This is a genomic window from Chrysiogenes arsenatis DSM 11915, assembly GCF_000469585.1.
In the GTDB taxonomy this organism is placed as follows: domain Bacteria; phylum Chrysiogenota; class Chrysiogenetes; order Chrysiogenales; family Chrysiogenaceae; genus Chrysiogenes; species Chrysiogenes arsenatis.
The window spans coordinates 1-115,343 of record NZ_AWNK01000011.1; the positions used below are offsets into that span (position 1 = coordinate 1).

112 protein-coding genes, 2 pseudogenes and 1 riboswitch (1 of these 115 running past the window's edge) are annotated in these 115,343 nt (G+C 50.3%); of the genes and pseudogenes, 77 read left to right on the forward strand and 37 right to left on the reverse strand.

Going from position 1 to position 115,343, the window contains the following annotated elements:
- Positions 1–248: 248 nt before the first annotated feature.
- The 3 genes and pseudogenes from P304_RS17610 to P304_RS0108990 all read left to right on the forward strand — a co-directional run.
- Positions 249–590 (forward strand): annotated as a pseudogene (locus P304_RS17610) (MerC family mercury resistance protein); the annotation flags it as partial.
- A 60-nt stretch (positions 591–650) separates the two neighbouring features.
- On the forward strand, positions 651–851 hold the full coding sequence (locus P304_RS17615; RefSeq protein ID WP_027390278.1) for a GDCCVxC domain-containing (seleno)protein: 201 nt from the start codon (positions 651–653) through the stop codon (positions 849–851).
- Between the two features lie 110 nt (positions 852–961).
- On the forward strand, positions 962–1,981 hold the full coding sequence (locus P304_RS0108990; protein WP_027390279.1) for a hypothetical protein: 1,020 nt from the start codon (positions 962–964) through the stop codon (positions 1,979–1,981).
- Between the two features lie 64 nt (positions 1,982–2,045).
- Here the strand turns inward: P304_RS0108990 and P304_RS17065 are convergent, their stop codons facing one another.
- Genes P304_RS17065 through P304_RS14845 form a run of 5 tightly spaced genes read right to left on the reverse strand, consistent with a single transcriptional unit; the run spans position 2,046 to position 5,859 of the window.
- Entirely contained in the window at positions 2,046–2,183 is a 138-nt protein-coding gene (locus tag P304_RS17065; protein WP_160165044.1) for a hypothetical protein, read from the reverse strand.
- A complete protein-coding gene (locus P304_RS0109000; protein WP_236613328.1) occupies positions 2,183–2,998 on the reverse strand; it encodes a class I SAM-dependent methyltransferase in 816 nt (271 codons plus the stop codon). Before P304_RS0109000 ends, P304_RS17065 begins: the two co-directional genes overlap by 1 nt.
- Complete coding sequence (locus tag P304_RS0109005) at positions 2,973–3,695, reverse strand: hypothetical protein (RefSeq protein WP_027390281.1); 723 nt, start codon at positions 3,693–3,695, stop codon at positions 2,973–2,975. Before P304_RS0109005 ends, P304_RS0109000 begins: the two co-directional genes overlap by 26 nt.
- Positions 3,695–4,765: an AAA family ATPase gene (locus P304_RS0109010; protein WP_201766943.1), complete on the reverse strand. Its 1,071-nt coding sequence runs from the start codon at positions 4,763–4,765 to the stop codon at positions 3,695–3,697. Before P304_RS0109010 ends, P304_RS0109005 begins: the two co-directional genes overlap by 1 nt.
- Complete coding sequence (locus P304_RS14845) at positions 4,744–5,859, reverse strand: DUF262 domain-containing protein (protein WP_034764964.1); 1,116 nt, start codon at positions 5,857–5,859, stop codon at positions 4,744–4,746. Before P304_RS14845 ends, P304_RS0109010 begins: the two co-directional genes overlap by 22 nt.
- A 220-nt stretch (positions 5,860–6,079) precedes the next feature.
- On the opposite strand from P304_RS14845, the gene P304_RS0109020 reads away from it, so the two are divergent.
- From P304_RS0109020 to P304_RS0109055, 8 genes are all read left to right on the forward strand, one after another.
- Positions 6,080–6,859 carry a TOBE domain-containing protein gene (locus P304_RS0109020; RefSeq protein ID WP_027390283.1) on the forward strand — a complete coding sequence of 260 codons (780 nt, stop codon included), beginning with the start codon at positions 6,080–6,082 and terminating at the stop codon, positions 6,857–6,859.
- A 72-nt stretch (positions 6,860–6,931) separates the two neighbouring features.
- Positions 6,932–7,702, forward strand: a complete 771-nt coding sequence (gene modA / locus P304_RS0109025) for a molybdate ABC transporter substrate-binding protein (protein WP_027390284.1) — start codon at positions 6,932–6,934, stop codon at positions 7,700–7,702.
- Positions 7,699–8,115: a TOBE domain-containing protein gene (locus P304_RS0109030; RefSeq protein WP_027390285.1), complete on the forward strand. Its 417-nt coding sequence runs from the start codon at positions 7,699–7,701 to the stop codon at positions 8,113–8,115. The genes modA and P304_RS0109030 overlap by 4 nt, the downstream gene beginning before the upstream one ends.
- Positions 8,102–8,785: a molybdate ABC transporter permease subunit gene (gene modB / locus P304_RS0109035; RefSeq protein WP_034764968.1), complete on the forward strand. Its 684-nt coding sequence runs from the start codon at positions 8,102–8,104 to the stop codon at positions 8,783–8,785. Before P304_RS0109030 ends, modB begins: the two co-directional genes overlap by 14 nt.
- Positions 8,782–9,657 (forward strand): ABC transporter ATP-binding protein, encoded by an 876-nt coding sequence (locus tag P304_RS0109040; protein ID WP_027390287.1) that lies wholly within the window; start codon positions 8,782–8,784, stop codon positions 9,655–9,657. The genes modB and P304_RS0109040 overlap by 4 nt, the downstream gene beginning before the upstream one ends.
- 83 nt (positions 9,658–9,740) lie before the next feature.
- Complete coding sequence (relB, locus tag P304_RS0109045) at positions 9,741–9,965, forward strand: type II toxin-antitoxin system RelB family antitoxin (protein WP_027390288.1); 225 nt, start codon at positions 9,741–9,743, stop codon at positions 9,963–9,965.
- On the forward strand, positions 9,949–10,218 hold the full coding sequence (locus P304_RS0109050; protein WP_027390289.1) for a type II toxin-antitoxin system RelE family toxin: 270 nt from the start codon (positions 9,949–9,951) through the stop codon (positions 10,216–10,218). Before relB ends, P304_RS0109050 begins: the two co-directional genes overlap by 17 nt.
- Before the next feature lie 96 nt (positions 10,219–10,314).
- The gene (locus tag P304_RS0109055; protein WP_027390290.1) at positions 10,315–10,761 is read left to right on the forward strand and encodes a copper resistance protein NlpE; all 447 of its coding nucleotides are present in this window, start codon (positions 10,315–10,317) and stop codon (positions 10,759–10,761) included.
- A gap of 127 nt (positions 10,762–10,888) precedes the next feature.
- Here the strand turns inward: P304_RS0109055 and P304_RS0109060 are convergent, their stop codons facing one another.
- The 12 genes and pseudogenes from P304_RS0109060 to P304_RS14865 all read right to left on the reverse strand — a co-directional run bounded on the left by P304_RS0109060 (position 10,889) and on the right by P304_RS14865 (position 24,168).
- A complete protein-coding gene (locus P304_RS0109060) occupies positions 10,889–13,036 on the reverse strand; it encodes a methyl-accepting chemotaxis protein (RefSeq protein ID WP_027390291.1) in 2,148 nt (715 codons plus the stop codon).
- A 288-nt stretch (positions 13,037–13,324) separates the two neighbouring features.
- Positions 13,325–13,516: a hypothetical protein gene (locus P304_RS16925; protein ID WP_152514518.1), complete on the reverse strand. Its 192-nt coding sequence runs from the start codon at positions 13,514–13,516 to the stop codon at positions 13,325–13,327.
- A 101-nt stretch (positions 13,517–13,617) separates the two neighbouring features.
- On the reverse strand, positions 13,618–14,088 hold the full coding sequence (locus tag P304_RS0109065) for a PIN domain-containing protein (protein ID WP_027390292.1): 471 nt from the start codon (positions 14,086–14,088) through the stop codon (positions 13,618–13,620).
- On the reverse strand, positions 14,081–14,359 hold the full coding sequence (locus tag P304_RS0109070; RefSeq protein WP_027390293.1) for a hypothetical protein: 279 nt from the start codon (positions 14,357–14,359) through the stop codon (positions 14,081–14,083). Before P304_RS0109070 ends, P304_RS0109065 begins: the two co-directional genes overlap by 8 nt.
- A 123-nt stretch (positions 14,360–14,482) precedes the next feature.
- Positions 14,483–15,889 (reverse strand): efflux transporter outer membrane subunit, encoded by a 1,407-nt coding sequence (locus P304_RS0109075; RefSeq protein ID WP_084417654.1) that lies wholly within the window; start codon positions 15,887–15,889, stop codon positions 14,483–14,485.
- Positions 15,890–15,899: 10 nt separating this feature from the next.
- The gene (locus P304_RS0109080) at positions 15,900–17,828 is read right to left on the reverse strand and encodes a MacB family efflux pump subunit (protein ID WP_051321559.1); all 1,929 of its coding nucleotides are present in this window, start codon (positions 17,826–17,828) and stop codon (positions 15,900–15,902) included.
- Positions 17,828–19,105: an efflux RND transporter periplasmic adaptor subunit gene (locus tag P304_RS14850; RefSeq protein ID WP_051321560.1), complete on the reverse strand. Its 1,278-nt coding sequence runs from the start codon at positions 19,103–19,105 to the stop codon at positions 17,828–17,830. The genes P304_RS0109080 and P304_RS14850 overlap by 1 nt, the downstream gene beginning before the upstream one ends.
- Before the next feature lie 17 nt (positions 19,106–19,122).
- The gene (locus P304_RS17465; RefSeq protein ID WP_160165045.1) at positions 19,123–20,085 is read right to left on the reverse strand and encodes a flavodoxin domain-containing protein; all 963 of its coding nucleotides are present in this window, start codon (positions 20,083–20,085) and stop codon (positions 19,123–19,125) included.
- Positions 19,973–20,821 carry a PepSY-associated TM helix domain-containing protein gene (locus P304_RS16260; RefSeq protein WP_027390297.1) on the reverse strand — a complete coding sequence of 283 codons (849 nt, stop codon included), beginning with the start codon at positions 20,819–20,821 and terminating at the stop codon, positions 19,973–19,975. Before P304_RS16260 ends, P304_RS17465 begins: the two co-directional genes overlap by 113 nt.
- A 60-nt stretch (positions 20,822–20,881) precedes the next feature.
- On the reverse strand, positions 20,882–21,526 hold the full coding sequence (locus P304_RS0109100; RefSeq protein ID WP_051321561.1) for a DUF4198 domain-containing protein: 645 nt from the start codon (positions 21,524–21,526) through the stop codon (positions 20,882–20,884).
- Positions 21,527–21,899: 373 nt separating this feature from the next.
- A pseudogene (locus P304_RS17360) lies at positions 21,900–22,043 on the reverse strand (IS256 family transposase); the annotation flags it as partial.
- A gap of 46 nt (positions 22,044–22,089) precedes the next feature.
- Positions 22,090–24,168, reverse strand: coding sequence for a TonB-dependent receptor domain-containing protein (locus P304_RS14865; protein ID WP_051321562.1), 2,079 nt, complete (start codon positions 24,166–24,168; stop codon positions 22,090–22,092).
- 461 nt (positions 24,169–24,629) lie between these two features.
- On the opposite strand from P304_RS14865, the gene P304_RS0109110 reads away from it, so the two are divergent.
- From P304_RS0109110 to P304_RS0109145, 8 genes are all read left to right on the forward strand, one after another.
- Positions 24,630–24,911, forward strand: a complete 282-nt coding sequence (locus tag P304_RS0109110) for a FeoA family protein (protein WP_201766944.1) — start codon at positions 24,630–24,632, stop codon at positions 24,909–24,911.
- A 24-nt stretch (positions 24,912–24,935) separates the two neighbouring features.
- The gene (gene feoB, locus P304_RS0109115; protein WP_027390300.1) at positions 24,936–27,452 is read left to right on the forward strand and encodes a ferrous iron transport protein B; all 2,517 of its coding nucleotides are present in this window, start codon (positions 24,936–24,938) and stop codon (positions 27,450–27,452) included.
- A 1-nt stretch (position 27,453) separates the two neighbouring features.
- Positions 27,454–27,615, forward strand: a complete 162-nt coding sequence (locus P304_RS17685) for a FeoB-associated Cys-rich membrane protein (RefSeq protein WP_152514519.1) — start codon at positions 27,454–27,456, stop codon at positions 27,613–27,615.
- A 15-nt stretch (positions 27,616–27,630) separates the two neighbouring features.
- Positions 27,631–27,954, forward strand: coding sequence for a hypothetical protein (locus tag P304_RS0109125; protein WP_027390302.1), 324 nt, complete (start codon positions 27,631–27,633; stop codon positions 27,952–27,954).
- Between the two features lie 57 nt (positions 27,955–28,011).
- Positions 28,012–28,839, forward strand: coding sequence for a DUF4198 domain-containing protein (locus P304_RS0109130; RefSeq protein ID WP_201766945.1), 828 nt, complete (start codon positions 28,012–28,014; stop codon positions 28,837–28,839).
- 82 nt (positions 28,840–28,921) lie between these two features.
- Entirely contained in the window at positions 28,922–29,227 is a 306-nt protein-coding gene (locus P304_RS0109135; protein ID WP_027390304.1) for a hypothetical protein, read from the forward strand.
- A 50-nt stretch (positions 29,228–29,277) separates the two neighbouring features.
- Complete coding sequence (locus P304_RS0109140) at positions 29,278–30,180, forward strand: ABC transporter ATP-binding protein (RefSeq protein WP_027390305.1); 903 nt, start codon at positions 29,278–29,280, stop codon at positions 30,178–30,180.
- The gene (locus P304_RS0109145; RefSeq protein ID WP_027390306.1) at positions 30,180–31,922 is read left to right on the forward strand and encodes a DUF4857 domain-containing protein; all 1,743 of its coding nucleotides are present in this window, start codon (positions 30,180–30,182) and stop codon (positions 31,920–31,922) included. Before P304_RS0109140 ends, P304_RS0109145 begins: the two co-directional genes overlap by 1 nt.
- Before the next feature lie 77 nt (positions 31,923–31,999).
- Here the strand turns inward: P304_RS0109145 and pdxR are convergent, their stop codons facing one another.
- Positions 32,000–33,496: a MocR-like pyridoxine biosynthesis transcription factor PdxR gene (gene pdxR / locus P304_RS0109150; protein ID WP_201766946.1), complete on the reverse strand. Its 1,497-nt coding sequence runs from the start codon at positions 33,494–33,496 to the stop codon at positions 32,000–32,002.
- Positions 33,497–33,603: 107 nt separating this feature from the next.
- Here pdxR and P304_RS14870 point away from each other — a divergent pair, with 107 nt between their 5' ends.
- Positions 33,604–34,230, forward strand: coding sequence for a pyridoxamine 5'-phosphate oxidase family protein (locus P304_RS14870; protein WP_051321563.1), 627 nt, complete (start codon positions 33,604–33,606; stop codon positions 34,228–34,230).
- Positions 34,231–34,433: 203 nt separating this feature from the next.
- On the opposite strand, the gene P304_RS0109160 is transcribed toward P304_RS14870, so the two are convergent.
- Positions 34,434–34,892 (reverse strand): EVE domain-containing protein, encoded by a 459-nt coding sequence (locus P304_RS0109160; RefSeq protein ID WP_027390308.1) that lies wholly within the window; start codon positions 34,890–34,892, stop codon positions 34,434–34,436.
- Positions 34,893–35,021: 129 nt separating this feature from the next.
- On the opposite strand from P304_RS0109160, the gene P304_RS0109165 reads away from it, so the two are divergent.
- The 18 genes from P304_RS0109165 (at position 35,022) to P304_RS14900 (ending at position 46,970) form a co-directional block, all read left to right on the forward strand.
- Entirely contained in the window at positions 35,022–35,267 is a 246-nt protein-coding gene (locus tag P304_RS0109165) for a type II toxin-antitoxin system CcdA family antitoxin (protein WP_027390309.1), read from the forward strand.
- The gene (locus P304_RS0109170) at positions 35,267–35,566 is read left to right on the forward strand and encodes a CcdB family protein (RefSeq protein ID WP_027390310.1); all 300 of its coding nucleotides are present in this window, start codon (positions 35,267–35,269) and stop codon (positions 35,564–35,566) included. The genes P304_RS0109165 and P304_RS0109170 overlap by 1 nt, the downstream gene beginning before the upstream one ends.
- 52 nt (positions 35,567–35,618) lie before the next feature.
- Positions 35,619–36,179, forward strand: a complete 561-nt coding sequence (locus tag P304_RS0109175; RefSeq protein ID WP_027390311.1) for a carboxymuconolactone decarboxylase family protein — start codon at positions 35,619–35,621, stop codon at positions 36,177–36,179.
- A 93-nt stretch (positions 36,180–36,272) separates the two neighbouring features.
- Positions 36,273–36,481, forward strand: a riboswitch (cobalamin riboswitch).
- 211 nt (positions 36,482–36,692) lie between these two features.
- Positions 36,693–38,852, forward strand: a complete 2,160-nt coding sequence (locus tag P304_RS0109180; protein WP_236613329.1) for a ribonucleoside triphosphate reductase — start codon at positions 36,693–36,695, stop codon at positions 38,850–38,852.
- Positions 38,846–39,478, forward strand: coding sequence for an anaerobic ribonucleoside-triphosphate reductase activating protein (locus P304_RS14875; RefSeq protein ID WP_084417656.1), 633 nt, complete (start codon positions 38,846–38,848; stop codon positions 39,476–39,478). Before P304_RS0109180 ends, P304_RS14875 begins: the two co-directional genes overlap by 7 nt.
- A gap of 56 nt (positions 39,479–39,534) precedes the next feature.
- Positions 39,535–40,284: a hypothetical protein gene (locus P304_RS0109190; protein WP_034764978.1), complete on the forward strand. Its 750-nt coding sequence runs from the start codon at positions 39,535–39,537 to the stop codon at positions 40,282–40,284.
- A gap of 396 nt (positions 40,285–40,680) precedes the next feature.
- A complete protein-coding gene (locus P304_RS0109200; protein WP_027390314.1) occupies positions 40,681–41,025 on the forward strand; it encodes a DUF2023 family protein in 345 nt (114 codons plus the stop codon).
- Positions 41,026–41,049: 24 nt separating this feature from the next.
- Positions 41,050–41,262: a Com family DNA-binding transcriptional regulator gene (locus tag P304_RS17690; protein WP_034764980.1), complete on the forward strand. Its 213-nt coding sequence runs from the start codon at positions 41,050–41,052 to the stop codon at positions 41,260–41,262.
- Positions 41,263–41,273: 11 nt separating this feature from the next.
- Entirely contained in the window at positions 41,274–41,447 is a 174-nt protein-coding gene (locus P304_RS17075) for a hypothetical protein (protein ID WP_160165047.1), read from the forward strand.
- 8 nt (positions 41,448–41,455) lie between these two features.
- Positions 41,456–41,776 (forward strand): hypothetical protein, encoded by a 321-nt coding sequence (locus P304_RS14885; RefSeq protein WP_034764983.1) that lies wholly within the window; start codon positions 41,456–41,458, stop codon positions 41,774–41,776.
- A complete protein-coding gene (locus P304_RS0109220) occupies positions 41,776–42,375 on the forward strand; it encodes a ferritin family protein (RefSeq protein ID WP_027390315.1) in 600 nt (199 codons plus the stop codon). Before P304_RS14885 ends, P304_RS0109220 begins: the two co-directional genes overlap by 1 nt.
- Positions 42,375–42,674: a YtxH domain-containing protein gene (locus P304_RS0109225; protein ID WP_027390316.1), complete on the forward strand. Its 300-nt coding sequence runs from the start codon at positions 42,375–42,377 to the stop codon at positions 42,672–42,674. Before P304_RS0109220 ends, P304_RS0109225 begins: the two co-directional genes overlap by 1 nt.
- Positions 42,616–42,921 carry a hypothetical protein gene (locus P304_RS0109230; RefSeq protein WP_027390317.1) on the forward strand — a complete coding sequence of 102 codons (306 nt, stop codon included), beginning with the start codon at positions 42,616–42,618 and terminating at the stop codon, positions 42,919–42,921. The genes P304_RS0109225 and P304_RS0109230 overlap by 59 nt, the downstream gene beginning before the upstream one ends.
- An 11-nt stretch (positions 42,922–42,932) precedes the next feature.
- On the forward strand, positions 42,933–43,283 hold the full coding sequence (locus P304_RS0109235) for a YtxH domain-containing protein (RefSeq protein WP_027390318.1): 351 nt from the start codon (positions 42,933–42,935) through the stop codon (positions 43,281–43,283).
- Positions 43,283–45,376 (forward strand): heavy metal translocating P-type ATPase, encoded by a 2,094-nt coding sequence (locus tag P304_RS14890; RefSeq protein ID WP_034764988.1) that lies wholly within the window; start codon positions 43,283–43,285, stop codon positions 45,374–45,376. Before P304_RS0109235 ends, P304_RS14890 begins: the two co-directional genes overlap by 1 nt.
- 11 nt (positions 45,377–45,387) lie before the next feature.
- Entirely contained in the window at positions 45,388–45,648 is a 261-nt protein-coding gene (locus P304_RS14895) for a hypothetical protein (RefSeq protein WP_034764991.1), read from the forward strand.
- A 107-nt stretch (positions 45,649–45,755) separates the two neighbouring features.
- A complete protein-coding gene (locus P304_RS17080; protein ID WP_160165048.1) occupies positions 45,756–45,923 on the forward strand; it encodes a hypothetical protein in 168 nt (55 codons plus the stop codon).
- A gap of 105 nt (positions 45,924–46,028) precedes the next feature.
- The gene (locus P304_RS14900) at positions 46,029–46,970 is read left to right on the forward strand and encodes a KAP family P-loop NTPase fold protein (protein WP_051321564.1); all 942 of its coding nucleotides are present in this window, start codon (positions 46,029–46,031) and stop codon (positions 46,968–46,970) included.
- A 23-nt stretch (positions 46,971–46,993) separates the two neighbouring features.
- On the opposite strand, the gene P304_RS0109255 is transcribed toward P304_RS14900, so the two are convergent.
- From P304_RS0109255 to selD, 10 genes are all read right to left on the reverse strand, one after another.
- Entirely contained in the window at positions 46,994–48,211 is a 1,218-nt protein-coding gene (locus P304_RS0109255; protein ID WP_027389894.1) for an IS256 family transposase, read from the reverse strand.
- A gap of 553 nt (positions 48,212–48,764) precedes the next feature.
- Positions 48,765–49,958, reverse strand: coding sequence for a tetratricopeptide repeat protein (locus tag P304_RS0109265; protein WP_027390320.1), 1,194 nt, complete (start codon positions 49,956–49,958; stop codon positions 48,765–48,767).
- 1 nt (position 49,959) lies between these two features.
- Complete coding sequence (locus P304_RS16265) at positions 49,960–50,598, reverse strand: energy transducer TonB (RefSeq protein ID WP_051321565.1); 639 nt, start codon at positions 50,596–50,598, stop codon at positions 49,960–49,962.
- Positions 50,595–50,999, reverse strand: a complete 405-nt coding sequence (locus P304_RS0109275) for a biopolymer transporter ExbD (protein WP_027390321.1) — start codon at positions 50,997–50,999, stop codon at positions 50,595–50,597. The genes P304_RS16265 and P304_RS0109275 overlap by 4 nt, the downstream gene beginning before the upstream one ends.
- Before the next feature lie 26 nt (positions 51,000–51,025).
- The gene (locus P304_RS14910; RefSeq protein ID WP_051321566.1) at positions 51,026–51,583 is read right to left on the reverse strand and encodes a MotA/TolQ/ExbB proton channel family protein; all 558 of its coding nucleotides are present in this window, start codon (positions 51,581–51,583) and stop codon (positions 51,026–51,028) included.
- Positions 51,576–52,943, reverse strand: coding sequence for a MotA/TolQ/ExbB proton channel family protein (locus P304_RS0109285; RefSeq protein WP_027390322.1), 1,368 nt, complete (start codon positions 52,941–52,943; stop codon positions 51,576–51,578). Before P304_RS0109285 ends, P304_RS14910 begins: the two co-directional genes overlap by 8 nt.
- Positions 52,940–53,788, reverse strand: coding sequence for a DUF3450 domain-containing protein (locus P304_RS14915; RefSeq protein WP_084417661.1), 849 nt, complete (start codon positions 53,786–53,788; stop codon positions 52,940–52,942). The genes P304_RS0109285 and P304_RS14915 overlap by 4 nt, the downstream gene beginning before the upstream one ends.
- A 245-nt stretch (positions 53,789–54,033) precedes the next feature.
- A complete protein-coding gene (locus P304_RS14920; RefSeq protein ID WP_084417657.1) occupies positions 54,034–54,426 on the reverse strand; it encodes a rhodanese-like domain-containing protein in 393 nt (130 codons plus the stop codon).
- A gap of 43 nt (positions 54,427–54,469) precedes the next feature.
- Positions 54,470–55,591: a tRNA 2-selenouridine(34) synthase MnmH gene (gene mnmH / locus P304_RS0109300; RefSeq protein WP_027390323.1), complete on the reverse strand. Its 1,122-nt coding sequence runs from the start codon at positions 55,589–55,591 to the stop codon at positions 54,470–54,472.
- Complete coding sequence (gene selD, locus P304_RS0109305) at positions 55,592–56,626, reverse strand: selenide, water dikinase SelD (RefSeq protein WP_027390324.1); 1,035 nt, start codon at positions 56,624–56,626, stop codon at positions 55,592–55,594.
- 242 nt (positions 56,627–56,868) lie between these two features.
- Here selD and carA point away from each other — a divergent pair, with 242 nt between their 5' ends.
- The 9 genes from carA (at position 56,869) to P304_RS14935 (ending at position 68,385) form a co-directional block, all read left to right on the forward strand.
- The gene (gene carA, locus P304_RS0109310) at positions 56,869–57,996 is read left to right on the forward strand and encodes a glutamine-hydrolyzing carbamoyl-phosphate synthase small subunit (RefSeq protein WP_027390325.1); all 1,128 of its coding nucleotides are present in this window, start codon (positions 56,869–56,871) and stop codon (positions 57,994–57,996) included.
- Positions 57,997–58,032: 36 nt separating this feature from the next.
- Positions 58,033–59,334 carry a TolC family protein gene (locus P304_RS0109315; RefSeq protein ID WP_027390326.1) on the forward strand — a complete coding sequence of 434 codons (1,302 nt, stop codon included), beginning with the start codon at positions 58,033–58,035 and terminating at the stop codon, positions 59,332–59,334.
- Positions 59,331–61,130 carry a DNA mismatch repair endonuclease MutL gene (mutL, locus tag P304_RS0109320; RefSeq protein ID WP_027390327.1) on the forward strand — a complete coding sequence of 600 codons (1,800 nt, stop codon included), beginning with the start codon at positions 59,331–59,333 and terminating at the stop codon, positions 61,128–61,130. The genes P304_RS0109315 and mutL overlap by 4 nt, the downstream gene beginning before the upstream one ends.
- Complete coding sequence (gene miaA, locus P304_RS14925; protein ID WP_051321568.1) at positions 61,106–62,026, forward strand: tRNA (adenosine(37)-N6)-dimethylallyltransferase MiaA; 921 nt, start codon at positions 61,106–61,108, stop codon at positions 62,024–62,026. The genes mutL and miaA overlap by 25 nt, the downstream gene beginning before the upstream one ends.
- A 100-nt stretch (positions 62,027–62,126) precedes the next feature.
- Positions 62,127–62,372 carry an RNA chaperone Hfq gene (gene hfq, locus P304_RS0109330; protein WP_027390328.1) on the forward strand — a complete coding sequence of 82 codons (246 nt, stop codon included), beginning with the start codon at positions 62,127–62,129 and terminating at the stop codon, positions 62,370–62,372.
- 45 nt (positions 62,373–62,417) lie between these two features.
- Positions 62,418–63,194: an MBL fold metallo-hydrolase gene (locus P304_RS14930; protein WP_051321569.1), complete on the forward strand. Its 777-nt coding sequence runs from the start codon at positions 62,418–62,420 to the stop codon at positions 63,192–63,194.
- Between the two features lie 32 nt (positions 63,195–63,226).
- The gene (locus P304_RS0109340; protein WP_027390329.1) at positions 63,227–64,165 is read left to right on the forward strand and encodes a chemotaxis protein CheV; all 939 of its coding nucleotides are present in this window, start codon (positions 63,227–63,229) and stop codon (positions 64,163–64,165) included.
- Positions 64,166–64,167: 2 nt separating this feature from the next.
- Positions 64,168–67,233, forward strand: a complete 3,066-nt coding sequence (gene glnE, locus P304_RS0109345; RefSeq protein ID WP_027390330.1) for a bifunctional [glutamate--ammonia ligase]-adenylyl-L-tyrosine phosphorylase/[glutamate--ammonia-ligase] adenylyltransferase — start codon at positions 64,168–64,170, stop codon at positions 67,231–67,233.
- Positions 67,234–67,299: 66 nt separating this feature from the next.
- Positions 67,300–68,385 (forward strand): CNNM domain-containing protein, encoded by a 1,086-nt coding sequence (locus P304_RS14935; protein WP_269077607.1) that lies wholly within the window; start codon positions 67,300–67,302, stop codon positions 68,383–68,385.
- Positions 68,386–68,429: 44 nt separating this feature from the next.
- Here P304_RS14935 and P304_RS0109355 read toward each other — a convergent pair whose 3' ends face one another.
- Complete coding sequence (locus P304_RS0109355; protein WP_051321570.1) at positions 68,430–69,209, reverse strand: alpha/beta fold hydrolase; 780 nt, start codon at positions 69,207–69,209, stop codon at positions 68,430–68,432.
- 257 nt (positions 69,210–69,466) lie between these two features.
- On the opposite strand from P304_RS0109355, the gene P304_RS0109360 reads away from it, so the two are divergent.
- The 6 genes from P304_RS0109360 (at position 69,467) to miaB (ending at position 82,974) form a co-directional block, all read left to right on the forward strand.
- Positions 69,467–71,041, forward strand: coding sequence for an ATP-binding protein (locus P304_RS0109360; protein WP_027390332.1), 1,575 nt, complete (start codon positions 69,467–69,469; stop codon positions 71,039–71,041).
- 34 nt (positions 71,042–71,075) lie between these two features.
- Complete coding sequence (locus P304_RS0109365; protein WP_027390333.1) at positions 71,076–79,526, forward strand: InlB B-repeat-containing protein; 8,451 nt, start codon at positions 71,076–71,078, stop codon at positions 79,524–79,526.
- A 10-nt stretch (positions 79,527–79,536) separates the two neighbouring features.
- Positions 79,537–79,827, forward strand: a complete 291-nt coding sequence (locus P304_RS0109370) for a hypothetical protein (RefSeq protein ID WP_027390334.1) — start codon at positions 79,537–79,539, stop codon at positions 79,825–79,827.
- A complete protein-coding gene (locus tag P304_RS0109375; RefSeq protein WP_027390335.1) occupies positions 79,817–80,386 on the forward strand; it encodes an outer membrane beta-barrel protein in 570 nt (189 codons plus the stop codon). The genes P304_RS0109370 and P304_RS0109375 overlap by 11 nt, the downstream gene beginning before the upstream one ends.
- 157 nt (positions 80,387–80,543) lie before the next feature.
- Positions 80,544–81,554: a carboxysome shell carbonic anhydrase domain-containg protein gene (locus tag P304_RS0109380; RefSeq protein WP_051321580.1), complete on the forward strand. Its 1,011-nt coding sequence runs from the start codon at positions 80,544–80,546 to the stop codon at positions 81,552–81,554.
- Positions 81,555–81,654: 100 nt separating this feature from the next.
- The gene (gene miaB, locus P304_RS0109385) at positions 81,655–82,974 is read left to right on the forward strand and encodes a tRNA (N6-isopentenyl adenosine(37)-C2)-methylthiotransferase MiaB (RefSeq protein WP_034765000.1); all 1,320 of its coding nucleotides are present in this window, start codon (positions 81,655–81,657) and stop codon (positions 82,972–82,974) included.
- Between the two features lie 43 nt (positions 82,975–83,017).
- Here the strand turns inward: miaB and phoU (P304_RS0109390) are convergent, their stop codons facing one another.
- The 6 genes from phoU (P304_RS0109390) to P304_RS0109415 form a co-directional block, all read right to left on the reverse strand.
- A complete protein-coding gene (phoU, locus tag P304_RS0109390; protein WP_027390338.1) occupies positions 83,018–83,704 on the reverse strand; it encodes a phosphate signaling complex protein PhoU in 687 nt (228 codons plus the stop codon).
- Positions 83,705–83,773: 69 nt separating this feature from the next.
- Positions 83,774–84,658 carry a phosphate ABC transporter ATP-binding protein PstB gene (gene pstB, locus P304_RS0109395; RefSeq protein ID WP_152514522.1) on the reverse strand — a complete coding sequence of 295 codons (885 nt, stop codon included), beginning with the start codon at positions 84,656–84,658 and terminating at the stop codon, positions 83,774–83,776.
- A 51-nt stretch (positions 84,659–84,709) separates the two neighbouring features.
- Positions 84,710–86,494, reverse strand: a complete 1,785-nt coding sequence (gene pstA, locus P304_RS0109400) for a phosphate ABC transporter permease PstA (RefSeq protein ID WP_051321571.1) — start codon at positions 86,492–86,494, stop codon at positions 84,710–84,712.
- A 12-nt stretch (positions 86,495–86,506) separates the two neighbouring features.
- Positions 86,507–89,116, reverse strand: coding sequence for an ABC transporter permease subunit (locus P304_RS16930; protein WP_027390341.1), 2,610 nt, complete (start codon positions 89,114–89,116; stop codon positions 86,507–86,509).
- A gap of 136 nt (positions 89,117–89,252) precedes the next feature.
- Positions 89,253–89,528 carry a hypothetical protein gene (locus P304_RS0109410; protein WP_027390342.1) on the reverse strand — a complete coding sequence of 92 codons (276 nt, stop codon included), beginning with the start codon at positions 89,526–89,528 and terminating at the stop codon, positions 89,253–89,255.
- 27 nt (positions 89,529–89,555) lie between these two features.
- A complete protein-coding gene (locus tag P304_RS0109415; RefSeq protein WP_027390343.1) occupies positions 89,556–90,536 on the reverse strand; it encodes a PstS family phosphate ABC transporter substrate-binding protein in 981 nt (326 codons plus the stop codon).
- Positions 90,537–90,797: 261 nt separating this feature from the next.
- On the opposite strand from P304_RS0109415, the gene P304_RS0109420 reads away from it, so the two are divergent.
- The 6 genes from P304_RS0109420 to P304_RS14945 are packed head-to-tail and all read left to right on the forward strand — an operon-like array spanning position 90,798 to position 97,293.
- Positions 90,798–91,574, forward strand: a complete 777-nt coding sequence (locus tag P304_RS0109420) for a PstC family ABC transporter permease (RefSeq protein ID WP_027390344.1) — start codon at positions 90,798–90,800, stop codon at positions 91,572–91,574.
- Positions 91,571–92,335, forward strand: a complete 765-nt coding sequence (locus tag P304_RS0109425) for a phosphate ABC transporter ATP-binding protein (protein ID WP_027390345.1) — start codon at positions 91,571–91,573, stop codon at positions 92,333–92,335. Before P304_RS0109420 ends, P304_RS0109425 begins: the two co-directional genes overlap by 4 nt.
- Positions 92,336–92,344: 9 nt before the next feature.
- Entirely contained in the window at positions 92,345–93,031 is a 687-nt protein-coding gene (gene phoU, locus P304_RS14940; protein WP_034765004.1) for a phosphate signaling complex protein PhoU, read from the forward strand.
- Positions 93,009–93,683: a response regulator gene (locus tag P304_RS0109435; protein ID WP_027390346.1), complete on the forward strand. Its 675-nt coding sequence runs from the start codon at positions 93,009–93,011 to the stop codon at positions 93,681–93,683. Before phoU (P304_RS14940) ends, P304_RS0109435 begins: the two co-directional genes overlap by 23 nt.
- Positions 93,680–95,392 carry an ATP-binding protein gene (locus P304_RS0109440; protein WP_027390347.1) on the forward strand — a complete coding sequence of 571 codons (1,713 nt, stop codon included), beginning with the start codon at positions 93,680–93,682 and terminating at the stop codon, positions 95,390–95,392. Before P304_RS0109435 ends, P304_RS0109440 begins: the two co-directional genes overlap by 4 nt.
- Positions 95,393–95,394: 2 nt before the next feature.
- Positions 95,395–97,293, forward strand: a complete 1,899-nt coding sequence (locus P304_RS14945; protein ID WP_051321572.1) for a GGDEF domain-containing protein — start codon at positions 95,395–95,397, stop codon at positions 97,291–97,293.
- Between the two features lie 51 nt (positions 97,294–97,344).
- Here P304_RS14945 and rbr read toward each other — a convergent pair whose 3' ends face one another.
- On the reverse strand, positions 97,345–97,938 hold the full coding sequence (gene rbr / locus P304_RS0109450) for a rubrerythrin (RefSeq protein WP_027390348.1): 594 nt from the start codon (positions 97,936–97,938) through the stop codon (positions 97,345–97,347).
- 346 nt (positions 97,939–98,284) lie between these two features.
- Between rbr and dnaN the strand changes: the two genes are divergently transcribed.
- From dnaN to P304_RS0109540, 18 genes are all read left to right on the forward strand, one after another.
- Positions 98,285–99,409, forward strand: coding sequence for a DNA polymerase III subunit beta (gene dnaN / locus P304_RS0109455; protein WP_027390349.1), 1,125 nt, complete (start codon positions 98,285–98,287; stop codon positions 99,407–99,409).
- 9 nt (positions 99,410–99,418) lie between these two features.
- Positions 99,419–100,456: a DNA replication/repair protein RecF gene (recF, locus tag P304_RS0109460; RefSeq protein WP_027390350.1), complete on the forward strand. Its 1,038-nt coding sequence runs from the start codon at positions 99,419–99,421 to the stop codon at positions 100,454–100,456.
- Between the two features lie 109 nt (positions 100,457–100,565).
- A complete protein-coding gene (gene pta / locus P304_RS0109465; protein WP_027390351.1) occupies positions 100,566–101,564 on the forward strand; it encodes a phosphate acetyltransferase in 999 nt (332 codons plus the stop codon).
- 23 nt (positions 101,565–101,587) lie between these two features.
- Positions 101,588–102,844, forward strand: a complete 1,257-nt coding sequence (locus P304_RS0109470; protein WP_027390352.1) for an acetate kinase — start codon at positions 101,588–101,590, stop codon at positions 102,842–102,844.
- A gap of 94 nt (positions 102,845–102,938) precedes the next feature.
- On the forward strand, positions 102,939–103,505 hold the full coding sequence (locus P304_RS0109475) for a manganese efflux pump MntP (protein ID WP_027390353.1): 567 nt from the start codon (positions 102,939–102,941) through the stop codon (positions 103,503–103,505).
- Positions 103,506–103,554: 49 nt separating this feature from the next.
- The gene (gene hprK, locus P304_RS14950) at positions 103,555–104,529 is read left to right on the forward strand and encodes an HPr(Ser) kinase/phosphatase (RefSeq protein ID WP_051321573.1); all 975 of its coding nucleotides are present in this window, start codon (positions 103,555–103,557) and stop codon (positions 104,527–104,529) included.
- 3 nt (positions 104,530–104,532) lie between these two features.
- Entirely contained in the window at positions 104,533–105,390 is an 858-nt protein-coding gene (rapZ, locus tag P304_RS0109485) for an RNase adapter RapZ (RefSeq protein WP_027390354.1), read from the forward strand.
- 34 nt (positions 105,391–105,424) lie between these two features.
- A complete protein-coding gene (locus P304_RS0109490) occupies positions 105,425–105,841 on the forward strand; it encodes a PTS sugar transporter subunit IIA (RefSeq protein ID WP_027390355.1) in 417 nt (138 codons plus the stop codon).
- Positions 105,828–106,277, forward strand: a complete 450-nt coding sequence (locus P304_RS16270; RefSeq protein ID WP_051321574.1) for a PTS sugar transporter subunit IIB — start codon at positions 105,828–105,830, stop codon at positions 106,275–106,277. Before P304_RS0109490 ends, P304_RS16270 begins: the two co-directional genes overlap by 14 nt.
- On the forward strand, positions 106,277–106,960 hold the full coding sequence (locus P304_RS0109500) for a PTS sugar transporter subunit IIC (RefSeq protein ID WP_027390356.1): 684 nt from the start codon (positions 106,277–106,279) through the stop codon (positions 106,958–106,960). Before P304_RS16270 ends, P304_RS0109500 begins: the two co-directional genes overlap by 1 nt.
- On the forward strand, positions 106,957–107,688 hold the full coding sequence (locus P304_RS16275; protein WP_051321575.1) for a PTS system mannose/fructose/sorbose family transporter subunit IID: 732 nt from the start codon (positions 106,957–106,959) through the stop codon (positions 107,686–107,688). Before P304_RS0109500 ends, P304_RS16275 begins: the two co-directional genes overlap by 4 nt.
- Entirely contained in the window at positions 107,673–107,957 is a 285-nt protein-coding gene (locus tag P304_RS0109510; protein WP_034765009.1) for an HPr family phosphocarrier protein, read from the forward strand. Before P304_RS16275 ends, P304_RS0109510 begins: the two co-directional genes overlap by 16 nt.
- 2 nt (positions 107,958–107,959) lie before the next feature.
- Entirely contained in the window at positions 107,960–109,735 is a 1,776-nt protein-coding gene (gene ptsP / locus P304_RS0109515; RefSeq protein ID WP_027390358.1) for a phosphoenolpyruvate--protein phosphotransferase, read from the forward strand.
- Positions 109,729–110,889, forward strand: coding sequence for an aspartate aminotransferase family protein (locus P304_RS0109520; RefSeq protein WP_027390359.1), 1,161 nt, complete (start codon positions 109,729–109,731; stop codon positions 110,887–110,889). Before ptsP ends, P304_RS0109520 begins: the two co-directional genes overlap by 7 nt.
- Complete coding sequence (argF, locus tag P304_RS0109525) at positions 110,886–111,812, forward strand: ornithine carbamoyltransferase (protein ID WP_051321576.1); 927 nt, start codon at positions 110,886–110,888, stop codon at positions 111,810–111,812. Before P304_RS0109520 ends, argF begins: the two co-directional genes overlap by 4 nt.
- A 55-nt stretch (positions 111,813–111,867) precedes the next feature.
- Positions 111,868–113,097, forward strand: coding sequence for an argininosuccinate synthase (locus tag P304_RS0109530; RefSeq protein WP_027390360.1), 1,230 nt, complete (start codon positions 111,868–111,870; stop codon positions 113,095–113,097).
- Positions 113,098–113,099: 2 nt separating this feature from the next.
- Positions 113,100–113,648 (forward strand): AmmeMemoRadiSam system protein A, encoded by a 549-nt coding sequence (gene amrA / locus P304_RS14965; RefSeq protein WP_051321577.1) that lies wholly within the window; start codon positions 113,100–113,102, stop codon positions 113,646–113,648.
- Positions 113,649–113,703: 55 nt separating this feature from the next.
- On the forward strand, positions 113,704–115,343 hold the 5' portion of the coding sequence (locus P304_RS0109540) for a sodium-translocating pyrophosphatase (RefSeq protein WP_027390361.1). 394 nt of this gene lie beyond the right edge of the window; only the first 1,640 of its 2,034 coding nucleotides appear in the window; it begins with the start codon at positions 113,704–113,706; the stop codon falls past the right edge of the window.

Below are 115,343 nucleotides of genomic sequence, written 5' to 3' on the forward strand. Positions count from 1 at the left end.
CGACCGAGCGCAGCGAGTCAGTGAGCGAGGAAGCGGAAAGAGCGCCCAATACGCAAAACCGCCTCTCCCCGCGCGTTGGCCGATTCATTAATGCAGAGCTTGCATGCCTGCAGGTCGACTCTAGAGGATCCCCCTGTGCTAGGATGGTCACCTAGATCAGGAAACAGCTATGACCCCAGTGTGCTGGAAAGGTAGCCTTAATATCACAAAATATGGAAAGTTTTCCTTAATAGTTGCAGGAGTTAAAAATGTCAGAAAAATTTAGCTATTTTGATAAAGCGGGCGCCATCGGCGGTATTTTTGCTGCCTTGGCCGCAGCCACCCCATGCTGCCTTCCTTTGCTCGCTACGGTGGGAGCATCTCTTGGTTTCGGCTTTCTTATGCCTTACCAAGCTGTTTCGGAGTGGGTTTTGCAAGGCTTCGCGCTCCTGGCTCTCTTTGGGGGCGTTATGGCGTTCTGCCGCCATAAACAGCTTATCCCATTACTTGTCATGGTTGGGTCGGTTATCGCTATTTTGTTTTATTATCAAATAGTTCGTCAGGCTGGCTTGGTTTATGGCGGTTTAGCAGGTCTTTTAGTCGCTTCGGTTCTTAACCATCGTGCAGCCAAACGGTGCAAAACCTGTGAACCCAGCCAAGCAAAAGCTGTTATTCTTGAGTCCGTTATTACTTGTCCGCACTGCGGCACTGCTAAAAAAGAACTGATGCCTACCGACAGTTGCCTGTTTTTTTATGAGTGTTCTGGTTGTCACCAGTTGTTACGCCCTAACGCAGGGCATTGTTGCGTGTTTTGCTCTTTTGGTTCAGTGCCTTGTCCACCTATCCAGCAGCAAAGCAGTTGCTGCGATTAGTCTCCAATTTGGTTGCCATAAGACTACGGGACAGCCACTTTGAGGCCTGACTAACTTTTCTCTTTCTGGTATCATTTCCCCCATCCTGAACCCAAAAAAGGAGTTTCGCCATGACTCTTGCTCGTAATCAGCAGGTATTCCTCGATTCTACTCCGTACTACCACTGCATTAGCCGTTGTGTGCGCCGTGCGTTCTTGTGCGGGCAAGATAGTGTGACTGGGCAGAATTTCGATCATCGCAAGCAGTGGATTATCGACCGAATGTTGATGCTTTCTGGCATCTTTGCTATTGATGTTTGTGCCTATGCTTTGATGAGCAATCACTATCATCTTGTTGTGCGAATTGATGCTCGGCGAGTGAAGTGTTGGAGTGATGAAGAGGTGTTAGAGCGGTGGTGTCAGTTGTTTTCTGGCAATGCTATGGTGCAAAAGCATCGTTCCGGCGAGGGGCTTGATAGCTATCAACTGCAGAAGCTTCAGGTGATGATTGCTGAGTACCGGCAGCGGCTCTGCGATTTGTCTTGGTACATGCGTTCGCTCAATGAGTTTATTGCGCGGCAAGCGAATCTGGAAGATAGGTGTACTGGCCGTTTCTGGGAAGGTCGTTTTAAGTCACAGGCTTTGCTGGACGAACAAGCGGTTTTGACTTGCATGGCGTATGTTGATTTGAATCCTATTCGTGCTGGTGTTGCTGCAACTCCCGAAAATTCTGACTTTACTTCCATTCAATCACGCATTCGGCAGTGGGCGTTGCAAGCGGGTGAAGCGGCTCTTGGTCGCGTTGAAGCTCCAACAGGATTCAGACCCGCAGCCCTACTCCACTTTGATGATAACAATAACGATGACTTAGCACTTCCATTTACGACGAAGGGATACTTTGAACTGATCGACTGGCTTGGCCGTGGTGTGCGTCCTGATAAGCGCGGAGCGATTGCTGCTGCGGTTCCGGAAATACTTGTTCGCTTAGGTATTGCACCGGAAATGTTCATGAAGCAGATGCAAAGCCCCCGTGAGTTTCACGGCATGGTTGGTACGGTAAGTCATTTGCGTGAAGCAGCCAAGCAGTGTGGTAGGCGCTGTGTGCGGGGGGTAGCGATCGCCAAAGGATTATTTGGCAAGGAATCAGCGTAGCGACGCGAGTCCCAGCGCGAAAATCACCACAATGCTCCCATACTCCAATAACGCCCCGATAGAGTTAGCAGCTAAGATAGATCAGATTAAGCGGTAACGGGAATGTATGATTGACTTTCTTGGTCATTTGCGCCGTGGCGATGACTATCTCTGCGCCAGCAGCACCAATAGAGCCGCGATTGGTGACGCATGGCCGCATCATCACTTCTCCCACGCAATAAACGCCCACAACATCGGCGCACAGCGCAGTCCGCGCCCCGCCATGTGCGCACGGAACCATTGAATGAGCGCGGCATGTTGGGCGGCATTCAACTCCATCCCTAACGATCCCTGAATCCGTGCGCTAAAATCATCAGCATCCGTGATTCCATCAAAACGATTAGCAACCTGAATGTAGTCCAGCCGTGGGTGAATGCCCATCTGATATAAAATGTTGAGCAGGTAAATATAATCAGGCAGTGGTGGAAGTTTGATTCCAAGCGCTTCAAGTAGTGAAGGGTCAATAAAATGGCCACCAACCGGATGCGTTAGATACACCCGTTTGCCTGCCTTTTGATGTAACTTACGCAGCGCTGCGCCAATGTCTTCTACCGTGGTCGAACGTGAGGCCACCACGATATCGCATTGGGGGATATCGTCCCAGCTTTCTTCCCACGACCGGCACAGGGGGACAACATTGGTCAGTTCGTCTTCTCCGGCTTGCTGCATCATGGCGTCCAGCATTCCCTGACTGTAATCCAAGCCGTACACACACTCCAGTCGCGGCGCGAGCGACAGAGCAATGGTGCCAGGGCCGCATCCGATATCCAGCAACGTGGTGCAGTCGGTAAGGTCCATCCGCTGCAAAAATTCCGTGACATACGCACTGCGGAACACCCGCTGTCGCATTTCTGGGGCACGTGCATCCCAATCGCTTGAAGGTTTTTCACGGCGGTTGGCATGTGCCATCTGCTGGCGGTAGAGGGCGGCAAAGTCGATTTTGGAGATGGGGTCAGCGTGCATAAGGTTTCCGTTCACGGATAATGAGCGTGCATTCTTTGCTGGCATCAAAAAGGTAGTCAATGCCGCTGGTGATGACAATTTCAAGCTGATTATCTATCAGAATGTAGCGATCATGGTGATTGGGGTAGGTGGCGGTAGTTTTTACTGTCCAACCTTCTTGGTGCATACTCTTGAGTTCGCTCAGGTGGATTTTATCAAGCTGTAGCCGAGGCGAGTCCAATTTGGGAAGCTCAATGGTGAGTTTTTTGCGCGGGAAAAGCGCAAAGAGATTCTTGGCTTTCCCCCAAGCATCTTTCAGATATCTATCATAGATAACAATGTGCTGGGCTTCTTGCAATAACGCCTGAAGGTGCGTATGCGCTTTGGCACGGGATTCACCCGGCTGAAACGACAACACATAGTTATTGCCGAGTGCATCGCCATGAATATTGACTCGTGGGAAGTCGCTGCAATGCTGGGAAAGGATTATTTTGTAGGTGGTCTGCTGCGCCAGATCTTCAAGCGATTGGCTGATAAGTTGATTGCTGGCGAGCTGCGATATCAACGCAGAGTCATCGACGTTCATGCGTCCGAGCTGGGCAACATTAGTGAGATGGTTCGGTTTGTAATAGTGCAGCAGCTTTTCAATGCACTGTTTATCATGAGCCTTGCCATGCTTAAATGCGTACCACTCTTGCAGCAGGTCATCTTCAAGAACAATACGGTACGCCATCAGCCAATCTCCAGCAGCTCTTGAAGCGTGGAGTCGAAAAAGCCGCTGGGAAAACGAACTTCATTACCATCAAGGTCACAAAAATGTCCCTGTTCGTTAATCTTCAACGAAGTGAAAGGGGTTGCTGCGCTAGGTTTGTAGTGGATAATCACCTGTTCGCTGGCAAGTTCTTTTTTGTATACCTCATAGCGGATGCGATTGATCAAATGCTCGCAATGTGTTTCCGCAATGATCTGAACTTCGCGCGCAGCAAGAAATGCTAAAAATTTCCCTAAACGGGACTGTGCGCCGGGGTGCAAGTGTATTTCTGGGTTTTCAATAAGGAGCAAGTCACCGGGCTTGGCGGTCAAGCACATGATGAGCAGCTTCAATAAATAACTGTTACCCGCGCCTGTGTTTAAAGGGGAAATGCTCCCGATGTCACCCATTATAAAGGTCACTTTCACGTGTCGCGAAGAGACTTTTTCTGCCTTTGCTTCGATGGGTTCGCCAATTATGTAACTCAGCCACCATGCCAATTGCGCTTTCAGGGTTTTTGCGTCAGCGTCTTTGACTTGCAGATGCTCATGGATAGGTTTGTCTTTGCACTGTTCAAAAGAGCCGAAAGCGTACTGGCCTTGGTCGCCAATTCGCTGGTCGTTGTCAAGTTCGACTATTTCCTCTGGCCCTGTGCGATCGGCGCGCAAATAAAAAAGATTTTCATCGTAGATATATGTTTTGGCATTAGCATCCCAAATTGCGTGGGAGGTGTTTTTGCTGAATCTCCCAGAATTTTGATTCTTTCCTTCGTGAAGTGAAATCCCGATATCATTTTTGTCAGAGTTCCGGCAGATGATATCGTCGTACAGCGAGAAAGGTTTTACAATTTTCCTAAGGTAGGTAAATTTCGCCGCATGCAATTCTAACTCTTTTTCAGGCAATATGTTGCTGATAAGGAGTAAAAGCGCTTGGATTACAGTAGACTTCCCGGCTGAATTTGGCCCAGTCAGGAGCGTCAGGGGAGTCAGCTCAAGCTGACAGTCGTCAAGACATTTGAATGCTGTAATGGTTATTCGAGAGAGCATTGCCATTCCTGAGCGATCCTTTCCATGGTTGAAAAGCGATATTCAACGTTTGTACTACTATCGACATTCGTTTTGAATTTTGTGCATGCGTCAAATTCTGATTTCAGCTCATCAAGTCTTGCCTTGAGTATGTTGTCTTGGCTTGGTGTTTGGTATATTGCAAAAAAATACGATAGGCATTCGTAAAGCGCCATGTTAATCGGACGACGATTCGCGTTGGTTGAGGCAAACCGAAAGGCGTCAACTCCCATGATGGTGTAGCATTGCTGCATCGCTGTTTTGAAGATGGCTTGAAGCGCTTCAATTTCTTGCGGCAACAGGCGGTTCAGGTGTTTCATGACGGCAGCCAAAAAATCATCGATGTTGCTCTTATAAGTAAAATCAAGTTGTTTCTGGCGCAAGAGATAAAACGCAAGGAAACGCAGGATAATATATTGATCGCGCATTCTTTGGGGTTTTATGCCGTTACCAGTAGCTTGTCTGAACTCCTCAGAAGCGCTCAATGTTTTCAATAAGCTTGTTGCCGCCCCTTGGTAAAGGGCATTGCGCATTTCTTGGCTATTGAGCTGCGTTCCGCTCCGGTTTACGCGATCAAAGATGTCGTATTTCACCCGCTCAGGCGTTGGAGGTTCGATAACGTAGACGAGAACCTGATAACGCTCGATTTTGCCTTTATAGAGTGGTTCCAAATCCTTGAAGCTTTTTTGGTCAAAGTGTGGAAGAAGTTTTAAGTTATTAAGGGTAAATCGATTATTCATGAAATCAATAATTGCGCCAATGCGTTGCTTGCCATCAACCATTTGCTTGGTGCCATTTTCATCTTCAAAAACATACACCACGGATATCGGAATGCCCATCAGAATGCTTTCAATGAGTTCACACTTTTGATCTGCTTTCCATGCCTGTTTACTCTGAAATTCGTGGGCAAACTGCAGTTCATCTGTTTCTTCAACCATGCGTTTGAGTTCAAATACACTATAGTGATTGACACTTACTTTCACCGTCGCATCCGGGTAAACATCTTGCGAACCGCGTTCTAGGCCAGTTTCTCCTTCAAGGAGCGATTGTGTGTTGTTTTTTTGTTTGCCTGTCGAACTCATAAAAAAGGGTGCTCCATGGCGATTGATATCCGAAAAAGTTCTTTGGTTACGATGACGGTGAAGTGCGCCTGTATTATGCCAGAAAAGTACCGTTTATGAACGAAAATAGCAATCGTGTGCTGCGTGACCTACTTTGATAGACTTTCCCCCTTGACACATCGCTATTACTTAAACTACATAACGCGCATCCGAAACCTTGCGCAAGTGAACGGAGTATTCTATGCAAATCAGTGGAGCCCTGTGGCTGGGCAATGACCAGCAGCAGTTGAATGAAAAACGGATCGAACTTTTGCGGCAGATTGGTCGCCACGGCTCGCTTAGTGCCGCCGCCAAAGCGGTTGGGCTGAGCTACAAGGGGGCGTGGGACACACTCGATGCCATCAATAACCTTTCGGGGAAACTGTTGGTGCTGCGTGTGGCCGGTGGCAAAGGGGGCGGTGGCAGTGTCCTGACAGAAGAAGGCGAACGGGTGGTACAGGTGTACGATTTGTTTGCCGAAGCGCATGGGCGATTCCTTGACTTGCTGGCGAACCACACCGCCAATCCGCAAGAGGCGTACAACATTTTACAAAGGATCGGCATGAAAACCAGTGCACGCAATCAGTTCAGCGGGGAAGTCGCGCACGTGCGTCATGGCTCCGTGAATGACGAGGTCGTCATTCGGGTCAATGCGGGCGATGAAATTACCGCTATTATTACCAAAGAAAGTGTCGAGTCGATGGATCTGGCCGTCGGGAAAAAGGTATACGCGCTGGTCAAGGCCAGTTCAGTGCTGCTTGCCAGCGAGGAACCCAAAGGAGTGAGTGCGCGCAACGTGCTGGAGGGTACCGTAGAGCGAATCATCCAAGGTGGTGTGAATGCTGAAGTGGTATTGGTACTGCCCGGCGAAACGCGGCTGGCGGCGGTGATTACCCGCGAATCGCTGGAGCGAATTGGCCTGCGCGAAGGGCGGACGGCGTGGGCATTTTTTAAGGCCTCCAGCGTTATTGTAGGTGTGTAAGATTTCGGCAATCTCGCCCATTTTTTTAGCTATCGTTATATACAGAACTTTCGTTCGCAAAAGGAGAACAGTATGCGTTTGATTTTTCTCGCACTGGTATTGTTGGTGTCGCTTACTTCCGGAGCTTTTGCACAAAACAAACCATTGACCGTTTTTGGCGCTGCCGACTTGCGCTATGCCCTTGATGCCGTTGTCATTGCTTTCAATAAAGAACATCCAAACACAAAAATTGAAACAATTTATGGTTCAAGCGGTAAAGCGTACGCGCAGATTCGCAATGGCGCTCCGTATGATTTGTACTTTTCTGCCAACATTGCCTATCCCGAAAGCCTGATAAAAGATGGCTTTGGCATTGGCGAAGCAAAACTCTACGCCATTGGCCGCATTGTGCTGTGGCAGCGCAAGGGTGGAAAAATTGACTTATTCAAAGGGATCAGCGTGCTCAATGACCCTGCCGTCAAAAAGGTCGCCATTGCCAATCCCGAACACGCCCCATACGGCGTTGCCGCCATGCAAACACTGAAAACACACGGAATGTGGGATGGAATTCAGCCAAAACTGGTCATGGGTGAGAATATTTCACAGGCCGCTCACTTTGCAGCGAGCGGTGCGGCGGATGTCGGCATTATTGCCTATTCGCTTGCGCTGGCGCCTGAAATGAAACAGATCGGTGAGCCGTTTGTGATGATTGACTATAAAGACCATAAGCCACTGCGTCAGGGGTATATGATCACAAAAACAGGTGCGAATCATCCGCTTGCAAAAACATTTGCCGAGTTTATCGAAGGAAAAACCGGCAAAGAAATACTCAAACAATATGGCTTTGAGGTGCCGACAGAATGAATCGACTCTGTGGTATTATTAATGGTGTCGAGAGCGACGGATCACTTTCACTTGTTGATGTATGCCTGAGTAATGACCAAAAATTGAGCGCGCTGGTGGTGGAGACCCCGGCGCGTTGCCCGTGGTTGCAACTCGGCCAGCCGGTGCAGGTACTTTTTAAAGAAACAGAAGTTTCCATCGCCAAAAACCTGACGGGCGATATTAGCCTGCGCAACCGCTTGCCCGGCACCATTCGGCAAATCCGCACGGGTGGCCTGCTAGCAGAAATCACGCTGGAAAGTCTAGGCGAAACCGTGGTTTCGATCATTACGGAACGCTCCGCCCAGCGTTTGCAATTAGCGGTGGGCGATGACGTCGAATGGCTTGTGAAGGCTAACGAAATTTCACTGCGGGGGAATCATGCTGAGTCCTGAATTTCTACAAACCATGCGCCTCACCTTTGCCGTAGCCGCCATAACCACCGTCATCCTGCTGATAATCGGCATCCCGCTGGCCTACTGGCTAGCTTACAGCCGTTCGCGCACCAAAGCCATCGTCGAAACACTCGTGAGCATGCCGCTCGTGCTACCGCCAACTGTCCTTGGTTTCTACCTGCTGGTGTTCCTGAGCCCCGTAAACCCTGTCGGTAATTGGCTCGATACGTGGTTTGGTATGCGGCTCGTGTTTTCGTTTGAAGGGGTGATCCTCGGCTCGGTGCTTTTTAGCCTCCCGTTTATGATCCACCCGCTTCAAAGCGGCTTTGGCTCCATTCCCGTCAATCTGCGTGAAGCGGCTGCCACCCTCGGTATATCGCGACTGCGCACCCTGTTCGTCATCTTGCTCCCCAATATGAAACCGGCGCTGCTGGCAGGATCGGTACTCAGTTTTGCCCACACCGTCGGCGAATTTGGCGTGGTATTAATGGTAGGTGGCAACATTGCCGGCGAAACGCGGATGGCCTCCATTGCGATTTACGACCGGGTCGAAGCGCTCGACTACGCCACGGCACATCAATACGCCTTTGTTCTGTTTGCGATTACTTTTTCTATTTTGCTGTTCGTGTACATTGTCAACCGGCGCTTTGCGCGGATGGAGCTGGCATGATTTCGCTGGAACTCAAAAAACGGCTGCACACGGCAGACGGGCCGATGGATCTGGTTTTTGCCTCGTCAATTGGTACGGGAGAATTCGTGACGCTATTTGGGCCATCTGGTGCCGGAAAAACTACGTTAATGCGCATGATTGCGGGATTGACCGATCCCGACGAAGGGATCATTCAAGTCGCGGGGCAGACGTGGTACGACTCTGCCGCTAAAATCAATCGCACCCCGCGCCAGCGTTCCATCGGCATGGTGTTTCAGGATTACGCATTGTTCCCCAATATGAGTGTCGCCGAAAACATCGGCCTTGCCCTACCGCGCGAAAAACGGGCAACCATCGTGAGCGAACTATTAGAAGTCGCCGGACTACAGGAACTTGCCCGGCGAAAGCCGGAACAGCTTTCCGGCGGGCAACGGCAGCGGGTAGCACTGGCACGGGCGCTGGCGCTCCGCCCCCAAGTGCTTTTGCTCGACGAACCACTTTCCGCGCTCGACTTGAGTATGCGACTGAAATTGCAGGAAGAACTCCTCGCGCTGCATCGCCGTTATCAGCCAACCACCCTGCTCGTCAGCCATGATATGAGCGAAGTGTTCCGCATGAGCCAGCGCGTGTTTGTGCTCGAAAAAGGGAACGTAGCGCGCTACGGCACCCCCGCCGAAGTCTTTGCTAACTCGCAGGTCAGCAATAAATTCCGCTTTACTGGCGAAATCGTCCATATCGAACCCAGTGGCGTGGTGTATATCGTGCATGTTCTCGTCGGCAGCGACGTGGTGCAGGTTGTGGCGACCGAGCGGGAAATGGGAAGCCTGCTGGTTGGCACCCGCGTGATGATCGCGTCGAAAGCATTTAATCCGCTTATTTTGGCAATGGAGTGAAGAGGGTTTGTTTAAAATATCATGGTATTTCTCGCTACAAGCACTATACTTGTATAGCAGTGATCATGAAAGGAGACCCCGTTATGTTAGCTATAAGACTCCCAGCAGACGTGGAGGAGCGCCTCGATAAATTGGCGAAATCCACCGGACGGACAAAAACATACTATGCCCGCAAAGCTATACTCACACACCTTGATGAACTTGAGGATATATATCTGGCAGAGCAGCGACTTACTGACATTCGCGCTGGAAAAACCAAACCGGTATCACTTGAGGACGTAATGAGGAATTATGAGCTGGGAGATTGAGCTTGATCCGGCAGCAGTGCGAGAATTGCGCAAACTTGATCGCCCAATAGCTAAGCGTATCCTTGACTATTTTCACAACCGACTTGCATGCATCGAAAATCCACGCAGTATTGGCGAAGCACTGAAAGGTGCCAAGCTTGGTGAACTCTGGAAATACCGAGTGGGTGACTGTCGAATTATCGCACACATTGAAGACCGTGAACTTCGGATCTTGGTAATACGAATTGGGCACCGCAAGGATGTGTATAAGTAAACTCTTGTGAAAATTGATCACGCTGCGGAGTGCAATACGCACTCCGACGGATGGTACTCTCTGACAAGCACACAGCACTGATGGAAGGAACAAAGCGTGACTCTCAAGCAAATACTTCTCTTCTGTTTCTCGATAGCGGGCATACTCGCCGTCAACACCAGTTGCGCGTATATCGCCTCTCAACAGGCGAACAACACAGAAATTATCGATCATCATACCAGCCAAAATGCACTCGACTGGGCGGGGATATATGCTGGAACATTGCCCTGCGCCGATTGTGCTGGGATAGCCACAACGGTCATACTCCAATATGACAATACGTTCGAACTACAGATGATCTATGAGGGGAAAAGCACTCATCCCTTTGTAGATCGCGGTCAAATTGAATGGGATAAGGCGGGGCGCACGATTCGATTGATCGGCCTCAATACTGTTCCCATGCAGTTCCAAGTGGGGGAGAATATTCTTTTCCTGCTCGACCAAGAGGGGCAAAGAATTCACGGCGCACTCGCCCCGTACTACCTGTTGCCAAAAATCAAGTAGTCTTTGCGCGAGAAATGCGCCGCACAAGCGCATTTTTCCACCGTGAATTTAAGCAAACGTTACAAGAAAGCGCGCAACATCACGCCTTGTCGTGAATGTTTCCCCTGAGTGCTTTGCCGAGTATTTTCTACTCTTCCGATACCCGAAAACTCCCCATCAAGCGGCTCAGCTTGCTGCCGGTATTGCGCGCGGTGTCGGACGATTCGTACAGATGCCCAACTGCCAGCCGCATTTCGCTGGTACTGCTGCGCACCTGTGAAATGTTGGCCGCGTGGCTTTCGCTACGCTGCGACACCTGCCGAATCGCGCCGAGGATCTGCTCAATAATACCGTGCAGGCTGGAGTTATCGGTTGCCGTCTCTTCGGCAAATGCCAGTCCGCGATCCACTTCGCTGACACCATTGTGCATAATAGCCACTGCCTGCTGCGTTTCACTGCGGACGGCGTCGAGCATCGTGCTAATTTCTTTGGTCGCTCCCGCCGTTCTTTCGGCCAGATTGCTCACCTCTTGGGCAACGACGGCAAATCCCCGCCCGTACTGGCCAGCGCGGGCAGCTTCGATAGAAGCATTGAGCGCGAGGAGATTAGTTTGCTTGGCGATATCGTTGATCACATCGGCAATGCGCGATATTTCTTCCGTGCGTTTATCCACATTCTGAATGCTCTGCGACGATGCGGCGATGGCATCGCGTATCCCCTGTGTTTCATGGCGCACCCGCTCGAACTGGGTTTTGGCATTGGCAATCACCTGATCCATCTCCGCGCGCATTTGCCCAGCAATGCCGGAAGCGTGATGAATATCGTGCATTTGGGCGTCAAGTTCGTGCAGCATGTTTTCTACCGCCGTTTCCATTTCGCGGGTCGCTCTGTCAACAAAACGACTTTGGCCAACCATTTCATCGTTCGCATGGCGCGAGTCGTGGGAAAAGCGGATGACTTGCGCTACGGTGTTGTCAAGGTTATCGATAAAACTATTGATCCAGCGCGCCATTTCGCCCGTTTCGTCCGCACTCAGGTGTTTGCCGCCAAGACGTTGGGCGAGGTTGCCACCCCCTTCGGCCAAGGTTCGAATCACTTCCGTCATGGCACGCATTTTGGTAACCAAACGGTTGATACCGAAATGGTAAAAGATCCAGCCACCGCACAGGAAAAGGGCGGCATTGACGAGATGCGTTACGGGTGCTGCGAGCTGGAGGACGAAGGTAAAGAACAGGTTGATACTGCCCATGATCACCAAGATCGCAAAAAAGAGGCGCATGAGAGTGAAGCTGACCGAACGGCGGCGATAGACCTCTTCCAGATCCGCTTCGCACATCATTCCCCAGCGGTCAGGCGATCCCGGCAGTTGAAACGTAACCCCTTTGCCGATGACCGGAATGTGGCGGTAATCGGAGTAGCCGGGATATTTGACGTACAGATTTTCGCCATTGCGGATCGTTTCGCGTACACCGGGGTGGAGTTCGTTGGTCGCCGGATCAGTAAAAACGATTTCAAATTCAGTGTGATGGCGAACTTTAATCACACCAAAGCCAGAATTGATCCCCTCTTTCAGGTTTTCGCCGTGCGAAAAAGTATTGTCTTCAAAGCGAGAACGCGAAAGCGCCGTTCCGCTGGCAATCCGCGATTCAAAATTGGACTGCGCCATGAAGATATAGTTGTCGCCCGATTCGTGGTAGATATGCCCCGCTTCGCGCTGAATCAAATCGCTGGTCACATCGTTGGGAATGCGTGCGCATAATACACCAAGATTGATACCATTCGCCGCGGCAATTGGCTGGCAAAACATCAGGGTGACGGCATCGTGGAACGAGGATGTCGTGGCGCCAAATTTTTCGGTGTCGGGATCAACATACGGGCCATGCAAAAACGGTTGGCGCATACCAGCAGCCAACGCCCGCTCATGTTCGTGCCGCTTGCCAATGCGCTGCGACTGTGTCGAAGCGATGATTTTCCCGCTTGGATCAACCACGAATAGCTCAGAAATTTCGCGAAGTTGCGCCTTGCGCGCCTTGATGATTGATTCGACGTGATTGGGGAAATCGTCTGCCAGCAGCTTAGCGATATTTGCCAAATACTCCCACTTCTGTTGTGTCCACCCCTGCAAAAGGGCAACTCGCGTCTCGGCAATGCCTTCAAAAGTCTCCTCAACACTCTTGTATGAATGGCGGTTGAGCGCGCACGACCACCGCATTGCAATCTTGCCGGTTTTACCAAACCAAGGCAGCCATTTTTGTTCGCTTGGGCGCAAATTCATTGCATCACTTTTCAAGGTCATTGATACACCTCGTTTCATTATATGCCGTTGCGTACAACGCAAAAGCAATGCCAAGGCGTCAAGCTGATTATTCTAAAACGATTAAGCCAGTTGTTATAAAAATGTAACGCCCGTCTTGTGGGATACATTGCGGAAAATGAATATGAAGCGCCTAAAAAATAGACAGTCACCATGTGCCATCAGAGACAGGAAGGCGTAATTTATCACAATTGCGTAGGCAATAAACAAATCTTATTGACCATTATTTGCAAGCAATTAATGCGAGAATGCATAAAATTATGCCTTTACCTACATAAATAACCAGCGTGTGATGATAAAGCTATCGTCAACATCATTACGCCATTTCCACCTCATAAACCACTTTGGTTGCATTGCATTAAAGTCCGTTCGGATATTTGATGACAAATAACTTGCCGAATCCAACACAAAAGCCTGACCATCTACGCGCCTGAAATAACTCAGCGCCAGCGGTTTTGCCATATTCTTGGTGGTGTTTAATGGAGAGCAATTCCACAACCTGTTGTTTCTTCTTGAATGACGAGATTTTGCATTAGAGGCTCCTTGGCTTCAGTCAAATCAAATCACACAAGACCGTACAGCTTGCTATTTATATACTCTTTGAAATCAAATACCTTCATCCCAAATGCTTTCGCATAATCACAAAGACGGCTATCCGCAGAAATAAGCAAATCGCATTCCTGCGCCATCAGGAGAACAACAGAATCAGCAAGTCCAAGATCATCAAAATAGCTATTTTGTGACGCTTGCAGGGATGCGATATATTTTTCAATGCTTGACTGGTAAATGGCTTTTGTCAGTTTGAGATATTCATATTTATCATCTCCAGTGATTCCATTCAAAAGGTTGTCGACTTCTGTCAGAACATTAGGGCAGGTGACAATCCGATCGTATGCGCCTATCAACGTTACCAGATATTCATAATCATCCTTGCCGTACAGGTTGTTCCTGCAATACTGGCCTATTCTGCCGGCGTTAATCTTTCCTGCCAAAAAAAGGACCAGTATATTGGAATCAACAAGGACATCACGCATTCTTATGCATCTTCACCGAAAGGATAGACCCATCGGCTTTGTTAACGATAACGGTCTTATATTGACGCACATAAGGATTTTTTATTTCTCCGAGTAGCGACTGAATGGCCTGTGGCATATTTTTGTTTGGCACGAGAAAAGAGATCGTCAGGTGATACTGGTCGCCAGCGTCTGGCTCAATTTCTTCAAGCCGGATATCGGTAATGTCCGACCCAAAAAGATCTTTAAACTGCTTTTTAATAGTATCTACGGCTTCTTTTACAGTTAGCATGATATTACTCCTTTCTGCCAGCGTAGAGCAAATAACCCGTGGGGCAACTGTGCTCTGTCGCAAGTTGGTGTTTCAACTGCTACAAGGTAAGAAATTTGCGGCAAAATAGCAAGATTTATACACCTACTCCATCGACCCCTCATCGGGGCGAGCATTTTTCCACCCACCACCCAGCACCTTGTACAAATCGAGCGCAGCGTTCAGCCGTGCCAGGCGTAACTGCACCACTTGATCCTGTGCCTGAAACAAGCTTCGCTGCGCGTCCAGCACGCCCAGCATTTCTTCGTTCCCTTCGCGATAGCGAATTTCTGCGAGGCGTAATGTCCGTCGTGTTTGCTCCAGAATAGCACTCTGAATGGTAGCCTGATGTTCCGCGTAGTGGGCGCGATTCAGCGCATCTTCCACTTCTTTGAGCGCACTCAGCACGGTTTTGCGGTAGGTTTCCACCAGTTCGCGCTGGCGCGATTCGGCTATGACGATTTGATTTTTGCGCCGTCCGGCATCAAAGATGGTTTGCGCGATGGCTGCGCTGAGACCAAGGCTGGTCGTCGGGTTCGCCAGCGACAGGAGCGCCACGCTTGCCGTTCCCGCGGATGCCGAAAGGGAGAAAGATGGCAGCAGTGCGGCACGGGCGCTTTCAATACTGGCATGTGCCGCAGCAAGTTGTGCTTCGGCGCGAGCCAAGTCGGGACGGCGTACAAGTAGTTCCGACGGCAATCCGGGAGCAACGGTTGGGATGGTAAGATGCGGCAAAGTTTCATCCGACACTACCGTGTGCTGCGGCAGACGCCCAAGCAGGAGTGCCAACGCCGAAGCGGTCTGTTTTTCCTGTTCTTCCAGCGATAGCAGAGATGAGCGCTGGGAAAGAACGGTTGATTCCTGCCGTTGCACATCAAGCAACGACGCGCTGCCGTGGCGATAACGCGCCTGCACAATGGCCATGACTCGCTCGGCAATTGCCAGATTTTCGCGGGCAATTGTTACGCGCTCGCGCATGGCACGTGTTTGAAAATATGCGCTGGCTACACCGGCACTCAGACTAAGGCGAGCCGCCGCCAGATCGTAGTGCGCGATATCGAGCGACGCCTGCGATCCGCGCACATCAGCAGCCATGCGCCCCCAGATATCAACTTCATAACTTGCTCCCAGCGACAGGCGCGATGATTCACTTTCAGAGCTTCGCCCTTCGCTGCTGCGATTCTGGTTCCAAGCGGTATTGCCACTGAGGTTCAGCGATGGAAAAAGCGATGCACCGGTAGTGCGCAACTGCGCTTCGGCCTGAATCACTTTTTCGGCAACGGCCACCATATCAGGGCTGCTTTGCAGGCTTTCTTCAATCAATGCCTCGAGTTGCGGGGAATCAAAACGGTGCCACCAATGATCGAGTGACGCTTCGCTGCTTTCGGCCACGCTCGCCGCCCATGTTTCCGGCAGATTGACGGACGTTGGCGGAGTCGTCGTCGCGCATCCACTGAGCAACAGTGCCATCACACAAGTTATGCCTAAAATGCGGTAGGGGTACATTTTCATAGTTCGTCCTTTATTCTGATGCGAGTGCGACAACCGGATCAAGGCGTGCCGCCTTCCGTGCTGGGAGATACCCAAAAACCAGTCCGGTAGCAAAGGCACAACCGAAAGCCAGCAAAACCGGCGTCAGGGAATACTGAATCGGCGTCCCAAAAGACTCCACCACCGCCGCAACTCCCAGCCCGATTGCCACGCCAATCACTCCACCTAGTGCGGAAACTACCAACGCTTCGATCAAAAACTGTTGTAAAATATTGCGCATCCGCGCTCCAGTAGCCATGCGGATGCCGATTTCGCGCGTCCGTTCCGTTACGCTAACCAGCATGATATTCATGACCCCAATGCCACCGACCAGCAGCGAAATAGCGGCTATTGAGCCAAGTAAAATCGTAAAAGTGTTCTGTGTTTCGGAAACGCTGTCGATAATCGACGCCATATTACGAATCTGAAAATCCTCTACGCCGTGCCGAGCAAGCAGCAACGCGTGTACCGCCGCCTGCGCTTCGTCAATGGCGCGAACGTCTTCCACTGCAATCGTCACATTGCGTAGATGGCGCTGACCGCTCAGGCGCAAGCTTGCAGTGGTATAGGGGACAAAGATAATATCGTCCTGATCTTGACCACCAAGGCCGGCACCTTTTTCGCTCATCACCCCGATAACCTGAAAAGGGATATTGCGTACTAACAGATATTTCCCTAACGGATCATCACCAGAAAACAATGCTTTTGCTACTGTTTGCCCCAGCACGGCTACGGTGGCGTACAGCCGTTCATCCTCTTCCGCAAAGAATGTCCCGTGTGCCAGCGGCCAAGAGCGAGCGATCACGTAGTCGGCACTTGTGCCGTTGACTTCGGTGCGGTGGTCGGCATTGCCATAACGCACGGTGAGCGACGTACCTTGTTCCGGCACTGCCGCGCGAATGTTTGGCAATTCACGGATAGCAATGACATCGCCCGGCACCAGCGTTGCCGTGGTCACCCTTCCGCGCATATTCGGCGCACCGGGGCGCACGGTCAGTAAATCGCTCCCCAGCGTGCTTATGCGATCCACCACCGCCTGTTTGGCACCGTCGCCAATCGCCATCATCGTAATGACAGAAGCAACACCAATAACGATTCCAAGCAGCGTCAGGATTGTGCGGAAAATATTACTGCGTAGCGCACGCACCGCTGTCAGGGTCGCTTCCAGCAACTCGACCATCGAAGAGGTACGACGCTTCTGGTTGACGGGTGGTGGTGCAGGCATTTCTTCGCAATGCGAACCGGGATCACTGAGAATCATCCCATCGCGGATTTCAATCACGCGATCGGCATGCTCCGCCACTTCCCGTTCATGGGTAATGAGAATAATCGTATGGCCACGGGCTGACAGTTCGCTTAGGAGTCGCATCACTTCGGCACCACTTTTAGAATCAAGCGCGCCCGTCGGTTCGTCGGCCAGAATAATCCGGCCACCGTTCATCAGTGCCCGCGCGATAGAAACCCGCTGTTGCTGACCACCGGAAAGCTGATTCGGGCGATGATGCGTGCGATCTTCCAGCCCCAGTTCGCCAAGTAAGGCAAACGCACGAGCATGGCGATCATCCGCTGACACCCCATCGTAGACGGCAGGAACTTCAACATTTTCCAGCGCGCTCGCAGTGCCAATCAGGTTGTAGCCCTGAAAAACAAAACCAAAATCTTCACGTCGCAGCCGTGCGAGTTCATCACGATCGAGGTGACCCACATCCTGCCCCAGAAAACGGTAGGTTCCGCTTGTCGGGCGATCCAAACAGCCAAGGATATTCATCAGCGTCGATTTGCCTGAGCCAGATGCTCCCATGATGGCAACAAATTCCCCCTGACGAATGGTCAGGTCGATGCCATGCAGCACTTCAACGGAAAGTTCACCGTTATAGTAGGTTTTGGTGACGCCACGCAGTTCGATCAGTGGAATATTCACTAGCGTATCCTTGGCATGCCGCCGGGCATACCGCCAATTCCCGCGCCTGTAGCGCCAGTGTTTTGACGCGCACTCTGGCCAATGACGACCTCTTCGCCTTCCTGAAGGCCTTTTATAATCTGCACTTGCACACGATTCGTCACGCCGGTTTCTACCTCGCGGCTTTCAAGGACACCTTGCGCGTTACGCACCTGAACGGTTCCTTTTGACACGCGCGGCATCTCTCCTCGCCCAACAGCAGACCCTTGCCCTGGCTGACGCCCTTCGCTTCCAGCAGGGCGTTCACGACGCGGTGCCGTCCCACTGGTCGCTACCGCTGCTGCCGGTACGAGTAAAGCATCCTGCGCCGACGCGACAACAAAGAATACCTGCGCCGTCATCTGCGGCATCAAGGCGTGGTTGGCATTATCCACATCAAAGAGAGCATTATAGAGCACAACATTATTTTCCACCGTCGGCGTGGGTTCAATGCGGCGCAGTTTCCCCTGCCAGCGACGTCCCTGACTCCCAAGCGTGGTAAAGTAGGCATCCATCCCCACCTTTAAGCGGCTGATATCGGCTTCTGAAACTTGCGTCTGCACCGTCATGGTGCGCAAATCGGCAATCCGCAGCAAAATCGGTGCTTGCTGATTGGCGTTGATCGTTTGCCCTTGCCGTGCCGTAATCGAAACCACAGTGCCATCCATCGGTGCAAAAATCTTGGCATAATTCAGGTTGGCTTCATCAGCGCGCAACGAAGATTCCGTTTGTTCAATCTGCGCTTTCAGCATTTCGATCTGTGCTCGGGCCGAACGGAGCGATACTTCGGCACTTTGCACCGACTCGGTGGTCGTTGCTTCTTCTGCCATCAAGTTCTGCTGTCGCGTATACTGAATCTCCGCCAGCGAAAGTTGTGCTTCACGGTCAAGCAGTTGCGCCTTTTGATAGCGCAGCTGCGCCCGGCTCGCATCAACTTTGGCCACAAAAAGGGTGGGGTCGATCTTGACGAGCAAGTCGCCCGCTTTAACTTCGCTGCCAACTTCGACAAAAATCTTTTCAACCTGCCCCGAAACCTGCGCGCCCACATCGACATAGTCGCGCGGCTGCAAGGTTCCGGTGGCGGTCACCACGTCTTCGATAGTGCCGCGCTGTACCGCGCTAAAGGCATACGATGGCGCTGCATTTTGTTGCTGAGCGTGGTATTGCCAACCGAAATACCCCGTAGTACCACCGAGAATGCCAAGTGCGATCAGCACAAAAGGCCATTTTGCTGTCCGATGTTTGCGCGTGTGTTCCATGAGCCTACCCGAAAAATTTATTTTTCCTCTACTTCAACATGACTTGAAACCTGATGATACCATAACTCCAACGCGGCAGCATCTTCGCCGTCAAGCTCGATACTTTCGAACAGGTGAGTTGCGCCACTTTTTTGCAACCAAGTATCGACCGCACGCCCAAAGGCGCAGTACTGTTCATATTCGCGATCACCAAGCGCCAGCAAGCCGTAGCGTAATGGTGCCAGCGCGGCAGACTGCGCCATGGCTTCAGCAAAGGCTTCCGCATCGGTAGGCGGCTCGCCGTCGCCAAAGGTGGAGATCAGCAGTAATGCGTTACGGTACTGCGACAGATCCTCTGGCACCATGTCGCCCAGCGATTTCACCGTTACGGGCTGCCCATGCTGGAGCAACACGTTTGCGGTATGCCATGCCAAACTTTCCGCATAGCCACTTTGCGTAGCATACGCGATGAGCACGGGCTCGTTGTGGTGAACCGTTCGGATTGCCTGCGCGGTTTCCATCGCGTGGTGCGCCTCGCTTTTATGGCGACGTCGATTCAAGTACAACATCCAGCCGGTGATGGTAAAGAGCGGCATGGCGATGCTGGCAATCATCATCAATACCTTGCCAATTGTACCGAAGTAGCTCCCCGCATGCAGCGGCAGCATACTATTCATCAGCCGCACATTCAGGGGACGATCAGCATAGCGATCATGGCTGACGACTTCGTCCCCAGCACTATTGATCGTGATGCGATTTGCTGCCCGTTCATGCGCTGGCGACGCATCCAGATACGTAATGCTGATGTCTTGCCCCGTACGTTGCGGTAGGCGAATTTGCGCCCGGCTGTAGCCATCCACTTGACTCAGAAAGAATGTCCAGACACCGTCAATGGCGTTCCAGGAAGGAGCACTCGCGGCTGTGCGTTGCCCTTGTCCGTCGCCACGAGTTCGTTCGCCACCCTGACGGCGCGCTTCGCCGCTGGCAGCGGCATCNTGCACCTTCCGCAGGCGCTGGCGTAGCGGCACGTACCGCACGCGGCACACCGCTGATGTCGTGCAGCCCATTGCGATACCACTCATACGACCAATAGAGTCCGGTGAATGATGCCAGCACATAGAGCAGCACGGCCCATGTGCCAAGCACGGCGTGTATATCCCACAGGAAACTGCGCCCTTTGCGGCTCCACTTGAAGGTCAACCACGTTTTCAGATTTGCGGCATGGCGCGGCCAACGCAAATAGATGCCACTGACGCAGAGCACTATCAGGAATACCGTCGAAGCGCCGACGATGTGCTTGCCAATATCACGATTATCTAAAAGTTGATCGGTCAAGAGCCAGCGGTGAAGTTGCATCACCGTGCGGAAAAACTCTGTTCCGCGTGGTTCGCCCAACACTTCACCCGTGTAGGGGTTGACGTAGCGGTTTTCACCACGCCGTTGCGCAGGATCGGCGCTCGCAATACCAACCTGAGCGGCATCATTAGCCGAGTCATACAGGGTAATAGACTGTATTTGACGTCCAGGGAAGGCGTGCTGCAAGCGATCAAGCAATTCGGACGGAGCGAGTTTCTGCGTACCGGGGGTTACCGTCATCACGCCTGGATTGATAGCGCGGAGAATTTCACTCTGAAACGAAAGCATACCGCCAGTCACACCGACGACAACGAGCACAATACCCGCCGTAATACCGAAAAACCAGTGGAGCTGGAACCAGAAAGTACGAAACCAAGCCATGAAAATCTCCCGAAAAAAGGCGGAGCTGATAGCTCCGCCCACATCTGTTCAATGTTGATATCAGTCGGCGCGGAAACTCAGCGTCAGCGCATAGCGCGTTTTGTCGTATCTCACCCCATCAAGCTCGCCACCTGTTTCGTCGAAATGGCTGGCCAACACGAGGTACTGTCCGGCTTTGGAAGTATCAATCGTGATACCACCAGCGCCATCCGTCGCCAGTTCAAACTCTTCTTTGGCCGGAGTGTACACAGTGATTTTCGCATTCGGCACGGGTGCGCCATCAAACACCAGCGTAAACTGACTGCTGTGCGGCTGTGCTGGAACCAAATCTAGCGGCAAAAGCGCGCTGGCTTCGCTCCGCCCAGCACGACCAAGCAGAATGGAACGGGTAACTTCGTCGCTCAAGCGGCTTTTGCGTGGTGCCATCGCTTCGACGATGCCAACGTCGCCCGCTTTTTTCAGGCTGATCGCCACATGGTCGGCTTTGCGTTCGCTGCCAGTGGTAACGCCTTCGGGAACAACCACGTCAGCCTGAAAGTTATCGAGCCGGCCTCCCGTCGTTTCAAACAAGTCTTTATGCCATTCGCCGAAGTAGAAACGCAGCGTCTGATTCTCACGCTCCAGCCAGAGGTAGTGCGCCTGAGCGGAAGTGAGAAAGACACAGAAAATGGCAAATAGTAACGAAATTTTACTCAATTTTTTCATCAAAATTCTCCTCTTTGCTTTTCTCGTACCCTTAGAAGGTAACGTTCATGCTCACCCAGTAACTGCGGGGAGCCTCTTTGTTGTTGTAATGGTCAGTTTTGACAACCGTATACTGGTTATTTGGCGCATCCCAAGTAAAGGCGGTGTCATAGGTGTTAAAATCTTTGTCCAACAAGTTATTGATGCGACCATTCAGGGTAATGTTCTCTGCTAACCGGTAAGAGCCACCCAAATGGAGGATAGTGTAATCTTTGTAATACTGCTCCGTTTGGCTCGCAGCATCCCAAGTCCGGTAACGTTTTTGGCGCGTTTCAGAAGACAGGAACAGGCCGATATCGTCGGTGGCCTGCCAGTCAAGCGTCGTGTTCAGCATAAGATGGTCAGTCATCTCTGTCTGCATTGCACGCTCTACAAGTCGCTTCGTTAACTCTTTGAGTAGACCGCCTTCGCCTACAAGATCTTCAGGCTTTTTATAGTTGGCAAGAAGCTGGTCGAGAAGTTCATCGGAAATGGCCATGGGATACTCCTTGAGATATGAGCAGAATGGTATCGTAAATGGCCACTTACACAAAATATTTTACACACTCATGCTTGGCACTGTTGCCCAACGGACGACCTTTGTTCGCTCCACTCTTTTGCTCGCTGTCAGTCAGCGTATAGTTCCCGCGTAATGCAACTCCCCATGGGAGTTGATAGCGTCCAGCCACTTCTATCCCTTGCAGCACCACTTCGTCGATATTCGTGGCACGGCTAGAGCTTGGAGTGTACCCCAGTGCTGCATAATCGCCGGTTGCGCCGCACGATTGTTCGCCGGGGTTACCACAAGGCTGATTGCTGATTTTGTCTTTGAAATCATTCTGAAAGAGGGTCACATTGAAGCTGTGACGTGCAACGGGGTGCTGCCAGTAGACCGCCACTTCAGTGCTCACACTGGTTTCTGGTTTGAGGTCAGGATTGCCGTACATCGGACTAACGCCCTGTCCACCAAAGCCGGTGATTCCATCATAGAGTTGTGTCGTTTTCGGAGCTTTATAGCCAGTCGTCACGCCACCTTTCAGAGTGAACTGATCGTTCAAAGCGTAGACCGCATACAGGCGTGGACTGAGTTGCTCGCCAAACACACTGTGCTCGTCGTAACGCAGACCACCGGTCAGCGATAGTGAATCAAGAATATGCCACGTATCTTCGGCAAAAAGTGCCCACGTGTTGTGGTCTTGCACGCCGCCTGTCTGCCCTGATTCCATGCCGAAAATACCGTCTTCTAATTCGCCACGGACGACCTGCATCCCAATAACAGCGTTGTGATGCCAACCAGCCAGCTCAAAAGGTATATCGACTCGTCCATCCAATGTGTACTGGCGACTTTCCAGCGTCCGTTTTCCGCGCGGCAGGAAGGTTGCTTCCGCCAGCGCTTTCCGGTCATCCACACTCATACCGGCATACGCACCGGTGCCATCGATCATTTCCAGCAGCTGTTGGCGCTCTGCCACCGTAAAGGGCAGCGTGCGTCCATCGTTATTGGTCGCAACGTGTGAAAGCGAAACAAAGCTATTGCCGAAGCCCCAAGCCCCCTCATGACCCAACGACCACGATTCACGGGTAAATTCTTGGGTGGCCGAGTATCCGGCACGCGGATTGGCACGGCGCGACCACGTGCCGCCATTCGCGGCGCAGGTCGCTGCATTGCCCGTAGCGCCGATACAAACATTCCCGGCTGCCCAAATGGAATTAATATTATCCACTGTCCCAACGGGATATACTAGATTGCCAGCGTCATCGGTTTTAATCTCGTTATCGTACTTTTGGCGCGAAGTGTCATAGTCCAGCGTAACGGTTTGATTTTCCACAGGAGTCCACGCCAAAGAAAAGCCTGCTCCCAGATTTTCATTATCCACTGACTTGCCACCGCCACCGAAACCGAGCGAAAAGGTGTGGGTTGCACCGCTTGGGTCTGTCGCTGTTTCGTACGTAGGGCTCGACTCGTTGCGCTCATACCAGCTGCCACGCAAACTCAGATTTAGCTTCCCCGGCAGCAGCGGGCCAGAAATATAAACATCTCCGGTCATACTGTCACCCCAGTCGTTATCACTTTGAACCGTGCGGCCAATCGAGAACGACCCGCCCCACTTTTCTGCATCTTTGCGGGTGATGATGTTGATAACACCCCCCAGCGCATCGGCACCGTACAGGGTGGCAGCTGGGCCACGGATGATTTCGACACGCGCAATAGCATCCAGAGGAGGAATGTGATTGAACTGATTTCCACCAAAGCTGTTCGGGTAAATATCGCCGTGGTTATTCTGACGACGACCGTTGACCAGAATCAGTGTGTAGTCAGAGCCCATGCCACGCATCGAAATTGTGCCCTGACCCGTCTTATCGCGTGTTTCACCAACATCAACCCCTTCCAGATCGCGCACCGCATCGAGTAGCGTCATGTAGGGACGCTTTTGTAAATCTTCACGGGTAATCACGGAAATACTTGCCGGAGCATCGGCAATCTTTTGCTCAAAACCTGCTGCGGTAACAACCATTGTCCCCAACTCTTGCGGGGCTTCAGCGGCGTGAGCCGCCAGACTCGCCATCAACAGTGCCACAGTGCCAAGGCCGGCACGACGGGCAAAACACATCCCTTTCGACATCCTTCTTTCCTCCATCCAGTGATGAGATTTACGGCCTGTACGGTGCAACACCATGCGGCTTCCGCCAGTGCCGTTGCAGCGCGTTATGACAGGTAGTGTGCCGGATCTCTCACTGGATCTCTGTGCCTTCCACAGCGGGGAGGAACTATCGCTGTCTCGCTTTAAGTTTGAAGCTTCTAATGAATTGCAAATAGCATGTCAATTGAAATTATTAGCTTTTCCTATTTTTAGGAGATTTAGTTACGTTATTATATTGCGCGCCAATTCTTTCTGAATGCCGAACAAGGAAGGTTATTCCGGAGATATAGCTTCATTGAATTAGGAGATATTTCTTGAGAAAGAGAATATGCACAGGGAATTTCTTGCTTGACATTGCTTGTAAGCAGCGATATTAAAGATTAGACATGATTAACTTAATGTCGAGTGGTCAACTTTATCATCATGAAAAAGTGGAGGATTCAATGCAACAGCTACCCGTTATTACGCAAGACCCAGGATCGGCAATCAATACGTTACGCCTTTCTCACATGAAGAACGGCGATCGTTGCCGCATCCACAAGCACCACGCGCACGGTGCGATTCGTCAGCGCTTACTGGATCTTGGTTTTATGCCAAACTCGACGGTGGAAGTGATTCGCTGTGCTTTGCTTGGCGACCCGCTCCAGATAAAGGTCGGCGATTATTCCGTGGCAATTCGCCGTCAGGAAGCCAATCTCATTGAGATTCAGCCTGTTGAGGCCTAGTAAACTATAAAGGATCTTTGACCTATGTCATCTTCTCCGACACACGGAAATCTCGTTGTTGCACTTGCCGGTCAGCAAAATGCGGGAAAATCAACCACGTTTAACATGCTTACCGGAGCCAATCAGTATATCGCCAACTATCCTGGTGTGACGGTTGATAAAAAATCCGGAAGCTACCGTGACAATGTAGGGCGGGTGGAAATAGTCGATCTCCCCGGCACATATGGATTTTCTTCCTTCTCGCTTGAAGAGCGGGTAGCGCGTGATTTTCTGTTGGATGAACGCCCACATGTGATTCTTAACGTGGTGGATGCCTCCACGCTGCGGCGCGGGCTTCATTTGACCGTCCAGCTGATAGAACTTTCCTTTCCACTCGTTGTTGCGCTGAATATGGTTGATGTGCTAGAAACGCATGGAAAGCGGGTCGATGACGTTACACTAGCAGCAAGGTTGGGCGTGCCGGTTATCCCAACCGTCGGACGTAAAGGCAAGGGGAAAAGCGAGCTACGCGATGCCATTCGCCGTGTGGCGGCGAGTAATTCTGTGGCGGCGCCACTGGTGTCGTATACTTTTCTCGAAGATGGCCTGCAAGAACTGCGTGAACTGTTGCGTGAATCTGCCGTTATGGCTGGGCAGCAGCCTATCGGATGGATTGCGCTGAAGCTTTTTGAAAATGATGAAGCGGCCATGGCGTTGGTGCAGCAGCATCACATTCGGGGTCGCGCTGTACTTGACTGGGTTGGAGCAACGGGGCAGCGGTTTGAAAGCGAGCACGGTATTAGTCCCGCAGATCACATTCTTGCTTGTCGCGAAGCCTTTATCCGCCAGCTTGTGGCAGAGTGCGTCAGCGATGCGTCGCCTACGGCATCTTCTACCAAGGGTACTTTGACGGAGAAAATTGATCGCGTCGTACTCCATCGTTTTCTGTCGCCATTTTTCCTGATCGCTACGGTCTATTTGATTTATGAACTCTCCATCGTGCAGGGCTATAAACTGACGAACTATACGTGGCCGATCTTAGCCAAAGCACGTGCGTTGATTGCGCAGTGGCTTCCCGATCCGGGATTGTTGCAGGACACCATCATGCGTTCCTTTGGCTTATGGATGGTTGATAGTGTCAATACCTTACTCAACTACATTCCGGTTTTTCTGGTTCTTTTTGCGCTGGTGGCCATTTTGGAGGATTCCGGCTATATGGCGCGCATCGCCTTTACTTTGGATAAAATTTTCAAAAGTTTTGGTTTACATGGACAATCGACCCTGCCGTATATCCTCGCGGGAGTGTTTACTGGCGGATGCGCCGTGCCTGGCATTATGGCGACGAAGGGGATTCCTGACGAGCGTTCGCGCATCGCTACGATTCTGACGGTTCCGTACATGAACTGTCTGGCTAAAATTCCGCTGTACACGCTACTCGTCAATGTCTACTTCGTCGAGCAACAGTCGTACGTGATGTTCTTCCTATCCACGATCACCATCATCATCGCACTGATTGTGGCAAAGCTCCTTACGCTAAGCGTCTTGCGTCATCACGAAACGTCCCCGTTTGTTATGGAAATGCCGCATTACCATCTGCCAACACTCAGTGGCGTGGCTCGACGCGCGTTTGATCGGACATGGACGTACATTAAAAAAATCGGAACGATTGTCGCGGCGGTTGCGGTCTGCGTCTATGTGCTCCTCCAGTTTCCAGGCGTTTCCGACGAGCAGATGGCGAAACATAACACCCGCATGGAAACGGCTATCGTTGATTTTAGGGGAAAAATAAGCGAAACGGCATATGCCGAACAATTCATGGCAGAAGAGACTATCTTGCGTCTACTGAATGTGCAGAACCAATACCGCGAGGCAAAGCTGGCGGCTTCATCGCAAGAAGCTTCAGAACGGATTGATGATGACTATGCCGCGAACTATCCCGACCTATTCCCGATTTTGCGGGCGCGCGATGCCGAAACCCGCGTTATCAGTCGCCATCTGCGGACACTGGCTACGGAACGCTCCTCCATTCGAGCCGCTATCCGCGAAGAGACTATTCTGATGAGTTATTTCGGTGTGATCGGCAAGTCGCTGGAGCCAATTACGCAGTTCGCTGGTTTTGACTGGAAGGTAAATATCGCTCTTATCAGCTCCTTTGCCGCACGCGAGTCGAGTGTTGCGACGCTGGGCGTGCTGTTCCAAGAAGGTGCGAGCGAAAATATTACCCTGGAAGAACGGATGAGCCGCGAAAGTGGCGCGATGGGAACCACACCGCTTCATGCGCTGGCCTTGATGATCTTTTTTGTGCTCTATCCGCCTTGTTTGGCCACCATTATCATGATCAAGGTGCAAACAAATTCATACCGCTGGATGCTCTTTGCACTCGGCTTTTCAACAACCTTTGGTCTTATTGTGGCGAGTGCCGTGTTTACGATCGGTTCAATGCTGGCGCTGAGTGCTTTGCAGGCGATGGGTATTTTCTATCTGATCGCACTTGGGACAGCGATTGCCCTTTCGTTTGTTAAAGATCCTGCGTGGGCGGGCATACAAGAAAGAGAGGCATGATATGTGGTGGGAATACCTTGTTTTTGGCGCTGCCGTGGTCTGGGCAGTGTGGTTTCTTGGCAGAAAACTGCGCGGGAAGGGGAAAAGCACCTGCGGTGGCGGCTGCTCGTGCTCATCGAATAGTCAGCAATCACCCTGCGGTGATCAACATAAAGATTCATAATCATTTGGAGGATGTATGACAAAGAAACGATCTCTTTTGACACTCATGGCGGCAGGTGCTCTGGTTCTGCCAGAAGCCGCATTAGCGCACACTCCGCTCTTTTCGTGTTTTGACAATGGCGACGGAACAATCCTCTGCGAAGGGGGATTTTCAGATGGATCTTCGGCTTCGGGAACAGCAATTTCGGTGCGCGATGATGCTGGAAAAATCATTGCGAACGGGACACTGTCAAAGAATTCTGAAATTGAATTCAAAAAACCGCAAGGAAACTATGTGGTCGTTTTTGAAGGTGGCGATGGGCACGAAATCAAGGTTTCCAGCTCACAAATATTTCAGTGAGTGGTGTCGACGGGTCGCATAGGGTTTTCGATTAAGAACCAATAGAAGGAGTACACAATGATGAAACGTTTCTTGAGTGCCGCATGTTTTACGGCTTTGGTAGCCGCCACTCCCGCATGGGCGCATTTTCAGATGATGTACACACCGCAAAGTGCCCTTACAGCAGGTGGGGCAATGGAGATGAAGGTTGTCTTTACTCACCCGTTTGATGCCGGTCACACGATGGACATGGAGCCTGTCGACGAGTTCTATGTTATCCAAAAGCGTGGCGAAGAAGGGGAAGCGAAAAAAGTCGACCTGAAAACGTATCTCAAGGAAATCACCTGGGATAGTAAAGGGAGCAAAGGGAAAGCCTTTGAAGCCAAACTGCCTGCGAGCGTTGTCCGCTCCATGGGCGACTATGTCTTTGTTCTCGTGCCAACGCCGTACTATGAAAAAGAAGATGAAGAGTACATTCAGCAATTTACCAAGATGATCGTCAACGTCGGCGGCGTTCCCGGCAACTGGCATGAGCCAGTTGGTCTGCCTGCCGAAATTGTCCCTTTGGATAAACCATACGCTAACTGGACGGGTGGCGTGTTTCGTGGTGTCGTGCTTTCGGCTGGCGAGCCCGTGCCATTCGCCGAGCTGGAAATTGAATATTTGAACCACGAGCCCGATATGAAAAAGAACGCTTTCAGCCCAAAAGGGAAAATCGAAGCGCCTCACCCTGCTTTTGAAGCCATGGGAATCCGTGCCAACGCGCAGGGTGAATTTACAATCGGTCTACCAAAGGCTGGCTGGTGGGGAATTGCCGCGTTGGGTGTCGGACCCGTGGATACGTACAAAGATAAAGCGCTCGCCCAAGAAGCGGTACTTTGGGTTCAAGTCACTGATATGAAGTAATTGTTGTTGTATCGATACAGCGACAGAGTGCCATTCCAGCTGGGCGGCATTCTGTCGCATTTTTCGTTGTACAGGAGATTTTATGTGGAAAGTATTGTTGCTTGCGATCATTGCCCTTGCCTCTTCGTCTGCATTTGGTCACACGGCGATTATGAGCTGTTTTGATAATGGTGATGGAACGATTACGTGTGAAGGGGGATTCAGCGATGGCTCATCAGCTTCGGGAATAACCTTTCGCATTGCGCAAAACGGGAAAAGCGTGATGGAATCTAAGTTTGACGAGCACAGCGAAGTAACTTTTCCCAAACCATACGGGCGCTTTTCCGCCATTCTCGACGGTGGTTCCGGGCACCTGATTGAGGTTCGTGGTGAAAATATTGTCCAGTAACCACAGGACAATCAGCGCGAGTCAGCCATTCCGGAAGGGGAGAGAGCATTATGCCAGAACTTGCGATTGAGGTCTCTCAGCTTTGCCATACATACGGGAGCCGCACGATTTACCATGATTTGAGTTTTCGCGTTGAAGCAGGGAAAATATTCGGCTTACTGGGGCGCAATGGTGTTGGAAAGTCAACACTTATCAATATTCTCATGGGTTTTTTACGCCCGGCGGCGGGGACCTGTAAGGTGCTCGGCGAAGATTCTCACGCCATCTCACCGCAAACACGGCGCAAGATTGGCTTATTGTTTGAAGGGCATTTAACGTACGATTTCCTGACAATTACACAGGTAGAACGCTACTACCGATCATTTTATACCGATTGGGATCAATCCGCTTTTTATGATCTTATTGATCTGCTCGATCTCTCGCGCAATCACAAAATTGCCCATATGTCTTGCGGGCAACGCTCCCAAGTGGTGCTCGGACTTATTTTTGCGCAGCAGCCAGAACTGCTTATTCTGGATGACTATTCTTTGGGTCTGGATGCGGGGTATCGCCGGCTTTTTCTTGAATATCTTGATGAGTATATTGCGACAAAGCAGCGCACCGCGTTCCTGACGTCGCATGTTATGCAGGATATGGAGCGCCTTGTTGATGAAGTGCTTTTTCTGGATCGCGGCGGGAAATGCATTCAGACCGATCTGCAATCGTTTTTGGAACAATTCCGCTGTTATCGCCTGCCCGGACGTTTTTCATCCCAGCCTGCAAAAGATGACGTGATTTACAGCAGCCACAAAAGCCTCCACGGCTTGACCTTTTTCAGTTATGCCGGACTGGAGCAGATGGAACGACATCTGACACACCACCACCCTGCTCTGGTTGCTGACGCAACGGGGTCGTTAAAACCGCAAACAATCAATCTTGAAGACGCCTTTATCGGCCTGATGGGACGTTACTGATGAATTTCATTGGAACTATTTGTCGCAAGGAATGGCATAAACTTAAATTTCTGCTGATCGGTCTGCTGCTGGTGGAAAGTGTGGTGCTGATCTTTTACGGGAGTCGGGTTGCCGATTCATTCCACAACATAGAGCCGGAAAGCATGCGTTGGTATCAGGCGCTCCATCTTGGCGTCCCTTTTTTTGCCGAAATAGCCTGGCTGCCGCTCTTGATTGGCACCACCATCGGGTTCTGGCAGTTTTTGGGCGAAATGCGTGAGCGGCGTTTCCGCATCGCACTGCATTTTCCCGTACCGCACTGGCGTATGCTCAAAGGGATGCTTTGTGCCGGTTTGCTGCTGATGACTCCTTTGCTGACACTCTTCTTGCTGGCCACGTATGGCATTCTTGCCCCGTATTATCCCTATGAGGCGTGGATATTGGCAATGGAAAGTGGCTTGGTATGGGTTGCCGGGGGTGTGGCCGCGTACGTGAGCCTTGCCGCACTCATGCTAGAGCCTTACTGGAAAAGAAAATGTCTTCTCGGTGTACTCTTCGCTGGTTGGGTGGCACTGTTTTTTTGGAGCCACCTTCCCGGAGCATACCGTGAAGTTGGTGGATACCTCGCTCTTTCCCTTCCGTTGGTATCCCTTCTTGTGTTCGCTTCCTTAGAAAGGTTTAAATCAGGGGGTGGCAATACCGTGTCTGGCCGATTCGTGCTCGGGTTGCTGACGGTTTTTATCGTTGCGCTCTACATTCCGCTGATTGGAGAAAAAACTACGGCCAACGAACGTCCACAAGTGTACCTCTTCTACAGCCCCGTTTCGGAAAATTTTGTATATCAGGAAAGTCATGGTGGGCACAATTTCACGTATGGTGATTCGGATGGGGTACGTTTTGATCAGGCCGAGTTTGAACGTCGTCTGCCGTTTGTGTATTGGAAAAATCTCGATATCCAAGGAAAATTACCCCTCACGCTGGGTGATCAGGTGTTCGACAGGAATGCTCTGCGCGATGCCCGCCTGAGCCTGAAGCTTTCTCCGGAAGATCTGCCGGAAAACCGCATTGAACCGGGGCTCTACCCGCTTTTCAATCCCCAAAGCCATATTGGGACGATCCCTTTTCCAGAAACGATGTTTCGCATCAACCGTAGCGGGATGGAGTTTGTAGATGGCGAAACCATGCAAATTGATATCGAGCCAAGCCGTTCTTTTGCCGCAGCATTGGCGGAGGCAGGTTTTACCTTCCCTGCCGATTTGATTGCTGGCAAAACAACCAACCTCAAACCCTTTGACGAAGGGTATTTTGTGCGCGACGCCAGCGGTAAGTTTTTCCATCTGAAACAAATGGATTCACAACCTATCATTCGACGTGTGCCGACTTTGGATTTCGTTGATACACGAACCATCATCGTGTCTGAAAATCGGAAAAATGCCTTTTACGGGCTAGTATTAAGCCGCTCTGGTGAATTATCGCTCTTAGGAACCGATAAGTACCACATTATTCCGCTTCCTGCGCCGGAGTATAATCCCGATACCATGACAGTACAGCTTTTTGAGGATCCCTTAGGCGCCATCGTGCGTTACCATAACGACCAGATGGCATATATCGTCCGTTTGGACAAGGAGTATCGCGCCATCGCACACTATTCGCATCCCTTGCCGCCCCAAAAGCAATTCACTTTCGGACTCCGTTTTTCTGACGCGGGACATAGCCCCTTGCTGCGCTTATCATGGAACTTTGGCGGACGCACTCACGAGTAGAGGAAGGGATACTCATCATTCTATCGCAAGAATCGTCTACGATACTTGCCACTGCTCGCTTACGTCGCTGCATGGTGCTACTTCCCCACCCCCGAGTCAAACCATGCTTTGGTTAACAATGCGATCCCTTCACGAATCATACTTTCAGACATTTTGCTGAAACCTATAAAGACGCAGTTGTCCTGAGATTTTTCTTTTTCGTGCCAATATTGTATTGTCGAATAGACCCTTACCCCATGTTTTTGAGCCTTTTCAATCATGAGATCTCGAGATTCTCCTTGAACGAATTCAAGAATGAAATGGAGGCCGGCATTATTGCCACGGATGCGTACACGGTTACCCATCAGCTCATTGATTGAGCGAACAAGGACATCGTGCCTCTTTTTATATTCGAGACAAACCTTTCGTAAATGCCTGTCCCAGTGCCCTCGTGACATGTAAAGAGTTGTTATTTTCTGATTCAGCCATGGCACTGTAGAGTAGTATCCCTCATACACTTCATGATATTTACGTAAAAGTCTCTCCGGTAAGACAAGGTAACTTAAACGAAGCCCGGGAGATAGCGATTTTGAGAATGTTCCCATGTAAATAACAGTTCCATGATTGTCGATGGATTGCAGCGATGGGACAGGCTTTGTGTGATATCTCAATTCACTGTCATAATCGTCTTCTATGATCGTACCATTTCTCCGCTCGGCCCAATCCAGCAGCTCAATGCGTTGCTGGACAGGCATCACAGTCCCGGTCGGGAATTGATGAGATGGTGTTATATATGCCAGTTTAGCTGATGAAATCTCCAACTCTTTCATATTGATTCCATCAGAACCAACGGAAACAGGCAGTATTGTAAACTTGTTTTTATGGAATACAATTTTAGCGCCATCGTATCCAGGCTCTTCTACTGCGATCTCGCTTCCAACAGGAAAAAGGCTGCAGATTACATCCAAGGCATATTGAGTTCCGCAACACAGGACTATCTGTTCAGGAGCACATCGAACCCCTCTCGATCCCCGCAAATACTTCACGATTTCTGACCTCAGGTTCAGATCTCCCTGCTTATCGCTGTAATTGCATATTTCTCGAGAATCATAGGAGGAGAGCGCTTCTGCGGTAAGTCGACGCCAAAGCGTGGAGGGAAATAACATATGGTCAAGATTTGCGTACTGAAAATCATACAAATATTCCGTTTGGGAATTTTGAGGTGGTTTCGGATCAAATTTCACATTGATAGTGTGATCGACTGATTTGATAAAATCTAAGGAGTCGCTGAAAATGTCTTGTACCACAAAACCTGATCCGGGCTTGCTCAAGAGATAACCTTCAAGACAAAGCTGAGCATACGCATTTTCGACTGTGTTTCGCGCAACACAGAGGTTTTTAGCCAATGACCTTGTGGATATGAGCCGGGAACCAACCTTCAGCGTTCCATTACTAATTTCTTGCTTTATCTGCTCATAGACTTGCTGATAGAGGGGCATTTTTGAATCATTGCTTACACAGATCATTTGGAAAATCTCCATTTCGTTTGTTTTAACTTTTGCGGAAGAGGTGCAGATCGCAGCAACTGTATCCATAAAATATACAAAAATTGGCACTTGAGATGGATACATTATTTCATTTAAAGTCAAAACACCCAATGAGGTCAAATGAAATTTAACAGAAACAGACATGGAGGAAGAAAATGAGACGAAAATATGCCGAGGTTACCGATGTGAATGAGATCATAAAAATTCTGTCAGCAACGAATGTGGGGAGGATGGCTACCGTGGATGAGCAGGGGTATCCGTACATCACTCCTTTGAATTTCGTTTTTCATGAGGGATGCGTGTACTTTCATTGTGCGCTCACAGGAGAGAAACTTGACAATCTAATCCGGAATTCCAAGGTATGTTTTGAGGTGGATCTGCCGTTGGCGTACCTGAAGGTCGATTTCACGCCGGAGAAGGATCCCTGTTGCACGCACCAGTACTACCACTGCGTTATCATCCGGGGGCACGCCAGGGTTATCCATGACGACCGGATCAAGACAACCGCGTTGAATGCTTTGATGGAAAAACATGAAGGGAATAACGAATTTCCCCCGATCACATCGGAGAGTGCAAAATTCAAGATGTGCAGTGTTGTCGAAATAAAGCCGGCAATAATGACAGCGAAATCCGATATAGCCCAGAATAAATCCCAACAGGATCACCGTTACATTGCTGAATGTCTCGTCGGGCGTGGTCTTCCCGGAGACATCGAAGCCGTGCGGTATATGGGTTATTCGCTGGAAAGGGACGAGGTGGGCACCTGGCGAATCAACCGATGAAAAGGGGAGGCAATGATGCATTTTTATGCGTTTCCTCCTTGGTGCGGGGCGCTGGGGCAGAGGAAGATTTGCCACGAGCAAGAGATTCACATTTGTAAAATTGTGGTTTGCAGTTCACCAGCGTGTGGCTTCAAATGTTTTTTACCTGCAGATTGCTACGACGCGAAATGGAGATGAGAGCCTGTTGGAGTAAGGGACAGCGGTTACTCCATCGCAAGAATCGTCTGCCAGTGCTGTTCCGTGAGCGGCAACACTGACAGGCGATTGCCTTTGCGCACCAGCGCCATATCCTGCAACGCCTCGTGTGCCTTCAGCTCGGCGAGCGCAATCACTCGTCGCGTGTGGCGCACATAGCAGACATCCACCACAAACCACACCGGCTTTGCCGGATCACAGCGCGGATCAAAATACTTGCTGCGCGGATCAAACGCCGATGGGTCAGGATAGCCAGCCCGCACCACTTCCATCACCCCGACAATACCCGGCACAGCACAGTTGGAGTGGTAAAAAAACGCCTGATCGCCGACCTGCATACCGTCGCGCAGAAAGTTCCGTGCCTGATAATTGCGCACTCCATCCCACGGTTCTGTCTGGTGCGGACGGTTTCTTAAGTCATCTATACTAAACGCCTCCGGTTCCGACTTCAGTATCCAGTAGTTCATGGTAGCTCCTTGTTACGTGCATTTACCTGTGATTGTATACTTGGTTTACTGAATCCTTCGCAATCATCGGTTGATTTTCTGTAACCTTTACCATATTTTATGCGCATATATTTGCGCAGGAGAACCTTTATGCGAACGTCAGGTGTCATCCGTAACTCTCGCAAAGCTGCCAATCTTTCGCTGGATAGCGATATCTTGCAACTAGCGAAAAAACTTGAAATAAACATTTCGCGGGCAGCACAGCGCGGCATTGAGATTGCCATCGCGGAGCGTCAGGCGGAACTTTGGTATGAAGAAAATCAAGACGCGCTTGAAAGCTCTAACAAGTATGTAGCGGAGCACGGCATTCCTCTTGCCGAGTACCGGAACTTCTGATGGCGCGCTTCGATGTTTTCGCCAACCATGAAGGCAGCGGCTACATGCTTGACGTTCAGGCCGACCTGCTGGATCACCTGAACACGCGCGTTGTTATACCGCTACTGCCGCGCAACCAGTCACCCAAAGCGGCTCAGAGGCTGAATCCGGTTTTCGTTATTGCAGGCGAAGAAGTGGTGATGATGACACAATTCATCGCTACCGTTCCCTGCCGTATTTTGCCGATACCAATCGCAAACCTTCAAGGCGAGCGGGACAGTATCGTCAATGCCATTGATTTTATGCTTCAAGGGTTTTAGCGAGTTGCTCAATACTAGAAGCATCCGCAGGCCACTATCGGAAGGAGAATTCATGCACGTTCCCGTCAAGCCACTTCGACAATATCCATGGTGGTTGCGCCCGTTTTTTTGGAGCCAACAGCGCCGCTACGGCGCCGTGTTGCAGCCCGGCCTTTTGTGGGGACGGGTGCCGAAGCTCTTTGCCGCGGTAGCGCTGTTGTACGGTGTGCTTGACCGCCGCTCATCGCCCATCAGTCCGGTGTTGCGCTCGCTGGTTACGGTGCGTGTGTCGCAGATCAACACCTGCCATTTTTGTGTCGACATCAATTCGGCCACCCTCGCAAAGCGCACGGGCACGATGGAAAAAGTCGAAGCGCTAGCAAAATGGCGTGATAGCGCGATTTTTGACGAAAAAGAACGTGCCGTACTGGAATACACCGAAGCTGTCACCATTACCGGCCATCAGGTAAGCGAAGCACTGATGACCCGTTTAAAACAATACCTTCACGATGATGCACTGGTGGAATTGACCGGACTGATTGCCTTTCAGAATCTCTCCAGTAAATTCAACAGCGCCCTTGATGTCCCGCCGCAGGGGTTTTGTCAGTTGCCCGAGAAAAAATCTGCCGACTGAATGTGTTTCAGGGACACAATCACGCGTCTACTGGAATTTGCGACTCAGCGTCATGGTCGGTTTTTCGATTGACTTCTTTGTCGCCTCTCACTAAAGTTCACACCACTTTTCGGTTCATACGGGAAACACACCCGTGTGTCGTAAGAGGGAATCCGGTGCGAATCCGGAACTGCCCCGCAGCGGTATAGAGGAACGAACACTGTCATACGCACTGTCTTTTTAAAGATGGGAAGCGACAGTTAGTAGGTGTGGAATCCACAGTGCCTCCAAGTCCGAAGACCTGCCGACAAGCCGATGCCGTATTGGCATCACTGACGACACCTTTCGCGGGAAAAGGGGAAATCGTTGCCGGACTGGCGCCAGTCAGTTGTGCCGAATTTCCGTTGATCTCCCACGAAGGTTGTTTTCGCTCGAGGGAAGCGAAGTCGTGGGATGTTTGTTTTCTGGCCAATGTCAAAAAAACCACTCCCGACTCCTCCCTTGTCACACATGACCCGTGTCAAGGAGGCTTTTATGGTTACCACTGCCTTAGATCCAGCTCACACCGTTACCGAAAACATGCCGTTCACATCCATCCGCAAACGCGATGGCCGCACCGTTTCATTCGATGCGACTAAAATCACGCGTGCTATTGCCAGCGCTGGGCGAGCTTCCGGCGAAATCACCGACCCGCTGAGTGAGGTTGCGCAACGCCTGACACACCGCGTACTGCTACTGGCGCAACAGACATTTCTTCAGGAACCCCCAACCGTTGAAGGGATTCAGGATATTGTAGAAACAATCCTGCTCAACTCCCCTTTCCCAAAAACCGCCAAAGCTTACATTCTCTACCGCGATCAGCATGCCCGCAATCGTGACATCGCCAGTCAGGCCGATGTACGGCTGGTTGATCAATATCTGGAGCGGCTAGACTGGAAAGTGCGTGAAAACAGCAATATGGGCTATTCGCTGCAAGGGCTGAACAATTACATTGCGGGACAGATTAGCGAAACCTACTGGCTGAACAAAATCTATACGGCAGATGTGCGGTGTGCACACCAAGAGGGCGATCTGCACATTCACGATCTGGGGCAGCTTTCCGTCTACTGCGTTGGCTGGGATTTGCAGGATCTGCTGCGCAGCGGTTTTCGTGGCGCGCCCGGCAAAGCCGAAAGCCATCCAGCGCGACACTTTCGCTCCGCTTTGGGGCAGATTGTCAACTTCTTCTACACGCTGCAAGGGGAGGCCGCCGGAGCGCAGGCCTTTTCCAACTTCGACACGCTATTGGCACCATTTATCCGTTACGATAACCTAACGCCACGCGAAGTACGTCAGGCCTTGCAAGAATTTGTTTTCAACGTCAACGTCCCAACACGCGTCGGCTTTCAGGCACCGTTCACCAACATTACCCTCGACCTACAACCACCATCTACGCTGAAAAACGAACCAGTGATTCTGGGCGGCGAGCATCAAAATACGACCTACGGGGAATTTCAGGCAGAAATGGACATTTTCAACACCGCTTTGCTCGAAGTGCTTGGTGAAGGCGATGCCAAAGGGCGCGTCTTTACTTTTCCGATTCCCACCTACAACATTACCGAAGACTTTAACTGGGATGCTCCTGGGTGCAAAGCGCTGTGGAAAGCAACGGCGAAATACGGCATCCCCTATTTTGCCAACTTCGTCAACTCCAGCATGTCGCCAGATGATGCCCGTTCCATGTGCTGCCGTCTACGGCTTGATCTGCGCGAACTTGCAAGTCGAGGTGGCGGACTCTTCGGCGCCAATCCCCTGACTGGATCCATCGGCGTCGTTACCATCAACATGCCACGCCTGGGCTATTTAGCTTGTAATGAGGTGGAGTTTTTTGAACGACTGGAACAACTTATGCTCGTTGCCCGCACGAGTTTAGAAACAAAACGCAAAGTACTAGAACGCTTTACCGACAACCATCTTTACCCCTACACCCGCTTTTACCTACGCGACCTACATCACCGTTTTGGCTGCTACTGGAAAAACCACTTTTCTACTATTGGCCTTGTCGGCCTGAACGAAGCGTGCATGAATCTGATGCAGCAAGACATTGGCACCCCGGCTGGGCAGAGCTTTGCACTGCGCGTGCTCAATTTTATGCGCGACACACTGACCACCTATCAAAATGAAACCGGCAACCTGTACAATCTCGAAGCAACCCCAGCTGAAGGCACCAGTTACCGGTTAGCACGAATCGACCGAGAAAAATATCCCGATATTTTGGGCGCCGTTACACATCCATCGGGACAGCCGAGCATGGAGCCGTTTTACTCAAACTCCAGCCAACTTCCGGTCAATTATACCGATGATGTCTTTTTGACACTCGACTTACAGGATCAGCTCCAGTCGCGCTATACCGGCGGCACGGTGCAACACCTGTTCCTTGGCGAAGCCGTCGCCGACCCTGAGGCCATCAAACGGTTTGTGCGCACAGTTTGCCACCAGTACACCTTGCCGTACTTCACTATCACCCCCACATTTTCCGTCTGTCCAGAACATGGATACCTAAGTGGGGAAGTGGCACGCTGCCCACAGTGTGACCACCCCACCGAAGTATATTCCCGCGTGGTGGGTTACTTACGCCCAACATCACAGTGGAACAATGGCAAGCAAGAAGAGTTTCGCCTGCGGAGCCATTACGAAATTCCCAACCCATGCTGATTGGTGGCTATCTGCCAACCAGCTTTAGCGATTTCCCCGGTCGTATTGCCGCCGTTATTTTTACACAAGGGTGTAATTTTCGCTGCCCGTACTGCCACAATCCGGAGCTGTTGCCACAGGACAGCTCTGAGCAGTGGTGCCCGCAAACCATTTTGCAAACAGTGGCTCAGCGTAAAGGGCAGCTTGAAGGAGTCGTGGTCAGCGGCGGAGAGCCAACGCTGCACAACGATTTGCCGCAATTTTTGCAGGAACTGCGCCGAATCGGCCTGCCGGTCAAGCTTGATACCAACGGGAGTCATCCCGCGATAGTGCAACAGATTCTTGCACACAAGCTGGTGGATTACATCGCGATGGACATCAAAGCACCGTGGGCGAAATACCCGCTGCTAGCAGGTGTTACCGTCGACACACACGCTCTGCAGGAGAGCGTGGCGCATATCGCCACCAGCGGCATTTCGTGCCAATTTCGTACAACTATACCGCGTGGCTTGCTGGATGAAGTAGATCTGCGCGCAATAGACGCCAATCTCCCGCATGGCCACACTACCCGCCGTCAAACCTGTACGCCGCAATACCGGAAGAAAGTCAACATTGAGACTTTATCACTTGTGTCGCTGCAAGTTTAAAGTTAGATATGCAGTATTAAAATGCCCATGACAGGCATTACATTGAAGGAGGTACTATGAAAAAGTCTTCACGTCGCATCCTTGCACTCTTTTGTTCCCTTACTCTGGCTGCCACGACAGCAAGCGCCAAATCGCTGACCTTTTACGCCAATGGCGAAGATCTGGCCGTCTCTGGATTTAACGCACCGGAACTCACCAAAGATGGATGGAGCTTACAGTTTGACCATGTTTTTGTCTCTTTAAGTAACATTACCGCGTATCAGACCAATCCACCATACAATGCGGAATCAAAAATACCAATACAGGCTTCTACCAAAGTCACTCTTCCAGGAAGCTTTACGATCGACCTTGCTCAAGGGACAGAAAAAGAGCCCACCGTGCTGATTAGTTCCATCGACACCGTTACCGCAGGACATTACAATGCACTTTCCTGGAAAATGGAACCTGCGACCTCTGGTGCTTTGCAAGGATATGCGCTGGCGTTGATCGGTACCGCAACCAAAGGTGATGAGCGTGTCCGCTTCGACCTCCGTTCGCCGGAAGTGACCCACTACCGCTGCGGCGAATATGTGGGTGACGAGCGCAAAGGGTTTGTTAGCACAGCTGAAGCGGGCGATCTTGAACTCACTTTCCATCTTGATCACATCTTTGGTCGTGGCGACAAGCCCGCCGATGATCCCATGAATGTCGGGGCTCCAGGATTTGCCCCCTTTGCGAATGCCGCAGCGCAAATTCAAACACTTTCCCTACGCGGACTCCACGTTGGGCATGTCGGCGAAGGCCACTGTAATGTAGAGGTACAATAATCCGCGCTCTATTGCCGCACTCGTGGCAGAGATCTATCGTAACCAGCGGTGGTTTATCTATGACCCTATCGAGCGTAACATACTCACGCCATAAAAAACCCTCCGGCATAACCGGAGGGTTTTTTTCGTGTTTGCCCTCTGTGGTAAGTCTCAGGATATACTGATGCGCCTGCCCTGAAGGGAAGGCTTCAATCTTTATTCTTCATACCAGACTCTACAATATTTATCAGAATGCATTATTCATATTGACAGATGCGGCACTATAAGTTAGATACAGCTAATCGTATTTATGCAAGGTAATTCTCAGGAGGCTTTTATGCGTTACGACTTTACTCTCCATAGCTGTAGCGGTGACTGTAAGAACTGCAAGTGCAAGGGTAAAAAGAAGAAAAAGAAATGAAAGTATTCTGCCACCACATCTACGAATATCGCAAAGGGCTGCGCAGCCTGATCCTGCACACAATGAGCACACAGCTCCGTTCGCAGGTTGAAGCGCAGCTTCAGCGGCACAAAATCGACTTCCTGATTTATGATCTCGCCCCCAACCGAATGAATGTTTTTTTCGGTGCTCCTGAGTGTATTGACGTTCTGCGCCGCATCGGTAAAAGCAGTCTGAACGACTATACGTGCGAAGAGGACTTTATCCTCGGCACGATGTTGGGGTATGACCGCTTGCAACAGTGCCAGCGCTATTTGCAACGCACTGAGCGTCAGACGGCGCTCAGTGAAGTGTCGGCGTAGTCGAAATTGTGCGGAAGGTAGTCTGTGTCTGAAAAAAATTTTCCTTTAACCTCTTCTGGAAATGGGAGTGATTTGGAGTTTCCAGACGAAATTCGATGCCGTAAATGTCGCCGCTTGCTGATGAAAGGGCACGTTCTTCAGATCGAAGTAAAGTGCCCAAAATGCGGCGCATTGCAGCGTTTTGAAAGCGACAACGATAAAGAATTGCCGCATTGCATTCACGCACAAAAACCATAAGGAGACGAACTATGCTCAGAAGAAATATGCAATTTCGCAAATCGTTGGTAAGCAGCAGTTGTGCCGCTAGCCTCGCCTCGCTGCACGGAAAAGACAGACTTACCCTACCGGACAAGCAAAAACTGACGAAAACGCGCCTTGCGCCATCCGGGTCGTACGACGCCGCGCATCCCGGTCAGCGCTAAGGTTCATTATGACGCAACCTTTTCATGAAAATCACCACGACCTCCTCGCTCTGCTTCAGAATATCACTATCGCACACCACATTCCGGGTCGTATCCGCCTGAAGCTACGCGGCAAACTTCCCACATGGATCGCCGAAAATCCGCAAGCGGTTCGCACGAAAATGACCACTCTCTGCGGGATTGTTGACGTGAAAGTGAATCCGATTGCCGCTTCGGCAACCATCACCTATCACCGTTCGCCGGAGATCTTTGCGTTGTTCGAGCAACTGCATCATGGACAGGCGGAACCGCTGCTTGATTATCTCACTCGTAGAGGAGGGGCATCATAATGGACAACTCGCACACTTCCCCTGACATGAAAAGCGCTTTACAGATCGCGTGGGAGGATGCAGCGCAGAGCGCCAGCTGGTACAGAGCTATGGCCGAGGCGTACACGAGCAGCGAGCCGTTTGTAGCGCTTTGGCAAAGCCGCCAGCAGCAGGTACAAGCGCTTGCCTGGGCGATGGAATACGCCGCGCTGGCCGCCCCTGCCCCCACAAAAACGCCAGTCAAAACACTCCCACCCACGCAACTGGAATGCTTGGAAGTTGCCGTTGTGCACGAAAACGCCACGGTGCGTCTCTACGAATCGCTTCTCGACACCGTGGACGAACCTACACTACGCGATACACTTTTCCAGATTCAGGCCACCTTGCTTCAGCACCATATTCCAGCGCTACGGCGCGCGATAAGCGAAACACAGATTCCCGACCCCGTCGCCGTGTTTGAGGAAATACAGCAGACAGTGCTGCGCAAAAATCCAGCAGAATGGGCGGGTATGTTGACCGGACAAAATGGCTCGTTTCTCAGCGGATTGCTTTTAGGCGCCGCCGCGCTAACGATCTTGAGTAAACAGAATACGTCGCAAGACGACGAAAGGAGCGAATAATGGCATATCATTTTCTGATTGGTGCGGTCGTGGGGGCAGCTTCGATACTGCTGCTGAAAAACCGCAAGACCAAAGAGATCGTCGACAAAGGGAGCCGGATCGTTAAGGAGAACATCGACACTGGTGTGCGCGCTGTTCAGGCAACGGGCGCCTGTATTCGTGAAAAGATGCAGGAGATGGAAAAAGCCACGCCTGCACTTGAGCCCAACACAGAAGAAGTTATCGCGGATGGAGAAATGCATGTCGAAAACGAAGCCCCAAAGCCCGTTCGTCGCCGCCGCAAACCCGACGAAGCCTAAACGCCTGAACGCGGTTGATGCGTTCTTTGCCGGGGCGCTCAGCCACGCACTGCTGGCGACCGTGCAAAGAAACAGTGTGCACCAGCTGTTTTATCCACAGCACATCGTGCGCCGCGGCCTACAGGGTGGCATTGCCATCGGGTGTGGTGCCGCCGCGTACAACCACTTTTCCGAAAAACAGACCGCCGAAGGAATTGCCACCATCGCGGCGGGTGCTCTTGCCATGTGGCTGACCGAAAAAATATAAGAGGAGAGTTTATGTCAGATCGCAACCAACCGTTTTTTGGCGCTAATCGCCCCAATAATGACGACTATTTCCGTCACCAGAATCCCTATCTGCAGGGTGGACAGTATGGCGCACAAAACGGGTTCATGAATCAGGCCAAGTCGGCACTCTTTGGTGGCAGCCAGAGCGACCGCTTTATCAAAGGACTTCTGATTGGTGCCGCCGCCACGTTTTTGCTCACCAACGAAAAAGCGCAGCAAGCGATTATTAAAGCAGGTGTTACGCTGTTTTCTCAGGTGGCTTCTTCCGTAGAAGAGTTAAAGGAAAAAGTTGAAGATGCCCGCGCCGAAGCGGAAGAACAGCGGATGGCGCACGAAGAATAATGGGGCTGTTCACCGCACTGCGTATTGTTCACCAGACACGCTTTCGCATTCGCCTGCGCTATCAGACCAGCGGTGCTTTCAACGTCAGTTCACTCAAACGGCTGCTGGAAGTCAAACCGGGCATTCAGCGGGTGGAATTTGGTGTCCATAATCCCACCATCCGCATTTGTTTTGCGCCGGACGAATACCATGCCGATACCGTGCTGGCCTTACTTTTTTCCATTCAGGAAGAGACCTTTACGGCGCTGACACCAAGCAACGCCGTCGCACAACTGCCCGTGCACAGCATTGCAAAGGGGGTCGCGGCTTGGGTGGCAACTCCACTGCTGCCGCTGGCACTCCGTCCATGGTTTACCTTTTTTGCCTGCTGGGCGGTGATTTGCGCGGGCGCAAAACAGCTTTTGCGTCGTCGAGTGACCTCGGAGTCAATGGAGGCAGCAGCCGTTCTCATCTCTATTGGTCGTCGAGATTTCACAGCGGCACACGTCACCAATCTGCTGATTTCGCTGGCAGAATATATCGAACACCGCATCGAACGCCAATCCGACGAACTTCTGCTATCGCTGGTACAGCCGGAAGCCGAAAAAGTCTGGATCCGCAAGGATGGTGTCGATATCCAAGTGCCTGCGGAAAACGTGCTGCGCGGCATGGTCGTCGTCGCTCAGGCTGGTGAAACCGTTGCCATCGATGGCCGAGTGCTGGAAGGCGAAGCGCTGATCAATGAAGTTTCGCTGACTGGCGAAGCGGTTCCTGTTGCCAAAGGGCGCGGCGACCGTGTCCTTTCCGGCACACTCGTCGAAGAAGGTCGACTGCACGTTTACGCCGAACAAGTAGGGCGCGACCGCGTTGCATACCGCATTGCACAGTATGTGGAAAGTTCGCTGCAATCGAAGTCGAATACCCATCTAGAGGCGATCCGCATGGCCGATCGTCTGGTGCCGTTTTCCATCGGGCTGGCAAGTACTGGGTATTTGCTGAGTCGTGACCTGTCGAAAGTTGCGGCGGTGTTGCAGGCCGATTACTCCTGCGCCCTCAAACTCGCGACGCCAGTGGCGTTCAAAGCAGCGCTCTATAAGGCCGGAACGCACCATATCCTTGTTAAAAGCGCCAGCGCACTGGAAAAGCTGGCGCAAGCCGATGTGTTCATTTTTGATAAGACTGGCACGCTGACATCTGGCGACATGGAAGTCTACTGCTCGTTCTCGCTTGATCCGGCATGGACGAGCGACGAAATCCTCCGCCTTGCCGCTTCGATCGAAGAGCACTACTTCCATCCCATCGCGCAGGCCGTGGTCAAAGCCGCGCAAAGTAACGGTGCCATTCCGCACCACTTCCACCACAGCGAGGTAGAATTTATCGTCGCGCATGGCGTGATGGCGTATGTTGACGGCAAAAAAGTCGTCATTGGCAGCCGCCATTTCTTGGAAGATGACGAGCAGATTTGCTTTGCTGGTCACACGGCGATGATCGACGAAGCACGCCAGAACGGCCTTACCCCGCTGTATATCGGTTATGATGGGCGCCTCTTGGGAATTATCTGTCTGAAAGACGAACTGCGGCCACAAAGCAAAACACTCCTCACGCGTCTGAAGCAGATGGGTGTGCGCAAAACGATTATGCTGACAGGCGATCGGCGCGAAAAAGCCGAAGAAATCGCCGCAACCCTTGGTTTTGATGAATGCTACGCCGAACTGCACCCCAATGAAAAAGCCGCCATAGTGGAAAAACAGAAACAAAACGGTGAGCATTGCGTTTTTATTGGCGATGGCATCAACGATGCGCCAGCACTCTCTCTAGCCGATGTTGGCATCGCCATGCAACGGGGCGCCGATATCGCTCGCATCAGTGCTGATATTGCCCTGCTGAGCGACGACGTGCTCCTGATTACCGATGTGCTGGCACTGGCACGCCAGACCCTTACGAGAGTCAAAAATAACTACCATCTAACGATCGGTCTCAACAGTATTATCATGCTGCTAGCCGTGATGGGACGCCTTTCGCCAGTAGCCACAGCCGTGCTGCACAACGGTACGACAGTGGGGATTTTGCTGAACGCCGCGCTGGGCGCGCGCATACCACAACCAAAAGCGTAACGAGAGGCACCATGCGTGCGCTATCACTCGCCAAACAAAAAGAATTGGCCAAGACGGGAATGATCATTACGATGGGGGCGACGCTGGTGACGGCGTGTTTCATGAAAGGCAAAGCTGCCAAGCGATTGCATGTCGTGGCGGGGATTGGGCTGGTGGGGTTTTCGATCTGGCACCATCGGTTGTATCAAGCGCCCAAAATTGTTGCCGCCAAAAGTGAGCAGGACGTGCCATCTGATGCTGCTAATGTAGATAAGTGGAGCGCGTCCACGTAAGTTGTTGCTGTTCTTTCTTTTGGCACCAAAAGAAAGAACCAAAGAAAAGTGCCCTCGCGCTTTTGCTTCCCCTTCGCCTTGCTNGCCTGCCTCGGAGATCTGGCAGAATGTCCATCCATGGACAACTGCCAGACTGGCCACATCCTGTGGCCACCCCTGCGGGGTCTAGCCGAGCAGGCGTCGCAGCGCAGGGGCAAAAGCTTACCGAGGGGAAACGACGGCATTCACGCGATGCAGGAATGACGCTGATGAGTGATAGTTGCATTTGCTGTTGATATGCGGAAAATGAAAAGCTATGCTCCGCTAAATTGTGTGCGTCGAATACACAGCGCGCAGAATACGATCCTTTTATTGGAAAGTACGACTTCCCTGAGGTGTTCATGAAACTGGTCACGCCTCCGCTTATTGTTGACGATCTTGATGGTTTTAAGAAAGATGCACTGCAACGCAAAGCATTTGGCGAGGCATTAGCGAACTTGGTAGTGCGCTCAACGGACGAACTTGTTCTATCGATTGACGGTAAGTGGGGCGAAGGGAAAACCACGTTCGTAAAAATGTGGCAAGGTCTCCTGAAAGAAAAAGGGGTTCCGAGTATCTACATCGACGCTTTTCAGAATGACTACACAGAAGATGCTTTTATTTCAATCGCCAGTGCAATTACTTCCTATGTGGATCAGCATTCAACCGAGGTAGAGAAATCTCGTTTTAAAGAAAATGCCAAGAAAGTCGGCGTTCGCCTTCTCTCATGGACTGCAAAAGTAGGCATTAAGGCTGCCACGCTCGGTGTCATCAAGGAATCTGATATTGACGCGCTGACAGCAATAAGCGAGGACGTTGCCACCAGCACATCAGAAACGATTGCCAAGCTGGTTGAAGAGCGATTGAACGCTCACTCTCAAGAAAATAAACTGATTCAATCCTTCAGGGAATCTTTATCGGAAATACCCACAACGCTAGCAGGTAACAAGAGCGGTCGCCTGGTTATCATTGTCGACGAGCTTGATAGGTGCAAACCCCCTTTTGCGGTTGAAGTCCTTGAAAAGATAAAGCATTTGTTTTCTGTAAAAAATGTTGTTTTCGTTCTTGTGATGCACAAAGAGCAACTGGAGGAGGCTATCAGGTGCGTGTACGGCAATAACATCGATGCACACACGTATCTTCAAAAATTTATCAATATTGAGACGGCTATCCCTAAAAGGGTCGTTGAACGATACCGCAACGGTGATGATTTAGAAGTGTATAGCAAAGAGCTGCTCAAGCTCCATGAACTGACAGTGTGGAGAGATCAGCGAGAGATTCTTGATTGCCGGGTCTGTCAATAATTTTGTGTAAGTAGCGGCAGACATCAATTTTGCATTGGCACCCTCCCCTCAAAGAAAATACAAAACTGATTAAGAGCCGCTTTCCAGTCTCTGATCGGCATTGTCCACTTCTTTGAAATATTGCGTAATGCCATATAAAAGAGCTTGAATATTGCTTCGTCGTCGGGAAATGCCCCACGGTTCTTGGTTACCTTGCGCAGCGAGTGGTTTAATGATTCAATGGCATTGGTGGTGTAGATTGCCTTTCTGATATCGGGCGGATAGTTGAAAAATGGGATTATTCGCTCCCAGTTGCGGCGCCATGATTGACTGACCATTGGATGAGTGGCATCCCATTTTGTCTCAAATTGTTCAAGATTCCTCCGCGCCTGCTCTTCTGTTGGCGCGGCATAAATTTCTTTCAAGTCGGCGGCCATCTGTTTGCGCTCTTTCCATGCCACAAAATTCAAGCTATGTCTGACCATATGTACTATGCAGGTTTGCACTTGAGTGTTCGGATAAGCGGCTTCTATAGCTTCAGGGAAGCCTTTTAAGCCGTCAACGCAAGCTATGAAAATATCCTTAACTCCACGGTTTTGTAGTCCGTTAAGAATACTAAGCCAGAACTTTGCCCCTTCATTTTCGGCGATCCACATGCCAAGAACTTCCTTTTGTCCCTCCATGGTGACAGCCAACGCGAGATACACTGCTTTGTTGATAATGTGTCCGCCTTGTCTCCCTTTCACCCTGATAGCATCCAGATAAACAATGGGGTAAACTTCATCAAGGGGACGGTTTTGCCATGATTTCACATCGTCAATCACAGCATCGGTTACTTGGGATATTAAGGTGGGGGAAACCTCCACTCCATACATCTCTTCTAAGTGAACTTGAATGTCCCGTGTACTCATGCCCAGCGCGTACATAGAGAGGATTTTATCGTCAAAACCATGAAAGCGGCTTTGACCTTTGGGGATAATTTTTGGCTCAAAACTGGCGTCGCGGTCACGGGGAACATTGATCTGAAGCTCACCAAACTCACCACTAATGGTCTTTGGATATTTGCCGTTGCGTGAGTTTCCAGCCTGCTTGTCTGACTTTCCATGTTTGGCATAGCCAAGATGGTCAGTCATCTCTGTCTGCATTGCACGCTCTACAAGTCGCTTCGTTAACTCTTTGAGTAGACCGCCTTCGCCTACAAGATCTTCAGGCTTTTTATAGTTGGCAAGAAGCTGGTCGAGAAGTTCATCGGAAATGGCCATAGGATACTCCTTGAGATATGATCAGAATGGTATCGTAAATGGCCACTTACACAAAATATTTTACACACTCTGATTGCCTCGTCCCTCTTGCTCGACACTTTAATCTATCATTGCGGCAGCTTGAAAAGGTCTTTACAAACTTGACTCTCATCTACAGCACTTCAGAGAAAAACGAATTTATGCTGACCCCTCTTATTGCCTTTATCTGTGTAGTGAAAGTAGTCAAACCAAGCATTTATACCAAACTTCTGTTGGGACAGATATCGTATAGCAATCTCTGTAAAGAAATTGAGATAGGAACGCTGAGCGAAAACGATAAACATCAGCGAAAGCTAATTATTATTATGCATTGGCTTCGATACTCTTTACTCACCGAGGACGAATACAGAACTGTCGCTGAAGGTGATCCCATCTTGCGGTATAATCAGACCCTTTATGGTGCCAATAGAGATAGAGAAGATCTACTCCCGTTCTTCTGTCAAAAACTCAGTATGTTCACGGTAAATTAACTCATAATAAATTCCAAAGACACTGGGCGGGCATCCCCCATCACTCACCCTTCCTGCTGGAGGTATTTCAGCCATCCTTCCGCCTGTCGTCTGACTTTTCCAAATCGGCGTGCCTGCCCAAACGCATCGCGCGCTTCGGCCATGTTCCCTTCTGAATACGCGGCCATGCCTAGCAGAATCAGCGCTTCGGATTTTGTCCGTTCGTGTTCGCTGCGTGCGGCGCGTTGTAAATGTTCGCGTGCGGCGTGCCATTCCTGTTGCTGCACCAGCATACGTCCAAGTTTCAGGCTGGTTTCGTGTCCGGCACCGTGCTCAAGGGCTTTGTGAAAGGCCTGAGTTGCCGTTCCCATTTCGCGGGCATGGAACCAGATGTCGGCGAGTTGTTCGTAGTGTTTGGCATCGGAAAGGACAATCCCGCGTTCCAGCGCGTCGCTCAGTACGCGCGCGGCTTTGTGTGGTACGCCGGCATGAAGGTAGAGTTGCACGGCGTAGCGGATATCCGACTCTTCGCGCAGCAGTCCGTTATGGTAGGCGGTCGAAATGGCGGCGACGGCTTTCTGTCGCTCCTGTGTGTTCAAATAGGTTGATGTCAGCTGCATCCAGTAGTTTTTATTGTTGGGATAGTGCTCGATAACGAGCGGGAGCCATTGTTTGAGGCTGGCGTGATTTTCCGTGCCTTGCAATGCCAGAATAAGCATTTGATACCATGATTCTTCGGGACGACCTTCCACGCTGCGCAGTGCGGCTTCGATCTGCGTGGCGGCGGCGGCAAATTGCTGAGCGCCAAGAAAGATCCAGGCGGCCTGAATTTGCTGTGCTGGAGTTGGCGTGGGATAGTGTGCCAGCCAGGTTGTTATCCGTGCGGCGGCTTCTTTCTGTCGGCCAACGCTCGCTAGCAGTTGCGCCACGTTATAGAGTATTTGTTGCTCGGCGGAGCTTTCCAGCGCGCCAAGCGCCAGCACCTGCTCAAAGGCTTGCAGCGCTTCGGCGTGTTTTCCAGTTTCGTTCAGGATATATCCTTTAAGCTGCAACGCGGTTGCCAGTGCGTAGGGTTCTTTGGCGTGGGCACTCAGGATAGCATCAAGTGCGCTGTGCGCTTGTTGCCACTCTGATTTCTGCACCAGTTCTTGCGCTTTGGCGAGTGCTTGAAAGGCAGCAGGCGATACGGAAGAGGCATATGCCGGTGTCAACAACAGGCAAGCGAGCAGGGTAAGCAAAAGCGTGCGGTATCGCATCATATCAGCGCTCCAAGTTAAAGTTGATCGTGATGGTGGCGTGGGCGGCTACGGTGTGGCCGTCGATTTTCTGCGGATGGAATTTCCAACGGCTGAGGGCGCGCGAGGCTTCGTGATCAAAAATGCCGCGTCGCGGGCTGGCTTCGATAACGCGCACATCGCGCACGTTGCCATCTTCAGTAATCACAAATGCCAGCTTCACCCAGCCAGTTGTGCCATCCATCAGGGCACGGCGCGGATACATGGGCGGCACTTGCGACACGGGTGTGAGTGGTTGTGAATACGCCATCATGCCGCTTGCCATTGTGGGCAGGCCTGCCATTGCCAGGTTGGGGCTGAAATGCGGGCGCGACAGGTTCATTTGTGGTGTGCGCGGTGCATTCATCTGCGGTGCTGGCGTCGATACGGCTTCGAGTTGCGGCAAAGGTTCCTGTTCTGGTGGTTTGGGCGGTTTGCGTTTGCGCTCTGGGATTGGTGGCGGAACGTCATCAATGCGGATAAAATTCATTACCATCCGTTGCCGCTCGGCGTTCAGGTTGCCTGCATCGCGATTGACCATGCTGGTCATCATCCAAAAAAGTCCGAGTGCTACCAGCGAGGCGCACCCGAACGCGGTGCTGTGGCGGACGAGTGCGTTTGTCATGGTTTACTCGCGGCGATGGCAACATTCAGTACGCCAGCCTGACGTACCTGATCCATCACTTCAACCAGAATGCCGGTGCGCGAGGCTTCGTCGGCCTGAATCACCACCGCCCCTTCGGGGTTTTCTGCCCGTAGTCGTTCAATGTTGGCACGTACTGCGCGCAAATCTACCTGCCGTTGGTCGATCCAAATTGCGCCGGTTTCCGAAACGGCAATCATAATGTTGCCGCGTTCCTGACGTTCGGCGCTGGCGGCGGCGGGGCGATTGACTTCAATCCCAGCTTCTTTGACAAACGACGTGGTGACGATAAAGAAAATCAACATAATAAACACCACGTCCATCATGGAGGTCATGTCTATTTCTGCGGATTCGCGTTCGGTCATTCTATTTCTGCGTCGCATAGTGTTCCCCTAAATTTTTTCCTTGTTCATCTGCCGGTTACATGGCAATGCAACCCTGGAATTTTTGCTAATGTCTGCGAAAGGACATCGGCAGCTTTTCGCGCTTTGTGCTCGCTGGCTCGTGCCAGATCAATGCTGAAAAACAGCCCAGAAAGTGCGACCACTAAACCGCTCATGGTGGGGATGGTCGCCATCGACACGCCAGAAGCAATGGCGCGTGGATTACCGGTTCCGCTGAATTCCAGCACTTCAAAGACCTGAATCATGCCAACGACGGTTCCCAGCAACCCCAGCAGTGGGCACATGGCAATCAATGTGCGGATCAAAAAAACCGATCCGCCAAGTTGATGGCGCAGTCTGGCAACATCCATCTGTTGGATTTTGCGTGCCAGCCAGATATCGGTCAGCGTTGTGTTTTCCCACTGCGCCCGTAACGCGGCAAACTCCTGCGGAAAAACACGCCAATGATACCAGTACCGCTCTAAAATCAATGTCCAGAGCGCCACCGCCACGATCAGAATGGCCCAGAGCACGTTGCCGCCAGCGTCGATGTAGCTGCTGATGGCAAAGAGTGCGTCAGCCATGTGCGTACCCTGTCCGTTGTTTGGCCATGTGTTTGGCGAGCAGGCCGGCGCCCTGTTCTTCCATCACGTTCACCAAATAGCGGCTTTTAGCGGAGGCAAGGTTATGCAGAAACAGAAGCGGAATGGCGACGACCAACCCCAGCGCGGTTGTAACCAATGCCTGAGAAATCCCGCCTGCCATGAGTTGCGGATCGCCGGTGCCAAAGAGCGTGATCGCCTGAAAGGTTTCGATCATCCCGACAACCGTTCCCAACAGCCCCAGTAGCGGCGCAACGGCTGCCAGGATTTTAATCGTGGTCAGCCCCCATTCCAAACGGGGAATTTCGCGCAGGACTTCTTCGTCCAGTTTGACTTCCAACGTTTCGGCGTCGATGGCGCGGTTTTGTTCATACAGCGACAGAATGCGCCCCAGTGGGTTGTCAGTCGTGATGGCCTCGCTCCCCATTTGATGCTTCATCCGCTGACCAACCACAAACAGCCACGAATAACGGGCAAGAAAGAGTACAAGGCCGAAAATACCAAGAGCGATGATGATCATCCCGATTTCGCGTCCCTGATGGATGCGTTCCAGCAGCGATGGAGACTGAACGAGCTGGGACAGAATCATACCGCGTGAGGGATCGACAGCAAACATCACGGTTTGCCCCGCTGCGGCATTCTCCAATGTTTGAGCTTGCTTCAAATGACGGCTCTGGGGTTGACGCGGAAGTTCCACAAACTGATTGCGCCCCTCGACATGGCTCAGATATTTCCCATCAGCCACGGCGTTAAAAGCGCCGATACGCAGAATATCGCCGGCGCGTTTGCGTCCGTCTGGAGCAACAATTTCGCTTGGCATGCGTTGCACTTTGCCGGAGTCGGCCATTTCCTGCAGTGCGGTAATCCAGAGTTTTTCTATTTCTTCGATGGATGGCAACACGCGGCTATCGCCGAGTTGTTTGATAAATTCCAATGCCTGCGACTTATCGGCCATCGCCAGCGATGCCAGATACTGCGCGTAGTAGTCGCCTGCATTTTGGCGCACCACACCGAACACTTCGCCCAAACTCCCTTGATGCTGCCGCAGAGATTCTTCCAGTATCATCAGCGCTGCTTCATTCGCTTCATAGCTTTTCGTCAAACGCGCCTGACGCTCCTGTTCGCGCTGAAGCTGCTGTTTGGCTTCGGCGACTTGCTGGCGAGCCGTTGCCAAATCGCTGGAAAACTTCTGTTCCCGCTCTGCATTCATTTGCTTTTCACTCAGCGACTGCCGCTGCACTTCTTTGAGAAACAAATCAAGCGTCGCCCCGGCAGAAGCCATGCCCGCAAGGAGCGGTATGATGATCAGGAGGCTGGCGATTTTTTGGAAAATAAAACTCATGGTTGCACCCCGGAAACCATCACGGGAAGTTCGATCAACTGTGGTGCTGCCTGACGCTTTGCCATGCGAATCCCTTGGCGAATGGCGCGCAGGTAGTCATCATCCAGCGCTTCCCACTGCTGCTTTTCGCGATTCCACTGGCCGCTCTCACGGTGATCGATGGTCTGATACACGTAGGCCAAACGACCCACACGGAGAAACTCCACATTGCGCAGCTGTCCGCCAAGATTCAATTCACCTTGGTAGCTTTCAATCGTGCGGCTGTACTCCGACTCTTTTTGATAGGCGTCCATAATTTGGCGGAACTTGGCCGCAACATCGACATCAGGGCGACTCATGAGTGCGCGTAAACCCTGCAGCCGCGCCGCCCGTTCATTATGCTGAAAAGGGATATCGCGCTCGATAAACCCTTCCAACGCGTCAAGCATACGCAACATCAGCGGAACAATTTCCCGCTGCGTTACCTGAACATTCGCAATCTGCTGCTCTAGCGAAGCTATTTCGCCAATCTGCGCTGTCACCATCGCGTCCAGGTTTCCGTTGAAAAGCTGCAAACTCTCCGTCTGGCGGCGCATATCCTGATACTGACGCAGTAGTCGTGCCGCTTCTTCGTCCATCGCATCAACTTTGTTCTGAGATACCCTTCCCTGTTGAATCGTGGCCTGTTCTGTTTCGATAACGTGCTGTGTCGATGTGGCAAAGAGCGGTGACGCTCCAAGGCTGATAATACCTGCAATGGCGCTAAAACTGCCTATCTGCCGGTGTACCCACCGTTGCGTACGGCGCCTGCTGTGCTGATGGAAGCCATTCACAAAACTCACTCCTTCTTTGATCGTGTGTGTCATTTGTTTTTCCGAATACAGAACCATAGCTTCCCATAAAAAGAATGGTGCTATGTAAAAGATTAGCCCTACTTAACAATAATGACTTTACTTCGTCAAGGAATTTAAGGTGCATCTTATGAATTTTTATGAAATGCGATTATTTTGGGGATGTGGATGTTATTTCTGGAGTATTCAAAGCGTGATGAGANCCACAGGAGGGGAATTTTTGCGAAATACTAGGTGATGGTCAGCGGATCTACGTATCCTTACGGCATTACCACCTTCTGCCCCGACTGCGCCCAAGCGACAATCCCACCTACCATGTTGTACACGTTATCAAATCCCTGCTGACGCAGCAGACGAGCCATCTGTCCGGTGCGGTTTCCGGTGCGGCATGTCAGAACAATCTTTTTGTCGCGTGGCAGTTTGTCCAGATTATACTGGATCTGCCCCATTGGAAGGTGAATAGTGCTGGGAATATAGCCCTGCTGCCGCTCAATATTTTCGCGAATATCCAGCAAAACCACATTAGGGTCGCTCTGGATCAGCGCTACTGTTTGCTGAACTGAAATATCCGTTGCGTTTGCCACTGTCGTAAATACCCCCAGAATACAACTTATGCAAAAGAATTTGCGAATGCGGGAAATCAATTGAATCATGCGTGCTCCTCTTCGCGATAAATCCGTAATTTTCTGGCGAAAATCACCTTTCGTTCTTACTGGCCAAAAACGATACTAATTCGTCTTTTTCGCCACAAAATAGCACTGGTTTGCCAGCGTTTTCCATTTGATAGTCGTACATCGGATCATAGTACGTTACCAAAAGGAGTTCCACCCACGCCGCATGGTGTTGGAGTTCGCCGTTTTTTTTCTGCTGCTGCAAGGCGGCGTCAAACAGATCAAGCACGTGTTGGTAACGCGCCATACCAAGTCGTTTGCGAATACGGAAAAATGCCTGACGTAGCGTGTCCACCCAGCGCGAATCTCCTTCGTCGCCGTACTGTTCACGGTACTGTTTCAACGCAAGTTCCACATATTCGGCAAGTGTCCGTTCGACCCGCTCAGCCAGCGGCGCTTCCAAAATCACCCGCGGAGCCTGACGCAGCACAGTATAAAAAGGTGCAGGAATACTGAGCGATCCGATATTCTGGCATTCATCTTCAAACACCAGCGACGTATGGCCTTCGTGCAGTTTTTTGATGAGTGCCGTCGCAAGCTGGTTTTCAAAATCAATCGGACACGGCTGAGGCGTCAGGTGTTTTCCGAAGGCCGAGCCGCGATGATGTGCAATCCCTTCCAAATCGATTCCGTTCGGCAACTGTTGCAGCACTTCGGTTTTACCCGAACCGGTACGACCTGCGATTACAATCGGGGTAATGGTCTCTGCAAACAGTGCTGGTACAACGTGCTCCAATTGCTCTATCAGAAAACGGCGAAAGGCTTTGTACCCACCGCTCAGGCGCGGGATAACCAATCCGGTGCTTTCATACAACCATTGCTGGGAAATCTTGGAGCGCATACCACCGCGAAAACAGTACAACATGGCGTTATCGTGCTGTCGAAAAAAGTCTGCCCACGCGGCGATGCGCGGAGCGCGAACCTCTTCGTTCACCAAGCGGTGACCGAGGGCGACCGCTTTGGCGTGCCCTTCGTATTTATAGCAAGTTCCGACCATGCGCCGTTCCTGATCGTTCATCAGCGGAAGGTTCACCGCATGCGGAAACGCCCCTTTGCCAAATTCGATCGGCGCACGCACGTCGATCAAAGGGATATTTTCAAGCACAATCCGCCGAAAATCGGCGGTTGTCGGCAGGTGTGGTGCCATTTACGGCTGCACCGTAACAAGATATTCGCCCTGTGTGGTGGTTCTTCCGATTGGCTGCAATGTAAATCCTGCGCCCTGTGCAACGGCGAGAAACTCAGCAACACTGGCCGATTCGACAGCGACTAGCAGACCTCCAGATGTTTGCGGATCACACAAAATCGCGCGTTGCTCGTCGCTGAGCGGCGTAACTTTCGCGCCATAACTCTGGAAATTACGCTTCGTTCCACCGGGTACACAACCGAGTGCCAGATAGTCGCGCACGTGCGGCAATACGGGGACGCACGAAAAATCAATCTGTGCTGCCACACCGCTCCCTTCGCAAATTTCGATCAAGTGACCCAGCAGACCAAACCCGGTGACATCGGTCATCGCACGCACGCCAGCAAGGCGCGAAAACTCTCTGCCCGCCGTGTTCAGCGTACACATGGCATCAATGGCGACTTGCAGATGGCCGTCAGCGATTTTTTTCTGCTTTTGTGCGGTGGTAAGAATGCCAATACCCAATGGTTTCGTCAGGAACAGCTCACAGCCCTCCGTCGCGGTATCGTTGCGTTTCAAGCGACTGGTTTCTACGGTGCCTGTCACCGCCAACCCAAAAATCGGCTCCTGTGAATCAATGGAATGCCCACCCGCCAGCGGAATGCCCGCATCACAGCACGCCGCGCGACCACCATCTATCACCTGTGCTCCAATTTCTGCGGAGAGCTTGGCAATTGGCCAGCCGAAAATAGCTATCGCCATCAGTGGTTGCCCACCCATAGCATAGATATCACTGATCGCATTCGTGGCCGCGATGCGCCCAAACGTAAAAGGATCATCAACAATCGGCATAAAAAAGTCCGTCGTACTCAATACGGCGGTGCCGTTCCCCAGATCAAACGCGGCGGCGTCATCTTTGGTTTTATTTCCCACAAGAAGTGCAGGAAATGGGGCTATATCCATCGAAGTGTGGAGAAACTCTTCTAAAAGTGCTGGAGCAATTTTGCAACCACAGCCGGCACCATGGCTAAATTCCGTGAGTTTTATCGATTCCATGACAACCTCCAGTTTCAATGGCTGGAAAAATACCATGATCCCGACGTACAAAGAAACGGGCATTTTGGTTTCAGGAAAATACCTCTCGGTAGATGGCACGAAGGAGCGAGGCATTTTTTCTTGCAAATCTCATCGACAAACCACAGGGAGGTATCTATAATCGGTCGTTGGTTTGACCTATTTTTACATATGTGAGTGACGGCTGAAATTTTTCACCCGCGAACAATAAGGAGTATTAGGCAATGAAGGGATATGTTGTTTTGGCCGATGGCCGTTGTTTTGTCGGTAAAGGTTTTGGATACGAAGGGATCAGCGATGGCGAAGTCGTATTTAACACGAGCCTGACAGGATACCAGGAAATCCTTACCGACCCTTCCTACGCTGACCAGATTATTACCATGACCTATCCCATGATCGGCAATGTCGGCACTAATGCCGAAGATATGGAAGCCGATACGGTTTTTGCGAAGGGCTTTATTGTCAAAGAATATGTTGAAACACCGTCGAATTTTCGTGCCGAAGAATCGCTGGGAGCATTCCTCACGCGCTGGAAAATCCCCGGCGTTTCCGGTATTGATACGCGCGCATTAGTGCGCCATATTCGTACGCGCGGCGCCATGCCGGGTGTGATTGCCACGGGCGAGCACGATATCGAAGCGCTACGCCAACGTGCGGCGGCCGCTGCCGTGATGGTTGGCAAAGATTTGGTGCAAGCGGTGACGTGTCAACAACCATACCAATGGAAAGAAGGAATTTGGGAAATTGGTCGTGGCTATAAAAAGCCCACCACCACTGGCGATATCCGCCTTGCCGTTTACGATTTCGGCGTCAAGCGCAATATGCTCCGCCTTTTGGTGGAATATGGTTTTGATGTCACGGTTTTCCCTGCCACTACCCCTGCGCAAACCATTCTTGATGGCAAATTCGACGCGCTCTTCCTCTCCAATGGCCCCGGCGATCCAGCAGCCGTCACCTACGCCCATCAGGCGGTTGCCGCGCTAGCTGGTAAGTTGCCGCTCTTTGGTATTTGCCTTGGACACCAAATTACCTGTACCGCGCTGGGCGGATCGACCTTTAAGCTCAAATTCGGGCATCGTGGCGGCAATCAGCCGGTCAAAGATCTCAAAACTGGCAAAGTAGAAATCACCGCACAGAACCACGGTTTTGCGGTCGATGCGACGACATTGCCTGAAGGGGTAAAAGTGTCGCACATTAACCTGAACGACCAAACGGTTGAAGGGATTGAGCACGAAGCGATGTCGCTCTTTACCGTGCAATATCACCCCGAAGCCAGTGCTGGGCCACGCGATAGTGAATATCTCTTTGCCCGCTTTGTCGATGTGATCCGCGAGTCGCAACGTTCGGCATAATATTTTGAGTATTTTCGTTACAGGAGGCTTTTGCACATGAAACGACTTGCCATTCTTTTTCTCGCACTGACTCTTGGTAGTAATGTGCTGGCGCGTGAACTTGATTTTGTCACCGCTTTTTCGCTGGCACTCGAAAACAATAAAGAGATTTTGTTGCAGGAAGTCGCCCAGCGCAAAGCCGAATTAGGCGATATAAAAGCGCGCGCTATCATGATGCCAAGCTTAACGGCCAACCTTGGGTATCAACAACGCGAACATGGTTTTTTGCAAAATAGCAGTTCGACCACCTCACCCAATGATTCCTACAACACACGCTACTTGAATGCGTCGCTGTCGCAACCGATTTATACGGGCGGACGTGCCGCTGCGGAACGGAGTAAGGCGACCCACGTGCAGGTTGCTTCGGCCTATCAGGTAACTGCCGCGCAGAAATCGATATACCTTGCGCTGGTTTCACTGTTTGCCGATATCCGTCAAGCAGAAGCTATTGCTGCGGTTAACCGCGCCAACATTGAACGGCTCGAAGAGCACCTGAGCAAGTCGCGCATCCGTTTTGAAGTCGGCGAAGTGGAAAAAACGGTTCTCTTGCAAAGTGAAATGGCACTCAGCCAAGGGCGTGCCGATTATCAGGCCAGCCTGAATACGTTACATCTGCTTGAAGTTCGCCTTGGCAATATCGTCGGCATTGCTAGCGATATTACGTTAGTTGGCGAAATTCCGCAGCCCGCCACTTTACCCGAAACGATTGATGATCTGTTGCGTCTAGCAAACGAGCACCGCGACGATCTGAAAGCCGAGCAGGCGATGCTTGACTTCACCAACGAAGATCTGCGCGTACAAGTCAGCAAATATCTCCCGACAGTACGAGCGGGGGTTGATTACCGCAACAATACCATTGATGGGGTCGGCCAGCGTGCCGGCACCAGTGAAGGTGACGACATTACCTTTATGCTGAACCTTGAGTTGCCTATTTTTGAAGGGGGAACGCGCGTCGCCGATTACCGCGAAGCGAAATACAATATCATCGAGCGTTCTCACCGCATTTTGCAGCTCAAAGAGCAGATCCGTTTTGACGTCCACCAGTCCGTTTATACGCTCGATACCTTGTCGCACCGCCTGCGCGAAGCACAAAGCCGCATTACGTTAGCCGAAGAAAACTTACGCATGGTACGCCTGCAGTTTGAAGTTGGCGAAGCGACGAACCTTGATCTGCTCGACGCCATCGTAAACCTGAAAAACAGTGAACTTGACCTTGTCATCAACGAATTTGATCAGCGTAAAAATCAGTTTATTCTGATGCAAGCGATTGGCACTATTGGAGCTGAACTGATCCCATGAAAATTCACGTTCTCCCCGATGAAGTCATCAATCAGATTGCAGCGGGGGAAGTTGTTGAGCGTCCGTTAAACATTGTCAAAGAATTGGTGGAAAACTCGCTCGACGCCGGAGCAACCGATATTGACGTTGCAATCTGGCAGGGTGGAAAAAGCCGTATCCGTGTGATAGATAACGGATGCGGCATGGCGAAACACGATCTCCTTTTGAGTGTTGAACGGCACGCTACCAGCAAGATTTCCGTTTTTGACGACCTCTCTCGACTCGGTACGATGGGCTTTCGCGGTGAAGCCCTGCCGAGCATTGCCTCTGTCAGTCGCTCAACCCTCACCTCGCGTGAGCCACACAGCGATTCGGGCTATACCTTGCATATTCACGGCGGCAAAATCATCCAACTCGCCGAAGTGGCCGCCAATCCCGGCACAACAGTCGAAATTGCTGCGCTGTTTTTCAACATTCCGGCGCGCAAAAAATTCCTCCGCACAACATCAACCGAACAACAACTGATTGCCTATGCGCTGGAAGCCTTTGCACTGGCACATCCAACCGTGGCATTCCGTTTTGAAGTGGACGATGCTCCCAGCTTGCTCTTTCCCATTGCTAGCGAAACGCAACGCATTCAGCAAGTGTTAGGGCGGGAAAATGCGCGCAACCTAGCTTTTGGCGAAGCGCACAGCGAACATGGATCGGCGCGGGGGTATTTTTCGCGCCCCGATAGCACCCGTTCACGACGCGACTTACTCTATTGTTTTGTCAACCGCCGCATCGTAAAAGATAAGCTGCTCAGCACCCTACTGATGCGCTGCTACGAACCGTACATCCCAAAAGGGCGTTTTCCCTTCGGAGCGCTGTATATTGATATTGATCCGGCACTCGTCGATGTCAACGTGCATCCAACAAAAACCGAAGTCCGATTTTTCAATATTTCTGCCATCGAAGCACTCTTGCAAGAAGCCTTTCGTACTGCGCTTGCGGGGAGCGAACAACAGCCCCTACACCCTGCGCTGCCATCGACTTCAGTATCAACTCCCGCTCCCCACAGCATGGAACCAACGCCCACCCGGACGGTGCCAACAAGAACTGCGCATCAACCTCTGCACCGTGAGCACACTGTGCCTGTTGCAACAACACCAGATCGCGTGGCACACCGCGAACACCTCTACCAGACCGCACCAGTAATAGACACACCATCACCCATACAAGAAACCATTGGCGATGCTGAACAACTGACGATTTACGGACAATTCGCCGATTCGTTTGTCATTGCAGAATATTGCGACGAGTTGATCCTCGTCGACCAACACGCCGCCATGGAACGGATTAACGTCGAAGAGCTGGAAAACCGTTATGCAGAAGAAACCATCCCAGCACAACCACTGTTATTCCCGCACCGTTTGCCACTATCAGCCGCACAACAGCGGAGTTTAGCTGGCCACCAAACGTTGCTTGGTCAACTCGGTTTTACAGTTGAAGTGATCGAAGATACCGCATGCCTGATTGCCGCTCCAGTTGGTATCCCGTCAGAACAGGCCATTGATACGGTTGTCGAGCTCTGCGATTTACTCGGCAAGAGTAAAGGGCACAGCGAAACCTCCTTGGCAGAATTTCGCGCACACGCCTTGCGCACGATGGCGTGCCACCGCAGTATCAAGGCAGGAAAAACCCTTTCGCACCAGCAAATGCACGAATTACTGCAACGCCTTTTCCAGTGCCGCTTTCCCTACACCTGCCCACACGGTCGGCCTATTATTCTGCGCTATTCACGGGAGCGGTTATGTCACGAATTCCTCCGGTCATAGCCCTCATCGGGGCAACGGCAGTTGGTAAAACCAACCTTGCGATAGCCTTAGCCAGAGCTATCGGCGGTGAAATTATCGGCTGTGATAGTCGTCAGGTTTACCGTTCCCTTGATATTGGAACCGGCAAACCGAGTGCCGCTGAACTCGATGGCGTCACGCACCATATGCTCGATGTTGCTGGGCCGAACGAGCACTATACGGCGCAACAGTATATCGATACGGTACGCCCGTTGCTAGCTTCGCTTCAAACACAACAGATTCCCGCCATCATTACCGTTGGCACGGGAATGTATTACGAAGCACTCATCTATGGGCTGCTGACCGCTCCGGCCGTTGATGATGAAACCAGTGTCACCGCGCGCGCGCACGTGGCCGCCGATAGCAGCGCCGTATATGCGCTCATTCAACAGCATGACCCCGCGAGCGCCGCTCGTATTGCGAGCAATGATCCCGCGCGGATTACCCGCTGGTTAGAGGTTTTTCTGGCAACCGGGCAGCCGATGGAGGCGTTTTTTTCTGCACCGCGCACACCACTTCTGCCGGTCACCGAGTTTCGACTTGAACGCCCCCGCCCTGAATTATATGCCCGAATCAATCAGCGAGTAACACTTATGGCGCAAAGCGGTTTGCTCGAAGAGGTCAAACACGCGATTGAAATCGGATACGATTTTGAGCGGGTAAAGGTTGTAGGATACACAGAATTACTCCCCGTTCTCGCTGGCGAACTACCGCTGGAAAAAGGGGTTGAAAAGATTCAACTCCATTCGCGGCGTTATGCCAAACGGCAATGCACATGGTTTCGTAATCGACTCGGAGGCGAGGTGCTCGACCTTGCCTCCGAAAACACAGCGCAACTCATCGCGGCCATTCTTGCACACCTCAAGAAAACTCCTTGAAAGCAAAGACGATTGCTTTTAAGATGCAAACAGTATTTGTTTTGTTATCTTTTTTTATTATCCCGTCGCTCCCGTCGGCGAACATTTTTTTGGGGGGTTTATGAGCAAAGGAATCAATCTTCAGGACGCTTTTTTGTTCGTTGCACGTCGCGACCGCGTACCCGTAACGATCTACCTGACGAATGGCGTGCGTATGACTGGCAGCATCGATTCGTATGATAGCTACATCATTATGCTCAAAGCTGACGATGGCATAAAAATGATTTATAAACACGCCATCAGTACCATTTGCCCGATGCGCCCCATGAGTATTCAGGACGCCAAACATGTTCCGGCGAAAAGCTGACCTGAAGAGTATGTATTCCGTCACTGGTGCTATCCGGCGATCTGTATGCGCATAACCGTCCTTGCCAGCGGATCAAAAGGGAATGCGGCCTTAGTGGAAACTGATTCGACCCGTGTGCTGATTGACGCTGGCTTGACGATGAAAGGGATTGAGCAGCGCCTAGAATCTATCGGCGTTGCTGCCAGTTCATTAAATGCGGTGGTACTTACCCACGAACATACCGATCACGTGCGCGGGATCGGCCCGCTTGCGAGGCGCTACCGGATCCCCGTCTATGCGACCGAAGGGACATTTTCGAGTGCTTTCGGGCTGACTGGGGATATCCCTTTAGCTCATGTGGTGCATAACGATGGCTCGCTGGGAATTGGCGATATTGGCGTAGACTTATTCAGTATTTCGCATGACGCCGCCGACCCCGTCGGGTTCCGCTTTACAGCAGATGGCCATTCGCTCTGCTACGTGACCGATACGGGGATATATACGAGCTTGATTCGCGAATATGCGCGTGATTGTCACGGCATTGTGATTGAGTCAAATCATGACGAAGAGATGCTGATGGAGGGGAAATACCCTTGGGCGCTCAAACAGCGCGTCCGTTCGCGCTTTGGGCATGTATCTAATCGTGAAGCAAGCCTGTTTTTGCAAGAAGTGTGGCAACCGGCGCTCCGTTTTGTTGTCCTTGCACACTTGAGTGCAGAAAACAACAGCCCCGCAGCAGCCTATACGCAAAATGCGCAAGTGCTCCAACATCTTGGCGGACACAACACCCGACTGTATGCCACACGGCAAGATGCCGTCGGCAGCACACTCTGGGTTTCGTAATATGGGTTTAGAGAAATTTGTAGGAGGCAACCATGAGCATGCAGGATAAAAAAGGGATTCTCCTCGAAAGCGGCACCAACGAACTGGAAATCATTGAATTTCAGATCAATAAAACACAGCCAGATGGTTCGATTAAAGTTGGACACTACGGCATTAACGTGGCGAAAGTGCGGGAAATCATTAAACCGCCACAAACCACCGATTACCCGAATGCCCACCCGTGCATATCTGGGATCTTCAACTTACGCGGCAAGCTCATCCCCTTGCTTGATCTCGCCCAATGGCTCGGCATCCCCTCCAACACTCCCGCAGCCGACAAGCGCGTGATTGTCACCGAGTTTAATCAGCTTTTTAATGGCTTTATGGTTGATAACGTCACCCGTATTTATCGCATGTCGTGGGAAAGCGTCGAAGCGCCATCGCAGTTTATGGAAACCGGCAATGACTGTGTGGTGGCCGTTGTCCGGTTGGAGAATCGCTTGGTGATGCTACTCGACTTTGAAAAAATCATCGCTGATGTCAACCCTGAAGCGAATAAGTACGATTTTGCCGAAGATACGCATGTCGGCCACGACGCCTCCACGATGGAACGGCGCGGACAACACACCGTCATGCTGGTGGACGACTCTTCCTTTATCCGCCGTATGCTAAATGAAACACTCCGTTCCGCTGGCTATCTTACCGTTACGGCTCAAAACGGCCTAGAAGCGCTTGAGCTTTTGCAGGACGAAGAAAACGCTTTGGTTGATTTACTCGTTACGGATATTGAAATGCCCGCAATGGACGGCTTCCATCTCATTAAACGGTTGCGCGAACAAGATAAATTCCGCGCGCTACCGATTATTGTTTTCTCTTCGATTATCAGTCCGGAAAATGCACGGAAAGCCGACGCAGTTGGTGCGAATGAAGCTATTACAAAACCTGAACTGAGTAAGCTCGTACAACGGGTCGACAGTTACCTCGGAATTTAGGTATGGGGCAATTTACCGACGAAGCCGCTGCACTGCACAACCTTGGAGTGTTGGCGCAGCGGTGGGGTATCGCCTTAGACGATCCATTCCTCGTCGATTTACGGCACAGAGCACTCACGTCATACGATGGCGATTTGTTCCTGAATAATCTGGAACGGCTGGTTGCCTCCCATCCTGATCGCTTTGACTCGCCACAGGTTCCTTATTTTCACGGTCGTTCGTTTGAAGCGCTCACCGCGCTGCTTTCCTCCAGTATTTTTATCCCAAAACTCATGCAGCGACACCCTGAATATATCGATATTGTTTTGGGTCGTCCGCGCCCCTATCCACGCCAACACCGCTATGAACAGCGCGATTTCTTGCGACTTGAATCCGAGATGGAAGGGATGGATGAAAGTGACTTCATGCAGCTCCTCCGTGGCTATCGCAACCAGAAAATGATCGAAATCGCCCTGCGGGAATTGCAAGGTGCTGATTCGCTGGAAGTGCTACTCGGCGATATTTCCATGCTGGCTGAAATTACGCTAGAACTTGCCTATCGTTACGGCTGGAAAAGTCTGGTTGCACTCTATGGCGAGCCGCACTACCTCGATTACCACGGCAAGAGTTTTCCCGCGAGTTTTGCCGTGATCGGGCTGGGAAAACTGGGCGGCACAGAACTGAATTACAGTTCCGATGTTGATATCATCTATCTGTACGATTCCTGCTATCAAGGAACGACCACCGGCGGCAAGCGCAAACCCATCGAAACGCACCAGTTTTTCGTCAACCTTTCCAAACTCATCACCCGTTATTTGGGCAATGTGACCGAAGACGGCTTTGTGTTCCGCGTTGATCTGCGTCTTCGCCCTGATGGTGACACTGGCGAAATCTGCCTTGGCCTGCAAAGCTACGAAAACTACTACGGTACCATCGGGCAAACATGGGAACGGAGTATGTTGATTAAAGCACGCTGCGTTGCGGGGTGCGACCAGCTTGTGACGCAATTTCGCACGATGGTGCGCCCGTTTGTGTTCCGCAAATACATGGATGAGAGTTCGATTTTAGCTATCCGCGAACTTAAAGAAAAAATCGATACAAAAGTACGCAAAAACCTCCATACCAATGTCAAACTCGGGCGCGGTGGTATTCGTGAAATCGAATTTTTCCTCTCCATCATTCAACTCCTGTATGGCGGAAAAGAACCGCGTTTGCGCCATCATTCCACCTTACGCTGTCTGGATATTTTTACCGAGTTGCACTACATCGAACGGCACGAAGCCGACGAACTCTGGCAATGCTACGAGTTTTTGCGCCGAGTTGAACACCGCATCCAGATGCACGACCAGCGGCAAAGCCATACCTTGCCCGACGATGAGGCATCGCAAGTACGCATCGCACGGCAAATGGGATTTGAAAGGCTCGCCGATTTTCTTGCCGAGCTGCAACGGATTATGGAGCGAGTGCACCAGCGATTTGCCACGCTTTTCCATTCTGACGACACCAATCACGAAGATACGCCGCTGGCGCAGGAAATCTTCTCCGGCAATTATTCGCGCGAAGAATTGGTGCCCATGCTGGCCGCTTTCGGTTTCGATAACCCACGTCAGGCTGCCAATAATGTCTATTCCATCTTGGAAAGATCACTCAAAATCAACACTGAATCACGCCGCTTGCGCGAAATATCCGGCACACTCCTCGAAAAACTCGTCGCTTCATCAGATGCCGACATGGCACTGACCCACTTTGAACGGTTCTATCACGCCGCTGCTGGGCGCGGCGGAGTACTCAAGCTTATTTATGATGTTCCTCAGGCACTTGATATTTTTATGCCCGTTTTCAGCGGCAGCCCGTATCTTTCCGCCCTCATCAACCGTCACCCGGAAATGGTTGATATTTTGGTGTCGCAACAGGAAAGCAGCCACTTGCCTACGCGCCACGAGTTGGAAGAGCGGATTGTCAAGCTCACCAGTCGTGCCGCAAGCGATATGGAACTTTTGCTCGACCAATTACGCTACTTCAAAATCACTGAATTTGTCCGTATTGCCTTTATGGAGCTCAGTGGCATTATCGACGTTTCCGCCTCCACTGCGGCACTTAGCCAGTTAGCTGATGTGATTGTCGACCGACTCTACCATGCACTGTACGCCGAGATGGTCATACGCTACGGCGAACCACGCACCGAAAGCGAAGCCCCATGCCCGTTTGCCATAGTCGGCCTCGGGAAACTCGGTGGTTGTGAACTTAACTACTCCAGCGATCTTGATTTGATTTTCCTTTACCAAGGGGCGGGACAAACAACTGGTGGAACACATGGCACCCTGCGGAATAATGAATTTTTCATCCGGCTTGTACAACGACTCATCAACGGACTCAGCGTCGCTACGACACACGGTGTCTGCTATAAAGTCGACGCCCGCCTACGCCCCAACGGCAATTCAGGCTCGCTTGTCACACCACTGGACGGCTTTATCAGTTACCACACTAACGCTCAAGCTATGACGTGGGAAAAGCAAATGTTGTTAAAAGCGCGGTTTATTTGTGGCGATGCCACACTCTATGCAACGTTTCAAAACTACCGCGATGAACACGTGCTCCTTGGTGCTTTTGGGGCGTCACAGTTCCGCGAAATTTACGACATGCGTCTGCGCATTGAACAGGAAAAAGGGAAAACCCGCGAGGGGTTTCACGATTATAAAGCTGGGCGCGGCGGCCTGATAGACATCGAATTCCTTTGTCAATGTGAACAGTTACACGGAGCGAGAGAAAATCCTTGGTTGCTTGAGATGACTCGTACCTTCGAAATAATTGATGCGCTCGCCGCGCTGCATGTGTGGGAAAAAGCGGATAGCGATAAAATCCGCGAACACTACCACTTTTTCCGTTCTTTAGAAAACATGCTGAAGATTTTTCAGGAAAACACCAGTTCGGCACTCGCCATGAACGGCGCAGCACATCACGCGCTCGCCGCCAGGATGGGATTTGGTAATAACGGTGGAGAGCGCTTTTTGAAGCACTACCGCACCGTTACTACCGAGACACGTGAGTTCTTTGAAAAGTATTTTGTGAAACTGATGGGAACATCGTAGAATACGAGCTAGCTAAAGATAAAGTGGTTTCCTAAGGGGTCTATTGCGATGCTCTCAACATTGGTAATGTTTTTTTCGGTCTCCATTGTTTTTTCATTTTTGTGTTCCTTGTGGGAGGCCGTCTTGTTAAGCATTTCGCCTTCCTATATGCAGGTAAAGTTGAATGAAGAGGGGAAAGTTGGCTCTATCTTAAAGGGATTCAAAGAGAATATTGATCGCCCTTTGGCGGCTATTTTGACGGTCAACACCATCGCGCATACGGCCGGAGCCATTGGTGTCGGTCAAGAAGCCACCAAAATATGGGCAGATAGCAGCCCCATCGTGACCGGCCTCGTGGTGCCAGCAGTTATGACAGCGGCAATCCTTATTCTTTCGGAAATTATCCCCAAGACAATTGGCGCCAACAACTGGAGGCTGTTGGCACCATTTACGGTACGCAGTCTAGATATTGTTATTAAAATTACTTTTCCTATTATCTGGGCTTGCCAACTGATCACACGAGTGTTTAATTCAAGCAAGGAAAAGAACGTGTTCAGCCGGACTGATTTTTTAGCAATGATCCAGATTGGTTCCAAAGAAGGTTCTTTGGACGAAGCGGAGAGCAAATTTATCCATAACCTTCTGCATTTCAGAAATTATAAAGTCAAAGATGTTATGACACCACGTACCGTAACCGTATCCGCTCCGCAAGACATGACAGCGCGAGCGTTTTATGACAGGCAAGACGAGCTTGTTTTCTCGCGCATTCCACTGAAGGAGAATCATGACCAAGAGACAATTGTGGGCTATATACTGAAAGACGAAGTGCTTGAGCACTTAATTGATGAACACACAGATAAAGAGTTACGCCATTTTAAACGGGACATCATCTCAGTTCCAGAAAATTACAGTATTTTTCAGCTCTTTAATGATTTCATCCACCAGCGCGAACACATTGCGCTGGTGATTGATGACTTTGGTGGAATGTCCGGCCTTGTGACCATGGAGGATGTTGTTGAAACTCTACTCGGTGCAGAGATTGTGGATGAAACCGATAAGATCGTCGATTTGCAGGATATGGCAAAAAAGCAATGGAAAAGCCGCTATAAAAAAATGACCGCCCAGCAGAATAAGGAAAAAGGAACTCCAGTGCCTCCTTCGGTTTCCGTGTAAAACGCAACCAAAGGAGAACACGGAAGCAACCAAACCTCGTGTACTTACAAAAAATCTAATAACGCACGGTTAAAGCTTGCTGAATCTTCCATATTGCAAATATGCCCAGTGGCCGGAATCGTAACGAGTTTGGCGCCGGGGATTTGTTTGGCCATATCCTCAGATGCGGATGGTGGAATGGCGTTATCTTCCGCACCACAAATCACCAAGGTTGGCACCGTAATCGTTGGGAGCAACGCACGACGATCAGGGCGGTCACGCATCGCCAAAAGGTTTTGCACCGTTCCCGACACACTCGCCCGCATCATGATGTCGTGATATAAGTGTTTCTCTAAATACTTATCTGTCTCTGACCCTAAAAGCTTGCGAATAAAAACATCCGCCGCCGCTTTCACGCCATTATGTCCCACTTGGTCAGCCAACTTTGTGCGCGATTCCTGTGCTTCTTCGCTGTCAGCTTCGGCGCGAGTAACAATCAACATCAGTTTTTCAAATAATTCCGGGCGCTGCGCATACAGCGCAAGCGTTACATACCCACCCATAGACATGCCACCAATGGCAGCTTTTTTGATCTGAAGATGGTCAAGCAACTCGCCAATCACCATGGCAAGCGAGTCTATCGAGCCAACTTCACTCGTAATATCAGAACGCCCAAACCCCGGCAAATCAACCGTTATGACAGAAAATCCAGCCTGCACCAGCGGGTCGATTTGTGGTCGCCACATAGCACTCGAAAGGGGAAAACCGTGAATTAACAACACCGAACGCGTACCCGTGCCGTGTAACTCGTAATACATTTTGCCGTGTCCGTTGACGAAAAACATGGCTTTCACCTCCAAAAAATAGTGTGACCTATGAAAACAATACCATATTTTACTGGCAAATGAAGAGAATTCGGGCGGGTTTATTACTCCTCATACCACAATTCGATTCAAGGGAATGTCAGCAACATCACACCGAAATATCATCTTGTTAAAATATTCTCCTTTTACTGTAGTTTCCTTCAGTTACATTACCGCTTCTTTCACAGTAAATTTTTACCGTGCTTGCGAGCATAGGTTTGCATCCTCCGGAGGAAACCATGGATTTCGAAAAATTTCTCGAGAAGATCACGCAGGCTAAAACACCCCGACAAGCACTCTCCGAAGCACAACAATACCTTTCCACTTGGGGCGTTGTCGGTATTGCCTATGCTGGTCGCCACATTCCACAGCCATTCCTTTACAGTGGGCGCGAACTTACCCGCTGGTCAGAGCGCTACTTAGATCAAGATTATATCAGCATTGACCCTGTAGTCATTGCTACCCGCCACTCTTTACTCCCTATCGAATGGTGTGCTTTTAAACCGCTGGACTGGTTTAATGATGCCCAACGCACACTCTTTGCGGAAGCCGCAGCTCACGGTCAAGAGAATGGTCTGCTCATACCATTCCGTGAAGAAGCTGGCGGCGTGGCCGTCGTAGCGTATTTTTTTGGCACCAACCCACCCGTCACCGACAGTGAGCGTAAGGCACTGTTGATAATGACGGCGTTATACCTTCATGAACGGGTAAAGGTTTCCCCCCTTGCTTCAACCATTGCAACCGCACAACATTCGTTAAGTCTTCGGGAAATGGAGTGTTTTGCGGGCGTTCAGGCAGGGCAGACGTATGCCCAAATAGGAAAAAAACTCGGCATTACTGAGCGAACCGTCACCTTCCATCTGCATAATGGTCGCGACAAACTGGGAGCGAGCACGGTTACTCATGCGATAACAATGGCGCTCCAACAAGGCTTACTGAGCAACAATGCTTCTCATAATTCATCAGAAAAGCCGCTACGAAGTGATGAAACAATTTTTCCATCCAAAAACAGTACTCTCTCCCCTACAGATCTCGCAATGACACAATGGAAAGTCTCGCAAATGAGCGAGATGATTTCTGCCATCGCTCACCATTGGCGCCAACCACTCACCGTGATCTCACTTTCCATTCAGAATATTCTCGAAGAGTACAAAGCAAATGAATTAACCGCCGCAAGCCTTGAAGAGATCTCAGCCATCGCTTTGGCGTCGGTGGGGAAAATGTCGCAAACTATTTTTGATCTTACTGCCCACAGTTACTTGCGTAGTGGACTTCACTCGACATGCGCCTTGCGGGAAACGATGGAAACCGTTTGTTTTCTGTATCCAGAACTTGAAGCGTTACAAATCGAAGTCACCGGATATTTTTTAAAGCAGCGTCCCAAACCCGTTCATTTGTGGCGAGCAGGCAACCGACGGCTCATGGTGAACTTACCTATGGCGGGTCTGCGTCAAGTCATCTTCAATCTTATTGCGAATGCGAGGGATGCGATTATCGCAAAGCGGCGTGTCACGGCTCACAATTTTGCGGGAGCAATACGAATCAAAATCAAAGTTATCAATGACTTCGTGGCCATTAGCGTGGAAGACAACGGTGGTGGCATTCAACATGGGGCATTGAAACGTATTTTTGAGCCATTTTTTACTACCAAAGAACGGTGTGTCGGGACGGGAATTATTTCGGGCTCAGGGTTGGGCTTGTACCAAGCAAAGCTCATAGTAGAAGCACAAGCTGGGGGGACCATTTACGCTAAAAACGGAACCAATGGGGCAGTGATCACCATAGCACTCCCCATAGCAGAGAATAGGCAATAAACAGAGTCAAAAAGTCACAGGGGGAGGTTAGGTTATGTGCATTTTGGGGAAGTTTAAAAAAATATTCGCTTTATCGCAGTCCATTGCGATGGTCTGCCTGATGGGACTATCTGCCTATGCGTGGGCAAACGACCAGCGTCGGGAAGTGGCCTTCATCGACGCTGGTATTGCCGATTATCAGACGCTGATGGAAGCAATACCGCCTACCACCGTGGTTTATCTACTGGACCCATCGCGCGATGGTGTGCAACAGATGGCAGACATTTTAGCGGAGCAAAATGCTTTGGACGCCATTCACATCCTGTCGCACGGCAGTGCTGGCGAAAAACAGATCGGCACGGCACGGCTCAATACGCACACACTTGAATATTATCACCATGATCTCAAACAGATCGGCCAGAGCCTGCAACCTGGTGGGGATATCTTGCTCTATGGATGTGAGGTGGCAAGCGGGGAAAGCGGAAGAAAATTTATTGATTTACTCTCAAAGCTTACAAAGGCCAATATTGCGGCCTCTACCAATAAAACTGGAGCAAGCGCCAAACATGGAGATTGGATGTTGGAAGCAGGCTCTAAAAACAGCTTAGCTCTGCAATTTGATCATTATCCACATACATTGCAAATACCATCAGATGGCCTCTACACGTTCGCTAATGCCAATCAGAATCCTGATGGTACTGTTTCAACCGCAGATGATTTTTTTATTGTTGATAGATTGGATGGCAGTGGTGCGAGCAAAGCTACCCAAGCTGACGAATTTGGCGCCTATATTGAGGATGAAACGGAGTCGACTACAACGTATACCTCGTATTTAGAAGTCAGAGTTGCGCTGACTGGAAGTTTCTACCTAACGAATGCAACTATAGGCGAGTATAACCAAGATGGTACTTCTCCGCACAATAACTTCACAAGTGTATACCTCGCTGGTTATGCCAATGGTGTAAGAGTATGTGAAACTACACCAATCAGCAGCATTGGAGCTTACGAAACAGCATATACCATCGACTACTCTCCTTGCTTTAATACACTCATGGACAGCTTTAGAGCGTATTACACGATGAGTGTAGGTGACCGGCAGGACAATTTTAATCTTATTGATTTTACATTATCCGGCGCTTCGACAAATTCCGTGAGTGACACCACTCCCCCTACCTTCGCCATTGCCCCCGCCGCTTCCAACATCACCGCAATCAGCTTTGATCTTTCCGCCAGCCTTGATGAGGCTGGTAGCATCTACTATGTTGCTCTTGCCGACGGTGCTGCAGTACCAAGTTCGGCTGATGTAAAGGCTGCTACGGCTGCTGGCGGCGGTTCTGCACTGGCGTCTGGGAATGCGGCAGCTACATCCGACCCATACAGCCACACGTTCAACGTTTCCGGCCTCCTTGCGAGTACAACGTATGATGTTTATGTTGTTGCAGAGGATGATGAAAATACACCAAACCTGATGGCATCGCCAATTTTGGTCAAAGTGACTACTACGGCTCCTCCCGCACCAACATTTGTTGCACTGGACGGCGACACCATGGAATGGGCCGGCAATACTGAGACTGTTTCCCTCGCAACGTCCGTCACGACTTCGGACACGTTTCGCAATGCGCTGAACGGTGGCAGTGGCGACTATGAAGGGGTGACGCTCCGCGTCCAGCGCATACAGAATGGTGCGCCGGATCCAACCATTCACGACATATTTGGTATAGAGCACTCCGGTACGAGTTTCGCTCTCGTTGGCAATGCCATCCAGGTTAACGGAACCGGGCAGACGTTTGCGACATTCACCAACAATGGCGGCGTATTGGCAATCACCTTTAGCACTATCGGCACTATTCCTACGACCGCGAGAGTGCAGGAAGTGCTCCGCAGTATTACCTACCGCAACGATAGGCCTTACGGTGATGCCACACTCCGTTTCGCGTTTGAGGCGGGTGGCGATAGCAGTCATGCCGATGTCACCGTGCTGAGTTCAACCATTTATGTTGACCGGGAAGCATTTGACGACGACGGCGATGCCGCCGACGGCTTTAACCTTGCCGAAGCACTCGCCATCGCTCAGGACGGCGATACCATTCTTCTGCTGGACGGCACGTATCGTGGTCAGTTCCTAGCGACTACCGCGGTTACAATCAACGCAGCTCTCGGTGACAACGGGGTGGTAACGCTGGAAGCACCAGACTCTTCCGATCTGGTCTATTCACCTCAGGATATGCTGACCAATAATGGGCGGCATCGCTATCCTATCCTCGATCTCAGAACGGCGGTGCCGGGACAAGGAGTAGTGAGCGTCAGCAATATCGTAGTTGATGGGCGCTATCACGCCATTGACGATGAACATAACGCCAACGAAGACCTGATTGGAATCGGCATCTTTGACACGCGAGCGACTCTTGATAGTGTTGAAGTGCGCAACATCGCGGCGCTCCGCAACGATACCGGAGAACTGTCTGGATTCAGCGAGAACTTTGGCATAGCTGTTGAAGGGAGCGACACGCTAGAAGAGCGGATCACCGTTACCATTCGAAACTCTACCTTCAGCTCCATCCAGAAAACTGCCCTTATTGCTTGGGGGCCGAAACTCCATATGGTCATTGAGGACAACACCTTCACCGGTGATGGGGTATACGGGCGCTCTGGCCAGAACGGGATGCAGATTGGTTCCAGTGGCCTGCGAACAGGAACGACAGCAGAAATTAGACGCAACACGCTACGCGAATATGATTTTGACCACGAGTCATATTCAGGAACAGGCATTTTGCTGCGCATGACAGATACCGTGGAGGTGTCTGATAACACCGTTACCGTCACTGGCCGTACTGCTGCCGCGAACAGAGGGATCGGCGTCGACATTATGGAAGTATCCGCACCCGTCACGGTTCGTGGCAACACGTTTGAAAACCTCGCGTTAGGTGTCCTGATTGAATCGCCGTACGGTACGCTGTATCACGGCGAACATACCATTGAGCAGAACAATTTCAACTCCAGCTATCAAGCCGTTTCCAACCCCGTTGCTGGGCCGCAGAATCGCCTGCTGATCACGCAAAGCAGTGCGGCTTCGGTAACCAATGGGCTTGGATTCTTGGAGTTTATTCTGAATGATGCGGATGACGTTTTCATTGATACTGGCGCGGCACCGTCATGGGTCAGTGGCGGTAGTGGCTCAGATACTATCACCACGGGCAGTGGCAGTGACACGCTTGAAGGTGGATCTGGCAATGATACCCTGACTGGCGGAGCGGGGAGCGATGTCTTTTTGTACGATACAACGGACAACGGTATCGACCTTATTACTGATTTCGGTGCTGGTGATCGCATTCGCGTCAACACACAGGATTTCGCTGGTGGAACCGTTACCCTTGGCAACGGGACAAATGTCGCTGCCAGTTCAGTGCAGGTTGCGGTAGATGGAAACGAAACCCGCCTGTATATCGACACCATCGGAACTGCGGGAGCCCCAGAGTTGGAAATCCGGCTGACGGGCGTCTATGGCGTGGAGCATTTCACGCTGAGTGGCAGTGATATTGTGTTTACGACACCGATTTATACCGTAAACTTCAGTGCTGGTGGAACGGTTGTTGAGAGTGCCGAAGCACTCTATGGCGATACCATCGAACTCCCCACGCCGAGTGCGCAGGAAAACCACGAGTTTATTGGCTGGTATAAAAATTCCGGACTTACACAACTCTTCGACCCGGCAACGGACACCATCACTGGCAATACCACCCTGTACGCAAAATTCGTCGAAATATTTATTTTTGATACCGCCGAAGGGACGATTCTTGACTACAAGGGAACGGCCACTCACGTGGTTATCCCAACTCAGATTTACGGCTACGATGTTGTGCGCATTGGCGCTGCAGGCACCAACACCTGCCCACTCCTTTTCCGCTGCAAGGAGCTTGAGAGTGTGGTTATCCCAGAAGGGGTGCAAATCATCGGCTCAAATGCTTTCAACGACGCCAACCTGACTGCCGTTACCCTGCCCAGTACATTGGAAACGATCGAAAATGGAGCATTCGCCCTGAACACCTTTGCCGGTTTCAGCGTGAATATCCCCGAAAACGTGAAGTACATTGGCGATCACGCTTTCTACAACAGTGGGCTTGCTGGTGCAACGCTCCCAACGGATCTGGCATTCCTTGGTGAGCATGCCTTTGGATTAAACCAGATCGCTGCGATCACTATTCCGTCCGGCATTGGCACCATCCAACGTGGGGTTTTCTGGCGCAATCAACTGACACACGTTACTATTCCTGAAGGAATTACCAGTATTGCCGGAAGCGCCTTCAACGACAACCAACTCGAATCGGTCACGCTTCCAGAGGGGATTACCAGTATTGGCGATTATGCCTTTGCTCAAAACGAACTGGCAGCGCTCTCCATTCCCGCCACGGTGCAACTCATTGATGAATATGCTTTCTACAACAATAAAATTGTCGACCTCACGCTGAATGGCGACAGCTTGGAGACCATCGAAGTGCAGGCGTTCCGTGACAACCTGATTGAAGCAGTCACCCTGCCGACCAGTCTTGTCCACGTCGGGGCATACGCCTTTGGTGACAATCCGAATCTTACTCAAGTAACGATTGGCTCAGGAGTGGCACTGGAAGACTACTTCACCAATCCAAATTGGTGGTTCGAGCATGCTTATACGAACTGGTACAACAAAGAAGACGGCACCTACGTGTATCGTTACGTTGACAGCACGTCATCCTGGTCATGGATACCGCTGACTCACGCGCTGGCTTTCCACACCAATGGTGGCTCGGAACAAGCCGGACAGAATGTAAAACATAACCGTACCGCTACTGAACCCTCCGATCCGACTCGCGATGGCTATAGTTTTGCTGGCTGGTTTACCGACATTGCGTTGAACGACACGTTTGAGTTCAACACGCTCATTACCACTCCCGCGACCTTGTATGCGAAGTGGAATCCCAACACGTATACGCTGAATTTTGACGCAAATTCCGCTGACGGTGTCAGCGGCAATCTGGATGCCATCACCGTAACGTTCAGCGAGGCCGTCGGGAGCTTGCCAGCACCACAGCGTTCCGGACACAGCTTCGCGGGATGGAATACGCAACCAGATGGCGGGGGAGATACTTTTACTGGGGCAACAGTCTACGTCGATACGAATGACAGCACGCTGTACGCGCAGTGGAGCGTCAGCCAATACACGATAACATTCGCAAGCAACGGTGGTTCGGCAGTGTCTGCGATAACACAGAATTACGGCAGCGCCATCACCGCGCCAGTCGCACCGACCCGCGAGGGCTACACTTTTGCCGGATGGAATCCAGCCGTGCCAAACACCATGCCTGCGGGCGGCGCAACACTGACTGCGCAGTGGACAGTAAACGAATACACTATCACCTTTGATAGTGCTGGTGGGTCAGCTGTTGCCAGCATTACGCAGAACTTCGGCACGGATGTTACGGCTCCCGCTGCACCGACTCGCACTGGCTACACTTTTGCCGGATGGTCACCGGCGGTTCCAACAACCATGGCGGTTGGTGGTGCCGCACTCACCGCACAGTGGAACATCAACCAGTACAGCGTAAGTTTCGTCGACCACGATAGTGCTGTCCTCAAAAGCGACAGCGTCGAGCACGGCAGTGGCGCGACGGCACCAGCCAATCCAACCCGTGTTGGCTATACGTTCACTGGCTGGAGTCCAGCCAGTTTTACCAACATTACTGGCGATACAAGCATCACGGCTCTTTACAGCCTCAACCGTTACCCCATCACGGTTCTTGTCGATGGCCAAGGGATCGTCAGCAGTCCAGATAGTGCCGAGCATGGCAGCACTATCAGCGTGAGCGCCACCGCGAATGCTGGTTACACTTTTATCGAGTGGCAACGTGGTCAAGCAGCGCTGTCATCACTGAACCCTTACCAATTTACTGTTACTGAGACTATCGAGATCACCGCGATTTTCCGCGACATCACTTCGCCCGATAGCGGCGAAATATCTACGCTGCCAACACTCAGTAATCGCGATACCGGTGAATTGCGAGGGCGCGGGGAACCCGGCAGTACGGTGTATCTCTACAATAACAGCAACTTGATCGGTTCACAGGAGATTGATCAAAACGGCGATTGGTCAATTGTGCTCGGCACAGAACATCTTCCCGAAGGAGAAAACCGCTTTAGTATTGTGATTACTGATCTATACGGAAACCGTTCCGACACGTCAGAGTCTGTTCTCTGGCAGATTGATCGCACGGCACCCGATGCTCCCGTCATCAATGGCTTGCCAGCCGTGACGCTGGAAGTGCTGGATCTGACACTCAGCGGTACTGCTGAACCACTCAGCCTTGTGTCTCTCACTCGCAATGGTATCGCCATCGGCACGACCAGCGTCACGGCCAATGGTATTTGGGAATACACCTCATCTTTACCGGGATATGACACCTACGAGTTTGTCGCATACGCCGAAGACATGGCCGGAAACCGTTCCGTAGCCTCATCTACCCTGATGGTCATCGCCAAAGCGCCCGTTACTCCGGGAATTTCTGACGCCCAGTGCGTGCAGGACACCGCTCATGCCATCACGTTTGACGCTATCCGTGGCGCAAATACTACCGCAAACTCCGTGACATCAAACTTAATGCTGAACAGCATTCTGGTAGACTGTGGCGCTCAGGTACAATGGACAAGTTCCCTTCCCGCTGTCATTAGCCACTTTGGTGTTGTTTCGACTCTCCCTTCCGAGCGGAACCGAAACCGTACGGTTACTATGACGGCGGTTATCAGTAAGGGAGCAGCGACAACCGAAAAAGGGCTGCTGCTTACCGTGCCGCAAGCTGGTATTTCGTCAGTTGATATGTTAGCCGCTGACCGCAGTGCACTTACCTTTATCGATATCCGTGGCGTGAACATCGTGCCGCGCGAAATCACAGGGTCTCTGGTATTCCCAACTGCCGGAAAGCTGTATGCAAGTACGATTACATGGAGCGCCAGTCCCACCGGCGTCGTTAATACCATCACCGGTGCGGTAGTGCGGCCAATCTATCCGCATAGCAGCCAAGCTGTCACGCTGGTGGCGCGGATTAGTCGGGACGGACTGGATACCGTTGAAACTTTTGAAATCACGGTTCTCCCGCTTCCGCAGGATGACAATGCTGCCGTTGCCACTGATCGCGCGACACTTTTCCCAGAACTCAAGCTCAATCGCGGCTTGCATCAGGTGGCAACCGCCCTTGGCCTTCCAATAGCGGGAGCCAGTGGGACGACCATTACGTGGCACAGCGACTCGCCGGAATACTTGAGTGTTGCTGGTAACGATGCGATACCGCACCCGCAAGCAGGCGCAACGCATACGGTTCGCTTGACCGCAACGCTTCATAAAGGCACTGCGAGCACAACGCGTATTTTCCTGATTACCATTCCCGGTACGGCAACGGCCTCTGATGAAATCACCGGTATCAGTGCCAATGTTGACTCCATAGAGTTTACCGCAGACGCACACACTGTCACGTTTACTGGTAGCAACGCTACCAGCACTATTGCCAATCACAGCAACTCGAAGGCGGTTGGTCTTGACGGTGATGCTATCAAGAGTGTTGTCGTGCGTAGTGATAACGGCGAAGCTTCGGCGGTACAGCAGGCCACCTTCTACCAAAATAGCAACGGCACTCTGGAAAGTACTATTGATGTAAAACGCGCTGGAGACACATCAGAAAGCAGTCAGGTGCAACTGCGCGTTGCCGCTGGAGTCACCATCAAGGCGGAAATGACCGACAGTGGCGAAGCGGTGATCGCCATCACCACCGGTGCTACACGTTCCACCGTGCGTGTTGATACGAGCGGAGCGGCTATTCATCAGGTTACTCTCAGCGGTCAGGAGACAACCGAAGCCATCTCACGTCTCGCCAACACCACAGTGCGCGTAGACAGCAGCGGCGCCGTGCATACCCAAGCCACTACGCTGCAAAACAATGGCGCGGTTCATGTCAGCGTGATCGGACAAAGTGATGGAACGGCTACCCATGAGCTTACCGTGGGGAATCACATGGTACGAGCTACAAGTCACATTCCTGGTGCCAAAACGGAAGTAAAAGATTCCGGAGAAATTGAAACGCGTGTCAACCTCCTGCCACTCTTTGCTGGCACCCCAGCGGTTACCGTGATTGCCAACCCTGACGGGAGCGCTGAACACCGCGTCACACTCGGAAATGCCTTCAGCAGCGCCAATACGACATTGCCCGGAGCTATCACGGACGTACGCGCCGATACCGTTGAAACCACGGTGACAACCACCATCGGCGGCCATACGATCAAAGCCATTGTCGAAACTCAGGCAAATGGCGAATCGCGCACCCGCTTTGTGCGAATCGACAGTAGTGGCAATCCCGCAGAAATTCAGCCTACCGCCGATCCAACAACGCCATTCGAACTAGGAAACCGAGCGGAAATCAAAGAAAACTTGAACGGTGACCTGATATTTACCGTGAATACCAACGTAACGCGCGAACTGCGGTTCTAAGGAGGACGCCATGAAAATCATCACTTCACGCACACCACTTGCCCTACTCAGTTTGCTTGTAGCACTCCTTACCTTCACCGCCGGTTGCGGCGGCGGAGGTGGCGGCCAGGGAGCGGGTGATGGCGCGGTCAGCGCATCAATGCAAATCGGCACCACGTATACCATCACGCCGGGCGACAGCGTCGTTCCGCAAGGTCCGGCCAACATCACCGTAACCCATATCCTCAACAGCGACTTACGCACTGTGGTACTGCATTCCGGCAGCGCTACCCTACTCAAAGGAGCTTACAGTGTTCAATAATAAAACACTTCTCTTTGCTTTTCTCCTCGCTACTTGTTGCAACACAACTTTCGCTCAAGATACGAACCATCCCCTTCAGGGATGGTTCGTCAAAGGTCACTACACCTATAGCCATAGCACCACCGAATATGGCCAGCCGGGGTTTATGCGGGAAAGCGGCCGACACAGCCATATCTGGGGAGCGAGTGCTGGATATACCGCTACCCGCTGGCAAGCGGGACTGGGATATGACAGCACGACATGGGAAAATGCTGATGCCAAGTTGTACGGCGCTCACCTCAATTACCTGCACCCACTGCAATCAACCAGCCTATTCACGCCATACATCGGCATAAATGTCGGGCAAATAAGAGTCTGGTCGGAGTATCAAAACAAGGGGAACCATTGTGGCACCTACGGCCTGCAGACGGGTCTTTTGATTCCCCTCGCCCCACATGTGTTTGGGGAGCTTGGCTGGCGTTATATCAATACGGATGAGTGCAGTGTCAGCACAGGGGCGCACCGCATGAAAGTCGAGAATATCTCTGGCTCGACGATTGGTATTGGCATTCGCTTTTGACTTTTGACTTTTGTTTCTACCATATTCTCAAAACAGGAATTGCAAACACGGGATAAATTGCCCATAATTAAACCACCGTTCTATTGGACGGAATTTACCGCTGGAGCTGCCCGTGGAAATCCATAACCGTCCAATAGCAGAGCGGATCGAATGGCTGATGACGCACAGTCGTTCCCACTCAGAAACTTTTTGTAGTCCAGAGGCCTCGCTCGCCCGCGAACGCTACCTTGCCGAACACACGACACAACTGATCGTCCTGAAGTGCATGGACGGGCGCATTCATATTCCCTATGCCACGAGAACGCCGCTCGGCATTTTTCGGCCTTTGCGTAACCTTGGCGGTATGTTTAACCTTGGCTGGCCATATTTGGGCGAAGTGTTGACGCATATGGTGCAGGAAGCCGTAGCCGCAGGGCGCCGCTCGCTGATCTTTATTACTTACCACTTTTCTCAAGGGGAAGAATCGCGCGGCTGTGCTGGCTTTCAGTGCGATATGGCAGCGGCCATCCGTCACGCCTACGAAATTCGCGCGCAGGTCGAAGAGACCTTCGGCACACTGCACCAGACCGTCTATCCACTCGTCTGTGGCTTTGAAACCGACGAAGACGCCCTGATCATTCACGGCATCGGCGATGCTGTGCTCAATCTCGGTACGTGGGACGATGCCAACATTGCGCGCCTGCCGCACCACCTGCAAACACTCCTGCCCGACATGCCGGCCTCTATCCGTCGCGATCTGCTCCCACTGTTAATCGGTAATCTGGAGCATATTCAGGAGATGCGACAGACGGCACGGACGCTGGATATCGAACATCGCGAATGGATCATCTGCATTGGTCGTGGTTTTGACTTCCTGCACATCCCCAATATCGCCCTGATTATTGGCCCGTATAGCCCGGATCTAGCTGACCCGATTCAAAAAGCGGCGGGAATCATCAGTGCCAATATGTCAAAGGGGCGAATTCCCAATGATGGATTCTTACTGCTGGCATCGGCACCGTATCAGGAGATGGGGGTTGATCGCGCGCGCGCCACACTCAAGTCGCGCTTTTTGTCGCAGTTTGCGGCGAAGGTGATCGCGTCTGACTACCCCGAACTGGCACGCAAAATGGTGGTGCGCACGGCGGTGCTGAACTGGAATACGCGAGGGTTGGAGTTGATTGAGTAAATCTCATTTGACGTGCTTGATGCAAATGTCAATTAAGGCTATGCTGCCAGGCCGCTGAAGCTTTCGTCAGCACTCTATTCGTAAAAGGAACTTTCAACCTGTGAAAATCGAAAAAGTATACATAAAGACCTACGGATGCCAGATGAATGTCCACGATTCCGAGCGCATCAAAGGGATTTTGGCCGAACATTCCATCGCCCTCGTCGAGACGCCTGAAGCGGCGGATATGGCTGTTTTTAATACCTGTAGCGTGCGTGCGAAAGCGGAGCAAAAAGTTTTTTCCGATATTGGCCGCTTACGCCCGATAAAAAAGAAACGTCCCGACTACAAAATTGCGGTCTGCGGTTGCATTCCTCAGGTACAGCGCGAAGCGCTACTCCAGAAAAATCCCCTGATTGACCTTGTGTTTGGGGTGAATAATATCTCCCGCTTTATGGAATTTGTTACCCAAGCGGAGCTTGGCAAGCGGCACACGCACGTGATCGACGACTATGCGCTTGATGAGTATGAAGTTTCGGCACGGCGCGATGACCCCATGCGCGCCTACGTAACGATTATGAATGGATGCGATAACTTTTGCAGTTACTGCATTGTGCCGTACACGCGTGGCCGCGAGCAATCGCGCCCTGTGGCCGCCATTCTCGATGAATTGCATAGCTTGGTCGCCACTGGTGTGCGCGAAGTGACGTTGCTCGGGCAAAATGTCAATTCCTATCGCGGCCTTGATGGCGCAGGCACGGCCATTACGTTCCCCGAACTACTCAGGCTGGTGCACGCAATTCCCGAACTGGTACGTATTCGTTTTGTGACCTCGCACCCCAAAGATTTTACCGAGGAATTGATAGAGGCCATGAAGTTGCCGCGTATCTGCAAATATCTCCACTTGCCGATTCAGGCAGGATCAGATCGCATTCTTGGCTTAATGAAACGAGGCTACACTGCCGCAGAATATTTAGCCAAAGTCGCGCAACTCAAAGCGGCTATTCCCGACATTGCCCTTTCGTCGGACTTCCTCGTGGGTTTTCCGAGCGAAACAGAAGAGGATTTTCAGGAGACGTTGCGCATCGTCGAAGCGGTCGAATATGCGCAAATCTTTGCGTTCAACTATTCGCCACGCCCCGAAACGGTAGCGGCGAAAATGGAAGAGCAAATTCCCTTTGAGGTGATGAATGAGCGGCTCAATCGCTTATTTGCCAAGCAAAATGAAATTGCAGAACGCGCGCGGCAGCAGTTTGCGGGTCAAACCCTGCCGGTGCTGGTCGAGGGGTGGTCAAAAAACAACACCCAGATGCTTGCCGGACGCACCGATACCAATGCGATAGTGCACTTTGCGGGTGACGATGCGCTGATTGGCACGCTCGTTATGGTTCGCATTACCGATGTGAAATTGTACTCGATGACGGGAGAAGTCGTTCGGTAACTGGCGTGGGGCAGACACACCGCCTGCCCCTGCCGAAAGAGCGTTAGAATGTCCCTTTACCATCTTGTTTTTTATACAATTTGGCGTGGCGAATAATATCACCTTGCACAATATACACCACCTCTTCGGCGATATTGGTGGCATAATCTGCCACCCGCTCTAAGTAGCGCGAAGCGCTCAGGTAGTACATATTTTGTTCAATATGGTCAGGGTTCAGGATAATTTGATCTTTGACCATGCGGTAGTTGTTTTTGTGCATCACATCAACTTCATCGTCCAGCGCAATGGCCTCTTTCGCCCGCTTGCCGTCAAGATGAATCAGGCAGTCAACGCAGGCATCAAGCACTTTTTTCACCTTTGCCGACATTTCATCAATATCAAATGGACTGGTGACACGCAGATGTTTGCTGAGTGAAATAACCATACTGGCCAGATCTTCGGAAAGATCACCGATATTTTCGAGATACGTATTGAATTGAATAAGCGCTATAATAAAGCGCAAATCGGTCGCTACCGGTTGATGCAAAGCGATGACTTTAAAGCACTCCTCCGTGATTCTTACTTCTAAACGGTCTATCTCTTCGTCGCGCAACATAACGCTGTGCGCGAGTGCCACGTCCAGAGTGTTGATCGCCCTGACGGTATTGTCGAAGTTTTCGGTCACGAGGGTGCACATCTCTTCGACTAAGGATTTGAGGCCATCTATTTCACGCAAAAAAATGATCGACATAGCTTTCTCCACTCTTTTCAGATTTCTCTCTTTGGTCGTAATAACGCATTCCTACAGAGACCTTGACGATTACCCAAAACGCCCTGACACGTAATCTTCGGTTACTTTCAACTCGGGATTACTAAAAATCTGCATCGTTGTGCCGTATTCTACGAGCTGTCCAAGATACATAAAGGCGGTATATTTGCTGACGCGCGCGGCTTGCTGCATGTTGTGAGTTACAATTAGCACCGTGTAGCTGCCGCTCAATTGGTCGATCAGATCTTCAATTTTTCCCGTGGCAATCGGGTCAAGGGCGGAGCACGGTTCATCCATCAGCAGCACTTCCGGCTCGGCGGCAATGGCACGCGCCACACATAACCGCTGCTGCTGCCCACCAGAAAGGCCAAGGGCGCTTTCGTGCAAGCGATCTTTCACTTCATTCCAAAGTGCCGATCCTTGCAGCGCCTTTTCGCACACTTCGGCCAGCACCCGCTTATCGCGAATGCCATCAATACGCAACGGATACACAACGTTTTCAAAAATACTCATCGGAAAGGGGTTGGGCTTCTGTGCCACCATCCCCATCCGCTTGCGTAGTTCGATAACATCGACACCGGGCGAGTAGATAGAGTCTTTGTTCAAAAGAATATCCCCTTCAATGCGTACTGAATCGACTAAGTCATTTAAGCGGTTGACGGAGCGCAGCAGCGTCGATTTGCCACATCCTGAAGGGCCAATCAAAGCGGTTACTTTTCCAGCAGGAACGTTCAGGTTGATGTTATGCAGCGCCTGCGCCTGTCCGTAAAAAAGGTTAAAGTTTTTCACTTCAAGAATCGCGGGCGATTCGTTGATTTCTTTGTGAATCACCGGCTCAACCAACACACCACTGGCAATGGTTTTCAGGCGGTCGTCGATCACATTGGTTTTCAAATTCGTGGTGGTCACTGGTTCGGCTATCGTTGCTGTCGTCATGGGTACCTCGCGTATATCGTTTTTACTGTCTGTCACTTTGGGATGCGATGGCTAAAACACATTGGCCACAAATTTACGCCGCAGTCGCGCCCGCAACCAGATAGCGGTTACGTTCAGCAGGGCAACAATGCCTATCAGCAGCGCCGTTGTCGAATACACCATCGGCTTGGCCGCTTCGGAGTTCTGGCTTTGGAATCCAAGGTCAAAGATATGGAAACCAAGGTGCATAAAGCTCCGCTCTAAATGGAAGAAGGGGAAAATCCCATCAACTGGAAGCTCCGGCGCAAGTTTGACGGCACCCACCAGCATCAGCGGTGCCACTTCGCCAGCGCCGCGCGCCATCGCGAGAATCATCCCGGTCATAATCCCTGGCATCGCGCGGGGCAGTACGATCCGCTGAATGGTTTGCCATTTGCTGGCACCACAGGCGTACGACCCTTCACGCATGGAGCGCGGTACAGCCGAAAGCGATTCTTCCGTCGCCACAATAACGACGGGCAATGTCAAGAGCGCCAGCGTGAGTGATGCCCATAAAATCCCGCCGGTGCCGTAGGTTGGGCTGGGGAGTTTTGCTTCAAAAAAGATCGAGTCAATCGTCCCGCCAACGAAGTAGCAGAAGAAACCGACACCAAAAACCCCGAAGACAATACTTGGGACTCCGGAAAGGTTATTAACGGCGATGCGCACGGTACTGACAAGCGGCCCCGGTTTGGCATATTCGCGCAGGTACAGCGCGGCTAAAACGCCAAAAGGGACGACGAGGAGCGACATGATCATGGTCATGACGACGGTGCCGAAAATCGCAGGGAAAACACCCCCTTCGCTATTGGCTTCGCGTGGATCGTCAAACAGGAATTCCGCCCAGCGACTCAAGTAAATCGCTATTCTCGATCCGGTCCCAACATGGTTCGCAGGGTAGGCACGGACGATATCGGCCAGCGCCAGCGTTTTTTGGTGCCCAGTGCTGGTATCGACCACCAAGGCATAGCGGGCGTTTTCCTGATTCAGTTCGGCTATTTGTTTGCGAAACACTTCATATTTTATATTTGCACTGGCATGGAGCGCTTCATACCGTTGATTCACGTCAGACAAAGCGTCGCGCGCCGCACGATACTCGCGGGTTTCGTGCCCTATTCCAAGACGAACGAGAGCATCGTAATTAATTTGAGCTTGGCGCATTTCCAGACGAATCCGCTCCAATTCGTAGTTAATTTTGCCGATTTCTTTGTTTTCAATGCGCCGACGCTGCTCCCAACGGTCACGCACTTCGCTATGGTAGCGCTGAAAAAGGGCGATAATTTCGTGCGGCGCCGTCGCTTTGACTTCGCCATCAATGATAAACGTGCTTGGTACACCGTAAAAACGACCCCACTCCTGCCGCTCAAACGTCATCATCCATTCCGGGTAGCTCTCTTGTTGGACTTCAAAGTCGCTGACCCAGTTAAAGTGCTCGTTTGTCAGTTCAAAATTTCCGGTACGCACCAGCCACCGCTGCGAACGTCCGTCATTTTCTTGTAGCATTTTCGTTATCGCTTCGCGTCGGTTTTCCGGCAATGATCTGAGAACGGTATCGTTGGGGATATAGAGGCTTGAGCGGGTAATTTCGCCGACATGCACCGTACCGTTGTGAAGTTCATACTGCACCACTCTAGATGGCCAGAAGGTTTTCGCTCCCTCCGCAAAGACCAGTATCAACAATCCGGCAATCATCAGAATACAGAGCGCAAGCGCCCCGCCAGTTGCCCACACCAAAGGGTTCCCATAGGCTGGCAAAGAGGTTTTTGATCGTTTCACAAATCGTAGTGGAGCCTTTGTTACCGTGTTCGTCGTTGACATCTCTTGCGCTCCTTACAGTTCAAATGCTTTTTTTCTAAACCGCTGGCGAACCACTTCGGCAACCGTATTCAGCACGAATGTCATGACAAACAAGGTGAGCGCTGCCAGAAACAGCGTGCGGTAATGGGTACTGTGAACGACGGCCTCGGGAAGCTCGACGGCAATATTCGCCGAAAGGGTGCGGAATCCATTAAACAGATTCATCTCCAGTACCGGCGTATTACCTGCCGCCATAAGCACGATCATCGTTTCACCAACGGCGCGTCCAAGTCCAATCATCAACGCCGAAAACAGTCCGCTCATAGCGGTTGGAATAATAATCCGCACCGCCGTTTGCCATGGCGTTGCTCCAGCTGCTAACGATGCCGAACGGAGGTGTTCGGGAACACTGGTCAGCGCATCTTCGGCAAGGGTGTAGATAATCGGGATGATCGCAAACCCCATAATAAAGCCAACGACAAGTGCATTCCGTTGGACATACGTGCCAAAGATCTGACCAACGAGCGGTAAATCGGCACGTGAATCAAAGCCGACCATAGCAATCAACTTTGCTAGCGCGGCGGCCAGAGCAAAGGTGAGCACTAAGCCGACCAAAAACTTGAACAACTCGATGCGGCCAACCTTCTGCGAGTTCTCGGTATTCGCACCGATACGGTCACTGAACGACTCGCTCATCCGCTTCATGCCAAACGCTACCGCTATCGCACTCAGGGGGATGAGCATCAGAAACCATCCAGGGAAACCATCGCCCACACGGCCATTCAGCCACAGTTTAATATCACCGTAAAAAATGACCGATTCGGCCAGTGGCCCAACAACACTCGCCAGAAAAATTCCCAACGGCAAGGCAACCAAAAAAATGAAATAAAAGCGGTATTCGCTCAGGCGAATAATTTTTTCTGTCGGCAATAACTGCATAAGGTAGGCGCAGAGCAAAAATGCTATCGGAATCGTAAGAAAGGCACTGAGCACGGCTGGCACCGATCCCTCAACAAAAGGGGCAATCGTCAGTGCTGCCAAAAATCCAAGCACAACACTCGGCAAACTGGCCATCACTTCAACTACGGGCTTGACCCGCGCACGAATTTTGCGATTTAAGAATTCACTGGTGTAAATGGCCGCCATCAAAGCAATCGGCGCTCCGAAAAGCATAGAGTAAAACGTCGCCTTGAGCGTGCCAAAGATTAATGGAATCAAACCGTACTTTGGCTCAAAGTCATCCGTACCACTTGATGATTGCCAAACGTGCTCTGCCTCTGCCGAAGTTTCATAGCGGGTTTTGCTAAAAAGTGACTTCCACGTCGCTTCGATGTGTGGCGCGTGAAGTTCAAACAACACCCCTTTTTCCTGATTAAAAACAGCGAATTTATCGTTCTTCGGTGAAATGGCAAGTGCCTGAATCGGCGAATCGCCAATACTCGTATGCAGCACTTCACGATCCGTCGTTACGTGGAAAATCCGTACCGAACCATCAGCATATCCCGCGAGGAACATCCGTTTGCGGTAGGAAGAGATGATGCTTGTCACCGGAGATCCACTTCCCGCAAATTGTGATGCATTCACCAACAAGGCACCATCTGCACTGGTAGCATTATCTGGCTTAATGCGAAACCATGTGGTCACGTTCCCTTGAGAATCGCCAACCAGCAATGTTTGACGCCCGAGCAGTGGTTCAACTTTCGTAATATACCGGCTCGAATCGCCAACCATCTCCAGCTCTTCGGCAATCACTGGAGCTTCGATGATACGCGAATCTATCCGCACCACGTGGCCATCTTTCCAGATGACATACACGGTGTCGCCAATTTCCGAAAGATAGAGAAACTCCGGCTGGCCTTTCCTGTCAAAATACTCTAGGTGGATACTGCCTGAAGCCAGCGAAGTGGTTGTTTTGCCCGTCAATAAATTGCGCCGTTTGGTCACAGAACTAATATTCAAATCACCGTTGACCGATAATGTCGCCAGCAACGTCCCATTCGCACGCACAATGCGGTCGACTAAAAGAATAGAATCACCCGCCGCTCCGGCAATCGGGTCATCAAGCTGATACCGAACCGTGTACGCGCGAAACTGTCCGCTGGGCGTTTTTTCCGCCAAGCCGTTTTCCAGTACAATCAACTCACCTTCAGGCGTATGACGAAGTGCTTCGTCGATACTTTCTTGTTCACGGAATTCGACCGTAAAGCCTATTTCTCCAAAAACAACGGAACCATCGGCAAAGCCATACGTAACGGTTCCGGTGATATTGTCATAGTGATAGGCGGTAGGTTCTGCATCGGGAAAAAATAACACTTTTTTCATGATCGCGCCGGTATCAACACGGAAAATATCAAGTTCCGTACCGTTATTCACACCGGAAAATCCTACCGTATTGTACTCATTGATCGCGATAAAACTCGACGAGGTTGTCTCCATCGCACCAAAAGTTGCAAGCGGCTTTGCTGTTTCCGACTGAAAAAGCGGAACAACAACGGAGCCAAGAAAGATAAACACGGTGGCTACCGCTAAAACCGTCCCAATTCCCCCGATGGTGATAAATAGTCGTGAAAAAAACTCGGCCAACTTTACCCGCAAACTTGTTTTCCGCCTACGATAGACGCCGGTAAATGTAGAAGTCGCCATGTGATAGTGTCCTGTCATAAATTTATTACGGTTGCTCCATCTCACCACACCTATGGCGGAACGAAACAATGCCTTCGGCAAAAACTGCAAAAACGGGAGCACGTATGCCCCCGTTTTCGTCACAATACGTAGCGTGTTACTTCGCCATGTATTCTTCGATAATTTCCTTGTCAGGCGACTTCACGGTCATCCCCTTTGGTCCGCCACCAGGGATAACAACAAACTTTGCCAGTTCACCATTTTTCTGAAAATCAGCAAGATCCTTCGATCCTTCCTTCAAAATCCACAGACGTCCATCTTCAAGAAATGTTACGAAACCCGCCTTGGCGTATTCAGGTGCTGGGGTAGATTTTGCAAAGGCTAAACCCGCTATGCAGAGAACTATTAAGAGAGCAAGTACAGAGTTTTTCATTGAATTATCTCCTTTTTCTATTGAAAGTTATTTAATACCGACATTGGATAGCTGCTCTACTGCAATCGTGTTAGACACGGGGAAATAGCCATCTTTCACGACGTCTTCCTGTCCCTGTTTACTAAAGACATACTTAATGAACTCAGCGCGCAGCGGGTCAAGCTGACTCCCAGGCTGGTGGTTGACATACACATACAGGAAGCGGGCAAGTGGATATTCGCCGGTGTACGCGAATGCGGGTTCAGCCGGAACACAAGTAGCATTCGGGCCAGTTGCCAGTGCTACCGTTTTCACGTCAGCCGTTTTGTAGCCAATACCACTATAGCCAATACCAAACTTTTCGCTGGCAACACCCTGAACAACTGACGAGCTACCTGGCTGCTCCTTCACGGTATCTTTATAATCGCCCTTGAAAAGCGCGTTTTCTTTGAAGTATCCGTAGGTACCAGAAGCCGCATTACGACCATAAAGGCTGATCGGTTTATCCGCCCATTCGCCAGTCAAACCCAACTGACCCCAGTTCGTAATGTCACTTGAATGACCACCGCGACGGTCTTTAGAAAACACCGCATCAACCTGTTGTAACGTCATGCACTCAATGGGGTTATCTTTGTTCACATACACCGCAAGCATATCAATGCTGGTGCCAAGTTCGGTTGGCTTGTAGCCATATTTCTTTTCAAAGTTGTCAATTTCTTTGCCGTTCATGGCGCGGCTCATCGGGCCAAATTGAGCGGTACCAGCAATAAGCGCCGCTGGAGCCGTGGAAGACCCTTTGCCTTCAATTTCGATTTTTACGTTTGGATAGTGCTTCAAAAAGCCCTCTGCCCACAGCGTCATCTCATTATTCATGGAGTCGGAACCAACACTTTTCAAGCTGCCGGAAACGCCCTGGACTGGCTTGTAAGAAGGAAGTTTTGGATCAACAAGACTGGATGCGATCGCGGCGGCAGGGATAACCGTGGCCGCTGCAAGAGCGAGGGCGGTAAACGTAATCTTTTTCGACATAGTGGAATCTCCTTGCGATTATTGCTGTCGCCAGCGGTTGCAATAAAACACACCTGCTGTCATGGAGTTCCGAAGAAAATGTCAATTTTCTGTAAAATGAAATTTTCCTACTTTTAAAGCAGGCAGACGAGCCCGCCCTCATACTTGACTTTTCTTTTACATTTTTTTGACATCTATTATAGTGTGCGCGCATACATTGACGAGGCCTTGGACATTCTGTTCCGTACTCGAAATTGTTGCCTTTAATAGGATAGAAACACCATGAACGCGCTTCGATCTACCACTTCACTGTGTAGTGTTCTGCTTTTCCCTTTGGGCGTATTGGCTGCGGAAACGCCGACGCCTCCGTTTTGGACGCTTGCCAGCGGTTCAGTGCTCACGTGCCTCCTCGCATTGGTTCTGGCAATACCCATCTCGCTTGCTATCGCGCTACTCCTGAGCGAACTCCTTCCGCCATCGCGTGTCCGAAGCGCCTTCATAGGCTTGCTGGGAGCACTGGCCTTTGTGCCAGGCATTGTGTATGGCATGGTGGTGGTATTTATTTTTAAGCCCTTTACGCGCGAAACATCTGAAGTCGCTGCGCTCTTTTTACCGGAGCCGGTATCGCTTCTCGGCATCCTTTTTCAGGAAGGGTTGCCTGAACTTGATATTATTGTCGCCTCCCTTGTGCTCGCCGCGATGGTGATCCCCTACATGGCCACCACTATGCGGGAAGCATTTTTAAAAATTGATCCGCAAATGCGCGAAGCGGCCTATGCATTAGGTGCGACTCGTACCGAAGTGGTGCGCGATGTGTTACTGCCGAGCGCCCAAACCGGCCTGATTGCAGGAATTGTATTAGCGATGGGGCGTGCACTGGCAGAGGTGATGGCGCTTTTTTTGCTGATGGGATACTTGCATGAAATACCAGTATCATTTTTTAACGCCTCTACAAGCAGTTCTGTGCTGTTTTTATTTGCGACGTTGCTATTGTTTGGCAGTGCGCTTTTGCTCTACCAAGTTCGCCGCATACTGGCGCGCGAAGGGATGTTGCCATGAGTGCGACAGCGCCTATTCTTTCTACCCACGAACTTTCGCTGCACTACGGCACCATGCAGGCGCTCAACCGCGTTTCACTGGATATTGTCCCGAAAGAGATTGCTGCCATTATTGGCCCTTCGGGGTGTGGCAAATCATCGCTGGTGCGTTGTTTCAATCGCATGCACGACCTCTATGCGAACGTCGCCTATCAGGGCGAAATTCGCTATGACGGGAACAACGTCCTGGCACCAAGCACCGATTGCACGTGGCTCCGTCGTCGACTGGGGATGGTTTTCCCCAAGCCGGTGCTCTTTCCGAAATCATTACGTGAAAACATGCGTCACGGGCTGAAAATGCGCGGCATCGCCCACCGTGCCGAACTCGACGACCGCATGGAGGCGGTGCTACGTCGCACGGGGTTATGGAATGAGTGCAAAGATCGCTTGGATCACAAACCCCACATGCTGAGCCTCGGGTTGCAGCAACGTTTGGTGATTGCGCGCGCCCTGAGTATGGAGCCAGAAATCCTGATTTTAGATGAACCGACCAGCGCGCTTGACCCCGTCGCTACCGGAAAAATCGAAGAGTTGTTGCTGGAACTCAAAGCATCGCTCACTATTATTTTGGTCACCAATAATATCCAGCAAGCCGCACGGCTGTCAGATACCACGGCTTTTATGTATTTAGGCCGTTTAGTGGAATGTAACCGAACCGAAGTGATGTTTACCATGCCCAAAGATACACTGACCGAAGCGTATATCACGGGGCGTTTTAGCTAAAGGAGTTACATGAAATACCATCAACAGGAATACATCGAACTGCGTACTCTGATTGCCGAAATGTCACTCACGGTTACGGAAATGCTACGCGATTCGCTGGGAGCGCTCGTCAACCGCGATACCGCTTTGGCACTCCGCGTCATTGAACGCGATGATGAAGTCGATCGGCTTGACAACGCTATCGATACCATCTGCGTCCGCACGATTGCGCTCTATCAGCCCAAGGCAACCGACTTGCGCTACGTAATGACGGCGGCGCGCATTATTGTCGATCTGGAGCGAATTGGCGATCTCTGTGTCGATATTTGCAAGGAAATCACGAATCTGAACGAAATTCCGCAGATCAAACCGTATGTCGATATCCCCATCATGGTAGCGCACGCTTCCAAAATGATTCAGGACGCCGTCGACGCGTTCTTTACTCGCGATATCGCACAGGCCGAACGGGTGATTGAACTGGATGATTTTATCGATCAGTTGCACGCCCAAGTCTTGCGCGACTTATTGAATTATATTCTGGAAGATGTTGGCAATACGCGTGGGTCGATTTGGTTGATGTCAATCGTCCGCTCGCTGGAGCGGGTTGCCGATCATGCTACGAACATAGCCGAACAAGTCGTTTTTATGGTCACTGGCCGCAACATACGTCATAAATCACTGCAGGAAGCGAAACATGAACCGAATTCTCCTCGTTGAAGATCACCAGGAACTCCGTGAATTGATTGCGTACAACCTTGAAAAAGAGGGTGAGTACGAAATTTTGAACGCCGAAAATGCGAATGATGCATTGATTCTCCTGGAAGATGGCGATGTCGATTTGATCCTGCTGGATCTGATGCTGCCGGGGCTCGGTGGGCTCGAATTCCTGAAGATTGTCAAAGGCAATAGCCGTCACACGAATTTGCCCGTGGTGATTATTTCCGCCAAAAACAGCGAACAGGACGTCGTTTCTGGCCTTAAATTAGGCGCCGATGACTACCTCACTAAACCATTCAGTATGAAAGTGCTCGTCGCAAAAGTTGAAACTATCCTACGCCGTATGCAAACATCTGAAGGGAAACTCTTTAGCTATGGCGACCTTTCGATTGACCTTGAAATGCACAAAGTGATGGCCGCGGGGGAAGAAGTTACCCTGACCGTCAAAGAGTTTGAACTACTGCTCCTTTTTATCAAAAAACCGCGTAAAGTGTTTAATCGGAATCAATTGCTCAATTCCATCTGGGGATACGAGTCCGACAGTTACACACGCACCGTCGATGCTCACATTTCCTCACTCCGCAAAAAACTCGGCGCGGCGGGGAAAATCATCCGTTCTGTCCCCAAAGTAGGCTACGGCCTCGACGTATGAAATCATTCGGGAAGGTTTTCCTTACCATCTATCTCCCCATTGCCTGTGTGATGCTGGTGGTGTTTTCTTTTTCCAGCACCCTACTACAAGACGCCGCACGCCAGGAACTGGTGCGCGAGATGCAAAATAAATGGAATATTCTGGCGACCATTGACCGCTTTCCGACCGAATTTAATGCGGAAATGCACCAACGCCATCAGCAGGTTACCCGCGATACTTCGCTACGGATCACCCTGATTGCTCCCGACGGTACCGTCATCAGCGAATCACATCACGACGCGAGCACCATCGCCACCATCGACAATCATATCGCCCGCCCCGAGGTGATCGAAGCGATGGCGCGCAAAACTGGATACTCCCTGCGCCATAGCGACACGACTGGGATGGCTATGATTTATTACGCCGCAAAGTTGCCGCAGAGTGAGATGATTCTGCGACTGGCCTATCCCAGTACCTATCTCGACCAACTGCGTGCCGAAGCGAACCGTCAGCATATCGCTATTTTTATCCTCTGTTTTTTTGTCGTAGCGCTGATTGCCCTCTACCTCGCGCGAAAAATTACGCTGCCAATTCAGAAACTCGACTTTATTGCGGAAAATGTGGAAGCCGGCAATGTTGACATCGAATTTCCCCGTTTTCAGGATAAAACGATGACGAACGTGGTGGAACTTATCTACCGCATTTACCGTGCGATGCAGCAACAAAAAGAGGCATTAGAGTCGGAACAGGCGAAACTCAACCATATTTTTGCCATTTTGGAAGAAGGGATAGTGCTGCTTGACGAGCGCAATACCATCCTCCACGCCAACCAAAAAGCTGAAGACTACCTCGGCGTTTCCCTTCCGGCTGGTGCAAACATTTTGGGCGACGTCAATCATTTTAAAATCATTACGTTTTTCAAGCAAATTTTAGACAGTAATAGCAAAAAAGATTGGGAAAAATTCTTGTTCGAAGAACATATTTTTGAAGTGAGCTACCGCCGCCTGACGAAAGAGAAGTTGATTGTTTTTTTTGATGTTACCGAAGAAGCCCGTTACGAAGAATACAAAGCCGAGCTGGTCGGCAATATTTCGCACGAACTGCGTACGCCGCTCGCGATGATTATGGGCTACGCCGAAACCATTCTGAACGATCCCGATATGCCACCAGCAACGGCACGGCGCTTTCTAGAAATCGTTTTTAAAAGTTCGCGCCGTTTAAGCGATACCATTGACGATATTCTTAAACTGAGCAAGCTCGAATCCAAAGGCAATCAATTTGAAATTACTGCGCCAACAATGATGAGCGAGTTGCGCGATGAGCTGCAAGAGCGTTTTGGGCGGCTCGACAATGGCCGTTCACTCTGCTTCAACATCGCGCTCGAATCGGCACGGGTTCAGTACGACCACCTCCTCAGTATTCTGTCCAATCTCATTGATAATGCCTTAAAATATTCACGCGGCACTCACATTCACATTGCCCTTTTTCGGCGCGACGGGCAGGTGTGGCTTGAGGTTGAAGACGAAGGGCCAGTGATCCCACGCGAAGAACGGGAACGGATTTTCGAGCGCTTTTACACGGTCTCAAAGTCTCGCAATCAGTCAATTAGCGGGACAGGCATCGGCCTGTCCATCGTCAAGCACATCGTTCAACTCTATCGTGGTTCCGCTATCGTGGTCGAAGGGAGCCGCAACGGTAACCTTTTCCGCATCCGACTGAGGGAGAAATAAGCATGTTCACACTCGACTCATCTACACTGAACCAAGCAACCATTTTTACGATAGACGACGAACCGGGCAGAGCGATTCTGGAGGATCTTATGCTGAGTCAAAAATGGCAACGCGCTATCGAGTGTACGGACTACGCTTTTCAGCCAATCGTTAATACCCTTACCGGAAGTACTTTTGCGTTGGAAGCACTTATTCGGGGTGTCAATAAAGCGGGATTTCACTCAATAGACCATTTTTTCACTTCCGCATATCAAGAAGGGGTGCTTTTTTCGGTTGATATTGCCTTGCGCCGTAAAGCAATCCTGAAATTTCTACACATCCCGTTCCACCAAAAACTCCGCCTGTTCTACAATTACGATCACCGCGTGGTTGAAATGCCCAACTACCAATCAGGGATTTTTGAACAACTGTTAGAAGAACTCGGCGTGGCCACTTCCGTCATTTGTTTAGAATTAACCGAAAAACATCACTACAACTACAGTCACACCTCGTCATTTCGCGCTGTTTTAGAATTGGTCAAGCAACGCGGATTTACTATTGCCATTGACGATTTTGGCGTTGGTCACGCTTCGTTTGAACTCCTCTATCATTCCGATCCTGACATTATCAAAATCGACCGCTTCCTGATTAGCTCCATCCAAAGCGATATTAAAAAGAAATCCTACTGCTCGCATATCGTCAGCCTTGCACACTTGCAAGGCGTCACCGTGGTTGCTGAAGGGATTGAAACGGAAGATGAATATTCGGTGTGCCGCGAAATCGGTTGCGACCTTATCCAAGGGTATTTAGTGGCATATCCCACCGAAATAGTCAGTGAATTGGCCGTAAAATACGATAAAATTCGCGAATTTCATGAAAATCAGCGGCGAAATATTTCCAACGATAAAGCACTGCTACTGCGCGAAATGGTTCATATTGAGCCATTGGAAGAACATACCCCCATGGAAGATCTGTTTACCCGAATGCGCCTAAACGAAGAATTCAACTACCTCCCCGTGATTGACAAACTGGGCAAACCACTGGGGATAATTCGTGAAAAAACCCTTAAAAAGTACATCTACTCGCCCTACGGCAAAGAATTGCTGTGTAATCGCTGGTTTACCCATTCATTGCGTAAATATATCGACGACTCGCCTGTGGCCGATATCCATATGCCACTCGAAAAAATCCTCTCCATTTTTGCGCAAAATGCCGAAGCCGAAGGGGTACAACTTACCGAAAATCAACGCTATATTGGTTTTTTAACCGCAAAATCTCTGTTAAATACATTAAACGAGAAGAATTTGGCATTTGCGCGCGACGTGAATCCGCTCAGTAAACTTCCGGGAAATATTTTAATTAACGACCATATCGTCGCCTGCCTCAGCGACACGAACCACGACCATTACCTCATTTATTTCGATTTTGATAATTTTAAGCCATTTAACGACCGTTTCGGCTTTCGTCAGGGGGATCGGGCCATTCTTCTGTTTACCGATATCCTTAAAAAATCGTTTACCGGCCACTCGGCGTTTGTAGGCCACATAGGCGGCGATGATTTTTTTGTGGCACTGACACTGCTACCAGAAAGGAAGAATAGTGCCGAAAACATCCGGGATCAGGTCGCCAAAGTTCTCTTGAAGTTTACCGATGCTATCGCCCCTTTTTACACCGAAGAAGAGATCCGCCAAGGGTGCTACCATTCACGCGATCGTAGTGGGCAGGAGTGCAGCTTTACCCTCCTGCGGGTGAGTGCCGCTATTATGCTTGCGGAGCAAAACCAAATGAATATAACGCTGGATAATATTTCATCAATTCTAGCGGACACCAAGAAGAAGGCGAAAAAATCCCCTGAGGGGATCGCATTTTTTGCACAGGAAATTGGTTGTTACGTGTTGGAGTCATCGGATTCGACAGCATAACAAAAGGGGCAGACATACCGATCTGCCCCACTAGACAAGAAAAAGAAATATCTACCAATTATAGGCTTTGATTTCAAAATGCGCTTGCGGGTGTAAACACGCTGGACAAACATCTGGAGCTTTGAACCCGTCAGCTACATATCCGCAATTACGGCATTTCCAGTGTTGCACTGCGTCTCTTTCAAAGACTTGCGATTTCAAAATATTATCGGCAAATTTTAAATATCGTGCTTCGTGTTCTTTTTCAACTTTTGCGATGTTGGTAAATATAGTGGCGATAGCAACAAATCCTTCTTCACGCGCAATAGCAGCAAAGTTAGGGTATAATACTGTGTACTCTTCGTTTTCGCCTGCTGCTGCCTCCTGCAGGTTAAAAAGGGTGTTTTTTAATGCCACTGGATACTCAGCATTTACTGTGAGCATCGCTGGTTGTTCAAGGATATTATCTAAAATAGCATCGTAAAAACGTTTTGCATGTGCACGCTCATTATCAGCCGTCTCAAGGAAAATTTCTTCAATCTGATTATACCCTTCTTTACGCGCTTTCGATGCGTAATACGTGTAACGCATCCGTGCCTGTGATTCCCCCGCAAAAGCTTTCATAAGGTTGTCAAGTGTACGACTCTGTTCCAGTGTCTTTGCCATAACTCACCTCCGATACATCTTGTTAAATAATTACCCTAACACCTACCATATTTTCCTTTACAATCTCAACGAAAACCTTGTAAACAACTGCGTGTAGAAAAAGAGTGGAATATTTTGTTGAAAAGCTTGTGAATAACTCTTGATTTTGTGGAAAACTTTACGCCTGTGGGTTTTGTGGAAAAAAGAACACTCCTGTCAACACGCTAATAAATTAAGTATCTGGTTATAAAGACAGGAGAAATACTATTTATAAACATTTCCACACCACCTACTCTTACTACTACTGTTTTAATGAATAACTTAATATATAGTAAAGAACGTTTATAACTCACGGGAGAATCAAATAATGCGCTTTGAAATAGAAAAAAAAGATCTCGAAAAAGGTTTATTTAAGGCTTCGGGTATTTGTAGTTCAAAAAACATCACCAACAATATTTTAACCAATGTCCACTTAGTGGCCACTGATGGGAAATTACAGATTCATAGTACTGATCGCAATATCAGTCTTACCAGCACTATTTCAGCCAATATTCTTGAAAACGGCTCTATTTTAACGAACGGAAAAAAATTTTACGAAGCGATTAAAGAACTCCCGAATAACATTGTGATTGTTGAGTCCACTGACAATGTGCTTCAAGTTATTTGTCGTAAAAGTAATTTCAAACTCCTTACCTCTCATGCATCGCTTTTTCCAGAGAGCGACATCACACAAGATACAGAATCATCTACATTTAAAGTACCAGCCAAAATACTTTCCGACTTAATTACCAAGACAGTTTTTTGTTCTTGCGAAGGGCAAAGCCGCTATGGTGTAAGTGGTGTGTTGCTAAAAACCCAGAATAATACGCTAACAACGGTTGCCACTGACGGTCATCGTCTCGCTGTATACGCTGTTCCTACAACAGAGCATCAGGAACAAGAAGTTATTATTCCAAGAAATTGTATTCCCGAAATCATCAAAGTTATCAGTGATACAGAAGAGGATATCGAGATTATTATTGAACAAAATTCAATGATACTGAAAACGAATAATGACATCCTCAAAACAACGATTCTCAAAAAGAAATTCCCGTTGTACGAGAAAGTCATCCCCACAGAGTGCCCGATTGAAATAGTTCTCGATAACAAAGCGTTTAAGGATGCTATTAAACGCCTTGCAATTTTTTCAAATAATGACGCTTCACGAACAATAAAATTTACCGCGACCGATAGTTCTATTATTACAACTATCCAATCTCCCGAGTTCGGAAACGCAAAAGAAACTATCGATATCGAATCAAATTCGAGCGAAAGTCAATTAGAGGTAGGATTTAATTTACGTTACTTGACTGATATTATTCACCATATTGAATTTGAAAAAGTAAAAATTCGCTTTAATGAAGGGTGTAGTGTCAGTATGTTTTTACCGGAAACGACTGAAAGCAATACGAAACCATTTCCCTACTATATTTTAATGCCAAACCGACTGTAATCGCTGACGATGGATGGTTTCCATGTCTCATTAGCGGCATTTCGCAATATACCTGAATTTTCGTACACTTTCGAAAAAGGCATTTATCCGATTATCGGAGCGAACGGCAGCGGGAAAACATCTTTTTTAGAAGCGATTCACGTTGTAGCGAATATCCGTTCTTTTCGAACGAATGTATTAAAAGAGTGTATTGCTAAAAAAGAGAAATCTTGTTGTATAACTTTACAAGAAAACGACACGACTCGGCAAATAGCCCTCTTTCATGACAAAAAAAATATTTTACTCAATGGGTTTTCTCCACTAAACCTGACGGAATATCTGCAACAACGGGCGGTTATTTCGCTCACTCCTGATGATATTAACCTTACAGACAATACCTCTACATCGCGCAGAAAGTTTTTTGACCGTGGTATTTTCTATGATGATGCAGGGTATTTATCGGAATTAACACTTTTTCAAAAAATTCTCCGGCATCGCAATGCTGTTTTGCGGCAAAATGACCAAAGATCTTTACCATATTGGGATGATCAATACATACCCGCAGCTACCACATTATATAAAAAGCGTTTTCTCTATTTTGAACGATTACAACAAAAACTCAACTCTATCGAAAAAGAGCTTTCTCTGAGTAAAAAAATAGAACTCTTTCTCCCTTCCAGTCAAAAAAAATCTTTTTTTGATGATGAGCAGTTTCGTCACGATCTTCACGAAAAACAAGCCGATGATCTCCATTACGGATACACGTCAATTGGTCCGCATCGTGAAGAGATCACCCTTTTGTATGGTGGAATGAATAGTGGAAAATATGCTTCATACGGTGAAAAACGCTTTATCGCTATCATTCTAAAATTAGCGCAAATTCTGCTGATGCAAGAAGCAAAAACTACATTTCCAATTATTTTGATTGATGAAATGAGCGCTGGGCTTGATCACACTTACTCCAAAGCGCTACTCGATATTTTCATCACCTTTCCGACCACTTTGATAGTTACTTCCACTACGCCATTCCCTGCTGAAATTCGGACGAATGAAACGTTACAATTTTAGTGAAAAAAATTCATTTTTGCGCACTGACAAACTCCCCATATATGCTATACTTCGCCCGAAAATCAGCGTGTATATAGATACAAATTTATAAAAGCAAAGGAGAAAGCCCATGAGTACTCTTGATAATTTTAAGGCGAAAGCGAAGGGGAATATACGCACAATTATTCTGCCTGAAGGCGAAGATCCTCGCACTGTGGAAGCAGCTCGCATTATTACTGACGAAAAAATCAGCAATGTTGTTCTTCTCGGAAATATTGATACTGTACAAAATCAATTCAAAACACTTGGCTTTGCTTTTCACGACATAACCATTATCGAACCAGCAACAAGCCCAAAATATGCCGCCTATGTTGATGCGTATTACCAAAAACGCAAAGCAAAAGGGTTAACGCTCGAAGAAGCACAAGAATCAATGAAAGACGTTAATTATTATGGCTCTATGGCAGTTTATCTTGGTGATGCGGATGGTTGTGTTACAGGTGCTTGTCATACTACAGGTGACGTTCTGCGTGCCGCACTCCGTGTCATTGGAACACAGCCAGGGATAAAAACGATATCAAGCTGTTTTATTATGTATAGCGAATCTAACCCGCAATTTGGCGAAAATGGTGCGGTACTTTTTGCTGATTGTGCCGTGAATCCAAATCCAGATCAGGCACAACTCGCTGAAATTGCCATTTCTACTGCCACCAGTTGCCGCGCGTTTTTAGGCGCTGAACCGCGTATAGCGATGTTGAGTTTTTCTACAAAAGGTTCCGCTGAACACGCTGATGTCGATAAAGTTCGTGGTGCTATCGAAATTATTCGTAAAAATGCTCCGGAATTGTCCGTTGATGGTGAGCTGCAAGCCGATGCTGCCCTCATTCCATCAGTTGGCGAAAGAAAAGCACCTGGCAGTGCTGTTGCCGGAAAAGCAAATATTCTTGTGTTCCCAACACTCGATGCGGGGAATATCGGATATAAACTCACTGAGCGTTTTGCCAAAGCCGAAGCTATCGGCCCGATTATTCAGGGATTAGCAAAACCAGTGAATGATCTTTCACGCGGGTGTAAAGCAATGGATATTGTGAATTTAGTGGCTATAACTGCTGTTCAATCAATGAAATAATACGAAAGAAAGAGAGGTTGCCGATGGATATACTTGCACTGAACTGCGGAAGCTCGTCTGTTAAATACCAGCTATTTAATTGGGACAAAAAAAGCGTTGTAGCCAAAGGTGTTGTAGAACGCGTTGGTATTGGTGATTCATTTATTATTCATGAAGTGCCGGGTCAGGATACTTTGCGTGAAGAATACGAATGCTCAAACCACGAAAGTGCGATTCATTTGATTGTGAAAACATTGACTACTGGGAATGGAAAAGTCGTTGCTGATATGGGGAGTATCAGCGCTGTTGGACATCGCGTGGTACATGGTGGCGAAAAATTCACCCGTTCTGTGCTCATTGACGACAATGTTATTCAGGCCATTGAAGACGTGCAAGACCTTGCACCGCTGCACAACCCACCAAACCTCTCTGGTATCCGTGCCGCACAGGCGATTATGCCAAGCGTGCCTCAGATAGCTATTTTCGATACGGCTTTTCACCAGACGATGCCAGAAAAGTCGTTTATGTATGCCATCCCAAACACACTGTATTGTGAACACGGTATCCGTCGTTATGGTTTTCATGGCACCTCGCACTTGTACGTCAGCAAACGCGCGGCAGTTCGTCTAGGAAAACCAGCCCGCGAATGCAATATTATTACCTTACATATTGGTAATGGCGTTTCTATGTGCGCCATTAAAAATGGGTTAAGTTACGATACTTCTATGGGGTTAACACCTCTGGAAGGTGCCATTATGGGAACGCGTAGCGGTGATCTTGATCCAGCCGTTCCGCTGTTTATCGCCAATAAACTCAATATAACCCCGACAGATGTCGATAATATGCTGAATAAAAAAAGCGGTATATTGGGCATCACTGGCAAGTTTACTGATCGTCGTGATGTTATCGAAGCAGCCGCAGCTGGCGATAAGTTGTGCGAACTCGCTATCGAAATGGAAGCGTATCGCCTGAAAAAATATATCGGTGCGTATGCCGCAGCTCTTGGCCGTGTTGATGCGATTGTCTTTACCGCTGGTGTTGGCGAAAATGCCGGGGCAATTCGTCAAAAGGTTTTGGAAGATTTAGATTGCCTTGGAATTAAAATCGACTTCGCGCTGAACGCAAAAACTTTCAGTAAATCTGGTGAAACAGAAATATCGTTGAAAGATTCTGCCATTCGTGTTTTTGTTATTCCAACCAATGAAGAATTGGTATTTGTAGAAGACGTTGTAGGGATTATCAATAATACCTATTGTGATCATACTGAATACGCGTACACGTTTACTAAAGCTGATTTTTAACCCAACGCGTATTTTATTGGACATTCACCTTCAGAGTTTATACAAGCTAACGGGAGCGCAGAAGCGCTCCCGTTTTTTTATGGAGCAAGCATCGATGGATACCGCAACCGTTTTTTTGATCGCCGTCGGCCTTGCGATGGACGCTTTTGCGGTAAGTATCACTACCGGATTTACCGCACGGTGTTTCCAAATCAAGTATGCACTGCGTGTTGCACTGCTTTTTGGTGGATTCCAAGCTATTATGCCTATCATAGGGTATTTGGCGGGTTTGAATTTTCGCGAATCAATATCAAGTTATAGCCATTGGGTGGCCTTTTTTCTGTTAGCCGCCATCGGGACAAAAATGATATGGGAATCATGGCAAAAGACAAACGATGATAGCTGCCCAGTTACTGATGAGGCGAAATTCCATTCATTATTTCGCCTCTTTGCCTTAGCGATAGCAACCAGTATTGATGCATTAGCTGTTGGCGTCGGGATTTCTTTACTCAACGTGGATATTTTTTATCCCGCTATTGTGATCGGTATAGTCACATTTATCATGTCTATTGCAGGCGTTTATTTGGGAAATCGATTTGGCCACAGTGGTGAAAATCGGATGGAATTTATCGGAGGATTGATTCTTATTGCTATTGGGTTCAAAATACTGCTTGAAGGATAGGCATTGTTATTTTCGCTGACTCAACGCCAAACGATACAGGTGAACACACATGATTGAACAGCCATTACCACTTACTTTTCGCGACATTTATGAGCGCTTTCAATCTGAACTCGCCTTGAGTATCCTTGCCGGCTCTGGCATGAAAAACCCAGTAACCAATGGCAGAATCCAAAAAAGTGGACTAGCGCTCGCTGGGTTTATGGAATTTATTCACACCGATAGAGTGCAAATTTGGGGGCAAACCGAAGTTGGCTACCTTCACTCCCTGCCTATAGACCGCGCTGAAGCCCAAGTAGAAAATTTCCTTACCCATCCCTTTCCTGGCATTATCCTTTGCCATGCGCAGGAAATACCCACTTTTTTAGCGGAACTTTGCCAAAAACATACCGTACCGCTCTTGTATTCAGCGCAACCTTCTGGGCATATCATCACCACCGTTTCGCGCTATTTAGAGTATGAACTGGCTCCCGAAACCATCGTTCATGGTGGCATGATGGATGTTCACGGCATCGGGATTTTGATAACCGGTGAAAGTGGCATCGGGAAAAGTGAGTGTTGCCTTGATCTGGTTTCCCATGGACACCGGTTAGTGGCCGACGACGTGGTGTCAGTACGCAACATTTCTGACGAGCTCGTGGCTTTTTCAACACCTGAGCTGGAACACCATATGGAAGTGCGCGGGATGGGGATTATTGATATCCGCGATCTGTTTGGCGCAGCCAGTGTGCGGCGCAAAAAGCGCGTGGAAGTGATTATTCAGCTCGATAGTTGGACCAAAGAAAAAAGTGTCGGATACGAACGGGTCGACTTCCAAGATCGCACTATTGACATCCTTGGTGTCACACTGCCATTTGTGACGTTTCCGATGCGTCCTGGACGAAATATCGCGAAAATTATTGAAGTGCTGGCGCGCAATACTATCCTCAGAAACATGGGTCAACGGACACATGAGCGGTTGATGGGAACATTGCAGCACACCATGGAAAGACATGCCCGTAACCTTTCCCTGAAGCACGAGGAGTAATATATGGAAACCGTTTTTATTGCAGGTCTCGCCGGAGCTGGTAAAACCACTGCCGCCGCTGTGTTGGAAGATATCGGGTATTATCGGGTGGATAACATCCCGTTACCGCTGGTAGAAACGGTTATTGAAGAACTTGGTCGGCTAGAGTACGAACGGGTATGTATTGTTATTGGCACCTTGTACGCGGCACAAACGGACACGCTGCAGCAGATTATCGACCATCTTTCCACAAAAGGGATTAGCGTCCGAACCTTGTTGTTAATCGCCGACGAAGATGAAATACTCCGCCGCTACTCCATTACGCGGCGTACTCACCCTTTCCAGGGGGAACTTCACGACGCATTGGCGCGCGAACGGAACTATATTGGTGGCTGGCTGAATGTTTTTGACACCACGCTCGATACGACCGATATGACAATTCATCAACTGAAAGGGCAACTGATAGATCTTTTTGATCCCGAAGGTCAACAGAAGGTGTTGAACATCACCTTTGTGTCGTTCGGTTTTAAGTACGGTATCTACCGCAGCGCTGACAACGTGATTGATGTCCGTTTCCTGCCCAACCCCTATTTTGTCCCTGAATTACGGCAAAAAACGGGATTAGAAAATGAAATTTACCGTTTTGTGATTCTGGATCCGCAAACGCAGGACTTTATCGCCCGCTGGCGCGAGATGTTTGATGCCATGTTTGCTTGGTACGTGCAGGAAGGAAAGGCGTACGCTACGATTGCCTTTGGGTGTACCGGTGGCCGCCATCGCAGCGTTTCGCTTGCTCGCTACTTCAGCCATCACTATTCAGGGATGGAAAAGTACCGTGTTTCTGTCTATCATAGAGATCACCAAAAAGAAAATTCCGTTTAACCGCTGGTCGCGATTGAGTATAAAGGAGAACCACATGATTGGAATTATCATTGCTACCCACGGAAACCTCGCCCGTGAATTACTACAAACCGCTGAATCGATCGTTGGGCCTCAGGAAGGGATTGACTTGCTGAGTATCGACTTTCAGGATGACGTTGACGCTATTTTTAGTAAATACGAAAAAGCGCTCGGTGATATCGATACTGGCAACGGTGTGTTGATATTGACCGATATGTTTGGGGGAACTCCATCGAACATATCACTTTCCTACCTGAACAATCAAAATGTCGAAGTGTTGACGGGTGTCAATCTTCCAATGGTCATTCGTGTTCTGGTGGAACGCTCCGAAGCCACCTCTTCGCATGAACTCGCATCCAAAGCTCGCGAAGAGGGAATTAGTGGAATAGTTCTTGCGTCTGAAATAATGAGGCAGAAAATTGAAGAAATCTAGTTTCATTCGGGTTGATGAGCGGCTCATTCACGGGCAGGTGGTTCACGGCTGGCTCCGTTACCTGAAAGTGAAAGCTATTGTGGTGGTCGATCGCGAGGTGGCACTCGATAAATTGCGGCAACAGATTTATCAGTGCGCCGTTCCGCGCCATATAACGGTTCATTTTGTCCGTCCGGAAGAGTGTGGCGGTTTACTTGATGAAGGCGAAGCGACCCTTTTTCTCTTTAAAAGTATCGATCAAATGGCCGCCGCAATTGCGGCGCACGAAGTGGAAACTATTAACGTGGGCTGTGTCCAAAAAACGGCCAGTCGCACACATAGTTTTGATGCCATATCGATTTCTGATGCGGAACTCGCCCAGCTCACAAACATGAAAAATGCTGGTATGGTAATCACTTTTCAACAAGTCCCAGGAGGGAAAAAATTCACACTTTGATGGAACCCATTCTCCTTACTCTCCTTTTTGCCTGTATCGAGATAGATCGCTACAGCTTTGGTCAGTTTGGCTTTTCGCAGCCATTGATCGGCTGTACGCTGGCAGGTGCTTTGGTGGGAAACTGGGAAATGGGGTTGATGTGTGGCGCGGCAATACAGTTGTTGTGGGTAAGTTTTATCCCAGCAGGAGCCAGTATGTACACGAACGAGTCGGTGGCGGCATCGGCATTTGCCGCATTTGCCGCCTCGCAAATTTCCATCGACGCGACCGGCTTAATGGTCGCGTTTCTCCTGATTTTCCCCCTCACCTTCATGGCGCTATTACTCGATACCCTTGGTCGGAATGCCAATGGCTTTTTTGCTGGCGCGGCGAAATATCACATCACTCAAGGGAACCACGGCATTGCCAGTCGCTTTCACCTTGCTGGTATTGCTATTAACAGCCTCAACGGAATGATCATCGGCTGGGTTGGATTTATGGGTCTTTCGTTTGTGTTCCCCTATATCAACCGCTTAGTGCACCACTTCCAATTTGCTACAGGTCTTGCACTGCAGTGGTATTTATTGCCCGTCATCGGTATTCTCTTTTTGGCACACGATAACTTTCAAAATCGGCGCTCTTTCTACTACTCACTCGCCGGAATAGCCTGTGGCGGTGCAATTATCTGGGGAGGCTGGTTATGAATATTTTTGCATTCGGACGCGTGCTGTGGCGGCTCTTTTTTATTCAATCGTCGTGGAATTTCAATAATATGCAAGGGATTGGCTTTTATCATGCCTCGTGGCCACTGCTGCGCACACTTCGTTTACCTGAAACCACGATCAGAAATTTTGCACGGTACTTTAACACGAACCCGTACCTTGCGGGCATTAGCGTGGGGGTCGCGCTGCATTATGAATACAAGCACGGATCGCATTTAGCGACTGACTATAAGAGCGCATTGTCGAGTTTTCTGGGTGCCGTCGGGGATGGATTTTTTTGGGCGACGTTTCGCCCCGCAATTTTCGCGGTTGGTGTTGTGCTCGCCATGTACGAACCAACGCGGCCATTCGCCTTTTGGATACCGTTAGTGGTGTATGCCTCAGTTACCATTCTTACGCGCATTGTTGGTTTTTTTATGGGATACCATTACGGCATGGAGGTTATTCACCGTTTACGTCCTGACATCCTGCACACCGTGATTGATGGCTTAAAACACTCGCATTACTTTCTGGCTGGTTTACTCACGACGATAGTGCTGCATCGTATTACAGAACAGTTCGAGATGGCTTATGTTGCTCTAGCAGGGGGAATTCTGATCCTAACACTCGCACTATTTCACTTTATGCGGGTAAACCTCTTTGTTATAGTAGCGGCGCTGCTCGTTTTGATACTCGAATTTTTAGGGATTATGCAATGGCCACACACCTGAACACATGTAAGAAGGTAATTAAAATTCAAAATCGCCTTGGTCTCCATGCACGAGCAGCCGCCAAATTGGTAAAAGTGGCCACCGCATGGGATGCCAAACTCACCCTGAGCCACATGGGTCGCAATGTGAACGCCAAGAGTATTCTTGGACTGCTCATGCTGGCCGCTCCGATGGGGAGTGAAGTGGAAATTGTGGCTGAAGGAGTCGATGCGCAAGAGGCGTTAGAAGCCGTGGAGACTTTGTTTAACCAACGCTTTGACGAGGAATAACCTTGGAACAATACCTTGGCTCGTGCATCAGTAACGGTATTTCTATCGGAAAACTGGTGCGGCTTTATGAATATAAAAACGTCATTAAGTCGATTTATATTCTTGCTCATGAAATAGAAGCAGAGCAGCAGCGCTTTACTTTAGCGCGTGAGCGTGCGCGCCGTGAACTTTCCGACTCAATGGACGTGATTGTGAATCTTCTCGGAGAGACACAAAAATTTATTATCGAGCCGCAGATCATGATGCTCGATGATACGTCGTTTGTCGATTCGATTAGCGAGTTGATTCGCGACCAACGCTATTCGCTGGAATATTCCATCCAAAAATTTAATGAAAAAATTCAAACCTCTTTTCAGGAGGTACGCGATGCCTATCTGCGCGAGCGGATGAGCGATGTGTTGGCTGTCACCTCATTGGTATTGAAAAATGCAGCGAAAATTGCTCTGAATGGCGACGACGCCACGGGCTTTGATTCCGTTGGCAATGACGAGCTAAAAGGTGCCATTGTCTATGCCAACGATATTACGCCCAGTGAACTGACGACGTTAATCGCTGGTGGCATTATTGGGGCGGTAACAGCCAATACCTCAAAGTTAAGCCATACGGCTATCCTTTGCAAAAGCATGGAAATACCGCTGATTTCTGGGGTTGAGTTTGGCGAAACCGAAGGGTGTCTGGCGCTCATGGATGGCTTCAAGGGGACGTTTATTATCGACCCGGACGAGAGTACACTCGCTGAATACCGCGCGCGCCAGCGCAATTTGATTCGTTTTAAAGCGCTCCTGATCTCTTCATCGCTGCTCGCCGATCACACCGACGTAGCCCTGTACGGGAACGTAGAAATTCCCGCTGAAGCGATGCACCTACAACAATACAACGCTCGTGGCATCGGACTGCTGCGCAGTGAATTTATGCTCTTACAAATGCAGCGTTATCCTTCGTTTGAAGAGCAGCGGATTTTTTACCGTTCGATACTCGAAAAGAGCAATTTCCTCCCAGCGACGATCCGCACGTTTGATATTGGTTCCGATAAAGTCGCTGACTTTATGGAGATACCCCGCGAAGAAAATCCAGCAATGGGGAATCGCGGCATCCGCTATTCACTTTCCAATCGCGAAGCATTTGTGACGCACCTCAAGGCGATTATTTCGATGTCCGACTGTGCCGAAATTCAGCTTTTACTCCCTATGGTCACCCTTCCTGAAGAGGTAAAAATAGCGTTAAACCTTATTCAGGAAGCCAAGCGGCAGTTAAAGAGCGAAGGATTTACGGTTCCCGAACGCCTTCCGGTTGGTATTATGGTGGAAACTCCCGCCTGTGCACTCAGTATTGGTGCGTTTGCCAAGTACGTCGATTTCCTGAGTATCGGTACGAACGACCTCGTGCAGTATACGATGGCATCCGACCGGACAAGCCGTGGCGTAGGGCAATTATGCAGCCCATTTCACCCTCCCGTGCTTCGCCTATTGGAAATGATTGCCAAGTCAGCCAAACGCTTCAGCCTGCCAGTAAACGTCTGTGGCGAAGCGGCCTCCGATATTTTTTATCTTCCCATTCTACATGGCTTAGGGTACCGTTCCTTCAGCGTTCGTACCCCAGCTATTCCTGAAGTCCATGTCATGCTTTCGAAGATTAGTGGTGCTCAGAGCGAGACCTTGGCGCAGCAGATATTGCAGTGCTGGAATTCAGAACAGGTGATCGCTCACGCTGTAGAATTTGTTCGTCAGGTGATCCCTGCGGAACTTATCGAATACCTTATGGTGGATAAAAAATGTTGAACCATCTCATTGGAAATTACAAACGATTCCCCGTTGCTTTTGCCACAGGCCAGAATGCCCATTTGTACGATACGAATGGCCGTGAGTACATTGATTTACTCGCCGGTATTGCCGTCGTCAATGTGGGTCACTCCAATCCCCACGTGATTAACCGTGTCAAGCAGCAGGCGGATAAACTGGTGCATGTTTCCAACTACTTCCAAATTCCTGAACAGGCGGAACTGGCTGATGCACTGGTGAACATCTCGTTCGAGTCGCAAGCTTTTTTCTGTAACTCAGGAGCCGAAGCAAACGAAGCGGCGGTTAAGTTAGCGCGCCTTTACTCGCGTAATCGTCATGGCGAAGGGCGCTTTAAAATTGTTACTTTGCTTCGCTCCTTCCATGGGCGGACAATGGCAGGGATTTCGGCCACCGGGCAGGAAAAAGTCAAACTTGGCTTTAATCCATTACTCAATGGGTTTGAACACGTAGAACCAAACAATATGGACGCCATGCGCGCCGCGGCCAGTGATGCGGCAGCAATACTGGTTGAACTTGTGCAAGGCGAAAGTGGCGTTCATCCACTGGACTACGAATATGTGCAGCAACTTCGCCAGTTCTGTACCGAAAATGATATTTTGTTAATGTTGGATGAAGTGCAAACTGGCATGGGGCGCACCGGAAAAATGTTTGCTTTTCAAAATTACGACATCGTCCCCGACGTACTCACCCTCGCCAAAGGTTTGGCCAATGGGTTCCCGATTGGGGCAATGCTCGCGCGCGAAGAGTTCGCAAAGCATATGATTCCAGGAACGCATGGTTCGACGTTTGGTGGCAATCCCCTGTGTAGCAGTGCGGCATTAGGCGTACTGGAAGCCTTTGAATCGCAATCCATTCTCGCCGCTATACCGGCACGCGAAGCCATACTGACTGATCAGTGCCGTCTCTGGCAGGCACAAGGGCATATCAAAAGCTTCCGTGGCATGGGACTGATGTACGCACTTGAACTCACCAAAGAGATGGAAGGATTAGTCGGGCGGTGTTTAGAATGCGGGCTGATTATCAATCAAACCGCTCCCGATGTTATTCGTCTGTTACCGCCGCTCACCATCGAAGAAAGTACCCTCGCAGCAGGGTTACATATTCTGGCTGATTGTATAAAGGAACGCCTATGAAAGATTTTATAGCCCTGCGGGACTACTCCCAGGATGAACTGCGAGCCATCCTTGATCTGGCCACTGTGCTCAAGCGTGAGTTACGCGAAGGGTCGGTGAATCACCAGAAGTTGAAAGGAAAAGTGCTGGGGATGATTTTTGAAAAATCATCGACGCGCACCCGTGTTTCGTTTGAGACTGGGATTTTTCAACTTGGTGGCATGGGACTCTTTCTGAGTTCAGCCGACATCCAAATGGGTCGCGGTGAGCCAATTAAAGACACGGCTCAGGTGCTTTCGCGCTATGTCGACGCGATTATGATCCGCACGTTTGCCCATAGCACCGTAGAAGAGTTGGCGCGCCACGCCACGATTCCGGTGATCAATGGACTGAGTGACTTGCTCCATCCCTGTCAGGTGTTGTCTGATATGCTTACGATGATGGAGTATTCCGGCGGAAAAACACTTGATCAGGTAAAAATTGCCTATATTGGCGATGGCAATAACATGGCAAATTCCCTCCTTTACGGAGCGGCAACGGTAGGGTACAACATCGCCGTCGCTTCGCCGAGCGGGTATACCATTCCGGCAGATATTATTCGTGATTGTCAATCTCGGGCAACGAAACTCGGTGTCGATATCGTGCTGGGGGACGATCCTGCCGCAGCGATTAAGGATGCTGATTTTGTCTATACCGATGTTTGGGCGAGTATGGGTCAGGAAAGCGAACAGGCCAAACGGGTTGCCGCTTTTGCCAACTACACCGTAACCGCGGATTTGATGAAACTGGCAAAACCGGACGCGAAGTTCATGCACTGTCTCCCCGCGCACCGCGGCGAAGAGGTCAGCGCTGAAGTCTGCGACGGGCCGCAAAGCATCATCTACGATCAGGCAGAAAACCGGCTGCACGCGCAAAAGGCGGTAATGGTTCACTTGATGGCGTAATTTTGGGTGATAGGTTTTATGGATCAAATATATTTTGCTATGAAACGAGGAAAACATGAGTAAACGTACTGATGTGAAAAAAGTCGTTCTGGCCTACAGTGGCGGGCTCGACACCAGCATTATTCTCAAATGGCTTATGCAAGAGTACGGTTGCGAGGTAGTCACCTTTACGGCCGATATCGGCCAAGAAGAGGAACTGGACAACGTCCGCCCCAAAGCGATTAAAACCGGCGCCTCGAAAGTGTATATCGAAGACCTGCGCGACGAATTCGCGACAGACTTTGTCTATCCGATGATGCGTTCCAGTTGTTTTTATGAAGGGAAATACCTCCTTGGCACCTCTATCGCCCGTCCATTGATTATCAAGGCGATGATGGATGTTGCGGCGAAAGAAAACTGCGATTCGATCAGTCACGGCGCGACTGGCAAAGGGAACGATCAAGTGCGCTTTGAACTTGGCGCGTACCACTTTGATCCATCGATCAAAGTCATCGCTCCGTGGCGCGAATGGGATTTGATGTCGCGTGACGCCCTCGTGGCCTTTGCCAAAAAGCACGATATCGAAATTCCTCCTGCCAAAAAATCACCCTACTCGCGTGACCGCAACCTGCTGCACATCTCGCACGAAGGGAACAATCTGGAAGATCCATGGTGGGAACCAGAAGAAGACATGTACGTGCTGACCGTCTCTCCGGAAAAAGCACCGGACAAGGCAACGTATCTTGAAATTGAATTCAAGCAAGGCAACGCCGTGGCCATTGATGGCCAGGCGATGACGCCGCTGGAAATCTTCCAGTACCTCAATAAAGTTGGCAGCGCCAATGGTGTTGGTCGCCTTGACCTGCTGGAAAATCGCTATGTTGGCATGAAGTCGCGTGGCGTCTACGAAACTCCGGGCGGCACAATTTATCACGTAGCGCACCGCGGCGTCGAAGAAATTACGATGGATCGCGAAGTCATGAATCTGCGCGACAGCCTCCATCCGCGTTATGCCGCAATGGTGTATAACGGCTACTGGTTCTCGCCGGAACGCGAAGCACTGCAAGCGCTGATCGACGAAACGCAAAAAACAGTTAACGGTGTGGCACGGATTAAAATCTACAAAGGGAACGTCGGTGTGGTCGGACGCAAGTCAGATACCGATTCGCTTTACGATGTCATGATTTCGACCTTTGATGACGAAAAGCCCATCTACAATCAGGCGGATGCCGAAGGGTTTATTAAACTCAACGCGCTGCGCCTGAAAACCCGCAGTCTTATTATGAAGCGTAAGGCAGGAAAGTAAGCGTGAGCTTACCGACCATTTCGGCCACCGAGCAAAGCGAAATGATGCGCTACGCGCGCGATGTGATCCGCCAAGGTTTGGGGCATGAAGCCCCGAACGTGGCGGAATATCAACTGCCTGCGTTTCGTTGTTCATTGTTTGTCTCTTTGTATGTGGCGGGAACGCTGCGCGGCATGATGGGAACCATGTTTCCTGATGCCTTAGCGAGCAACCTCGCGAGCATGTCGTTGGCCGCCGCGTATAATGACCCGCGCTTTCGCCGCATGCTTACTCCGCAGGAGCAAGAGAGCTGCACCATCGAAATTACGCTGCTTGATGCGCCGCAAACGGTGACTGCCGATACGATCCTCACCGATCAACACGCTGTGCGGATTACCTGTGGCGAAAATACAGGTATGCTCTTGCCACAGGTTGCGAAAGAGCATGGATGGAATCGCGAAGAATACCTTGGGTATGTTTGTCGCAAAGCGGGTTTAACGGCTGAAAGCTGGCAACAGCCCGGATGCCGAATAGAAGCGTTTCATACAGTTATTCTTCGTTCAGACGTTTAAGTTTATACTCCGAAAGTATTCGGATGAAAATTTGTAGGGATTGAAGGGGAGAGTTATGACAGCAGTGTTTTTTGCTTTGGCATGCGCCATAGCAGGCATTGGTGCCGGTTTGGTGTATGCCGCCCGGATTAACGCCATGCCAACCGGTAATGCGACGATGGTGGAAATTTCCAATGCCATCATGGAAGGGGCTCAGGCCTATTTAGGACGTCAATATCGCACCATTGCGATAGTTGGCGTTGTCGTGGCTATTTTGATGTTTGTCTTCCTTGGGTTTTACGAAGCACTTGGTTTCGTAATCGGTGCGGTTCTGAGTGGACTGGCAGGCGTGCTTGGGATGAATGTGAGTGTACGCGCGAACGTACGGGTAGCGGCTGCGGCCAGCACCAGTATGCAAGCGGCGCACAAAGTAGCTTTCCTTGGTGGGAACGTGACCGGACTTCTGGTTGTCGGACTTGGCCTGCTTGGGGTTGCCGGATACTTCCTCGTACTGATGCAGGTTCACAGTGAAATGGAACACGTGATTACCGCGTTAATCGGACTGGCGTTTGGCTCTTCGCTGATTTCGGTTTTTGCCCGTCTGGGCGGCGGTATTTATACCAAAGCTGCTGACGTTGGGGCTGACCTTGTCGGAAAAGTTGAAGCGGGAATTCCCGAGGATGACCCCCGCAACCCAGCTGTTATTGCTGACAACGTCGGCGATAACGTGGGCGATTGCGCTGGCATGGCGGCTGACCTTTTTGAAACCTATGCCGTTACCGCGATTGCGGCGATGTTGATTGCGGCGATTATGGTGTCACCAGACCTTTCGGTTGTGGCGTACCCCTTAGTCCTTGGCGGAATCAGCATTCTGGGATCGATCCTTGCTTCCTTCTACACCAAACTCAATGGCGAAAACATTATCGGTTCGCTCTATAGATCGCTGGCGATTGCTGGTGGTATCAGTGCGATTCTGTTTTACCCTGCCACTATGTACATGCTGGAAGGGACAGCCGTTACCAACCCATTGAATATTTACATCTGTTCGTTGGTGGGCTTAGTCGTCACCGCGCTCATCTTCTGGATTACCGAATACTACACCTCTACAGAATATGCACCCGTGCGCAAAATTGCCGCGGCCTCGGAAACCGGCCATGCGACGAACATCATTGCCGGTTTGGCCGTTGGTCTTCAGTCAACCGCTCCAGTGATTATTGTTATCGTTGGTGGTATTCTTTCTTCGTACATGCTGGGCGATATCTTTGGCGTGGCGATTGCCGCGATGAGTATGTTGTCGATGTCTGGCATTATCGTTGCCCTTGATGCCTACGGCCCGATCACGGATAACGCTGGTGGTATTGCCGAAATGAGCGAACTCGATGCATCGGTTCGTAACGTTACCGATAAACTCGATGCCGTGGGGAACACCACGAAAGCGGTAACCAAAGGGTATGCGATTGGTTCTGCTGGTCTTGCCGCTATCGTGCTTTTTGCCTCGTACAAAGCCGACCTGAGCCGGATTAAAGGGATCAGCGTTGACTTCCTCTTGTCCGATCCCTTCGTTATTTCGGGCTTGTTTATTGGTGGTTTGATTCCGTTCCTCTTCAGCTCGTACGCATTGGAAGCCGTTGGGAAAACAGCGGGATCAGTTATTGAAGAAGTTCGTCGTCAGTTCCGTAACGATCCGGGCATTATGGCAGGAACATCCAAGCCAGA

Excerpts from the sequence above, each read along its gene's own strand:
- P304_RS14845 (WP_034764964.1), bottom strand. The coding sequence starts at position 5,859 with ATGAGTTCGACAGGCAAACAAAAAAACAACACACAATCGCTCCTTGAA.
- P304_RS17075 (WP_160165047.1), top strand. The coding sequence starts at position 41,274 with ATGCTCAGAAGAAATATGCAATTTCGCAAATCGTTGGTAAGCAGCAGT.
- P304_RS14890 (WP_034764988.1), top strand. The coding sequence starts at position 43,283 with ATGGGGCTGTTCACCGCACTGCGTATTGTTCACCAGACACGCTTTCGC.
- P304_RS0109075 (WP_084417654.1), bottom strand. The coding sequence starts at position 15,889 with ATGAAAATGTACCCCTACCGCATTTTAGGCATAACTTGTGTGATGGCA.
- hfq (WP_027390328.1), top strand. The coding sequence starts at position 62,127 with ATGAGCAAAGGAATCAATCTTCAGGACGCTTTTTTGTTCGTTGCACGT.
- P304_RS14870 (WP_051321563.1), top strand. The coding sequence starts at position 33,604 with ATGAGACGAAAATATGCCGAGGTTACCGATGTGAATGAGATCATAAAA.
- P304_RS0109100 (WP_051321561.1), bottom strand. The coding sequence starts at position 21,526 with ATGAAAAAATTGAGTAAAATTTCGTTACTATTTGCCATTTTCTGTGTC.
- recF (WP_027390350.1), top strand. The coding sequence starts at position 99,419 with ATGGATGGTTTCCATGTCTCATTAGCGGCATTTCGCAATATACCTGAA.
- dnaN (WP_027390349.1), top strand. The coding sequence starts at position 98,285 with ATGCGCTTTGAAATAGAAAAAAAAGATCTCGAAAAAGGTTTATTTAAG.
- P304_RS0109265 (WP_027390320.1), bottom strand. The coding sequence starts at position 49,958 with ATGATGCGATACCGCACGCTTTTGCTTACCCTGCTCGCTTGCCTGTTG.
- P304_RS0109160 (WP_027390308.1), bottom strand. The coding sequence starts at position 34,892 with ATGAACTACTGGATACTGAAGTCGGAACCGGAGGCGTTTAGTATAGAT.
- P304_RS0109020 (WP_027390283.1), top strand. The coding sequence starts at position 6,080 with ATGCAAATCAGTGGAGCCCTGTGGCTGGGCAATGACCAGCAGCAGTTG.
- P304_RS0109165 (WP_027390309.1), top strand. The coding sequence starts at position 35,022 with ATGCGAACGTCAGGTGTCATCCGTAACTCTCGCAAAGCTGCCAATCTT.
- P304_RS0109135 (WP_027390304.1), top strand. The coding sequence starts at position 28,922 with ATGTGGAAAGTATTGTTGCTTGCGATCATTGCCCTTGCCTCTTCGTCT.
- P304_RS0109255 (WP_027389894.1), bottom strand. The coding sequence starts at position 48,211 with ATGGCCATTTCCGATGAACTTCTCGACCAGCTTCTTGCCAACTATAAA.
- pstA (WP_051321571.1), bottom strand. The coding sequence starts at position 86,494 with ATGTCAACGACGAACACGGTAACAAAGGCTCCACTACGATTTGTGAAA.
- P304_RS0109070 (WP_027390293.1), bottom strand. The coding sequence starts at position 14,359 with ATGCTAACTGTAAAAGAAGCCGTAGATACTATTAAAAAGCAGTTTAAA.
- miaA (WP_051321568.1), top strand. The coding sequence starts at position 61,106 with ATGTCACGAATTCCTCCGGTCATAGCCCTCATCGGGGCAACGGCAGTT.
- rbr (WP_027390348.1), bottom strand. The coding sequence starts at position 97,938 with ATGGCAAAGACACTGGAACAGAGTCGTACACTTGACAACCTTATGAAA.
- phoU (WP_027390338.1), bottom strand. The coding sequence starts at position 83,704 with ATGTCGATCATTTTTTTGCGTGAAATAGATGGCCTCAAATCCTTAGTC.
- mutL (WP_027390327.1), top strand. The coding sequence starts at position 59,331 with ATGAAAATTCACGTTCTCCCCGATGAAGTCATCAATCAGATTGCAGCG.
- P304_RS0109170 (WP_027390310.1), top strand. The coding sequence starts at position 35,267 with ATGGCGCGCTTCGATGTTTTCGCCAACCATGAAGGCAGCGGCTACATG.
- P304_RS0109470 (WP_027390352.1), top strand. The coding sequence starts at position 101,588 with ATGGATATACTTGCACTGAACTGCGGAAGCTCGTCTGTTAAATACCAG.
- P304_RS0109145 (WP_027390306.1), top strand. The coding sequence starts at position 30,180 with ATGAATTTCATTGGAACTATTTGTCGCAAGGAATGGCATAAACTTAAA.
- P304_RS0109005 (WP_027390281.1), bottom strand. The coding sequence starts at position 3,695 with ATGGCGTACCGTATTGTTCTTGAAGATGACCTGCTGCAAGAGTGGTAC.
- P304_RS14895 (WP_034764991.1), top strand. The coding sequence starts at position 45,388 with ATGCGTGCGCTATCACTCGCCAAACAAAAAGAATTGGCCAAGACGGGA.
- P304_RS0109180 (WP_236613329.1), top strand. The coding sequence starts at position 36,693 with ATGGTTACCACTGCCTTAGATCCAGCTCACACCGTTACCGAAAACATG.
- P304_RS0109500 (WP_027390356.1), top strand. The coding sequence starts at position 106,277 with ATGGAACCCATTCTCCTTACTCTCCTTTTTGCCTGTATCGAGATAGAT.
- P304_RS0109050 (WP_027390289.1), top strand. The coding sequence starts at position 9,949 with ATGAGCTGGGAGATTGAGCTTGATCCGGCAGCAGTGCGAGAATTGCGC.
- P304_RS0109040 (WP_027390287.1), top strand. The coding sequence starts at position 8,782 with ATGATTTCGCTGGAACTCAAAAAACGGCTGCACACGGCAGACGGGCCG.
- P304_RS0109415 (WP_027390343.1), bottom strand. The coding sequence starts at position 90,536 with ATGTCGAAAAAGATTACGTTTACCGCCCTCGCTCTTGCAGCGGCCACG.
- P304_RS0109275 (WP_027390321.1), bottom strand. The coding sequence starts at position 50,999 with ATGCGACGCAGAAATAGAATGACCGAACGCGAATCCGCAGAAATAGAC.
- phoU (WP_034765004.1), top strand. The coding sequence starts at position 92,345 with ATGAAATACCATCAACAGGAATACATCGAACTGCGTACTCTGATTGCC.
- P304_RS14920 (WP_084417657.1), bottom strand. The coding sequence starts at position 54,426 with ATGATTCAATTGATTTCCCGCATTCGCAAATTCTTTTGCATAAGTTGT.
- P304_RS0109420 (WP_027390344.1), top strand. The coding sequence starts at position 90,798 with ATGAACGCGCTTCGATCTACCACTTCACTGTGTAGTGTTCTGCTTTTC.
- P304_RS0109370 (WP_027390334.1), top strand. The coding sequence starts at position 79,537 with ATGAAAATCATCACTTCACGCACACCACTTGCCCTACTCAGTTTGCTT.
- P304_RS16265 (WP_051321565.1), bottom strand. The coding sequence starts at position 50,598 with ATGACAAACGCACTCGTCCGCCACAGCACCGCGTTCGGGTGCGCCTCG.
- P304_RS14875 (WP_084417656.1), top strand. The coding sequence starts at position 38,846 with ATGCTGATTGGTGGCTATCTGCCAACCAGCTTTAGCGATTTCCCCGGT.
- P304_RS0109110 (WP_201766944.1), top strand. The coding sequence starts at position 24,630 with ATGCAACAGCTACCCGTTATTACGCAAGACCCAGGATCGGCAATCAAT.
- P304_RS14850 (WP_051321560.1), bottom strand. The coding sequence starts at position 19,105 with ATGGAACACACGCGCAAACATCGGACAGCAAAATGGCCTTTTGTGCTG.
- P304_RS0109175 (WP_027390311.1), top strand. The coding sequence starts at position 35,619 with ATGCACGTTCCCGTCAAGCCACTTCGACAATATCCATGGTGGTTGCGC.
- P304_RS14915 (WP_084417661.1), bottom strand. The coding sequence starts at position 53,788 with ATGACACACACGATCAAAGAAGGAGTGAGTTTTGTGAATGGCTTCCAT.
- P304_RS0109365 (WP_027390333.1), top strand. The coding sequence starts at position 71,076 with ATGTGCATTTTGGGGAAGTTTAAAAAAATATTCGCTTTATCGCAGTCC.
- P304_RS0109490 (WP_027390355.1), top strand. The coding sequence starts at position 105,425 with ATGATTGGAATTATCATTGCTACCCACGGAAACCTCGCCCGTGAATTA.
- P304_RS0109065 (WP_027390292.1), bottom strand. The coding sequence starts at position 14,088 with ATGCGTGATGTCCTTGTTGATTCCAATATACTGGTCCTTTTTTTGGCA.
- P304_RS0109200 (WP_027390314.1), top strand. The coding sequence starts at position 40,681 with ATGAAAGTATTCTGCCACCACATCTACGAATATCGCAAAGGGCTGCGC.
- rapZ (WP_027390354.1), top strand. The coding sequence starts at position 104,533 with ATGGAAACCGTTTTTATTGCAGGTCTCGCCGGAGCTGGTAAAACCACT.
- P304_RS0109520 (WP_027390359.1), top strand. The coding sequence starts at position 109,729 with ATGTTGAACCATCTCATTGGAAATTACAAACGATTCCCCGTTGCTTTT.
- glnE (WP_027390330.1), top strand. The coding sequence starts at position 64,168 with ATGGGGCAATTTACCGACGAAGCCGCTGCACTGCACAACCTTGGAGTG.
- P304_RS0109225 (WP_027390316.1), top strand. The coding sequence starts at position 42,375 with ATGGCATATCATTTTCTGATTGGTGCGGTCGTGGGGGCAGCTTCGATA.
- P304_RS16275 (WP_051321575.1), top strand. The coding sequence starts at position 106,957 with ATGAATATTTTTGCATTCGGACGCGTGCTGTGGCGGCTCTTTTTTATT.
- P304_RS0109380 (WP_051321580.1), top strand. The coding sequence starts at position 80,544 with ATGACGCACAGTCGTTCCCACTCAGAAACTTTTTGTAGTCCAGAGGCC.
- P304_RS14865 (WP_051321562.1), bottom strand. The coding sequence starts at position 24,168 with ATGTCGAAAGGGATGTGTTTTGCCCGTCGTGCCGGCCTTGGCACTGTG.
- P304_RS0109125 (WP_027390302.1), top strand. The coding sequence starts at position 27,631 with ATGACAAAGAAACGATCTCTTTTGACACTCATGGCGGCAGGTGCTCTG.
- P304_RS17065 (WP_160165044.1), bottom strand. The coding sequence starts at position 2,183 with ATGATGCGGCCATGCGTCACCAATCGCGGCTCTATTGGTGCTGCTGGC.
- carA (WP_027390325.1), top strand. The coding sequence starts at position 56,869 with ATGAAGGGATATGTTGTTTTGGCCGATGGCCGTTGTTTTGTCGGTAAA.
- hprK (WP_051321573.1), top strand. The coding sequence starts at position 103,555 with ATGATTGAACAGCCATTACCACTTACTTTTCGCGACATTTATGAGCGC.
- P304_RS0109230 (WP_027390317.1), top strand. The coding sequence starts at position 42,616 with ATGTCGAAAACGAAGCCCCAAAGCCCGTTCGTCGCCGCCGCAAACCCG.
- relB (WP_027390288.1), top strand. The coding sequence starts at position 9,741 with ATGTTAGCTATAAGACTCCCAGCAGACGTGGAGGAGCGCCTCGATAAA.
- P304_RS0109435 (WP_027390346.1), top strand. The coding sequence starts at position 93,009 with ATGAACCGAATTCTCCTCGTTGAAGATCACCAGGAACTCCGTGAATTG.
- P304_RS0109030 (WP_027390285.1), top strand. The coding sequence starts at position 7,699 with ATGAATCGACTCTGTGGTATTATTAATGGTGTCGAGAGCGACGGATCA.
- P304_RS0109475 (WP_027390353.1), top strand. The coding sequence starts at position 102,939 with ATGGATACCGCAACCGTTTTTTTGATCGCCGTCGGCCTTGCGATGGAC.
- P304_RS14945 (WP_051321572.1), top strand. The coding sequence starts at position 95,395 with ATGTTCACACTCGACTCATCTACACTGAACCAAGCAACCATTTTTACG.
- P304_RS0109530 (WP_027390360.1), top strand. The coding sequence starts at position 111,868 with ATGAGTAAACGTACTGATGTGAAAAAAGTCGTTCTGGCCTACAGTGGC.
- P304_RS0109285 (WP_027390322.1), bottom strand. The coding sequence starts at position 52,943 with ATGAGTTTTATTTTCCAAAAAATCGCCAGCCTCCTGATCATCATACCG.
- P304_RS0109425 (WP_027390345.1), top strand. The coding sequence starts at position 91,571 with ATGAGTGCGACAGCGCCTATTCTTTCTACCCACGAACTTTCGCTGCAC.
- P304_RS0109140 (WP_027390305.1), top strand. The coding sequence starts at position 29,278 with ATGCCAGAACTTGCGATTGAGGTCTCTCAGCTTTGCCATACATACGGG.
- pstB (WP_152514522.1), bottom strand. The coding sequence starts at position 84,658 with ATGACGACAGCAACGATAGCCGAACCAGTGACCACCACGAATTTGAAA.
- P304_RS0109010 (WP_201766943.1), bottom strand. The coding sequence starts at position 4,765 with ATGGCAATGCTCTCTCGAATAACCATTACAGCATTCAAATGTCTTGAC.
- P304_RS0108990 (WP_027390279.1), top strand. The coding sequence starts at position 962 with ATGACTCTTGCTCGTAATCAGCAGGTATTCCTCGATTCTACTCCGTAC.
- P304_RS16930 (WP_027390341.1), bottom strand. The coding sequence starts at position 89,116 with ATGGCGACTTCTACATTTACCGGCGTCTATCGTAGGCGGAAAACAAGT.
- P304_RS17685 (WP_152514519.1), top strand. The coding sequence starts at position 27,454 with ATGTGGTGGGAATACCTTGTTTTTGGCGCTGCCGTGGTCTGGGCAGTG.
- P304_RS0109355 (WP_051321570.1), bottom strand. The coding sequence starts at position 69,209 with ATGTTTTTCGTCAACGGACACGGCAAAATGTATTACGAGTTACACGGC.
- P304_RS14930 (WP_051321569.1), top strand. The coding sequence starts at position 62,418 with ATGCGCATAACCGTCCTTGCCAGCGGATCAAAAGGGAATGCGGCCTTA.
- P304_RS0109410 (WP_027390342.1), bottom strand. The coding sequence starts at position 89,528 with ATGAAAAACTCTGTACTTGCTCTCTTAATAGTTCTCTGCATAGCGGGT.
- P304_RS14885 (WP_034764983.1), top strand. The coding sequence starts at position 41,456 with ATGACGCAACCTTTTCATGAAAATCACCACGACCTCCTCGCTCTGCTT.
- modB (WP_034764968.1), top strand. The coding sequence starts at position 8,102 with ATGCTGAGTCCTGAATTTCTACAAACCATGCGCCTCACCTTTGCCGTA.
- P304_RS0109235 (WP_027390318.1), top strand. The coding sequence starts at position 42,933 with ATGTCAGATCGCAACCAACCGTTTTTTGGCGCTAATCGCCCCAATAAT.
- P304_RS0109340 (WP_027390329.1), top strand. The coding sequence starts at position 63,227 with ATGAGCATGCAGGATAAAAAAGGGATTCTCCTCGAAAGCGGCACCAAC.
- feoB (WP_027390300.1), top strand. The coding sequence starts at position 24,936 with ATGTCATCTTCTCCGACACACGGAAATCTCGTTGTTGCACTTGCCGGT.
- P304_RS0109220 (WP_027390315.1), top strand. The coding sequence starts at position 41,776 with ATGGACAACTCGCACACTTCCCCTGACATGAAAAGCGCTTTACAGATC.
- P304_RS0109510 (WP_034765009.1), top strand. The coding sequence starts at position 107,673 with ATGGCCACACACCTGAACACATGTAAGAAGGTAATTAAAATTCAAAAT.
- P304_RS0109190 (WP_034764978.1), top strand. The coding sequence starts at position 39,535 with ATGAAAAAGTCTTCACGTCGCATCCTTGCACTCTTTTGTTCCCTTACT.
- selD (WP_027390324.1), bottom strand. The coding sequence starts at position 56,626 with ATGGAATCGATAAAACTCACGGAATTTAGCCATGGTGCCGGCTGTGGT.
- P304_RS14935 (WP_269077607.1), top strand. The coding sequence starts at position 67,300 with ATGTTTTTTTCGGTCTCCATTGTTTTTTCATTTTTGTGTTCCTTGTGG.
- pta (WP_027390351.1), top strand. The coding sequence starts at position 100,566 with ATGAGTACTCTTGATAATTTTAAGGCGAAAGCGAAGGGGAATATACGC.
- P304_RS0109360 (WP_027390332.1), top strand. The coding sequence starts at position 69,467 with ATGGATTTCGAAAAATTTCTCGAGAAGATCACGCAGGCTAAAACACCC.
- P304_RS14910 (WP_051321566.1), bottom strand. The coding sequence starts at position 51,583 with ATGGCTGACGCACTCTTTGCCATCAGCAGCTACATCGACGCTGGCGGC.
- mnmH (WP_027390323.1), bottom strand. The coding sequence starts at position 55,591 with ATGGCACCACACCTGCCGACAACCGCCGATTTTCGGCGGATTGTGCTT.
- P304_RS0109060 (WP_027390291.1), bottom strand. The coding sequence starts at position 13,036 with ATGACCTTGAAAAGTGATGCAATGAATTTGCGCCCAAGCGAACAAAAA.
- P304_RS14900 (WP_051321564.1), top strand. The coding sequence starts at position 46,029 with ATGAAACTGGTCACGCCTCCGCTTATTGTTGACGATCTTGATGGTTTT.
- P304_RS0109315 (WP_027390326.1), top strand. The coding sequence starts at position 58,033 with ATGAAACGACTTGCCATTCTTTTTCTCGCACTGACTCTTGGTAGTAAT.
- pdxR (WP_201766946.1), bottom strand. The coding sequence starts at position 33,496 with ATGGATACAGTTGCTGCGATCTGCACCTCTTCCGCAAAAGTTAAAACA.
- argF (WP_051321576.1), top strand. The coding sequence starts at position 110,886 with ATGAAAGATTTTATAGCCCTGCGGGACTACTCCCAGGATGAACTGCGA.
- P304_RS17080 (WP_160165048.1), top strand. The coding sequence starts at position 45,756 with ATGTCCATCCATGGACAACTGCCAGACTGGCCACATCCTGTGGCCACC.
- P304_RS0109130 (WP_201766945.1), top strand. The coding sequence starts at position 28,012 with ATGATGAAACGTTTCTTGAGTGCCGCATGTTTTACGGCTTTGGTAGCC.
- P304_RS16925 (WP_152514518.1), bottom strand. The coding sequence starts at position 13,516 with ATGGCAAAACCGCTGGCGCTGAGTTATTTCAGGCGCGTAGATGGTCAG.
- modA (WP_027390284.1), top strand. The coding sequence starts at position 6,932 with ATGCGTTTGATTTTTCTCGCACTGGTATTGTTGGTGTCGCTTACTTCC.
- P304_RS0109440 (WP_027390347.1), top strand. The coding sequence starts at position 93,680 with ATGAAATCATTCGGGAAGGTTTTCCTTACCATCTATCTCCCCATTGCC.